Origin of the sequence: Pseudundibacterium arcticum, assembly GCF_042646465.1 — a bacterium.
Taxonomy (GTDB): Bacteria; Pseudomonadota; Gammaproteobacteria; order Burkholderiales; family Burkholderiaceae_D; genus Undibacterium_A; species Undibacterium_A arcticum.
The window spans coordinates 57,672-140,114 of sequence record NZ_JBHRTP010000002.1 but is presented as its reverse complement, the minus strand read 5'-3'; the positions used below and the strand labels follow the sequence as shown (position 1 = coordinate 140,114).

80 protein-coding genes and 3 pseudogenes (1 of these 83 cut by a window edge) are annotated in these 82,443 nt (G+C 56.5%); 35 read left to right on the top strand and 48 right to left on the bottom strand.

What is annotated here, in order from left to right; all coding sequences use genetic code 11:
• Positions 1–302: hypothetical protein (locus ACFOFO_RS00860; RefSeq protein WP_390330566.1), on the top strand; the 302-nt coding region annotated here is incomplete at its 5' end.
• 4 nt (positions 303–306) lie between these two features.
• On the opposite strand, the gene ACFOFO_RS00855 is transcribed toward ACFOFO_RS00860, so the two are convergent.
• Positions 307–1,224, bottom strand: a complete 918-nt coding sequence (locus ACFOFO_RS00855) for a LysR substrate-binding domain-containing protein (RefSeq protein WP_390330564.1) — start codon at positions 1,222–1,224, stop codon at positions 307–309.
• A 201-nt stretch (positions 1,225–1,425) separates the two neighbouring features.
• On the opposite strand from ACFOFO_RS00855, the gene ACFOFO_RS00850 reads away from it, so the two are divergent.
• From ACFOFO_RS00850 to ACFOFO_RS00840, 3 genes are all read left to right on the top strand, one after another.
• A complete protein-coding gene (locus ACFOFO_RS00850) occupies positions 1,426–2,127 on the top strand; it encodes a pirin family protein (protein ID WP_390330562.1) in 702 nt (233 codons plus the stop codon).
• 28 nt (positions 2,128–2,155) lie between these two features.
• A complete protein-coding gene (locus ACFOFO_RS00845) occupies positions 2,156–2,545 on the top strand; it encodes a DoxX family protein (RefSeq protein ID WP_390324798.1) in 390 nt (129 codons plus the stop codon).
• A gap of 95 nt (positions 2,546–2,640) precedes the next feature.
• Positions 2,641–3,255, top strand: a complete 615-nt coding sequence (locus ACFOFO_RS00840) for an FMN-dependent NADH-azoreductase (RefSeq protein ID WP_390328085.1) — start codon at positions 2,641–2,643, stop codon at positions 3,253–3,255.
• Between the two features lie 165 nt (positions 3,256–3,420).
• Here the strand turns inward: ACFOFO_RS00840 and ACFOFO_RS00835 are convergent, their stop codons facing one another.
• Positions 3,421–4,374, bottom strand: coding sequence for an alpha/beta fold hydrolase (locus ACFOFO_RS00835; protein ID WP_390330560.1), 954 nt, complete (start codon positions 4,372–4,374; stop codon positions 3,421–3,423).
• Between ACFOFO_RS00835 and ACFOFO_RS00830 the strand changes: the two genes are divergently transcribed.
• Positions 4,373–4,534 (top strand): hypothetical protein, encoded by a 162-nt coding sequence (locus ACFOFO_RS00830; protein WP_390330558.1) that lies wholly within the window; start codon positions 4,373–4,375, stop codon positions 4,532–4,534. The genes ACFOFO_RS00835 and ACFOFO_RS00830 overlap by 2 nt on opposite strands.
• Before the next feature lie 142 nt (positions 4,535–4,676).
• On the opposite strand, the gene ACFOFO_RS00825 is transcribed toward ACFOFO_RS00830, so the two are convergent.
• Positions 4,677–5,588 carry a LysR family transcriptional regulator gene (locus ACFOFO_RS00825; protein ID WP_390330556.1) on the bottom strand — a complete coding sequence of 304 codons (912 nt, stop codon included), beginning with the start codon at positions 5,586–5,588 and terminating at the stop codon, positions 4,677–4,679.
• Between the two features lie 173 nt (positions 5,589–5,761).
• Here ACFOFO_RS00825 and ACFOFO_RS00820 point away from each other — a divergent pair, with 173 nt between their 5' ends.
• Positions 5,762–6,526 (top strand): SDR family oxidoreductase, encoded by a 765-nt coding sequence (locus ACFOFO_RS00820; RefSeq protein WP_390324800.1) that lies wholly within the window; start codon positions 5,762–5,764, stop codon positions 6,524–6,526.
• Positions 6,527–6,622: 96 nt separating this feature from the next.
• A complete protein-coding gene (locus ACFOFO_RS00815) occupies positions 6,623–7,372 on the top strand; it encodes an SDR family oxidoreductase (RefSeq protein ID WP_390324802.1) in 750 nt (249 codons plus the stop codon).
• 154 nt (positions 7,373–7,526) lie between these two features.
• On the opposite strand, the gene ACFOFO_RS00810 is transcribed toward ACFOFO_RS00815, so the two are convergent.
• Complete coding sequence (locus tag ACFOFO_RS00810) at positions 7,527–8,306, bottom strand: alpha/beta hydrolase family protein (RefSeq protein ID WP_390330554.1); 780 nt, start codon at positions 8,304–8,306, stop codon at positions 7,527–7,529.
• 45 nt (positions 8,307–8,351) lie between these two features.
• Positions 8,352–8,768, bottom strand: a complete 417-nt coding sequence (locus tag ACFOFO_RS00805; protein WP_390324804.1) for a hypothetical protein — start codon at positions 8,766–8,768, stop codon at positions 8,352–8,354.
• Between the two features lie 626 nt (positions 8,769–9,394).
• Here ACFOFO_RS00805 and ACFOFO_RS00800 point away from each other — a divergent pair.
• On the top strand, positions 9,395–10,495 hold the full coding sequence (locus tag ACFOFO_RS00800) for a hypothetical protein (RefSeq protein WP_390330552.1): 1,101 nt from the start codon (positions 9,395–9,397) through the stop codon (positions 10,493–10,495).
• A 208-nt stretch (positions 10,496–10,703) separates the two neighbouring features.
• Here ACFOFO_RS00800 and ACFOFO_RS00795 read toward each other — a convergent pair whose 3' ends face one another.
• The 4 genes from ACFOFO_RS00795 to ACFOFO_RS00780 all read right to left on the bottom strand — a co-directional run bounded on the left by ACFOFO_RS00795 (position 10,704) and on the right by ACFOFO_RS00780 (position 15,941).
• Positions 10,704–11,867, bottom strand: coding sequence for a 2-aminoethylphosphonate--pyruvate transaminase (locus ACFOFO_RS00795; RefSeq protein ID WP_390324808.1), 1,164 nt, complete (start codon positions 11,865–11,867; stop codon positions 10,704–10,706).
• A gap of 63 nt (positions 11,868–11,930) precedes the next feature.
• Complete coding sequence (locus ACFOFO_RS00790) at positions 11,931–13,667, bottom strand: putative 2-aminoethylphosphonate ABC transporter permease subunit (protein ID WP_390330550.1); 1,737 nt, start codon at positions 13,665–13,667, stop codon at positions 11,931–11,933.
• The gene (locus ACFOFO_RS00785) at positions 13,664–14,797 is read right to left on the bottom strand and encodes a putative 2-aminoethylphosphonate ABC transporter ATP-binding protein (protein ID WP_390330548.1); all 1,134 of its coding nucleotides are present in this window, start codon (positions 14,795–14,797) and stop codon (positions 13,664–13,666) included. Before ACFOFO_RS00785 ends, ACFOFO_RS00790 begins: the two co-directional genes overlap by 4 nt.
• A gap of 97 nt (positions 14,798–14,894) precedes the next feature.
• Positions 14,895–15,941 carry a putative 2-aminoethylphosphonate ABC transporter substrate-binding protein gene (locus tag ACFOFO_RS00780; RefSeq protein ID WP_390330546.1) on the bottom strand — a complete coding sequence of 349 codons (1,047 nt, stop codon included), beginning with the start codon at positions 15,939–15,941 and terminating at the stop codon, positions 14,895–14,897.
• Between the two features lie 54 nt (positions 15,942–15,995).
• Between ACFOFO_RS00780 and ACFOFO_RS00775 the strand changes: the two genes are divergently transcribed.
• The 7 genes from ACFOFO_RS00775 to ACFOFO_RS00745 all read left to right on the top strand — a co-directional run bounded on the left by ACFOFO_RS00775 (position 15,996) and on the right by ACFOFO_RS00745 (position 23,682).
• Positions 15,996–16,964 carry a phosphonate utilization associated transcriptional regulator gene (locus ACFOFO_RS00775; RefSeq protein WP_390324812.1) on the top strand — a complete coding sequence of 323 codons (969 nt, stop codon included), beginning with the start codon at positions 15,996–15,998 and terminating at the stop codon, positions 16,962–16,964.
• Positions 16,964–18,193, top strand: coding sequence for a phosphonoacetate hydrolase (phnA, locus tag ACFOFO_RS00770; protein ID WP_390330544.1), 1,230 nt, complete (start codon positions 16,964–16,966; stop codon positions 18,191–18,193). The genes ACFOFO_RS00775 and phnA overlap by 1 nt, the downstream gene beginning before the upstream one ends.
• A 176-nt stretch (positions 18,194–18,369) precedes the next feature.
• Positions 18,370–19,827, top strand: coding sequence for a phosphonoacetaldehyde dehydrogenase (gene phnY, locus ACFOFO_RS00765; protein ID WP_390328092.1), 1,458 nt, complete (start codon positions 18,370–18,372; stop codon positions 19,825–19,827).
• A 4-nt stretch (positions 19,828–19,831) separates the two neighbouring features.
• On the top strand, positions 19,832–20,389 hold the full coding sequence (locus tag ACFOFO_RS00760; protein ID WP_390330542.1) for a phosphonate degradation HD-domain oxygenase: 558 nt from the start codon (positions 19,832–19,834) through the stop codon (positions 20,387–20,389).
• Between the two features lie 5 nt (positions 20,390–20,394).
• Entirely contained in the window at positions 20,395–21,783 is a 1,389-nt protein-coding gene (locus ACFOFO_RS00755; RefSeq protein WP_390324814.1) for an FAD-dependent oxidoreductase, read from the top strand.
• A 271-nt stretch (positions 21,784–22,054) separates the two neighbouring features.
• A complete protein-coding gene (locus tag ACFOFO_RS00750; RefSeq protein ID WP_390324815.1) occupies positions 22,055–22,483 on the top strand; it encodes a CopG family transcriptional regulator in 429 nt (142 codons plus the stop codon).
• Between the two features lie 20 nt (positions 22,484–22,503).
• The gene (locus ACFOFO_RS00745; protein ID WP_390324816.1) at positions 22,504–23,682 is read left to right on the top strand and encodes an extracellular catalytic domain type 1 short-chain-length polyhydroxyalkanoate depolymerase; all 1,179 of its coding nucleotides are present in this window, start codon (positions 22,504–22,506) and stop codon (positions 23,680–23,682) included.
• 386 nt (positions 23,683–24,068) lie between these two features.
• Here ACFOFO_RS00745 and ACFOFO_RS00740 read toward each other — a convergent pair whose 3' ends face one another.
• Positions 24,069–24,662, bottom strand: coding sequence for a BPSL1445 family SYLF domain-containing lipoprotein (locus tag ACFOFO_RS00740; protein WP_390324817.1), 594 nt, complete (start codon positions 24,660–24,662; stop codon positions 24,069–24,071).
• Positions 24,663–25,814: 1,152 nt separating this feature from the next.
• Here ACFOFO_RS00740 and ACFOFO_RS00735 point away from each other — a divergent pair.
• Positions 25,815–26,522: a cyclic nucleotide-binding domain-containing protein gene (locus tag ACFOFO_RS00735; RefSeq protein ID WP_390324819.1), complete on the top strand. Its 708-nt coding sequence runs from the start codon at positions 25,815–25,817 to the stop codon at positions 26,520–26,522.
• 313 nt (positions 26,523–26,835) lie between these two features.
• On the opposite strand, the gene ACFOFO_RS00730 is transcribed toward ACFOFO_RS00735, so the two are convergent.
• The gene (locus ACFOFO_RS00730) at positions 26,836–28,032 is read right to left on the bottom strand and encodes a tyrosine-type recombinase/integrase (RefSeq protein ID WP_390324820.1); all 1,197 of its coding nucleotides are present in this window, start codon (positions 28,030–28,032) and stop codon (positions 26,836–26,838) included.
• A 142-nt stretch (positions 28,033–28,174) separates the two neighbouring features.
• Between ACFOFO_RS00730 and ACFOFO_RS00725 the strand changes: the two genes are divergently transcribed.
• Positions 28,175–29,227, top strand: a complete 1,053-nt coding sequence (locus ACFOFO_RS00725) for a DNA-binding protein (RefSeq protein WP_390324821.1) — start codon at positions 28,175–28,177, stop codon at positions 29,225–29,227.
• A 454-nt stretch (positions 29,228–29,681) separates the two neighbouring features.
• On the opposite strand, the gene ACFOFO_RS00720 is transcribed toward ACFOFO_RS00725, so the two are convergent.
• The 3 genes from ACFOFO_RS00720 to ACFOFO_RS00710 form a co-directional block, all read right to left on the bottom strand.
• Positions 29,682–30,140: a 3'-5' exonuclease family protein gene (locus ACFOFO_RS00720; RefSeq protein ID WP_390330540.1), complete on the bottom strand. Its 459-nt coding sequence runs from the start codon at positions 30,138–30,140 to the stop codon at positions 29,682–29,684.
• Between the two features lie 299 nt (positions 30,141–30,439).
• Positions 30,440–30,859 carry a hypothetical protein gene (locus ACFOFO_RS00715; RefSeq protein ID WP_390324825.1) on the bottom strand — a complete coding sequence of 140 codons (420 nt, stop codon included), beginning with the start codon at positions 30,857–30,859 and terminating at the stop codon, positions 30,440–30,442.
• Positions 30,860–31,117: 258 nt separating this feature from the next.
• Complete coding sequence (locus ACFOFO_RS00710; RefSeq protein ID WP_390324827.1) at positions 31,118–32,170, bottom strand: DNA-binding protein; 1,053 nt, start codon at positions 32,168–32,170, stop codon at positions 31,118–31,120.
• Positions 32,171–32,312: 142 nt separating this feature from the next.
• Here ACFOFO_RS00710 and ACFOFO_RS00705 point away from each other — a divergent pair, with 142 nt between their 5' ends.
• Positions 32,313–32,636 carry a hypothetical protein gene (locus ACFOFO_RS00705; RefSeq protein ID WP_390324829.1) on the top strand — a complete coding sequence of 108 codons (324 nt, stop codon included), beginning with the start codon at positions 32,313–32,315 and terminating at the stop codon, positions 32,634–32,636.
• A 469-nt stretch (positions 32,637–33,105) separates the two neighbouring features.
• On the opposite strand, the gene ACFOFO_RS00700 is transcribed toward ACFOFO_RS00705, so the two are convergent.
• From ACFOFO_RS00700 to paaA, 19 genes and pseudogenes are all read right to left on the bottom strand, one after another.
• Positions 33,106–33,552 carry an acyl-CoA thioesterase gene (locus tag ACFOFO_RS00700; RefSeq protein ID WP_390324831.1) on the bottom strand — a complete coding sequence of 149 codons (447 nt, stop codon included), beginning with the start codon at positions 33,550–33,552 and terminating at the stop codon, positions 33,106–33,108.
• 481 nt (positions 33,553–34,033) lie between these two features.
• Entirely contained in the window at positions 34,034–34,813 is a 780-nt protein-coding gene (gene paaF, locus ACFOFO_RS00695; RefSeq protein ID WP_390330538.1) for a 2,3-dehydroadipyl-CoA hydratase PaaF, read from the bottom strand.
• Between the two features lie 46 nt (positions 34,814–34,859).
• Entirely contained in the window at positions 34,860–35,015 is a 156-nt protein-coding gene (locus ACFOFO_RS00690) for a hypothetical protein (protein WP_390330568.1), read from the bottom strand.
• Between the two features lie 49 nt (positions 35,016–35,064).
• A pseudogene (locus ACFOFO_RS00685) lies at positions 35,065–35,142 on the bottom strand (hypothetical protein); the annotation flags it as partial.
• Positions 35,143–35,329: 187 nt separating this feature from the next.
• Positions 35,330–36,067: an ABC transporter ATP-binding protein gene (locus tag ACFOFO_RS00680; protein ID WP_390328095.1), complete on the bottom strand. Its 738-nt coding sequence runs from the start codon at positions 36,065–36,067 to the stop codon at positions 35,330–35,332.
• Between the two features lie 37 nt (positions 36,068–36,104).
• On the bottom strand, positions 36,105–36,860 hold the full coding sequence (locus ACFOFO_RS00675) for an ABC transporter ATP-binding protein (protein WP_390324834.1): 756 nt from the start codon (positions 36,858–36,860) through the stop codon (positions 36,105–36,107).
• 2 nt (positions 36,861–36,862) lie between these two features.
• Complete coding sequence (locus ACFOFO_RS00670) at positions 36,863–37,867, bottom strand: branched-chain amino acid ABC transporter permease (protein WP_390324836.1); 1,005 nt, start codon at positions 37,865–37,867, stop codon at positions 36,863–36,865.
• Positions 37,864–38,739, bottom strand: coding sequence for a branched-chain amino acid ABC transporter permease (locus ACFOFO_RS00665; RefSeq protein WP_390330536.1), 876 nt, complete (start codon positions 38,737–38,739; stop codon positions 37,864–37,866). The genes ACFOFO_RS00670 and ACFOFO_RS00665 overlap by 4 nt, the downstream gene beginning before the upstream one ends.
• 172 nt (positions 38,740–38,911) lie before the next feature.
• Positions 38,912–40,063, bottom strand: a complete 1,152-nt coding sequence (locus ACFOFO_RS00660) for an ABC transporter substrate-binding protein (protein ID WP_390330534.1) — start codon at positions 40,061–40,063, stop codon at positions 38,912–38,914.
• A gap of 115 nt (positions 40,064–40,178) precedes the next feature.
• Entirely contained in the window at positions 40,179–41,384 is a 1,206-nt protein-coding gene (pcaF, locus tag ACFOFO_RS00655; RefSeq protein WP_390324844.1) for a 3-oxoadipyl-CoA thiolase, read from the bottom strand.
• A gap of 36 nt (positions 41,385–41,420) precedes the next feature.
• On the bottom strand, positions 41,421–42,770 hold the full coding sequence (gene paaK, locus ACFOFO_RS00650) for a phenylacetate--CoA ligase PaaK (RefSeq protein ID WP_390330532.1): 1,350 nt from the start codon (positions 42,768–42,770) through the stop codon (positions 41,421–41,423).
• A gap of 215 nt (positions 42,771–42,985) precedes the next feature.
• A complete protein-coding gene (gene paaH, locus ACFOFO_RS00645) occupies positions 42,986–44,518 on the bottom strand; it encodes a 3-hydroxyacyl-CoA dehydrogenase PaaH (protein WP_390330530.1) in 1,533 nt (510 codons plus the stop codon).
• Between the two features lie 3 nt (positions 44,519–44,521).
• Positions 44,522–45,313 carry a 2-(1,2-epoxy-1,2-dihydrophenyl)acetyl-CoA isomerase PaaG gene (gene paaG / locus ACFOFO_RS00640; RefSeq protein WP_390324845.1) on the bottom strand — a complete coding sequence of 264 codons (792 nt, stop codon included), beginning with the start codon at positions 45,311–45,313 and terminating at the stop codon, positions 44,522–44,524.
• 23 nt (positions 45,314–45,336) lie between these two features.
• A complete protein-coding gene (paaN, locus tag ACFOFO_RS00635; protein WP_390324847.1) occupies positions 45,337–47,001 on the bottom strand; it encodes a phenylacetic acid degradation protein PaaN in 1,665 nt (554 codons plus the stop codon).
• Positions 47,002–47,040: 39 nt separating this feature from the next.
• Positions 47,041–48,117 carry a 1,2-phenylacetyl-CoA epoxidase subunit PaaE gene (gene paaE, locus ACFOFO_RS00630; RefSeq protein ID WP_390324849.1) on the bottom strand — a complete coding sequence of 359 codons (1,077 nt, stop codon included), beginning with the start codon at positions 48,115–48,117 and terminating at the stop codon, positions 47,041–47,043.
• Positions 48,118–48,167: 50 nt separating this feature from the next.
• Entirely contained in the window at positions 48,168–48,677 is a 510-nt protein-coding gene (gene paaD / locus ACFOFO_RS00625) for a 1,2-phenylacetyl-CoA epoxidase subunit PaaD (protein WP_390324850.1), read from the bottom strand.
• On the bottom strand, positions 48,671–49,426 hold the full coding sequence (paaC, locus tag ACFOFO_RS00620) for a 1,2-phenylacetyl-CoA epoxidase subunit PaaC (protein ID WP_390324852.1): 756 nt from the start codon (positions 49,424–49,426) through the stop codon (positions 48,671–48,673). Before paaC ends, paaD begins: the two co-directional genes overlap by 7 nt.
• A 20-nt stretch (positions 49,427–49,446) precedes the next feature.
• Positions 49,447–49,731, bottom strand: a complete 285-nt coding sequence (gene paaB / locus ACFOFO_RS00615; protein ID WP_390324854.1) for a 1,2-phenylacetyl-CoA epoxidase subunit PaaB — start codon at positions 49,729–49,731, stop codon at positions 49,447–49,449.
• A 19-nt stretch (positions 49,732–49,750) separates the two neighbouring features.
• Complete coding sequence (gene paaA, locus ACFOFO_RS00610; protein WP_390324856.1) at positions 49,751–50,752, bottom strand: 1,2-phenylacetyl-CoA epoxidase subunit PaaA; 1,002 nt, start codon at positions 50,750–50,752, stop codon at positions 49,751–49,753.
• Between the two features lie 239 nt (positions 50,753–50,991).
• Here paaA and paaX point away from each other — a divergent pair, with 239 nt between their 5' ends.
• Positions 50,992–52,029, top strand: coding sequence for a phenylacetic acid degradation operon negative regulatory protein PaaX (gene paaX, locus ACFOFO_RS00605; RefSeq protein WP_390330528.1), 1,038 nt, complete (start codon positions 50,992–50,994; stop codon positions 52,027–52,029).
• Positions 52,030–52,416: 387 nt separating this feature from the next.
• Here paaX and ACFOFO_RS00600 read toward each other — a convergent pair whose 3' ends face one another.
• On the bottom strand, positions 52,417–53,304 hold the full coding sequence (locus ACFOFO_RS00600) for a LysR family transcriptional regulator (protein ID WP_390330526.1): 888 nt from the start codon (positions 53,302–53,304) through the stop codon (positions 52,417–52,419).
• Positions 53,305–53,429: 125 nt separating this feature from the next.
• On the opposite strand from ACFOFO_RS00600, the gene styA reads away from it, so the two are divergent.
• The 12 genes and pseudogenes from styA to ACFOFO_RS00540 all read left to right on the top strand — a co-directional run.
• Positions 53,430–54,716, top strand: a complete 1,287-nt coding sequence (gene styA / locus ACFOFO_RS00595; RefSeq protein ID WP_390330524.1) for a styrene monooxygenase subunit StyA — start codon at positions 53,430–53,432, stop codon at positions 54,714–54,716.
• Between the two features lie 42 nt (positions 54,717–54,758).
• A complete protein-coding gene (gene styB, locus ACFOFO_RS00590; RefSeq protein WP_390330523.1) occupies positions 54,759–55,268 on the top strand; it encodes a styrene monooxygenase NADH-dependent flavin reductase subunit StyB in 510 nt (169 codons plus the stop codon).
• Between the two features lie 161 nt (positions 55,269–55,429).
• Complete coding sequence (styC, locus tag ACFOFO_RS00585) at positions 55,430–55,951, top strand: styrene-oxide isomerase StyC (RefSeq protein ID WP_390324867.1); 522 nt, start codon at positions 55,430–55,432, stop codon at positions 55,949–55,951.
• 168 nt (positions 55,952–56,119) lie between these two features.
• Positions 56,120–57,613, top strand: a complete 1,494-nt coding sequence (gene styD / locus ACFOFO_RS00580) for a phenylacetaldehyde dehydrogenase StyD (protein WP_390330522.1) — start codon at positions 56,120–56,122, stop codon at positions 57,611–57,613.
• A gap of 507 nt (positions 57,614–58,120) precedes the next feature.
• Positions 58,121–59,587 (top strand): OmpP1/FadL family transporter, encoded by a 1,467-nt coding sequence (locus ACFOFO_RS00575; RefSeq protein WP_390330520.1) that lies wholly within the window; start codon positions 58,121–58,123, stop codon positions 59,585–59,587.
• Positions 59,588–59,616: 29 nt separating this feature from the next.
• Complete coding sequence (locus ACFOFO_RS00570; protein WP_390324870.1) at positions 59,617–59,919, top strand: EthD family reductase; 303 nt, start codon at positions 59,617–59,619, stop codon at positions 59,917–59,919.
• Positions 59,920–60,472: 553 nt separating this feature from the next.
• Entirely contained in the window at positions 60,473–61,714 is a 1,242-nt protein-coding gene (locus tag ACFOFO_RS00565; RefSeq protein ID WP_390330518.1) for an adenylate/guanylate cyclase domain-containing protein, read from the top strand.
• Positions 61,715–61,832: 118 nt separating this feature from the next.
• Positions 61,833–62,123, top strand: coding sequence for a hypothetical protein (locus ACFOFO_RS00560; RefSeq protein ID WP_390330517.1), 291 nt, complete (start codon positions 61,833–61,835; stop codon positions 62,121–62,123).
• 193 nt (positions 62,124–62,316) lie between these two features.
• A complete protein-coding gene (locus ACFOFO_RS00555; protein ID WP_390330516.1) occupies positions 62,317–63,981 on the top strand; it encodes a Mu transposase C-terminal domain-containing protein in 1,665 nt (554 codons plus the stop codon).
• 32 nt (positions 63,982–64,013) lie between these two features.
• Entirely contained in the window at positions 64,014–64,892 is an 879-nt protein-coding gene (locus ACFOFO_RS00550) for a TniB family NTP-binding protein (protein ID WP_390330514.1), read from the top strand.
• Positions 64,889–66,028: a TniQ family protein gene (locus ACFOFO_RS00545; protein ID WP_390330512.1), complete on the top strand. Its 1,140-nt coding sequence runs from the start codon at positions 64,889–64,891 to the stop codon at positions 66,026–66,028. The genes ACFOFO_RS00550 and ACFOFO_RS00545 overlap by 4 nt, the downstream gene beginning before the upstream one ends.
• 22 nt (positions 66,029–66,050) lie before the next feature.
• Positions 66,051–66,362 (top strand): annotated as a pseudogene (locus ACFOFO_RS00540) (tyrosine-type recombinase/integrase); the annotation flags it as partial.
• A gap of 189 nt (positions 66,363–66,551) precedes the next feature.
• Here the strand turns inward: ACFOFO_RS00540 and ACFOFO_RS00535 are convergent.
• Positions 66,552–66,758: pseudogene (locus ACFOFO_RS00535) on the bottom strand (DNA-binding protein); the annotation flags it as partial.
• Positions 66,759–66,933: 175 nt separating this feature from the next.
• Between ACFOFO_RS00535 and ACFOFO_RS00530 the strand changes: the two are divergent.
• Positions 66,934–67,077 carry a hypothetical protein gene (locus tag ACFOFO_RS00530; RefSeq protein ID WP_390324883.1) on the top strand — a complete coding sequence of 48 codons (144 nt, stop codon included), beginning with the start codon at positions 66,934–66,936 and terminating at the stop codon, positions 67,075–67,077.
• A 199-nt stretch (positions 67,078–67,276) separates the two neighbouring features.
• Here ACFOFO_RS00530 and ACFOFO_RS00525 read toward each other — a convergent pair whose 3' ends face one another.
• The 12 genes from ACFOFO_RS00525 to ACFOFO_RS00470 all read right to left on the bottom strand — a co-directional run bounded on the left by ACFOFO_RS00525 (position 67,277) and on the right by ACFOFO_RS00470 (position 79,092).
• Positions 67,277–68,113, bottom strand: coding sequence for an ABC transporter permease (locus tag ACFOFO_RS00525; RefSeq protein WP_390324885.1), 837 nt, complete (start codon positions 68,111–68,113; stop codon positions 67,277–67,279).
• A gap of 12 nt (positions 68,114–68,125) precedes the next feature.
• A complete protein-coding gene (locus ACFOFO_RS00520; RefSeq protein ID WP_390324886.1) occupies positions 68,126–69,379 on the bottom strand; it encodes an ABC transporter permease in 1,254 nt (417 codons plus the stop codon).
• 103 nt (positions 69,380–69,482) lie between these two features.
• Positions 69,483–70,547 (bottom strand): ABC transporter substrate-binding protein, encoded by a 1,065-nt coding sequence (locus tag ACFOFO_RS00515; RefSeq protein WP_390330510.1) that lies wholly within the window; start codon positions 70,545–70,547, stop codon positions 69,483–69,485.
• Between the two features lie 57 nt (positions 70,548–70,604).
• The gene (locus ACFOFO_RS00510) at positions 70,605–71,705 is read right to left on the bottom strand and encodes an ABC transporter ATP-binding protein (RefSeq protein WP_390330508.1); all 1,101 of its coding nucleotides are present in this window, start codon (positions 71,703–71,705) and stop codon (positions 70,605–70,607) included.
• A gap of 97 nt (positions 71,706–71,802) precedes the next feature.
• Positions 71,803–72,681 (bottom strand): NAD-dependent epimerase/dehydratase family protein, encoded by an 879-nt coding sequence (locus tag ACFOFO_RS00505; RefSeq protein WP_390324894.1) that lies wholly within the window; start codon positions 72,679–72,681, stop codon positions 71,803–71,805.
• 149 nt (positions 72,682–72,830) lie between these two features.
• Complete coding sequence (locus ACFOFO_RS00500) at positions 72,831–74,048, bottom strand: NAD(P)/FAD-dependent oxidoreductase (RefSeq protein WP_390324896.1); 1,218 nt, start codon at positions 74,046–74,048, stop codon at positions 72,831–72,833.
• Between the two features lie 13 nt (positions 74,049–74,061).
• Complete coding sequence (locus ACFOFO_RS00495; RefSeq protein WP_390324898.1) at positions 74,062–75,360, bottom strand: amidase; 1,299 nt, start codon at positions 75,358–75,360, stop codon at positions 74,062–74,064.
• The gene (locus ACFOFO_RS00490) at positions 75,347–76,561 is read right to left on the bottom strand and encodes a YlbE family protein (RefSeq protein WP_390328100.1); all 1,215 of its coding nucleotides are present in this window, start codon (positions 76,559–76,561) and stop codon (positions 75,347–75,349) included. The genes ACFOFO_RS00495 and ACFOFO_RS00490 overlap by 14 nt, the downstream gene beginning before the upstream one ends.
• Before the next feature lies 1 nt (position 76,562).
• Positions 76,563–77,192, bottom strand: coding sequence for a hypothetical protein (locus ACFOFO_RS00485; protein ID WP_390324900.1), 630 nt, complete (start codon positions 77,190–77,192; stop codon positions 76,563–76,565).
• A gap of 28 nt (positions 77,193–77,220) precedes the next feature.
• Complete coding sequence (locus ACFOFO_RS00480; protein WP_390324902.1) at positions 77,221–77,556, bottom strand: bifunctional 3-phenylpropionate/cinnamic acid dioxygenase ferredoxin subunit; 336 nt, start codon at positions 77,554–77,556, stop codon at positions 77,221–77,223.
• Positions 77,557–77,560: 4 nt separating this feature from the next.
• Complete coding sequence (gene gloA / locus ACFOFO_RS00475) at positions 77,561–77,962, bottom strand: lactoylglutathione lyase (RefSeq protein ID WP_390324904.1); 402 nt, start codon at positions 77,960–77,962, stop codon at positions 77,561–77,563.
• A gap of 5 nt (positions 77,963–77,967) precedes the next feature.
• A complete protein-coding gene (locus ACFOFO_RS00470) occupies positions 77,968–79,092 on the bottom strand; it encodes an aromatic ring-hydroxylating oxygenase subunit alpha (RefSeq protein WP_390324906.1) in 1,125 nt (374 codons plus the stop codon).
• A 257-nt stretch (positions 79,093–79,349) separates the two neighbouring features.
• Here ACFOFO_RS00470 and gcvA point away from each other — a divergent pair, with 257 nt between their 5' ends.
• The 3 genes from gcvA to ACFOFO_RS00455 all read left to right on the top strand — a co-directional run bounded on the left by gcvA (position 79,350) and on the right by ACFOFO_RS00455 (position 81,340).
• Positions 79,350–80,267: a transcriptional regulator GcvA gene (gene gcvA / locus ACFOFO_RS00465; RefSeq protein WP_390330506.1), complete on the top strand. Its 918-nt coding sequence runs from the start codon at positions 79,350–79,352 to the stop codon at positions 80,265–80,267.
• A 207-nt stretch (positions 80,268–80,474) separates the two neighbouring features.
• Positions 80,475–80,999, top strand: coding sequence for a transposase (locus ACFOFO_RS00460; RefSeq protein ID WP_390330504.1), 525 nt, complete (start codon positions 80,475–80,477; stop codon positions 80,997–80,999).
• Positions 80,999–81,340: a transposase gene (locus ACFOFO_RS00455; RefSeq protein WP_390324909.1), complete on the top strand. Its 342-nt coding sequence runs from the start codon at positions 80,999–81,001 to the stop codon at positions 81,338–81,340. The genes ACFOFO_RS00460 and ACFOFO_RS00455 overlap by 1 nt, the downstream gene beginning before the upstream one ends.
• A 270-nt stretch (positions 81,341–81,610) precedes the next feature.
• Here ACFOFO_RS00455 and bioF read toward each other — a convergent pair whose 3' ends face one another.
• Positions 81,611–82,443: the 3' portion of an 8-amino-7-oxononanoate synthase gene (gene bioF / locus ACFOFO_RS00450; RefSeq protein WP_390328103.1), read on the bottom strand. 349 nt of this gene lie beyond the right edge of the window; the window shows 833 of its 1,182 coding nt (coding positions 350–1,182); its start codon lies beyond the right edge, outside the window; the stop codon is at positions 81,611–81,613.

Below are 82,443 nucleotides of genomic sequence, written 5' to 3'. Positions count from 1 at the left end.
CATCATGTTTTCCTGAAAAGTGGACGACGGAGTATGAATCGCGTGTAAATAATGTACCACCTGAGCGCATTTGTAACGGCGGACTCAGTGAATTGAAAGTGACAGGACGGGTGAATCTCATTGACGGTGCCAGAATGCGGCGTAACGGAGTGGCAGCTAGCCCTGCCTTTAGCAACCACTTTCCTATCTTGCCAAATCGTCCCGACTGTTCGATGGTGCTTCAGTTGCTGGAGGAAAAATCTATCAGGGAAGGGCATCTGATCGTGACGTTCTCCGTCAGCTCTCACTATGAGGTTAAATGATGAATCAGTGTCCGGGCGATAGCATCAGTCGCTCCAGCATTTCCCTTTTCTGGACACGATCGATCCACCACTTTAATGCCGCGCCGTCTTCGCCGGTACGCCAAGCAAGATAAAACGTTTCGACCGGCTTTGGCTCGTGCACCTTTTTCTCGATCAGCAAGCCGTCCGCAAGCGCGGTGCGCGCGGTAGGTTCCGGCAGAAAGCCAAATCCAAGTCCTGCGAGCTGGAATTCATACTTGCTTCGCATATCGGACACGGTCAACGTGTCCTGCCCGAATACTAGTCCCACCGTGCGCGGCGGTAATTTTCGCGCCGAATCCGCGACCGATATCGCGCGATGAGCACGTAGTTCTGCTGTGTCGAGAGGTTCAGGAGCTTTGGCCAAGGGGTGCGTTGGCGCTACGGCGAAGATGAAGGGAATGGACCCCATCGGCACGGCGATGTAGCCACCGCCGGATGGCCCTTCACCCGCGGCGCCGATCAGCAAATCAACCCGTCGGTCCAGCAACGCTTCCCATGTACCGGATAGCGCCTCATGCACGATACGCAAGCGCGTCTGATCGGCAATCTCGTAGAAGGCATCGATATCGTCCTTCAGCCCAATTGGAGAAAACAGCGAATCCATCCCGATGGATAGTTCAGTTTCCCAGCCTGAAGCGACCCGCCGGACGCGGGATTCCAAATCTCCCGCTGCCTTGAGCAGGTAGCGTCCTTCCTTCAGCAACTCCTGCCCGGCGCGCGTCAGGCTAACTCTCGGCCCGATGCGTTCGAACACTTGTACGCCGAGATCGTCTTCGAGCTTGGCGACTGTGTAAGAAATGGTCGAAGGAACCCGGTGCAACTCTTTACCAGCTGCCGAGAACGAGCCGCGACGGTCGATCGCGTCGATGATCTGCAGCGCTTCGAGGCTTAATTTTAACATTCGAAATTTTCGATCATAGAGTGGTAAATTTTCCGTTTTTCTTTTGGTTTCTACACGAGCATAATCCGATTCATTGGAATTTATGAGGTAACAGCAAGAATCTTAGCAAATTTCATTGTTCGAAATTATCGCACTTGCAATTAACCATGACCCATCTCGGTATCGTTCGATGGCGTCAACAAGGAACCGAAGGAGAACCTGATGTTACAAATTCGCAAAAGTGAGGATCGTGGGATTGCCGATCACGGTTGGCTGCATTCGCACCACACCTTTTCGTTCGGTCACTACCAGGACCCGCAACACACCGGTTTCGGTCCTCTGCTCGTGATCAACGAGGATCGCGTGCAACCGGCCCAAGGCTTCGGTACCCATGGGCACCGCGACATGGAGATCATCTCCTATGTACTCGACGGCGCGCTCGAACACAAGGACAGCATGGGCACCGGCTCGGTATTGCACTATGGCGACGTTCAACGCATGACTGCGGGAACCGGGGTGCGGCACAGCGAGTTCAACCATTCCCGGTCAGAACTGGTGCATTTCCTCCAGATCTGGATTGAACCCAACGTGCAAGGGATTGCGCCAGCATATGAAGAGAAGCACTTCAATCCAGAGTCGAAAAAGGGCCAGTTGCGCCTGATCGCCTCGCCGGACGGCCGTGCCGACTCAGTGCTGATCCATCAGGATGCGGCAATTTATGCGTCGATCCTGAACGGTGATGATCAAGTCCAGCACCAACTCGCACCCGGCCGCACCGCTTACGTACATGTGATCCGAGGACAGTTGACCGTCAACGACATCGCACTGGCGACCGGAGACGCGCTGAAAGTGACCAACGAAAACCTGCTCACTCTTGATCAGGCCGAAGCGGCCGAAGTCTTGTTATTCGATTTGCCTTATTAATTCCGTCCAACCATATCAGGAGATTGCCATGCAAAATGTATCGAAACTGTCTTACCCCCTCGGCCGTGCTTTCCTCGGCGCATTATTCTTCATTTCCGGCATTTACAAAATCATTGGCTTTGCGTACGTGGCGGGCTGGATGGCGAGTTCCGGCCTGCCGCTCGCCGGCCTATTACTGGCAATAACGATCGTGATCGAAATCGGTGGCGGCTTGATGTTGATCACCGGATGGCAGGCGCGCTGGTCGGCGCTGGTATTGGCGCTGTTTTTGATCCCCGTCACTTTCGTTTTCCATGCCTTCTGGAGCGCCGATGCAGCGAGCTTCCAGAACCAGTTGACGCAGTTCCTCAAGAACCTGGCGATCCTGGGCGGCATGTTGCTGGTGCTCCGACGTGAGCAACCCGTAGCCAAGCGGTAACCACTGCATCTGCATCAGATATTTCCTCATCGTGATTGTCCGTACACAGTCATTGATTGCATCCCGCAACTCCACTTTTTAAAGGCTTACCTATCATGGCGACCATTCTTCACATCAATAGCAGTGTCCGCAATGCAGGCTCCATTTCCCGTCAACTAACCGCTGAGTTCCTAAGCAAATGGCAGGCCATCCAGCCCGCCGATGTGATCGTCGAGCGCGATCTGGCGGCCAACCCGGTGCCACACCTGACCGAACAAATGATGGGAGCGTTCTTTACGCCGGCAGAGCAACGTTCCCCCGAGCAGGCGCAGACTGTGCAATTGTCCGATGACCTGGTGGCTGAACTGCTGAGCGCAGATACCATTGTGATCGGCGCGCCGATGTACAACTTCTCCGTCAGCTCGACACTGAAGGCCTGGATCGATCATGTGGCCCGCGCTGGCTTGACATTCAAATACACTGAAACCGGCCCGGTTGGGATGGTTCAGGGAAAAAAGGTGTACATCTTCACCTCGCGCGGCGGCGTTTATAGCCAAGGCCCGGCCAAGTCGATGGATTTCCATGAAACGTACCTGCGTGCGGTGCTGGGCTTTATCGGTCTGACCGACATCACCTTCATTCATACCGAAGGGCTGGCGATGGGCGACGCGGCGGTGGCCGATGCGCTGACGCAAACCCGACAGGCGATTGGCGAATTAGTAGCAGCCTGAACGCTTTAAATTATAGGGAAGGGATGGCATCCACCGGATGCCATGCCTTTTTTTCGTTCAAGCGATTTATCCTATGAACCTGTCCGCCTTGTCATTACAAAGTGTCGAATGTAGTGCCTTGGCCGAGATCTGCGAGAAGGCCCCTTTACCATGGCGATTTTCGACTTAGCGATTAAGAAATTCTACAAGCTTTGGAACGACCTGATCAGTCGCTTCCTCCATGAGCCAATGGCCGGATCTCGGGATAACGATGCCCTCCGCGTTTGTCGCCACAAGTCGTCCCTGTTGTATCAAGAACTCACCAGAAGCTTTTTCACCGGTGAGAACAAGCATTGGCATTGGTAACGGTGTTTTCGCGAATTGTTCAAAATCCTTTGCATCTTGCTCGAATGCGCGGAAGACTTCGAAACCTGCTCGCATGTGGCCCGGTTGTGCATAGGCTGCTGCGTAAAACTTACGGTCGCGCTCGGGAACGGAGTGCGTTTTATCAGCGGCAAAGTCATTCCAGAAATGTTCCAAATAGATGCGCTCACGTCCCTTCACGAGTCCGAGCGCTGTCTCACCGTAGAAATGGAAATGCCAGAGATCGCGCAGTAGCCAAACGTCGCGCCAATTGCCTACCCCTGGCAAGAACGCGTCCATCAACACGATCCGATCCACTTCCTTGGGATACTGTGCTGCGTACGCATAAGCGACCATCAGTCCGATGTCATGCCCGACAAGTCTAATATGTTCAAAACCAAGGCCGGACACGAGGGCGTGAATATCTTGGGCCATGCCTTTCTTTGTGTAACCGTCAGGCGGCGCGGACGATTGCCCGAACCCGCGTAAGTCGGGAGCGATCACGGTGTGTGTCTTTGCTAGCTGCCCCATTAACGGAAGCCACATATGACTTGTTTCGGCGTAGCCATGTAAAAGTACTATGGGGTCCCCTTTGCCAGAAACCAGATAGTGAATGCGTATTCCATTGACGTCCGCGAAGCGACTTTGCGGGGCTTGAGCAAATGCTGAAGCCCCAAAGACAGCAGCCGCTGCAAGAGCGAGCAAGCCGGTATAAACAGTAGCTTTTATAGTCCGAATAAGTGTGATCGTGCGGAGGGAATTCAACAAATTTTTCATGGAACTGCTCCAAGTTATTATTGAAAAAATACTGTTGACTCATTGCTTTACCGGCAGCGCATTCAGAGGTGACAAACAAGGCAGATTCAGCGGATATGAAGTGCGTCACATCGCTTCAAATATCGGCTTGTGTACACAAACTTCCGGTGGGAAATATTGATTTGTTTGATTTTATTTTCTTCAGTTGCTGCGTTTTTTCATTGTAGGCTGCTTTCCATATTGCGCTTAGCTATCAGTGACTGTTTCCTCGTTTTGCGGCAAGTGCAGAGTCGAGCGCCATGACTTGACAGTGACAGCTTGCACTAGACATCCATGTCCCATGGGGGGGTCTCTTTGAACGCGTCAGCTAGGAAATCGACCATCACGCGAACCTTCGCACTAAGATGACGACGACTCGGATAAACCGCCAGCACATCAATGTCTGGCAGTCGGTAGCCAGGTAACAGCGGCACAAGCCTACCGGCACGCAAGTCGGCGCCGATCAAAAAGCTGGGTTGCCAGATGATGCCGAGTCCCGCCAGCGCCGCCGCGCGCGCGGTATCGCCATTGTTGGTGTGCATAACGCATGACACCTTTACCGGATTCGCCTGGCCATTTTCATCGGTGAAGTTCCACTCGTCGGCCGTGGCGGCGTAACTGTATCCAATGCAAGTGTGGCCGATCAGGTCTGACGGAGTTTTCGGTGAACCGTTTTTGCGCAGATAGGCAGGAGAAGCACAGACGATGTTGTGCGAGGCGGCGAGTTTGCGCGCCGCATAGGAGGTTGAACCGGTGCGCGAGATACGTATCGCCAAGTCATAACCTTCCTCAACGATGTCGACCACACGGTCAACCAGTGCGATGTCCAGCTCCACCTCAGGATAGCGCTGCAGGAACTGCGGCCACAGCGGTGCCAGATGCAGTATGCCGAAGCTTAGCGGCGCGTTAATACGAAGAAGTCCGCGCGGCTGCATGGTGGCTGAAGATGCGATCAGCTCGACTTCTGCCACTTCATCGAGGATGGCCTTGGCCCGCTCAAACAGAGTCTCTCCACTTTCCGTCAGTGACATCTTCTGCGAACTGCGATTGAGTAGCCTCGTGCCCAGATGGGATTCCAGATCGCGGACATAGCGCGTCACATTGGCTGGGGATGTCTCCAGCGCGTCGGCCGCGCGCGCAAAGCCATTTTTTCGTACCACCTCCACAAATACCTCGAGCGCACGCAAGCGATCCATATCGTTCTCTTTCCGCCTATTGATTCATAAATACTGAATATGCCATCACTTTTTATCGCATTGATGTATGCATTTGTAAATCATATAGTGTGTCTACGGGCTGAGCAACCGCGCCAATGCCCGATCAGTCATTGACCCCGTAGCCAATCAATTACTTTATTAGGAGCAGCATCATGAATCGTTTAAACGGAAAAGTCGCCATCATCACCGGCGCAAGTTCAGGAATAGGTCGTGCAACCGCAAAACTGTTTGCCAAGGAAGGCGCCAAAGTGGTGGTCGCAGCGCGTCGTCAGTCAGAGCTTGATAGCCTGGTTGCAGAAATCACTTCGGCTGGTGGTGCGGCAGTTGCCCTTGCGGGTGACGTCCAATCAGAAGCTTATGCTCAAGCCCTGGTTGAGTTGGCATTGAGCAAGTTTGGCCGCCTCGATGTTGCTTTCAACAATGCTGGCACTCTGGGTGAAATGGGCCCAACTACCGGTATATCCGAACAAGGTTGGACAGAAGCCCTAAACACCAATCTGACCAGCGCTTTTTTGGGGGCCAAGCATCAAATTCCCGCAATGCTAAAAACGGGGGCCGGCTCGATTATTTTCACGTCGACTTTCGTTGGCCATAGCCTTGCCTTCCCCGGTATAGCTGCTTATGCTGCCAGCAAGTCGGGATTGATCGGGCTAACCCAGGCATTGGCGGCCGAATACGGCGCGCAAGGAGTGCGCGTCAATTCGATTTTGCCTGGCGCCGTGGACACAGAAATGTACCGGGGTATGAACAACACCGCCGAATCGCAAACGTTTGTGACCAATCTGCATGCATTGAAACGCACCGCGCAACCGGAAGAACTGGCGCGCTCGGTGTTGTACCTGGCCTCCGATGATTCTTCCTTCGTCACCGGCACTGCTTCGCTGGTAGACGGCGGAGCATCCATCACGCGCACCTGAGCTTTGAAAATATCTCGAACTATTTACCAATGATGTTTCGTCGCAATCTCGCGGCAGAACATTTGGCAATCTCAACATCAATCCAAGGAATTTATTATGAAACGTTTCGACAACAAATCTGTACTCGTCACTGGCGGCAATAGTGGCATCGGTCTGGCCACTGCGCTGGAATTCGCCAGGCAAGGCGCGCGCGTCATCATCACCGGTCGTGACCAGGCGACGCTCGATCAGGCCAAAGCGCAACTCGGATCGAGCGCGATCGCGCTGCGCAATGACGCCGGTGACATCCATGCCGCCAAAGATTTGGCAAACACCTTGGGCGGCCTGGGCATCAAGCTCGATGCCGTGTTTATCAATGCAGGTGTCGCCAAGCTCGCTCCCGTGGAAGCGGTCGATGAAGCATTGTGGGATCAGACTTTTAACATCAATGTGAAAGGCGCCTATTTCGCGATACAAGCCTTGATACCACTGCTGAATCCCGGAGCGGCAATCATCCTGAACGGCTCCATCAATGCCCGTATCGGCATGCCCACTTCCAGTGTATATGCGGCAAGCAAGGCGGCGTTGATTTCGCTCGCCAAAACCTTGTCGTCCGAACTGATAGGCCGCGGCGTGCGTGTCAATGTGGTGAGCCCAGGCCCGGTCGCGACGCCACTGTACGGTCGCCTTGGCATCCCCGCCGAGCAGCTGGACGAAGTAGCCGCCGGCATACAGGCGCAAATCCCGCTCAAGCGTTTTGGTACCCCAGACGAAGTGGCGAGTGCGGTTGTGTACCTTTCATCGCCAGAAGCTGCATTCATCGTCGGCACCGAGTTGATCGTTGACGGCGGCATGAGCCAATTGTAATTCCGGCCGCCCCCGGTCAAGCCGGGGGCAATTCATCCGATGATTTGTCAGCAGTCTGAACACTAGTCCCATAACCCGCGTCGCCGTGGTGTATGGGGGTCACGACGCTTCGAGAAGCGTGCTGCAGGCGATGGCTTTGTGCGTCGCTCAAATTTCATGGCATTTTTGCAGCGTCCGTTGCGATATACCGTTCGCTCCACGCTGCAATCATGTTGGCCACATAGGCAGCATCGCTCTTCCGGGTAAGCAGATGGTCGGCGTCGTCCAGCGATATGAAGCTTTTCGGATGCTTTGCTGCAGTGAAGATCTGCATCGCATTCGTAATGTCGACCGTGTCATCACGCGGTGAATGCATGACCAGTAACGCTCGCCGCAGGCGGCCGATCTTGTCCGTGAGATTTTGTTCCGAAGCGTCGAGCAGGAACTGCTTCTTGATGCGGAACGGCCTTCCGGCGAGCTGCACTTCGGCTTCGCCAGCACTTTCGATCTGGTCGAGGTGCGCTCGGAACAGGCCGGCAACATGTGACGGATCGCTCGGAGCGCCGATGGTGACGACCGCGCGCACTTCCGGCATGTCGATCGCCGCAGCGAGTACCGCCGCCCCTCCCAAGCTATGACCGATAAGCAATGACGGCGCTTGGTAAGCCTGGCGTAAAAAATTGGACGCGGCGAGTAGATCGGCCAGATTGGAAGAGAAGTTGGTATTGGCGAATTCTCCTTCGCTCGCACCTAAACCGGTGAAATCGAAGCGCAACACAGCAATGCCGTGTTCCGTCAGCGCCTGCGCGATTCGGCTCGCAGCAAAGACGTCTTTGCCGCAGGTGAAGCAATGTGCAAACAACGCAAACGCGCGAACCGGACCGTCAGGCGCATCAAGGCGCGCAGAAAGTTTTTGTCCATCTGCGCCGGGAAATTCAGTGCGTTCCATCTTCATTCGAGGACTCCTGATGCTTGTCTCAACCGAAAACTGAAAATTAGGCTAGCGGGATTCGAGAACCCAGCGAACGTTCGCATGTGCCATGACGATCGCAGGATCGCCGTGCATCGCCTCGAAGTAGTGCGTGGAAAAATCGCAAGGCTCGGTGACCGATTGGGACAGCATCGATTTCGCCTGGGCGAATATCGACCGTATATCCGCTTGCGATACGATTTCATTGTCGAGGATTTCATCGATATCCACCATAAACTCACTCAACTGATGCAGCCAGTCGAACTGCGGATGCCGTGTCAGGAGCTGCAACAGCTGACCAGGATCGACTTGCCCCCATTCTTTTTCGTATTCGTGGCGCGCGACCTTCACCAGCTCCTTATGCAGCTCGCGCAGGGAACGGTTCAAATCGTTTAGCGTTTTTCGTGTATCCATAACATATTCGCCTGAAATGATTTTTGTGGGCAAGAAAGACCGTACGGGCTATATGCGGACAAATCAATTTTTTACAGACTCATGCTACGCCGCCTTGGCCAACTGCGTCAGGAAAATGACGCTGGGATGCATATGCACCAGGTAGGTGCAGATTCGCCGCATCACTCGAAATTTTCGATCAATTTGCTCAGATTTCTTCATTTGATGTGACCCGATCTGAAGTGCGAGCATACTCGGGCTCAATCGTTTTTTGCGGCCATGCATAGCAGCCAGCCCGATTCAACAGCGGTAGCGCCCAGCGTGCCTTGAATTGCATTGAGGTTGACATTCACCAGATTCAATCCCAACCCTTACGTCAGACCCAGCAGCAACGAAATCATCATGCAGGCCACAGCCCGACGGCGGGTGTCCAATAGCGGGCTTCCCTGGTCTGCACTGGTTGAGAAATCGTGTCCATGCTCGGTCTTTTCACGTCGTTATACGTGTTACGGCAGGTGATACGGAAAACGACCGGCGATACCGAATAATGCAGCGTTAGCGATGTAACAGATGGTACGGTAAAACTGTACTTAGGCGATTTCATAAATAGAGCCACCGAAGCTCCGTATTTTTCTCTTTTCAGTACTAATTTCTAAACTCGGCAGAGTTCTGGTGACGGGGTGACGGGCGAGGTACATTCCCTCAAGGCATTGTTTTTACGGCTTGCCACCCACGGCCAAGCTGCCCAGATCGACGCCAGAAAACCCCAGCCGGTCAATTCGCTGCCCGACTACGGATTTGGCTGCTGTATCGATGAAGTGCCAGCAAATCAGTGCACAGGCAAGGAAAATAATCAGGCGGATAATGTGTTGGTGATTGCCCGGCAGGAAGCAAACTGTCACTGGTTGGCTATTGGGGCAATGATCCAGCTGCCGTTATTGCACAATTATTCTGACGGGGTGATGGAATACATCGCGCTGTATCGGATAGCTGGAGTACATGGCAACGGCATCGATTGTAAGTTTGCAACCTGTCCCGGTCGTTCAACTTCATCATTCAATAATGGTGGCAACATGGATAAGCGGATCTCGAAGCAGTTGGCGGCACTAGTCCTAGGCGCAGGAATGCTGGTGCCGGGCATGGTAAGGTCGGTAGACGGAGTGATGCTCATCGATCCCAATCGCGCACCGAGTACATCGCCGGGGTTTCTGGTGATAATTAGCGAGCCCGGCAATTACCGGTTGGCGGGAAGTGTGACGGTACCCGATGCGGACACGACTGCGATCGAGATCAACGCCGATAACGTGACCATTGATCTGAATGGTTTTTCGATTCAAGGCCCGGCGCATTGTTCGCCGCCGCCCGTATCCTGTTTGCCAACGGGGACCGGTAATGGGGTGCATGCAGTGAATCGGGAGAATATCGCGGTCACCAATGGTCGCATCCAGGGGATGGGAAACCTCGGGGTTTACCTGGAGACGCATTCTGCGCGCATTGATAAGGTGAGCCTTGTCAGCAATGGCGCCGGCGGTGCTGTGATCTTCGGTGGCTTGATCAACGACAGTATTGCGGAATCCAATGGCGGCGCTGGCGTTTTTGGTCTCGATATTGACGTGCGCGGAAGCGTGATTCGCGACAACAAGTCGTTTGGCCTCGAAGCCTACGGCAAATCGGTTTATGCAGATAACCGGCTTTGCGGCAACAATCAGAATGCCGCCCAAGTCAATAACAAGCCCAGACAAACTGGTAGCAATGTCAGTGGCGAGGCAAGCTGCCCGTAGTGCATCCAAGATCGTTGTCGCGCTGGGGTGGATCAGAAAATCTCATGCTGTACAGAACGGAACCAAAAATCTCGCAAGCGTGTGGGGCCTGAATGCGAGACCTTCACCGGAACGCTCACGTCATTCGAAGCAGCTCCGACGTAAATCTCCTGGTGTCACATCTACATCTATAAGTGATTGATTTTTACAGCGCATTCCCAAAGACTTTTTATGCAGTGTTGACAGCAAGTTCCGATGCAAGACGTTTTTCCCTCGTGCCTTTGGTTGTAATCCCCATCTCCCGTAACGCATCGGCGATTGCGTGTACCGCCTGCCGCATTTCATCTGCGCCAATCGCACCGATACAACCGACGCGGAAGGTTTCTGCCTGTGTTAGTTTGCCCGGATACAGCACGAATCCTTTGTCGCGCACCTGGTTATAGAAGCGCTTGAATTCGTAGTTGCCGCTGTCAGGCGCATGGATCGTGACGATGATCGGTGCCTGGATCTTCGGATCGAGAAATGACTTTAGTCCGAGTTCGTCCATGCCGGTCATCAGTGCTTCGTAATTTTTCTGGTAACGCGCCAGGCGGGCAGGCTGACCGCCTTCCGCAACAAACTGCATCAGGGCCTGGTGAAATGCCGCCACAATATGGGTTGGCGGCGTGAAGCGCCATTGTGTGGTTTTCTCCATGTAGCTCCACTGATCGTACAGATCGAGTGATAAGGAGGTCGAGTTGCCTGCGGCTTTTTCCAGCACGCTTTTGCGTACTAGCACAAAGCCCATTCCCGGCGGCCCTTCAATGCATTTTCCGCTGGCGGCAATCAATGCATCAAAAGGAACTTTGGCGGCATCGACCGCGAGCGCGCCGAACGAGCTCATCGCGTCGATGATCAGGCTGCGTCGATGGCGGGCGACAATGTCGGCAATCTCGGCTAGCGGATTGAGGATGCCGGTACTGGTTTCGCAATGGATCAGCCCGACGTGGGTGATGCTGCGGTCACCGCTTAACAGCCGCTCGACATCGGCCGCCGTGGTCGGTATATCTTCCGGCGTTTCAAATACCGAGACCTTGCGTCCCATCATCTGCACCAGCTTGGCCATGCGCTTGCCGTAAGCGCCGTTGATCAGCACCAGCATGTGGCCATCGCGCGGCAGCAGGGTATTGACCGCAGCTTCAATCGAGAACGTGCCGCTACCTTGCATAGGCACACAGACGTGGTTTTCGTGCGCATTGGCAATATCCAGCAACTGCTTGCGGACTTCGGCTGTGATGGCGTTGAACGAGGCATCCCACGAACCCCAGTCACGCAGCATCGCGGTCTTGGTGGAGAGCGAGGTGGTCAATGGTCCTGGAGTAAGAAGGATGGGATCGCGGCTAACGAGGCTCATGGCATTTCCTTTGGTTTTGGACAGGAGAAATAGCAAACTTGATATTTATAGTGGTAACAAAGCTCAAACGGTGCTGCGCCAGCGCTGTGCTTTTTTCAGCAACACTCGGGTGGTCAGCGCATACAAGCCGCATACCATCGCCGAAGTCAGTACGATCAAGGTCGCCATTGCGGTGGCCGGGCCGATCTTGCCTTCGGCTTCCAGATTCAGGATTGCGACCGATGCCAGCGTCGTATCCGGCGAGTACAAAAACACCACGGTCGAGATGGTGGTCATTGCGTTGATGAACAGGTAACGACCGATATCCAGCACCGCCGGCAAGCAGACTGGCACGGTGACGCGCAAGAAGGTTTTGTAGAACGGCACCTTGAGCGACGCTGATACTGCTTCGAACTCGTTATCGATGGCTTTCAGCGCCGTCACCGCCGTCAGATAGCTGGAGGTGAAGTAATGCACCACGGTCGACAGCACCAGAATCAGCATGCCGTGATACAGAAAGCTCAACGGGTTGGATGGATGGTTGAAGAACATGATGTAGCCCAGACCCAGCACCAGCCCCGGCACGCCCATAGGCAACAAGGCCAGCATCCTGATCACGGGGCGTACGCCATTCAGACCGCGGGTCTTTTCGACCAGATATGCAGTGCTGAAGATCAGCGTGGTGCCGAAGATGACCACATACAGTGCCAGTTTCAAGCTGTTCAAATACGATTCCAGGATGCCGCCTTCAACCAAGCCGAAATAGTAATGGTCGACACTGAGCGACAGGTTGTAAGGCCAGAGTTTGATGAATGACGTAAAAATCGCCATGCCCAGGACTGCCAGCATCAGCGCGCAGATGATCGAGCAATACACAAACATCATTGCGTCGAAGCCGCGATTTCTTTTGGGCACGTACGGAACTGCACGCGCCGATAATTGTGATTGCAGCTTGCGCCGGATCGTGAAATCCATGACGAAAGCCATCAGTGCCGGCAGCAACAGCAGCAGACTGACGACTGCGCCTTTGTTGAAGTTCTGCTGGCCGATGACTTGCTGATAAACGTCCATCGCCAGCACATTGAACTCGCCACCGATCACTTTCGGGACGCCGAAATCGTTGACGGTAAAGGTGAATACCACCAGCGCTGCGCTGATCAAGCCGTACTTGGCGCCTGGCAGCGTGATCGTCCGGAACTTGCGGATGGTGCCGGTACCCAGCGATTCCGCCACCTCGTACAATCGGCCATCGGCCAGTGTCAGTGCGGTAATGATGATCATCAGTGCATGCGGGAACACGCCGTAGCTTTCGCTGATGATGATGCCGATCGGGCCGTAAATCGATGTCCCGCCGAGCAAACCTTTGAGTGCGCCCTGAGTGCCGAACCACTGGATGAACGAGATCGCTGCCAGTAGCGAGGGCGCTAAAATCGGAATCAGCGACATGGTGCGAAACAAGCGCTTGCACGGCATCATGCTGCGCGTTAGTGCATACGCAAAGGTGAACGCGGTCGGGATCACCAGCAGCGTGACCGAAGTCGCAATCATCAGCGTATTGCCTATCGACTGGCGTAGCGCCGGGGTCGACATGTACTCGATGAACTGGCGCAGGCCGACGTAACGACCATTCTGATCCTGCACGCTGTGGATCAAAATCATCAGCACCGGCATCAACAGGAACACGGCCAACCCTATGCAGGCGCATATCAGCAGCAAGTGGCCGATGTGATCGTGCCAATGACTTTGCTGGCGGCTCTTGATTTTGAAGGCTGGCGTTGCTGTCGCGATCGTCAACGGCAACGCGTTGGCAGGGCTGCTCATGCTGGCTCCGCAACCGCTAGCTCGGGCATGGCACGCCGGTCGCCGTCCTGATCGCAATATACCCGTATCCGCTCGGGCAGCAATCCATACAGCACTTTACTGCCGACTTTCAGGCGCAACTCTTTCAATAGATTGAGCGACATGGAGGCAAGCACCGGTTGTTGCTCCATGCCCTCGAGTGCCACCGTCAGGTAACTGAAGGCACCCAGGAATTCGATTTTCAGCACCTCTGCCATGGCGTTGTTGTGGGTCCGATTTTCGGCATCGCGGGCGACAAAATCTTCGGGCCGCAAATACACCTTGACCGGACCACCAGCCGGAACATGATCGACGCGCGATTCGCAGCTGAAATCCAGCTTGCCTATGCGGAAGCGGCCATCGCCGAGTGAGGTGCCACGCAGGATATTCACTTTGCCGACGAACGATGCGACAAACGGCGAACTCGGCTGCAAATAGACTTGTTGCGGTGTTCCGATCTGTTCGATCTCGCCTTGATTCATGACCACGATACGGTCGGCCATCGTCAGCGCTTCTTCCTGGTCATGGGTGACCATGATGGTGGTGACGCCCAGTCGTTGCTGCAACTGGCGGATTTCACTCCGTAGGCGGACCCGCTCCAGGGCATCCAGTGCCGATAGCGGCTCGTCCAGCAATAGCAGGCCGGGCGAGGTGGCCAAGGCGCGCGCCAGTGCAATTCTCTGTTGTTGGCCTCCGGATAGTTGACTCGGGAATTTGTTGCCGCTGGTCGGTAAGCCTGCCAGTGTCAGCAATTCTTCGACGCGGGCCTTGGTGCTGGCCCGCGATTGCCCACGGTTAACTAGCCCATAGGCGACATTCTCTGCAATGCTCAGATTCGGGAACAGCGCATATGACTGAAACACGATGCCGTAGTCGCGCTTGATCGGCGGTAGCCACGAAATATTTTTGCCGGCCTGGCTGATGCGGCCCTGGTCCTGGCTTTCGAGGCCCGCGATGATGCGCAACAGCGTGGTCTTGCCACAGCCGGAGGGCCCCAGAAAGCAGACAAACTCGCCTTCTGCGATGCTCAGATTAATGTCGCGCAGCGCGTGGAAGTTACCGAATGACTTCGCGATGTTTTCAAGTTCCAGATACTGATTCTGCTTGGGCATGGCAAATCCTCTCCTGACAATGTCTTTACGCCGACGCTAAAAAGTTGCTGCTCAGATCGCCAAATGGTGAATTTTAGCGTCGGACGTTTCTCGGGATTTACTTCTTTTCTGCTTTGGCGTTATACCGACCACCCCATTCGGCCAGAATGCGGGCGCGGTTCTTGGCGGACCAGTTGAAGTCGTTATTTTTCACCAACAATTTTTCATAATTTTCGGGAATGCCTTCAACTTTTTTGGCGATCCCGGGGTAGGCAACGATGGCCCACCAGGTGGCGCTGATCTGGTTAGCTTCTTTGGTGGTCATCCAGTCGACCAGATTCTTGGCCGCTTCCAGATTTTTCGTACCCTTCATGATGCCGCTGGCTTCGACATCCCAGCCCAGGCCTTCTTTCGGGAAAATCAGTTCGACCGGTGCGCCGCTGCGCTTGACCTGATGGGCCCGGAATTCAAATGAAATACCGATAGGGAATTCGCCGGTACCGGCCATGGTGCAAGGCTTGGAGCCGGAATGGGTGTATTGCGCAATGTTTTGATGCAGCGCATCCATGTATTTCCAGCCATCAGTTTCGCCGAACATTTGTAGCCAGGCAGTGACGTCCAGGTAGCCGGTGCCGCTGGAAGCAGGATGCGGCATGACGATCTGCCCCTTGTAGATAGGCTTGGTCAGGTCTTTCCAGCTTTCCGGTTTGGGCAGATTCAGCTTCTTCGCTTCGATGGTGTTGAAACAGACCGTCGCACCCCAGACATCCATGCCGACCCAGGCGGGTGGTTGGGCCCGATCGGAATAGGCTGGATTCAGGTCTTTCAGGCCGACAGGTGCATACGGCACCAACATGCCTTCCTGGCTCAGCAATGCCAGGCTGCTGGCGGCGACACCGAGGACCGCATCTGCTTGCGGATTATTCTTTTCGGCCAGCAATTTGGCGGTGATGACGCCGGTAGAGTCACGCACCCAGCGAATCTCCACATCCGGATGGGCTTTTTCAAAGCCATCCTTGTAGGCCTTCATCGCATCACTTTCGATCGCGGTGTAAACCAGCAGCGAGGTTTTTGGCTGGGCTTGGGTCGTTCCGGCTGCCACAGCCAGGGCCGTGATTATGGCTGTCTTGTGCAAAAGTTGTAAAAATTGCGGCTTTATGCTCATTGTCATCTCCTCAGATGTTGTGTCATCAATCAGTGTCAAATCGCTGTAATCCACATGCTGATCCATCTCAACCCCTTCCTTACTCATCGGCCGGTCACAGAAGCTTGTTTTCATGGACGGTTCGCCGTTGCTGCGCTAGCTCACCGTCGCATCAGGCTGATCTGCCATCTTGGTACCAACCGTTCCCACCTACCCATCTGCAGCATTTTTTGGCCCCCACATATTGCATTATGTAGTTTGTATTTTGTTGACAATCTACACGTTGTTGAATTAAAGTGCAATCACTCGTTAGATAAAAAGATCCCCATGACTACCAGCCGCACTATGAACACCATCGCCCTGTTACAAAAAAATTCCTTGCCTTCGCTAGTGCAGAAGGAGCTTGAGCGCATGATTCTGGCCGGCGACCTGGTGGCGGGCGACAAGCTCAATGAGGTCACGCTGGCAGAAATGCTGGGGGTCTCCCGCGGGCCGGTACGGGAGGCTTTTCGCGCACTGGAAGAAGTCGGCCTGGTGCAGCAGGAAAAAAATTGTGGCGTTTTTGTCCGTCATATTTCGCTGGAGCAGGCTGACGATATTTACGAAGTTCGCGGCGCTCTGGATGAACTGATAGGACGCAAGCTGGCAAGTACCATCAGCGCTGGTCAGGTCCAGGAACTGCGTGCGATTCTGGATCGCATGGACAGTGTCGCTGCCGGCGGTGATGTCGATAGCTATTCGCGGATGAATCTGGAATTCCATGATTTGCTGCTGAATATGACCAACAACAACAAACTGATACACACCTATCGCCGTCTGGTGAATGAGTTGACTCTGTACCGGCGCTCGGCGCTGGCGCAGAGCGGTAGTCTGCCAACCTCGACCGCCGAGCACCACAAGATCGTTGATGCGATTGCTACCGGCAATCCTCTAGAGGCCGGGCACATCATGCGCGAGCATGCGATGGCCGGTCGTAACCGCATGCACGTTGCGCATGCTGCTGCTAATCCCTCCGATTCCCTCTCAAACCGAAAGGCTAACTAATGTCCAGCACCAAAATTCTGCAGGTCAATGGCCGCAGCTATCCGTGGATGAAGCAACCAGTCGTCGTTGTGTGTGTCGACGGTTGTGAACAGGAATATATCAATCAGGCGATACAGGCTGGTGTTACCCCGTTTTTGAAAAAAATGGTGGCGCAGGGAACTGTACTGAGCGGCGACTGCGTGGTGCCCAGCTTTACCAACCCGAACAATTTGTCGATAGTCACCGGGGTGCCGCCTTCGGTACATGGTATCTGTGGTAACTATTTTCTGGACCGCGAAGCGAATCAGGAAGTCATGATGAATGACGCCAAATATCTGCGCGCCGGCACCATACTGGCGGCCTTCTCAGACGCCGGGGCCAAGGTCGCGGTAGTGACAGCCAAGGATAAATTGCGCAGTTTGCTCGGCCACAAGATGCGCGGAATTTGCTTCTCCGCAGAGAAGGCCGATCAGGCCACGCTGGAGCAAAATGGCATAGACAATTTGTTGGAACTGGTCGGCATGCCGCTGCCGTCGGTGTACAGCGCCGAATTGTCGGAGTTCGTGTTTGCCGCTGGCGTCAAGCTACTGGAGACGCGGCGTCCAGACATCATGTACCTGTCGACCACCGATTACATCCAGCACAAATTTGCTCCCGGCACACCGGGCGCAAATGCCTTTTACGCCATGATGGATGACTATCTGACTCAACTCGATGAGTTGGGCGCGGTCATCGGCCTGACTGCCGATCACGGCATGAACGCCAAGACCGACAGTGCAGGCAAGCCAAACGTCATTTATTTGCAGGACGTGCTGGACGCAAAGATAGGTAGCGGAAAAACGCGGGTAATTTTGCCGATTACCGATCCATATGTCGTGCACCACGGTGCATTGGGTTCTTACGCCACCGTGTATCTGAATGAGGGAGCGGATCTGGAGAGCGTTTCCCGGCAGATCAGCGCGATTCCCGGAATCGAGTTGGTGTTGACTCGCACTGATGCAGCTGCGCGCTTTGAATTGCCAGCGGACCGTATCGGCGACCTGGTGGTGGTCAGCGAACGTCTGACGGTGATCGGTACCGCTGCCACACGTCATGATTTGTCTGAACTGAATTTGCCATTGCGTTCGCATGGTGGAATTTCGGAACAACGTGTGCCGCTGATGTTCAACCGCAGGCTGGGCGCGATTCCGTCTGACCATCGAGTACGAAATTTTGACGTGTTTTACCTGGCCATGAATGGTGCGGTGTGATGCCTGTATTGCGTAACTTGGTTGGACGAAGGGTGCCCAACAGCGGAATATGAAGGTGATGAAGCAGTGTGAGTGGCGGGGAGGGCATGTTGGATATTGCAAGGCTCCATCCAACGCGCTTCCTTGCTGTTTCGTAAGTCTTATGGATAGTCAATGGATCGGGAGATGAAATGTCGATGCTAAGCGAATTGAGTAAACTTAAAGAAGGTGAACCGTTACATCAGAAGATGCGGATTGCTGGCAAGCTGGTCGGTAATGAGCGTCGGATCGAGGTACTAAATCCATACAGCGGTAAGCTGGTCGGGACGATTCCAAAGGCGACTGTCGGCGATATCCGCGACGCCTTTCGCATCGCTCGTCAGTTCAAGTCACCGCTGACGCGTTACGACCGCTCCAAGATCATGTTGCGGGCGTCGGAAATATTGCGTGCCAATACCGATGCCATTTCTGATTTGATCACCGCCGAATCAGGCCTGTGCAAGAAGGACTCGCTGTATGAAGTTGGTCGTGCCTGCGACGTCTTTGTGTTTGCCGCCAATCAGGCGCTGGTAGATGATGGTCAGGTGTTTTCCTGTGACCTGACACCGCATGGCAAGCAGCGCAAAGTCTACACAATGAAAGAGCCGTTGCTCGGCGCAATTTCGGCCATTACGCCGTTCAATCACCCGTTGAATCAGGTCGCGCACAAAGTGGCGCCATCGATCGCGACGAATAATCGAATGGTGTTAAAGCCAACCGAGAAGACCCCGTTTTCTGCCTTGCTGCTCGCCGACATTTTGTACGAAGCCGGATTGCCGCCTGAAATGTTCTCGGTAGTGACAGGCGATCCGAAAGAAATCGCAGACGAAATGCTGACCAATGCCGATGTCGATCTGGTCACGTTCACCGGTGGCGTGCCGATAGGAAAATACATCGCCGGCAAGGCAGTCTACAAGCGTCAGGTGCTGGAGTTGGGCGGCAACGATCCGATCATCGTGATGGAAGATGCCGATATTGAAGAGGCCGCTACTTTGGCGGTGTCGGGCTCGTACAAGAATTCCGGCCAGCGCTGTACCGCGATCAAACGCATGATCGTGCATCAGGCGGTAGCTGATGAATTTGTCAAGAAGCTTGTTGCCAAGACGCGCGCGATAAAATTTGGCGATCCGATGGACCCAAACAACGACATGGGAACGGTGATCGATGAACGTGCGGCGATCGAGTTCGAAGCCAAGGTAAAGGATGCCGAGCGCCACGGTGCCAGACTGTTGTATGGCAATATCCGCGCCGGTGCGCTGTATTCGCCGACGGTACTGGACCACGTGCCGGCCGACTGCAAGCTGGTCGCCGAAGAAACGTTCGGACCGGTATCGCCAGTGATTCGCTGCACCGATATTGCTGATGCCATCCGGATTTCCAATTCGACTCCTTACGGCTTGTCATCGTCGGTATGCACCAACCGCATGGACTACATCACCCGCTTTGTCCGCGAGCTGGAAGTGGGTAGCGTCAATGTGCGAGAGGTGCCAGGCTATCGTTTGGAGCTGACACCGTTTGGTGGCATCAAAGATTCGGGTCTCGGCTACAAGGAAGGTGTACTGGAAGCCATGAAAAGCTTCTCCAACACAAAGACGTATTCGCTGCCCTGGAACTGATTCGATGTTATCCATTCCAGGAATATGCGCGTTGTTTGACGCTGGAGGGCATCTAATATATTCCGGCGAGCCGGTCACTCAACTCGAACATGCTCTGCAATCGGCAACGCTTGCAGAGCAGGCTGGGGCAACACCGGAATTGATCTGCGCCGCATTGCTGCATGACCTCGGGCATTTGCTGAACCCGCAGGGTGAAACGCCATCGGCGCGAGGCATTGACGATACGCATCAGTATGTTGCAATTCCGCATCTACGTGGTTTGTTTAGTCCGGCAGTGCTGGGCCCGATTCGGTTGCACGTGAATGCCAAGCGTTTTTTGTGTGCCACCGATACAGCATATTTTGACAAGCTTTCGGAAGACTCCAAGCGCAGCCTTGCATTGCAAGGTGGTGTGTTTTCTGCCGAAGCTGCGGCAAAATTCATCGCCCGACCTTATGCCGCAGATGCAGTACGTTTGCGGCGGTGGGACGACTTCGCGAAAGATCTAGACATGGTCACTCCGGCACTACCGTATTTCGCTGCACTGATGACGGATTGCGCACTTTTTCATTCTTTAGGATAGCTCCCATGCGCCCATTCTGGCTGGAACATGCACTTTCGATTGACGGTGAATTGACGCCTGCGTTGCAAGGTTCTCAACGCGCCGATGTTGGCATTGTCGGCGGTGGCTTTACCGGCCTCTGGACCGCCTTGCAACTGAAGCAGCAGAATCCGGCACTGGATATTGCGATTATCGAAAGTGATCTGTGCGGTGCCGGCGCCAGCGGTCGAAATGGCGGTTGCTTGCTGACTTGGACCACCAAATTTTTTACGCTACGTCGTTTGTTTGGAGAGGCCGAAGCGATACGTCTGGCGAAAGCGTCTGAAGCGGCAGTCACGCATATTGCAGAGTTCTGTGGCAAGCATGGGATCGACGCCGAATTTCGTCAGGATGGCACCTTGTACACCGCGACCACACAGGCACAGATGGGCGTGCTGGACCCGGTATTAAAGGAGCTGAACAAGTACGGCATCAATTCGTATCACCCGCTATCAACCGCAGAAGTGCAGCGGCGTTCGGGCTCGGCGCGCAATCTGGCAGGCGTGTTCTCGCCACTGGCGGCCACTGTGCATCCGGGCAAGCTGGTACGCGGACTGCGCCGGGTGGCACTGGAAATGGGCATCCGAATCTATGAGAGAACGCCGATGCTGGCATTTGAGCCGGGGCGGCAAGTAACGATACAAACGCCGGCGGGCACACTGCAAGTCGGCAAGATGGTATTGGCCATCAATGCCTGGATGGCAAGTCGCTTCCCACAATTTGAACGCACGCTGGCGGTGGTGTCCAGCGATATGGTAATTACCGAAAAGTGTCCTGAATTGCTGCAGCAGATCGGTCTCAAGGACGGCGTTTCGGTACTTGATTCTCGTACCTTTGTGTTCTATTACAGGACCACTGAAGACGGCCGTCTGATGTTGGGGAAGGGCGGTAATACTTTTGCATGGCGCGGCCGGATTCTGCCGGTCTTTGATCAGCGTTCACCTTATGAAGATCAACTGAAGCAAAGTTTGCATGAATTCTTCCCGGCATTGGCTGAGGTGCCGATAACCGCCAGCTGGAACGGGCCGTCGGATCGTTCGGTCACCGGTTTTCCTTTTTTCGGGAAACTTGATGGTCATCCGAATATTTTCTATGGCTTCGGTTATTCGGGTAATGGCGTCGGACCGACTTACATGGGTGGCCAGTTACTGTCGTCGCTGGTGCTTGGGCTCGACAATGCATGGAGTCGCAGCCCACTGGCCGATGGCCCGCGCGGCACCTTTCCGCCAGAACCGATCCGTTATCTGGGATCACTGGTAGTGCGCAATGCGATCCGCCGCAAGGAGCGCGCCGAAGACCTGGAGCGCAAGCCTTGGCTGCTGGATCAGATGCTGAGCAAGTTGGCGAATGCGGCGGGCAAGGCCGACAAAGCCTAGGTTTTTTACCGAGGGCCGCGAACCCGACGCCACCAAGTACCAGGCCGGGCGTCAGCCTGCGGCACGTTCGGCGCCTTGACCGAGGTCGCCGGATTCAGCGGCAACACCTGCTGCACGAGCACCAAATTGCACACGTCATACCAGGTAGCAACCTGATCCCTTATCAGCTCCCTTCATGAAGATGGTGCGTCTGTGGCCGCATTTCACCTTGACAATCGCCGTTTCCATCCTATAATACCATCCATGCAGATGGCAAATGGATGTCTAATGGATGGTAAAGGCCAATATGAGTGTGCATGAAATTCGTCCGAAAGTAAGCGAAACCGAGAAAATCACGATCAATCTGGGACTCGTCGATCTCGGACAAATCGACCTGCTCGTGCAGGAAGGTTTTTACTCCAACCGAACCGATCTGATTCGCACAGCGATCCGAAACCAGCTGACCACGCATTCCGAAGTGGTCCGCCAGACAATCGCCCGCAAGAGCCTGGTGCTCGGACTGCAGCATTATTCGCGCGCCGATCTGGAAGCGGTGCAGAGGGCGGGGCAGAAACTGCAGATCCAGGTTTTGGGCCTGGCCAGCATCGGCGCCGACGTGTCACCGGAACTGGCTCTCGCCACGATCGAATCGCTGGTTGTTCTTGGCGCCCTGCATGCCAGTCCCGCCGTCAAAAACGCCCTCGCAGGGCGCATCCGCTAACTGCAAAAAAGGAAAAACCAATGAAGATGAATGAAAAAATGTTCGCGGTAATGCGCGAAGCGGCTTCCCTGCTGCAAAAAAACGGCGCCGGCGCCGCGACCGAAAAAATTCAGCAGACGCTGCAGGGCCTGATGCCGGCAGGCGCGTGGGCCGGCAACGCTTCCGCGGCGCGCACTATGCGCGACATCAATCCGGCGCCGAACGCGAAAGCCGACAATACTGGCGCGGCAGGCGGGTTTGTGCCGGACTTGCTGGCCAGGCTCGGCATTCACGCGCCGATGGATGGAGCGCGCTTCGAGATGCCGGCCTTCGCGCCGCAATTCGATGTGCAAGAGGATGGCAGTGCGCTCGCTCCGGGAAAATTTCTGGCTGGTTCCTTCACCAATCATGCCGGCACCCGCGCTTATAAGCTATACGTCCCGACCGCCTATCACGGCCAGGCGCTGCCGCTGGTGGTCATGCTGCACGGCTGCACGCAGAATCCGGATGACTTCGCCGCCGGCACCCGGTTGAATGCGATCGCCGAGGAAAAGCCGTGCCTGGTCCTGTATCCGGCGCAGGCACAGTCGGCCAACGGATCGAAGTGCTGGAACTGGTTCAATGCTGTCGATCAGCAGCGCGGCCAAGGCGAGCCATCCATCATCGCAGGGATGACACAGGAGATCATCAAGACGTATCACGTGGATGCGGCGCAGGTCTACATCGCCGGCCTGTCGGCAGGCGGTGCGATGGCGGTTATCATGGGCACCAGCTATCCCGAGCTTTACGCCGCGGTCGGCATCCACTCCGGGTTGCCATATGCAGCGGCGAATGACTTGCCGTCGGCCTTGGCAGCTATGAAAGGCGCCGGCGCACCGACCGCAAACGCGCGCCTGAAAGCGATACCGATCATCGTGTTCCACGGCGACCGCGACAAGACTGTCCATCCGCGCAATGGTGATCACATCATGACGCAATCCATGCCGCAGCATGCTGCGGCACAGATAAAGAAAGGGCAAGCCGGGGCCGGCCACCCTTATACGCAAACGGTGCACGAAGATGCCGACGGCAAGGTGGTGGCCGAGCAGTGGCTGGTGCATGGTGCGGGTCACGCCTGGTTCGGCGGTAGCAGCCGCGGCAGTTATACCGATGGCAAGGGACCTGACGCTTCTCAAGAAATGATGCGCTTTTTTTCGACGCAGTCGAAGTCGGCGAGTTGAATGTGATATCGGGCTGCCACGAGCCGACGGCCCGATTGCCGTTTTTTGGCACGGGTCCGAACTCTACATAGCAGCCTAGGTATAAGTACGCGAGCTCCTGAACATGCTGGCCCGCTTGCTGCGCTCAAGACGACCGGTCGGAGTTTTGCGGCTCTGCGTCTTTCATGTACCGAGGATGATGCGTCGGATGATGCCGACTAGTTTGGCATCAACCTGGACGGGCAGGGGCCCTTTGTTTTGGCGCATAAAGCACGACGGCGCCCCTAGTATTCATGCGGCTCTTCACGTCGGAACTTCTACAATTCCATTTGTAATAATGGCTTGCTGTTTGGTCTCAGAGCGCTGGAATACCGGTGCGGTCTTTTTCTTCGATGTATAAGCTAACCTCAGATCTTGAGATGCGTTATTTTCGTGCCTTCCAGCGTCAGATTTGCCATAAGACCTGCGTTTGTCAACACAAAGGCCATGACCGGGCCGCTCGCCGAACCGACGTCAAGGTTGCCATTTGCACCTACCTTCAGCACCGCCACTGAGGCGTCGGCACCGGCCCGCCAGCCTTCGCTGGCGCGGAATTTGTCGAGTGCTTCTTTCGTCATGAACAAGAAGATAATCGCTTTAGACTGTGCGCCGATTTGAAGTCCAACCGACAGGGATCCCAAACTGTAATATTCAGGTGTCGCATTGTGAACGCGCAACGCTCCTTCGCCATACTGCCCACCTATCCCGAAGCCGGCCGCAATTACTGACGGGAAGACCAATACACCGCTTGCCTTGGCGATAAGTTCGTGCGAACCCTTGACGGTCGTTTCCAATTGCGAAAGCGTCGCGCTAACGCCTGCGTCGATTTCATGGCGACGTTTGTCTGAATCAGCAGTGCCCGATGTTGCGGTAGTCGTCGCGGTGGTCGTACAGCCTGCGATCGACAAACCGGCGACCGCGAGCGACGCCGCTGTCTTGAGCATGAAATCACGTCTTTGCATGATGACCTCCATTGGGTTAATAACAGGTTCCAAACGGGCGCTCCACCATGCAGCACATGGTTGTTGGCGAAAGCTACAGGACTAATCCTTAATACGCTTCCGGAGAGTTGATCACATTTGCTTGCATTGTTATCAAGGTGGGTCAGCCAGCCTGAATGTGCTTTCACCTCGCCTTGAAACTGCTCTCACTTTTCCTCAAAGATATTCCATTAATCTCAACGTAACGCTCGGACTGTTGCTCTTATTTACAAACGTGCTTTTTTTTACTGGGTATATACGGGCGGATTATGTTCACCCAGCACATTATATGGATAGAAATATAATCCTCTGTCGAAGGGTAGTTTTGATACAAGTCAATTTAAAAAGTAGTTTGACGTTTTAACGAAAAAAATCCCGCAGCACCTTCTGCGGCGGGCCAAATCCTAGCCTTAGGAGGTTGGTTGAAGGAGACGCGACAGCTATACCGCCGATTCATTCGAGGAAAAGTCTCTACTGCACCTGTTTCGGCCGCAGGTGGTCGCGTACAGCATCTTCCGAAGACGTCGAATGTATGGAGAAAAAATTACTGTTGTCACGAGACAAAACCATGTAGGAGAACTGTCGAACTGCAGCGAAGCGAGGAGGGGATGGGTGGTGGATGGTAGTGCCTTATTCGTCAATGACGGATGGAGCGGTGTTTCGGCAACGTTCCAAACCGCCGCATAGATTGCATCGTCAATGTCGGTGTCGCGACATTTTTCGCGCTAGCTTTTGATGCCGGCGCGGGGAATGGGTTATTTGTAGTCCCACTTCGCGCGCGACATTCTCTGTGAGGCTTAACAGTGCTCTTCGCAGTTTGCACGTACTTTGGCGGATTTTCGCCAACCCAGGTATTGCCGCATCTTGAACGGCTCGATGCCATCCAGTGGACCCGGAGCCGTGGGTCGTCATAAAATTTATACACTTGAGCCAATTCGCGCAGATTGTCTTTTTGCGTTATTGGGGCTTTGCAGCAGTATTTCGTGTTGCTGGCATTCTGGTACATTTCCGGTACATAACGGAAGGTAATTGGCGTAGGGTCCGAGCGATTGCTTGCAGTCAATTCTGCCCAATTTTGCACGGTGCGATCGACTTGCCAGGTCTTTGTTTTGTCATCAAATTCAAGGATTTTCTATGTCGACGACCAATGTTCCCGAGTTCATCCCCGAGGCCGATCTGGACGAACCCGTTCCGGCACCGCTGATCGATATCGAGGCGCGCCGCCACCAGATTTTCCCGGTGCTGAGCGCGGCCGAAATCAAGCGCCTGCAGCGCTTCGGCACGCGGCGCCAGTGGCGCGACGGCGAGATGATGTTCGAGGCGGGTCGCACTTCCCTCGGCATGCTGGTGGTGTTGTCGGGCCGCATCGCCGTCAGCCGTTACGACGGCCTGGGCAACAGCGCACCGATCACCGAACACGGGCCGGGTCAATTCACGGGCGAAGTGGCCCAGCTGTCGAGCCGGCCGGCGCTGGCGAACGGCCACGCGGTGGGCGACGTCGATGCGCTCGTCATCAATTCCGAATCGCTGCGCGCACTGGTGGTGGCCGAGGCCGAACTGGGCGAGCGCATCATGCGCGCGCTGATCTTGCGCCGGGTCGGACTGCTCGATGCTAATGGTGGCGGGCCGGTGCTGGTCGGGCCGCCCGGCAACGCCGCCATGTTCCTCCTGCAGAGCTTCCTGTCCAATCGCTATACGACCTGGAATGCGTACAGCAATCAGTTTTGGCGCGCCGCATATTTGATCAATAAAAAAGGACAAATTGTCTACACTCACTTCGGCGAGGGAAACTACCAGGAAACGGAAGCAGCGATACGCAATTTGCTCGCACAACCTGGTTGATACGCTTTCACCTGATAAGTAAAAGCGTTCGGTGGCGGCGTAAGCGTTGTCCTGTCGAGAACGAGACGTGGCAGCCGTCAATCTGAAACTTGCCAGGCATGTTCTGAGTCGATACGGTCAAGCCAAGCGCCGATTACTTGATGTGCCACCGAAGCCAGGTCTGCTCCGTGCTGGTGCGCCTGGTCGCGCATTTCCCGAGGATCGTGCTCGCCCGCACACAGGGGGCACGGCGCAGCACGATGGCGTTTTCGACGGTGAGTGGACGCTCGGTATTAATCAGGTGCCACTAAGCAAATCAGTATTACAGATTTGCTCACCACTTGATGCGGTGTTTCTCCTCTGTCTCCTTATGACGTTTGTCGTCCGATGAATGCAGGTAGTTGCTCGTTGTGCCGATCGATTCGTGTCCCAGGTTGTCACGGACGTGCCGCAGGTCGACATCGCTATTTGCCATGTGCGAACCGGCCGTGTGTCGCAGCCAATGCGCAGACGCCTGTTCAACACGATCCGCAATCGCTTGGTATTGCTCGCCGCGTTGTCTGAGCCGGATGGCAGTGTGCTCGAATACCTTTTTCACTATTGCATGCACAGCGCCGCGCGTCATTGGTCTTGTGCGACTGCCGATCGGCAAAAGAAGCGGAACGTCGTCACCCGTTAGCGGAAAAGGTGCAAGGCCTTTTTCTCTGCGATAGCGCGCCAGTTCGACCATCAACTCATTCGTAGCCGGCACAATCCGCAGCTTGTCGCCTTTGCCCAGAATCTCGAGCCACCAGCGCTCATCGCCATCCTTGTCGCGCCGGCAAAAGAAACTACCCATCGTGGTGCCGACGACCTCGGAGATGCGCAAGCCGCACAGGTACAGTAATGAAAACAGCCACCGTGCGCGATAGTAATGCGCGCGTTCGCGATCCGATTCCTTCGGCATCGCATCGATCGTCATTTTCACTTCACTCCACAAATCCACTTCGAGGTAACGGGTGATGCGTGGTTTTGCCTTGCGGGCGCGCTGACGCGACAGCGACAGTGGATTGCCAGCGAGGTAGCCCGCATTGACCAGCCACGAGAACAGCGTGTTGAGAATGATGATTGCCTGGCGCTGACTAGTAGGGGAGAGGGGGCCGGCGAACGGCCGCCATTCTGGATGCGCGCGCGCGAACTTGCGGCCATCGCGCATCACCCACTGTGTCGCCGGTTGCGGATCGGACAGAAACCGTTGATAGACCAGCAGGTCTTCATGCGTGAGCGACGATAGCGGCTTGCTCAGCTGGATGGTCGACCAGAGCAGCAGGCGTTCGGCTTCCTTGCGGTAATTGTCGAACGTGGTCTTGGTATCGATAAAGCGCGCGAGCCATGCCTTGATCGCATCGACATCGTGGTTGGCAGCGATTTGGGGACGGTTGCCGGTGGCCCGGTTGGTGCCATCGCGGCCATCGATGTGGGAGGGCAGTTGTACGCTGTCGATCGTCGCGAGCACGGGAAGAATAGCGGGATGTAAATTGGTAGAAGGCATTATCAGTGCTGACGCATCTAGAATTGGCACGCTCTGATAATACTCGACATTATAGAGTTAATGTCATAATTTTAAACCATATAGTAAAATTTAGTACGTAATACGTAGTATTATCAATCTTCAAAATTCGCCAAACTTAATCGTGGACACGCCTCGTACCAATGAAAAGCAGCTTCTCGCCGATATCGATCGCCTGCGCGAACAGTTTACGCAAACCCAGGACCTGTACCGCGAGGTCTGTGTATTACTGTTCTTTCGCTATGGGATGACGCCGACCGCGAACAAGCTCTATCAGCTCGTGCGCAAGGGCAGCATGACCGCACCGGCCGAAGCCCTCAATAAATTCTGGGAAGACTTGCGGGAAAAAAGCCGCGTGCGGATTGAACATCCGGATCTGCCCGAGGCCCTGAAAACCGCCGCGGGCGACTTGACTGCAACGCTATGGACCGCCGCCCAGGCCTTGGCGCATGAAACGCTGGCATCGTACCGAAGCGAGACGCAGGTAGCGATTATGGATGCCAAGTCAGCGGTCGAAAATGCCGAAAGTGAACGCGATACCATGCTGCGAGAGCGCGACGAGGCGCTCCGCGGCCGCGAAGAAGCCTCTCGGCGGGTCAGCGCACTTGAGCAAAATCTTGCTGCCGCAGTCGCCACTAGGATGGCGCTTGAATCGCATCTAAAACAGGCGATGGACGACAACGCGGTGCATCAGCAGCGGCTGGAGGACGCGCGTCGAGAATTTACTTCGGAATTGGAGAAGCTGCGCGCGGCGGCTCATCTTGCTGACGAGCGCTTCCGGGCCGCCGAGACCAGAACTTTGCTGGAAATCGACCGCGAAAGAACTCGCGCCGCCAAGCTGCAAAAAGAGTTGGACGCTTGCCGTATCGCCGGCACGCAGGCGGTCGAGCGGCTGCGGTCAGAGGCAACTGGACTTCAATCGCAATTGGGAGACCTCCGGCAAAATGCAGGCATATTGGAAGGTAATCTGCAGGCCGTTACCGCAAGTCGAGACATGGCGATCATTGATCTGAAGGCCCTCCAAGCGCAATTGGCAGAGGCGGCTGCAAAACTGGGTTCATTGCGAAGTGATGGGGAAAGCTGGCGCCTCCAGGCGGAAGAGGCTCAGCGCATGGTCGCAGAGTTGCGGAAGGCACCAAAACCGGTGCGAGTGCCACGCAAATCGAAGGCTGAATAAATTATCCGCAATCGGTACGCGTCCGAGCAAGCCAATGCGTCCAATGCGTCCAATGTCGTCCGAAAGGTAAAAGCACCCGGGAAAAGAATGGCGTTTCGGCGTAAAAGTAATGGCATACGGGAAAAGCAGAAAGGGCATTTATTCTTTTCTCGACCATCTTTACCTTCAAATACAGGATACTTTGACGTTGGAGCTCAGAAAACAACCGTTTAAGGGCTGTCGTTATTGTGCGTAATTTGCAGTGCCAATTTGACATAATGCCAATTATGCGAAGTCAGTGTAGTTCGGCGGGCTACTCACAGCTTGCTGGTCTCATCTAGTAAATCCATTGACAATCCCGAAGTAATTTCATTGAGTCAGCCATTTAAAACGTCAGTGGCTGAAAAGTAAAACAACTTCCTTCGGATTGGTCACATAGACATCAATTTTGATGCGGCTCATGTTAGCGCCGAATTTATACCACGAAGAACGCATGCCGATTAGCGCGGGCGTCATGAAGCGCGTGGTGGCGCTTGGCACCAGGTAGTTGAAAATAACTTTCCCGACGCGCCTGATCTATTCGATCGGAAATCAAGGCTGGGCCTATCCAGCTAGGCTGCTCGCCGTCCAAGGCGTCGAGGAACAACTCCCAATCCGTTGAATAATCGAATCCAACCTGAATCTCACCTTGATGCCGAAATTGGGAGAGCCAAGAAAGCAAATTGACTTTTAGCTCGGCGCGTGTCATTGCGACACTTGAGTCGTTTTGCGTCAGCATCGGCAGGATTCCTGCGCGCACAAAATTATTACACTTCGCAACGTCAAAATCGTTCCGTTCGGCGTAAAACTCTCGGCCGTCTTGGCTTACAAGGCCAATGCTGATCAGCTCAATGTCAATAAAATCGGTAAATTCGGTATCGAGAAAGATAAGCATTATTGGGCCTTATTTTTTGCCATGGGACACTTTTCGGAACTAATTTCCTCTCATGTGTGCTTCAGCACACTTGTTAGATTTTTAGTTCCAAACACACGCATACAACCGCACAACTGCAAGACATTTAGTTCCGAACCGTGCACGAAGGCAAAATAATGGCCAAACCGCGGACAGAAATCTCCCTGGTCTCATGACACAATTCTCGTAGTCCTCGCGGTGACCAGTTGTGTTGCGCCCAGGCGACATGCCCGTCTGATTTAGCGGAGTCGCCGGCAGTGCGAAAAGTCTGAGCACACTCGCTATGTTCCGCTATCCGCGCGCCTTACCACCAGCTCGCCGGCGTCGGAGATTGACAACGTCAGTGCATCTCCTTCTTTCCAGCCCAGCGCCCCCAACAATTCGTCCGGCAACTCCAAGATCCCATCACCGCTTTCATCTCCGGCATCCATGATGCGAGTAACAAACAGGCCACTCTCCGCATCTTTGATTGGCACCGGCGGCAGGTATCTTAACAAGATCGCAAGCAGCATTGCGTCATTGCCTTCGTCTGGCAAGCCTAACCAGCTGGCGCAGATGGACTCGGAATAATCGGCCCAGGCTCGCACGATGCGGTCAGTCTTGACTTTGTGACCGGCAGCTTCCAGGCAGCAGCGCATACGCTCCACATCTGGCGTAAAGTCCTTGGCTAATTGTTGTCGTTCGGCGAGGGTCGGAATCATGGAAATGCCTTTGTGGTGGACAGGCCTGTCGATATCATAGCTACTTCCACGCTTGAAAGTAGCAGGATGGCGCTCCTACGACAATTGATACACTAAATGTCAGGGGCACCTGGACGTCACCTGGGCTCCGGTTTTGGTGCAAACTACTCCATCGTCCGTTGAAGTAAAAGTGTCCATTTAAGTGTACGTAAAAGTGACTGTTCCCGAACGTTTGAAGTAAAAGTGTCAATGTCATCGCGTGCGTACCCATGTGGCTGATCATTCCAGTTTTCTCCGCTTGGCCCGCGCCGGTGGTGGAGCAGTCGAGTCTCGCTTTCGTGCCGTTGATTCATAACTTTGGAGCTGTCGCAACAGTGCGTCTCTCTCGGCGCGTAAGGCCCCGGCTTCGGCGCCGGCGTCAGAAAGTTGCGTTCGCGACGTCTCGAGCTCACGGATGGCGGCATCCCGACCCTCGGAAACTGTCTGGATTGCCCCTTCGAGCACCCCAAGGGCATGTCTCAAGTCCGCCACTTGAGTTTGAAGGCCACTGCATTCAGCGCGATGGCGGTCGTCTGCAACCTTACCTTCAGTGCGCGCGGTTTCGAGTGCTTTCTGAAGTCGAGCTGTGGCCGTGCGCTCGCGGTCAATCTCAAGCAGTGCGCGTGTCTCCACAGCGCCAAACCTGTCCTCACTCTGCTGCGCCGCGGTGCGCAGCTTTTCCAGTTCGGCAGCAAAATCGCGCCGGGCGTCGTCTAGTCTGGCCCGATTTGCCGTGAGTTCAGTTCGCGCATCGAGGAGTTGCGATTCGACCACCGATTTCGTCGACGTCAGCGCAGTGATTTCGTGCCTTAGTGCATCGGACTCAAGGCGCGCTTGCGCCAGTTCATCCTGGACCGATGCCAACGCCATCCTCGCTTGGTCACGTGCATTGAAAGCCTGCTTTTCTTCTTCCCTGGCTTCGTCGACTTGCGCTTGCGCATCATTCTGAAACGAAGCGAGAGTCTCGTGTGCAGTTGTCTGCGCCGCCGTCCATAAAGTTGCGACCAGTTCGCCCGCCGCATCCTTCAGGGCATTGGGCAGATCCGGATGGCTGACGGTAACCCGGCTCTTCTCCCTCAGGTTTTCCCAGAACCGATTAAGTGCCTCGGCAGGCGCCGACATACTGCCCTTGCGCACCAGCTGGTACAACTTGTTTGCCGTCGGAGTCATCCCATACCGGAAGAACATGGCGACGCACACCTCGCGATACAGATCCTGGGTTTGCGGGAACTGCTCGCGCAGGCGGTCGATATCGGCAATCAATTGCTTTTCAGTGGCGACGAGGGTGTCCATGGCGTATTTTCGGCAAGTTGCATTGATAAATAATACTACGTATTACGTTAAATATACAACTACCATTCCTGTAAATATGACATTACTGTTATAATGTCGAGTATTATCCAGCGTGCCAATTCTAGATGCGTCAGCACTGATAATGCGTTCTGCCAATTTCCATCCCGCTATTCTTCCCGTGCTCGCGACGATCGAAAACGTACAACTGCCCTCCCACATCGATGGCCGCGATGGCACCGCCGGCAATCGCCCGCAAATCGCCGCCGACCACGATGTCGATGCGATCAAGGCATGGCTCGCGCGCTTCCTCGATACCAAGACCACGTTCGACAATTACCGCAAGGAAGCCGAACGCCTGCTGCTCTGGTCGACCATCCAGCTCAGCAAACCGCTATCGTCGCTCACGCATGAAGACCTGCTGGTCTATCAACGGTTTCTGTCGGATCCGCAGCCGGCAACGCTCTGAGTGATCGCGATGGCCGCAAGTTCGCGCGCGCACATCCAGAGTGGCGGCCGTTCGCCGGACCGCTCTCCCCTACCAGCCAGCGCCAGGCAATCATCATTCTCAACACGCTGTTCTCGTGGCTGGTCAATGCAGGCTACCTGGCCGGCAATCCACTGTCGCTGTCGCGTCAGCGCGCCCGTAGGGCAAAACCACGCATCACCCGTTACTTCGAAGAGGACTTGTGGAACGAAGTGAAAATGACGATCGATGCGATGCCGAAGGAATTGGATCGCGAACGCGAGCATTACTATCGCGCACGGTGGCTGTTTTCATTACTGTACCTGTGCGGCTTGCGCATCTCCGAGGTCGTCGGCACCACGATGGGCAGTTTCTTTTGCCGGCGCGACAAGGATGGTGAAGAGCGCTGGTGGATCGAGATCCATAACGGTCACTCGCGAATGAAAAGCATAGAGAGACAAAACAAATTTCGCTACAAACGTCTTAATTCCTTACGTGCTTTTGCTTCGGTAAAACGCCTTTCTTCGTCAAGTGTCGCAGGGATCAAAGAAGGAACAGCAATCGGCTTCCCATCTGGGTCTACCGCGACCATCGTAAAGAAGCAACTATTCGCATGACGAACTGTGCGTGTCTGAATATTCTCGGCTACGACCTTAATGCCGATTTCCATTGAAGACGTTCCAGTGTAATTAACAGAGGCAAGAAACGTAACGAGCTCACCGACATGAATAGGTTGACGGAATGTCACTTTGTCGACGGACAGGGTCACGACGTAGTGTCCCGCATATCGGCTGGCACAAGCGTACGCGACCTGATCCAGGAATTTAAGAATAGTCCCGCCGTGAACGTTACCTGCAAAGTTAGCCATGTCTGGTGTCATGAGCACGGTCATGGCGAGTTGGTGGCTAGGAAGATTCAATTACTCTCCAACAAATTGTTTTAAAAATCATATGAAATCACTCGTGGCAGTAATACCGTTATTTATACTTTCGATGTTAGGTCGTGATTTTTTAATCATAATCCTAGCTCAAAACTAGACCATCCCTTGGGCAGCAAAATTTTTTCTTTCGGGTCCTGTGCCATCATAGAGATAGATAGTAAAGACTCGTCGTAGTGTGCCTTTGTAGAGTAAATAACAGACGCCGAAGTGCCCGTTCCATTGCTAACCAACATACAACGACTTCTAGGTGAGACTCAAGCCATCACAATTAGAACGTGGGCTTGCCCCCCAGCGCGAAGGTCGAAGCCGATTCGCGCGCTACCAAAAAAAAAGACACTCATTGATACCAGCCTAGAAAGCTGATAAACGCCGGCCGTGTTCATAAGGTCTCCTTGCCCAACACTCGGCCGGTTTTATCGAAGATTGTCGATACTTCGGCACTTCTCGCTTGCAAATAAACTTATCGGCCACTGAACTTGGGCTTTCGCTTCTCCAGAAATGCCTCGATGCCTTCCTTACGATCCGCACTCGCTGCCATTAACGAAAAGGATTTTCGTTCGAGATTGAGACCAGCTTCCAGGCCCACTTCGAAGGATTTCAACATCGCCTCCTTGGCCAGTCTGATCGCCAGCGGCGATTTGCCGGCGATGGTGCCGGCCAGCGCCAGTGTGCGTTCCAACGTGTGTTCGTCGGCAGTGACTTCAGCCACCAAGCCGGCTGCCAGCGCGGTTCGCGCATCGATCATTTCCCCGCTCAACACTAGTTTCATTGCGAGCGGTTTGCCGACGGTTTTGATCAGACGTTGCGTGCCACCTGCACCCGGTATCGTTCCAAGGTTGATTTCGGGCTGGCCGAATTTAGCGCCCTCGCCTGCGATCACGATATCTACGTGCATCGCCAGTTCACAGCCGGCACCCAGCGCATAACCGTTCACCGCCGCGAGCAACGGCTTGTGAAACGCACTTATCGCCTTCCAGTATTCCGGCCGGTTGTCGATAAGCGCACCGATCGCGTCAAGCTGTGCCATTTCCTTGATGTCGGCACCGGCTGCAAAAACCTTCTGGCTACCGGTAATGACCACGACGCGAATCGTCGCGTCCGCTGCTGCCGCACACAGCGTTTCCGTAATTTCGAGCAAGCTGTTGTTGCGCAGCGCATTGCGCGCATCCGGGCGGTTCAGTGTGATGAGAAGAATGTCGTCTTGCGGCCGGTCGACGAGGATGTCCTGATAAGTTTCCATGAGTAGCGCGTGAATATCTTGTTGTTTGTGGGAAGTCAATGACTTGCTAGCGCAGGAACTGGCCATCCTTGTTCAGCACGGTAAGGTCTACGTATTTCGAGCCATGGTGATTATTGGGCGAGAAGCTGATAACGTAGCCGCCGAGATCGACGCGATTCATCCCTTCCAGCGCGGCGATGAACTTTTCGCGAGTCGGCCGCATAACCGTCATCAAGCGCGACAAACTTGATCTTTCGTCCCCCAACACCGCCGCCGCTATTGACGTGCTCGAAATAGGCCGCGGCACCATCGCGAATGCCGGTGCCAAGCACGCCAAGCGGGCCGCTCATTACCACCGATGTGCCGACCACGATTTCAGTGTCAGTCACGCCGGATGCGGCACCGGCGCTTGTGCATCCCATGGCCGCTGCCAGCAACATCAGGCTAGTTGCCAAACGTCGAAATTGCATGTGGATGTTCCCTGTGTTCATGTTGATTCTCTCTGAGGGACGCCGCCTGCGCGCCCGACGATGCGGCTTACATGCCGAGGTAAGCGCTTTTAACCTGTTCGTTGTTCAGCAACGCCGGACCTGGCCCCGACAACGTGATGGTGCCGGTTTCAATTACATAGCCGATATCCGCAATCGACAGCGCCGCATGCGCGTTTTGTTCGACCAGCAGAATGGTGATGCCGTGCGATTTCAGATTCACGATAATGCGGAATATCTCTTGCACCAACAGCGGTGCCAACCCCATGCTCGGTTCGTCCAGTAGCAGCAGTTTGGGCCGGCCCATTAACGCGCGTGCCATTGCGAGCATCTGTTGTTGTCCACCCGACAGCGTCCCCGCCGGTAGCAGCCGCTTTTCCTTCAGTATCGGAAACAGCGTGTACATCTTTTCCATATCGTCCGCGACATCAGACTGCGGACGGGTAAATGCACCCAGCCGCAGGTTGTCTTCGATCGACATCGGGCCGAATACCTGGCGGCCTTCCGGCACTTGGCAAATCCCAGCACGCACCCGCTTGTCCGGAGTCATGCGGGTAATGTCAGCCTCATACAGTAAAATACTGCCGCCACTGGCGGGCTGCACACCGGAAATAGAACGCAGCAAAGTCGTCTTACCGGCGCCATTGGCGCCGACCAGCGCGACCAGTTGCCCTTCGCCGACCTGCAGGTCGATTCCGTGCAATGCCTGAATCCGGCCGTAGTGGCTGGTCAGTCCTTTGATCTGAAGTACAGGCGGGCGCTTTGCCGCTGACGGCTGCGCATGCATTACGACCGCATTCTTTAACTCTTGCATAGTGTTCTCCTTAGGCAGCAGCGCCGAGGTAGGCTGCAACCACAGCCGGATTGGCGCGTACTGCCGCCGGCGTCCCTTCCGCCAGCTTCTTGCCATAATCGAGTACCGTAATGGTGTCGGACAGGTTCATCACCAGTTTCATGTCGTGCTCAACCAACACCACGGTGACACCCGATTGCGCGACTTTGTGTATCAGCACCTCAATCTCGCCGGTTTCCGTATGATTCAGGCCTGCCGCCGGTTCGTCGAGTAGCAGGATCTTTGGTTTGACCGCAAGCGCGCGCGCGATTTCCAGGCGCTTCAGCGCGCCGTACGACATTTGGTTAGCGGCGGCACCGACATACTTGCCGACACCGACGAATTGCATCAGCTCGGCCGCTTCGTCACGGCATAGCGCGTCTGCACGGCGCAACGACGGCAGTCGCAACATGCCGGCAATCAGGCTCCGGTTCAGGCGCAGGTGCGCGCCGACCATCACGTTCTCGATTGCGCTCATGTTCATGCATACCTGCAGGTTCTGGAACGTACGGCTCATGCCGCGGCACGCCAGTTGGTCGGGCGACATGCCGGCCACATCCTCGTTCCGGAACATGATTTCGCCGCTTGTCGGGGTATAAACGCCGGTCACCAGGTTAAACAGTGTGGTCTTGCCGGCCCCGTTCGGTCCGATCACCGAATGAATGGTTCCCTCTTTGATAGAGATGCTAACATTCTGTACCGCCTTCACACCGCCGAACGTCTTGCTGAGATTTTGAATGCTTAGCATGGTTACCGCCCCCTGTTTCCGAAGCGCTGGCGCAAGGTCGGCACCAGGCCTTTCGGCATGAATATCATCGTCAGCATGAGGATCACGCCGTACACCACCGTTTCCCAGCCTTCAAAGGTCGACAGCACTTGTGGCAGCAACGTGAGCAACGCGGCGCCGACGATGGAGCCGAACACCGATGACATGCCGCCGGTAACGACCATCGTGACCAGCTCGATCGAGTGGAAGAAACCGGCGATACCTGGTGTGACGAAACCGACGTAGTGCGCACTCAGGCTACCGGCCAGGCTTGCTACCACGGCCGATAGCACGAAGATGCGCACCTTGAAACGCGTGGTATCTACGCCCACCACACGTGACGCCACCTCCGACCCGTGAATTGCCTGCAGCGCGCGACCGCCGGGCGAATCAATCAGGTTCAACGCCGCCCATGTGGACAGCACCAGCAGCACTGCCACGACGGCATACCAGGTCCTTTCGCCGGCGATGGTCCAGCCCAGCAATTCGAATGCCGATACTGAAATTCCGTCCGGGCCGCCAGTGTATTGCGCTTCATTGGTGAGGACAATCGAGATGATGATGCCAAGGCCCAGCGTTGCCATCGCCAGCGTATGACCTTTGAGCTTCAGGATCGGACGCGCGACGACGAACGCAAGGATGCCGGTCGCGGCAGCGCCCGCCACCATCGCCGCCAGTGGAGACCAGCTGAAGTGTGATGTAAGCACGGCGGATGCGTACGCACCGATACCGAGAAAACCGGCATGCCCGAGGCTGATTTGCCCGGTGTAACCCATGAGCAGGTTCAGGCCAATCACCACGATGGCATTGATTGCGATACGAATTACCACGTCGTAGTAAAAGCTGTTCGGCAACGCCAGCGGCAGCACCGCGAGAATCAGCGCGAGAATCGCCAGGCCGTTGTAACGAGTAAAGGGGCTGCTCATGCGCGCGGATAGCGGCACGGGTGTAGCGGCAGAGCCGCCAACTTGGGTTGAAGAGATTTTCATACGCGCTCCGTTATTTTTGCGCCGAACAGTCCGCCCGGACGGAAGAACAGGATCAGCAGAATCAATACAAACGGCACCGCGTCCTTGTAGGCGGACGAGATGTAGCCGGCCGCCATCGCTTCCGTGATCCCCAGAATCAAGCCGCCGGCAATTGCGCCGAGGCCGCCGCCGAGGCCGCCCAGTACCGCGGCGACAAATCCTTTCAGGCCGAGCATGATGCCGATGTCATACGAGCTGTAGGTGATCGGCGCCAAGATGACGCCACCAACCGCGCCCAGCACTGCGGATAAGCCGAATGACAGGAGCAGGATCGTCTTGGTATTGACACCGACCAGCTGCGCTGCCAGCTTGTTGTGCGACGTCGCCAGCATGGCCTTACCCAACAGTGTTTTGCCGAAGAACCAGCCGAGGATCACCACAATGACCAGTGCCACGCCTAGCACCCAAAGGCTTTGAGGCAACAGGCTGGCGCCCAGGATCTGGATCGGCGTCTCGCCGGAGAAGGCCGGCAACGCATGATTGCCCTTGCCAAGCCAGACCTGAATCAAGCCGCGAATGGTGAGCGATGCACCGATCGTGATAATGATCAGTGTGACGACTTCGGCATTCTTCGCCGGTTCGATCGCCAGCTTTTCGACAATCAGGCCGGCGACGCCGGTCAACACGATACCTAACGCGATAGCGACCGGCAATGGAAGCCCGGCGGCCAGCAATGCCGTGGAAAACATCCCTCCGAGCATGATGAATTCACCCTGCGCGAAATTAATGACGTTACTGGTGTTGTAAATGATGGTGAAGCCGAGCGCGGCGAGCGCGTAGGCGGCACCGCTCGTAATTCCTGAAAACAGGAACTGGAGGAATTGGGCAAGCATGGTATCTCCTTGAGACGCGAAAAACGTGGCTGCTGGCGGGGCGCTTGGCATCCGGACACACCGCTGCGGCAAACTGCAAACAATTGGATGTGTCCGGTCCCGCCGACAACGCTTTTTACGGTGAAATAAGGAACCAAGCACTGCTTCGTTCCCCTGCTCCGTTGTGCCAGTCTTACTTCAGCAAGGTCCAGTCGCCATTCTTGACTTCAACCATGCGAAACGCGCTCAGATCGAGGCCCATGTGGTCGGTGCCAGACATGTTGAACGCACCGGTGGTGCCGACGAAGCCTTTGGTCTGTTCAATTGCAGAACGCACTTTTTCCTTGTCTGTGGAACCAGCACGCTTGACCGCGTCGACGTACAGCGCGAGTGCGTCATAGGCGTAGCCGCCAAAGGTGGACGGTTCTACCTTGAACTTGTCGCGGTACATCTTGTTATAGCCGACCACTACCGTCTTTTGCGGATCATTGGCCGGCAACGCCTGCGCAATCAACATCGCCGGGGTGGGCAGGCGAACGCCTTCAGCTGACTTGCCGGCCAATTTGATGAACTCGTCCGATGCCACACCATGCGACTGGTACAGCGGCAGCTTGGAGCCGAGCTGGCCGTAGTTCTTGGTCACGATTGCCGGCCCCTGCCCGAGGCCGAACACGAAGATCGCCTGCACGCCCGGTGTGCCCTTGATCTTGGTGAGTTGCGCGGTCGTGTCAGTGTCTTTCGGTCCGTAAGTCTCGTCCGCCACCAGCGTGATGCCATATTTCCCCGCAACACCCTGTGCTTCCTTGCGGCCCGACTGTCCGAAACCGCTGGTTTCGGACAACAGGCCAACCTTGGTGATACCGCGCTTCTTCATGTCTTCGTAGACCTTCTCCGCCGCCATGCGGTCAGTATGCGGTGTCTTGAAGACCCACTTCTTGGCCGGTTCGACGATGACCACCGCACCGGCCAGAGAGATGAACGGCACGCCGGCCTTCTCGACCAGCGGCACGGTCGCCATGGTGGCGCCAGTGGTGGTGCCGCCGATGATGACGTCGACGTTGTCGGATTCAATCAGTCGCTTGGCAAAGCTGTTGGCCTTGTTCGACTCGCTGCCGTCGTCATAGTGCACCAGTTCCAGCTTGCGTCCGAGCACGCCGCCTTCGGCATTGATCTTCTCCAGATAGGTCTGCAGGGTCTTCAGCTCGGGATCGCCGAGGAATGCCGCCGGGCCGGTTACGGACAGGACAGAACCGATTTTGATTGGTTCTGCTGCACCGGCGCCGAACGCTGCCGATACCAGGAATGCACCGGCCAAGAGGGCCTTGCCAAAAATTTTGTAAGTCATGTTTGTCTCCAACTTCCGCTAGGGGGTTTTGTGAAATGCGTTTTAATTTCTGCTTGCTTTATACCTACCCGCACTGCTTGTCTGCTTTTGCAGCAGACTTTTTCAACTGTTCGAGTTACACGCGCTCAATAATCAGTGCGATGCCCTGACCGACACCGATGCACATCGTGCATAGTGCATAGCGGCCGTTGGTGCGTTCCAGCTGGTTCAATGCCGTCATCACCAGACGCGCGCCGGATGCGCCGAGTGGATGACCGATCGCAATGGCTCCGCCATTCGCATTCACATGCGCCGCATCGTCCGGCAACCCAAGGGCGCGGGTCACTGCCAGCGCCTGCGCGGCGAATGCTTCATTGAGTTCGATCACGTCCATCTGCGACAACGCCAGGCCAGTCTGCGCCAGTACCTTTTTCGATGCAGGCGACGGACCGAAGCCCATGATGCGCGGCTCCAGGCCGGCGCTAGCCATGCCCACGACGCGGGCGCGCGGCTTCAAACCATTACGCTCCGCCGCTGCGGCGGACGCCAGCAGGATCGCGCATGCACCGTCGTTGACGCCGGACGCATTGCCTGCGGTGACGCTACCATCCGGGCGCACCACGCCTTTGAGCTTTGCAAGCATGTCCAGCGTGGTCTCCGGACGCGGGTGTTCGTCGCTCGCAAAGACCTTCGGATCGCCCTTCTTTTGCGCGATGGTGACCGGCACGATTTCGGTAGAGAAGAAACCGGCGGCATGTGCGCTGGCCCAGCGTTGCTGGCTGCGCACCGCCAGTGCATCCTGATCGGCACGGCTGATCTTAAAATCGTCGGCGACGTTCTCTGCGGTTTCCGGCATCGAGTCGATGCCATACGTCGCCTTCATCAACGGATTGACGAAGCGCCAGCCAATGGTGGTGTCTTCGATTTTTGCCGAGCGCGAGAATGCACTATCGGCCTTGGCAAGCACGAACGGCGCGCGGCTCATGCTTTCCACACCGCCGGCAATGATCAGGCCCGCCTCCCCGGCCTTGATGCTGCGCGCGCCGAGTCCGACCGCGTCCAGGCTGGAGCCACAGAGGCGGTTGATGGTAGTACCCGGCACTTCGATAGGCAGGCCCGCCAGCAGTGACACCATGCGGCCGACATTGCGATTGTCTTCGCCGGCCTGGTTGGCGCAACCATAGAGCACGTCGTCCACCTCAGCCCAGTTCACGCCCGGATTGCGCTCCATGAGTGCCTTGATCGGGACCGCGCCGAGGTCATCCGCACGCACGGACGACATGGCCCCGCCGTAGCGGCCGAATGGCGTGCGGATGGCATCACAGATAAAAGCGTCAATCATATTGGATACTCCTGAAAGGTGAATTCTAGATGCGGTTTATATGGCGCCTGCCGGCAATTCATGGGTGATCTTCGGACGCCTGTCGATCACGCGCCTGGCTTTGCCGGTCAAGGTGCGTTCGATGTTGTCCGGTGGTAGTACGCTGACCTTGGTGGTGATGCCGACGTAGGTCTTGATTGCGTGTTGCAGTTCTCGTGCCAGTACATCTGCGTCGGACGAGGACACGGTCGTGCCGAGGTCCGGCCTGACTTCAGCCAGCACTTCGACCTTGTCAAGATGACCGTCGCGGCTAACGATCAATTGGTAATGGGGTGCCAGCTTCGGCATCTTCAGAATCAGTTCCTCGATCTGCGTCGGGAATACATTGACGCCGCGTATGATCAGCATGTCGTCAGAACGCCCGGTGATCTTGCCGATGCGACGCATCGAACGCGACGTTGGCGGCAACAGACGAGTCAGGTCACGGGTGCGGTAACGGATGATCGGCAGTGCTTCCTTGGTCAGCGATGTGAACACTAGTTCGCCCTCTTCCCCTTCGGGCAGAACCTCACCGGTTTCCGGATCGATGATCTCGGGATAAAAATGGTCTTCCCAGATCACCGGGCCATCCTTGCTTTCGATGCATTCGCTGGCAACGCCCGGGCCCATCACTTCGGACAGGCCATATATGTCCACAGCATCGATGCCGGCACGCGCTTCGATCTCTGCGCGCATCGCACCAGTCCACGGTTCGGCACCGAAGATGCCGACCTTCAGCGAACTTTCAGACGCATCCAGCCCTTGGCGTGTGAACTCTTCGATGATGTTCAGCATGTAGGACGGCGTGACCATGATGATGGACGGCTTGAAGTCCTGGATCAGCTGGACCTGCTTTTCGGTCTGCCCGCCCGACATCGGGATCACCGTACAGCCTAAACGCTCGGCGCCGTAATGCGCGCCCATCCCGCCGGTAAACAAGCCGTAACCGTAGGAGATGTGCACCATGTCGCCAGCGCGGCCGCCCGCGGCGCGGATCGAGCGTGCTACGACCGTGGCCCAGGTATCGATATCATTTTTGGTGTAGCCGACCACGGTGGCCTTGCCCGTAGTGCCGCTGGACGCATGGATGCGCACGACTTGTTCGCGCGGCACGGCAAACATCCCAAATGGATAATTGTCGCGCAACGATTTTTTGTCGGTGAACGGGAACTTGGCGATGTCGGCCAGCGTTCTCAGGTCATTCGGATGCACGCCCGCGGCGTCGAACGACGCACGGTAATGCGGCACGTTGTCATACGCGTGCTTCAGCGACCATTTCATCCGCTGCAATTGCAGCGCTTGCAATTCATCTCTGCTTGCCAGTTCGATGGGCTCCAGGTCGCCCGGGTTGGGTTTGCGTTGTGGCATAAATGTCTCCTTCAATGAGTGAATCGGCAAATGCGTGGGTCTCAGGATCCTGCCTGTCGATTATTGGACGCTAGATCTTCTAAAACTTCGCCTGTTATCTGATAGGACTTTCCGCGGAACAGCGGGATGCGGATCCCAGCGCGGTTGATTCGCGCTCGAACATCACACTATCGGTGGCTTCGGCCAGCGCCTGCGCATCCCGCGCTTGTCGCAAGTCATCCATAAAATTTGGCTCCCATTGCGACCTTGCGCTGAATGAGCGGAGAAATGCGGTAGCGGTCTTCACCATAAGTCGTCGCCAAGTTATCTAGCACCGTCATGACAACGTTCAGGCCGATGTTGTCTGCCCAGGCGAGCAGGCCGCGCGGATAATTGACTCCCTTTTGCATCGCCATATCGACCGCCTGCACACTACATACGCCTTGGTTGACGGCATCCGCGGCTTCATTGGTCAACATCGCGACGGTACGCATGACGGCCATTCCCGGAACATCGCCCAACGGAGATACTGCAAAGCCAGCGATTTGGAACAGTCCGATCACTGCCTGATAGGCAGCATCGCTGCACTGATCGGCACGTGTAAGTGCAATGCGGGACGCGGTCGAAAAATCGAGCGCCAGATCGAACAACACTGTATTCGGAACGGTATTGTCAAGTGCACGTTGCGTTGCAGTGCGACCGTCGGTCAGGAAGACCGTTGCGTCGCCGCACTTCAATAGGGCACCGTCTTCCTGTTGAAAGAACGTGCGGCGCACTTGCGGGCCAGAAGAGGACAACCGTGCAGCGAGCGTGTCGGCCACGGTATTCCCACCTTGCAGTACGACTTCCTGCGGGGCCGGATACGCCGGCTCAGTTTGCGGCACAGGCGCCGGGACGTTGTCGCCATATTGATAAAAACCGCGCCCGCTCTTGCGCCCGAGGAAGCCGGCATTGACCAGCTCTTGCTGCAGCAACGACGGTGTGAAGCGCGGATCGTTAAAGAACGCTGCGAATACCGAACTCGTCACCGCAAAGTTGACGTCGTGCCCGATTAAATCCATCAACTCGAATGGTCCCATCCGAAATCCACCAGCCTCGCGCATGACCGCATCTAGCGTTGCCGGTGTCGCGGCCTGTTCGGTCACTACGCGCAAGCCTTCCGCATAATACGGACGGGCGACGCGGTTGACGATAAAACCAGGGGTTGACGCGGTATGCACTGGGCTCTTGCCCCACGCAGCGCCAGTCGCGTGGATGATGTCGGCGGTGTCGCGGTCGGTTGCGAGGCCACTGACGATTTCGACCAATGCCATCAATGGCACCGGATTGAAAAAATGCATGCCGACAAGTCGCTGCGGCAAGCGCAGCTTCGCGCCGATTGCCGTGACTGAAATCGACGACGTGTTCGTAGCCAAGATACAGTCGTCCGCGACGACTGCTTCAAGGTCGGCAAACAACTGGCGCTTGGCGTCCAGATTCTCGACGATCGCTTCCACCACGAGCGCTGCGTCCGCAAGGTCACCGATCGCGGAAGCCGATTGCAACCGCGCACTGGCGGCAGCGGCAGCAGCGGCGGTCATCTTGCCTTTTCCCGCCAATGTGCTGTAGGTTTTGCGAATGGCTGCGATGGCCTTGTCGGCGGCTTCTGCGCGGGTATCAAACAGTTTTACCTCGTGTCCCGCAGCGGCGGCGACCTGCGCTATACCGGCGCCCATTGCGCCGCTACCGACGACAGCAACAACCCGGGAAGTATCGAGTGCGATTGCCATGACTTATACCCCCTTGAACTGCGGTGCGCGTTTTTCGGTGAATGCCGCTACGCCTTCGCGATAATCCTGGGTATTGCCAAGTTCGCGCATGAAGTCGCGCTCAAGCTTAAGCTGCTGTTCCAGCGTGTTGGCCGGGCTCGCATGCAGCGCCTGCTTGGTGCGAGCTAGGCCCTTGGTCGGAGCAGTTGCGAAATGTTTTGCCAGGCTGGCCACCTCAAAGCTGAGTACATCGTCCTCGACACATTTCCAGATCAGGCCCCAGCTTTCCGCGCGTTCCGCGGTAAGTTTTTCGCCGAGCATCGCCAGTCCCATCGAACGCGCAGTGCCGATCAGGCGCGGCAGGAAGTAAGTCCCACCCGTATCCGGAATCAGGCCGAGGCGGCAAAAAGCCTCGACAAACGATGCTGACTTGGCGGCAATCACGATATCTGCGGCAAGCGCCAGATTGGCACCGGCGCCTGCCGCAACGCCATTGACCGCGCAAATGACTGGCACCGGAAGGTTGCGCAGCGCCAGGACCAGCGGTGCATAATATTTTTCCACCGATTCGCCGAGGTCCACCGCTGCCGAACCCGGTGCCACGGCACGGTCGCCCAGATCCTGGCCGGCACAGAAACCGCGCCCGGCGCCGGTTAACACCAGTACGCGTACCGACGGATCGGCCTTGATCTGTTCCAGCGCCTCGCGCACTTCGAGATGCATCGCTACGGTAAAGCTGTTGAGCTTGTCCGGGCGGTTGAGCGTCAGGCGCGCAATACCGTCTTGAATCTCGAACATGATGTTTTGATAATTCATTAATCGCTCCAGTCTTTGTTTGCTTATACGTGCGCGCGGCTTTGCACGACACGGAAGCGGTTGGCGACGAAAGCCGCATCCGACAGCGACGCGTTTGCCGCCGGATTCGCACCGGTGCCGTGGAAATCGCTGAAGGCGGCAGACTGGTTTACAAAAACGGCGCCGGTCAGATTGATCGACAGCGCGACGCCGGCGTCCTCTGCGGCGCTACGCGCATCGGCGATGACTGCTGCGCTACTGGAATACACCGACAGGGTCAATGCACCATGGTCACGTGCGCCCTTTTCGGCCAATGCAATGCTGTGTGCTGTGCTGTCGGTAGCAATGCCGAACGAAATCGGGCCGAAAAATTCCTGCATGATCTTGCTCTCGTCAACTTCGCTTACCTTCACCAGCAGTGGTGTACGGATGCGCGCATCCGGGAACAACGGGTGCGCCAGCGCCTTGCTGTCGACCACGATTTCACCGATGGCGCGCGCGGCGTCGATGCGGTCGAGCACCCCGACATTCTGGATTGCGCCCAGCACCTCGACGGCCTTGGCCGGGTCGCTGGTCAGCTTGGCGATGCTGTCGCCGATCGCAGCAACCACCTGGTCGAAGCCGACGCGTCCTTCCGGCGTATCGACGCCATCCTTTGGAATGTAAATGTTTTGTGGTGCAGTACACATCTGGCCGGAATACAGCGTGAGTGAAAACGCGATATTGCGCACCATGCCCTTGAAGTCGTCGGTCGAGTCGATGATGATCTGGTTGACGCCTGACTTCTCGGTAAATACCTGCGCCTGGTGCGCATTGCGCTCCAGCCAGTTGCCATTCTGGCTGCTGCCGGTAAAGTCGATCAGGCGGATTTCCGGACGGGTCGCAAGTTCCACTGCCGTGTTGTCGCCCTGCTCATGTGCCGCCAGCGTCACGATGTTCGGATCAAAGCCGGCTTCTTCCAGCACTTCGCGTGCGATCTTTACCGTAATAGCCAACGGCAGGATGGCGCCGGGATGCGGCTTGACGACGACCGCGTTGCCGGTCGCGAGACTTGCAAACAGGCCTGGATAGCTGTTCCAGGTCGGGAACGTGCAACAGCCAATGACAAGGCCGACGCCGCGCGGTACAACGCTGTAATGCTTTTCCATCTTCAGCGGCTCGTTCTTGCCCTGCGGCTTTTCCCAATACGCCATTTTCGGAATCTTGCGCATTTCCTGCCATGCGTACGCCACTGCTTCCAGGCCGCGGTCCTGCGCATGCGGGCCGCCTGCCTGGAACGACATCATGAATGCCTGGCCGGTGGTGTGCATCACCGCATAAGCGATTTCAAAGCTGCGCTGGTTCAGGCGTTGCAGGATTTCCAGCGACACGCCAACCCATGCCTCCGGTCCAGCCTTGCGCCATGCAGGCGACGCGGTTTTGATCGCGGCGAACAATTGGTCGAGGTCTGCCTTCGGATAGGTAATGCCAAGATTGAATCCGTAGGGCGACGCCTCTTTTCCGGCCTGACCGACAGTCGCCGCCTGCGCCAGCGCGAACGGCTTTCCCAGATGGGCCTCGTACGCGGCCTTGCCATCGTCGTTCGCAGTTTCGCCATACACTTTCGGGCTCGGCATTTCGGTATAGGCGCTCCAGTAACCGCGCTGCTCGATTGCTTCTGTCGCCTGCTGCAGCAGGGCTTGGTGACGGTCAAAAAAAGGATGAGACATGGTACATTTCTCCAATATTCAAATTATTCAGCGCTAAACTTAGTGATCCTGATCGAAATCCATGACCACTTTGTCGGACACCGGAAAGCTCTGGCAGGACAGTGCGAAGCCACGTGCGACTTCGTAGTCTTCAAGCGCATAATTGGCATCCATGTCGACCTTGCCGTCCAGCACCTTGCAGCGGCAGGTAGAGCACACTCCGGCCTTGCAGGAGTAGCGCATGTCGATGCCTTGTTTGAGGGCCGCGTCGAGCACCGACTCCTTGTCCTTTTCCATTGTGAAATTGATGTGGGCTCCGTCAATAATCAGCGTGACCTCGCAGTCCTGGCTGCCGGCGGCTGGCCGCGTACTCGGGAGATGCTGGTGCTTCGGGACACTGGCCGCAAACAGCTCGACCTTGATTTTTTCCTTCGGCAGTCCGTTGGCCTGCAATGCTTCCGACACGTCGTGCATCATCTGTTCCGGACCGCAGATAAATGCCTGATCGATGTCGCCGAGCGCCACCCAATGCTTGAAGAATTGCTCGCATTTCTCCTTGGTGATGCGACCATTGAACAGCTCGATGTCCTGCTGCTCGCGGCTCATTACATAGACCAGCTTGAACCGGCCCAGATAGCGGTCTTTCAGATCCGCCAGCTCTTCCTTGAAGATCACCGACGACGATGCGCGGTTGCCGTAGAACAGCGTGAATGTGCTGTGCGCTTCGGTGATCAGCGTCGTCTTGATAATGGACAGCATCGGCGTGATGCCGCTGCCGGCGGCGAACGCCAGGTAGCGCTTGCGGTTTTCCGGAGACAGCGGCGCGCTGAAGTGGCCCATCGGCGGCATGACCTCGATGACGGCGCCCGCCTGCAGCATGTCGTTGGCCCAGGTTGAAAATGCGCCGCCCGGGGCACGCTTGATGGCGACGCGCAAGGTGTTTTCCTGGACTGCGGAGCAGATCGAATAGGACCGGCGCACGTCTTCGTCGTTGATCATGGTGCGCAGTGTCAGGTGCTGGCCTGGCGCATAGCGATACGTATCCTGCAATTCCGGCGGCACCGCAAAAGTGACCGCAATGGTGTCGCGCGTCTCGTTGGTCACTTGCGCGACGGTCAGTGGATGAAACTTGCTCATGACGGAATGCTCCCAAATTGCGCCAGGCGCCCGGCGCGGCGCGCCCAGGACTAATGGCATTTAAAATAATCGAATGGTTCCAGGCAATCGTCGCAGCGGTACAGCGCCTTGCACGGTGTAGAGCCGAACTGGCTGCTGCAGCGTGTATTGGTCGAACCGCAGTGCGGACAGGCCACCTTCAAAGCGTCAGGTCTCTTGCGCGTGATGCGGCTGATGTCGATCACCTGTTGCGCCGGCGGCGCGATGCCGTATCCCTTCAGCTTGATCTTGCCGGCTTCCGACATCCAGTCGGTGGTCCAGGCCGGCGACAGCTTCGTCTTCATCCTGAAACGCGCAATGCCGCGGCTCTTGAGCGCTGCTTCGATGGATTCGGCAATGACCAGCATTGCCGGGCAGCCGCTGTAGGTCGGCGTGATGGTGACGATGCATACCTCGCCTTCCCACGCGACATCGCGCACGATGCCCAGGTCGACCACCGAAATTACCGGAATTTCGGGGTCGGGGACCTCGGCCAGCCAAGTCCAGATTTGCTCGGTGCTTGCAGTCACGGCGCTCACCATGTGGCGCCTGGATAAGCCCGCTGCAGGAATTGCATTTCAGCCAGCAGATAACCCAGCTTCTCGGTATGCACACCCTGCTTGCCGCCCTTTTGCATCCATGCGTCGATCGGCGGCGCCTCCAGCGTCGCTTCTTGCAAGATCTCGGTCACATGATCGATCCAGGGCGCACGCAGGCTGGCTAGATCCGGTGCGACGCCCTGCGCCAGCATGGCTTGATCAACCTTGTCCGCCTCGAACATTTCACCGGTGAACATCCACAGGTCGTTTACCGCGTTCTGCATCATGCTATGGCTCTGCTCGGTACCGTCGCCCAGACGCACGATCAAGTCACCGCTGCGACGCAAGTGATAGCGCACTTCCTTCAGCGATTTTTCAGCGACCGCGGCGATGCGTTCGTCGGATGAATCCACCAGCTTTTCCAGCAACAGGTAATGCCAGGCATCGAAGTAAAACTGCCGCGCCAGCGTATCGGCATAGCTGCCGTTGGGCTGCTCGACCAGCAACAGGTTGCGAAATTCGTGGGCGTCGCGCAGGAACGCCAGCTGGTCTTCATCGCGGCCGGCGCCTTCGATCTCGCCGGCATAGGTGAACCAGAAACGGGCTTGCCCGATCAGGTCGAGCGCGACGTTGGTCAATGCCATGTCTTCTTCCAGCGCCGGGCCCTTGCCGCACAGTTCCGACAGGCGCTGGCTCAATACCAACGCGTTGTCCGCCAGGCGCAGCAGGTATTCGAATTGTGGATCCGCCATTTTATTGTCTCCGCGCCGGCTTACAAGTTTTTGACTTCTTCCGGCATCGGGAAGAAGGTCGGGTGGCGATATACCTTGCTGTTGGACGGCTCGAACAACGCCGACTTGTCGCCCGGGCTGCTGGCGGTGATGTGGTCCGCCTTCACCACCCAGATGCTGACGCCTTCATTGCGCCGGGTGTACACGTCGCGCGCATTGTTGACTGCCATTTCCGCGTCCAGCGCGTGCAGGCTGCCGACATGCTTGTGCGCTAGGCCATGCTGGCTGCGAATGAAAATTTCCCACAGGGGCCATTCTTTACTCATGAAATTCTCCTTTGGAAATTTAGGCAGCAAGCTGCGTCTGTGCCTTGCTGCTTTCTTGTTTGTCGGCGTGCGCTACCAGCGCATCGCGAAACCACTCGCCGTCGTCGTACGCCTTGACGCGCGTGCGCAGGCGGTCGCGGTTGCAAGGGCCGTTGCCTTTGAGGATATTGTTGAACTCGGTCCAGTCGATCTCGCCGAACTCGTAATGCTGGGTCTCTTCATTGAGCTTGAGGTCGGGGTCGGGCACAGTCAAGCCGAGGAATTGGGCTTGCGGCACGGTCTGGTCGACCATCTTCTGGCGCAACTCGTCGTTCGAGAACAGCTTGATGCGCCATGCGGCGGATTGTGCGCTGTTGACCGATTCCGCATCGGATGGGCCGAACATCATCAGCGACGGCCACCACCAGCGGTTCAATGCATCCTGCGCCATCTGCTTTTGCTGCGGCGTGCCGTTGCACAGCGCCAGCATGATGTCGTAGCCCTGGCGCGCATGGAACGATTCTTCCTTGCACACGCGCACCATTGCACGGGCATACGGACCGTACGAACAGCGGCATAGCGGGACCTGGTTGATGATGGCGGAGCCGTCGACCAGCCAGCCGATGGCGCCCATATCGGCCCAGCTCAGGGTCGGGTAATTGAAGATGCTGGAATACTTGGCCTTGCCGGAATGCAGGCCGCCCAGCAACTCGTCGCGCGAGACGCCCAGGGTTTCGGCGGCGCTGTACAGGTACAGGCCATGACCTGCTTCATCCTGGATCTTCGCCAGCAGGATGGACTTGCGCTTCAGGCTCGGTGCGCGCGTGACCCAGTTGCCTTCCGGCAGTTGACCGACGATTTCGGAATGCGCGTGCTGCGAGATTTGCCGGATCAGGGTTTTGCGGTAACCCTCCGGCATCCAGTCCTTCGCCTCGATCTTGATGCCTTCATCGACGCGTTGCTGAAACGCGCGCTCTTCAGGCGCCATCTCATCCAGGGAGCGTATGTGCTTGCTGCCGGTTTCCACCAATTGTGCGTACATGGCCTTACTCTCCTATGCAACGAATTGCGAATTTGCCGACTCCGCTCCACGGAGCGCCAAACGGTGTTGGGCAAATTCGAAAGGCTTGATCCAAGTCATTTCTTTTCGGCTGGATCTTGTTTAACTGAGGATTCATCATACGATACATAAATTATGATGTAAATACTATTTCACGTATCACTTTAATTATTTGTATCATGTTGAAATGTATGATTGCCGCCCAAGCCCTAAGAAATGCCGTGATACCTGTATCATTTGGCGGTTTGGCAGCGCTCCTGGCATTTACCAGCCTCGATGCGCCTGTTATTCCGCATTGCACAAAAACCATTTTCATTGTCACTATGCCGTCGACCAAAAACCCAGCAATCAAGAAGTGGATTGAACAATTTTTGGCGCACAGCCCGCCACGCACCAAATCCGTGGTGATGACGCTGTTCGGTGACGCGATTACGCCTCATGGCGGCGAAGTGTGGTTGGGCAGCCTGATTGAGCTGCTGGCACCTTTCGGCATCAGCGACCGACTCGTACGCACCAGCGTGTTCCGGCTCGCGGAAGAAGGATGGTTAGATGCCACACGTGAAGGCCGGCGTAGCCTGTATGCGCTGAATGCGTCTTCGTCGAGCCGTTTCGAGCGTGCGTATCAGCGTGTGTACGCACCATCGGACAGGCCGTGGCAAGGGAAATGGACGCTACTGTTCGCGACCTCCGGCGGGATCACGGCGGCACAACGTTCCGGGCTGCGCAAGGAGTTGCTGTGGGAAGGCTTCGGGATGATAGCACCGGCAATTTTCGGACATCCGAGTGCTGATCCGCAAGTGATCGGGGAAATTCTCAATCGGGTCGGCGTGCGCGGCACGGTCTTTGTTTGCACCGCATCCGAGGCAGAACTAGTGGATGGCCGCCCGCTCAGTGACCTGGTTGAAGAATGCTGGCAGTTGGAATCGGTGGTCGCCGATTATGAGCACTATATCGAGCGCTTCGCGTCACTGCCAAAACTCTTGAACATGAAAAATGCGCTTGACCCGGAACAGGCGTTCGTAGTCCGTACATTGGCCATCCACGAGTTCCGCCGCGCGCAGTTACACGATCCGCAACTACCGCTGGAACTGTTGCCCGCACGTTGGCCTGGCAAAACCGCGTATGACCTGTGCTATCAGATCTACCACGCCGCGTATGCCAATGCCGAGAAATACGTACTCGATACCTTGCGCCGCGAAGACGAAAACGCACCGGAGGCCGCATCCTACTTTTATCAGCGATTCGGCGGGCTGACCTAAGCATTGAAGCTGTGTCGGATCAGTCGGCCGTTTATCCAAAAGCCAGGCATCGTTACATATGCCTAGCTTTTTTAGACTGTCATAGGCGACCAGCGCACCATCCTGATATAACGACAAGGATTTAAGTCCGATAGACTGCTAGTTTTTCACGCGCCTGCGTATCGCCAACATAACTAAACGGGCAGCTGGGCGATCGTCAATGTCACGGGTTTATTTTTCAAGTCAAGGCACTGAATGAATTCATCAACGAACAAAAAATACTCATCGCACAATTTGCGCTCACCGCGCCGTTCTTGTGTATATCCAAACGCGCTGGCACGCGCGATGCGAGGCTTGCGTCATGTTCAATCAGGCTGCTGCAATGTTTGCTCAAGATTCATCACACCCTCAATAGCGTTTTAGACGTTCGACTACAAAATCGATGAAGCAGCGCGCACGTGAGGAAAGAAACCGCGTTTGAGGATAAATGAACTTGATAGGCTGAGGTACCGAATAATAATCCTGAAGAAGCCACTCGACACGACCGTTCAGGATGTCCGAGCCGATCACCCAATCCGGAACCTGCGCAATACCGAGATTAGCAAGCACGGCATCGTAAACCGCGTCCAAATCGTCCGCACGTACCGATCCTGACACGTCAACCACCTGTCGTCCTTGCTCCGATTCAAACTCCCAGCGGCTATGCTTTGTTGTGCTCGCATATGCAATGCAATTGTGGGCGGTTAGCTCGACCGGGGATTCGGGACGGCCGCGCCGCGAAAGATAAGCGGGTGTCGCGACGAGCTTGGGTTGAGCAATGCCCAAGGAACGGGCCATAAGCGTACTGGGCGGCAGATTACCAATGTGGATCGCCAATTCCAGTCCCTCTTCCACTAGGTCGACCAAAAGGTTGGTAAACCGAATGTCAAAAACCACTTGCGGATGTTGTTCAAGAAAGTCCGGAAGCAGCGGCATAATGCATTTACGGCCAAATGAACTTGGCATCGACATACGAAGGATTCCGCTGGCCTTGTCTTGCTTGCCATCTTGGGGCAACTTCATTCCTCCCAAAGCATCTAAAAGTTGACGCACATGTGGGTAGAGCCTTAGGGCCTCGGCAGTGGGGCGTACCTTGCGGGTAGTGCGGGCGAATAGTTGAACCCCAAGGGTCGCCTCAAGCGACGCAATCTGCTTGCTTACGGTCGACTGCGAAATGCCCTGCTCCCTTCCCACAGCGGAAAAGCTGCCAATTTCGATCGCTCGAATGAACGCCTTGTATCCCTGAAGACCATCCACAGCACACCCGCATTAAGGCCGATTTGGAATATATATTATACGGATTTATGGGGTTCCATATCGAATCAATAGTCCATATTCTTTGCCTCAGATTCTTTTAAACACAACCACCGAAGGAGACAGGAATGAATAAACGGATCGGGATTATCGGCGCAGGAACCGCTGGTTTGCATTTGGGATTGTTTCTCAGGCAACACGATGTGGACGTCACAATTTTTACTGACCGCCCACCTGAAGCCTACGCCGGATTGCGCCTATTGAATACCGTGGCCCATCATAGCGTGACAATCGAGCGAGAGATTGCGTTGGGCGTAGACCACTGGCCTTCCAAAAAATATGGATACTTTGGTCACTACTACTATATCGGCGGTCCCAATCCACTCAAATTTTATGGTGATCTCAGGTCACCCAGTCGCGGAGTGGACTATCGCCTCCTTCAGCCTCGTCTGATGGAGGAGTTTCTTAACCGCGGCGGAAAAATCGAATACAAGGAGCTGACAGCCGAGGACGTGCCCACAGTCGCTGCGCGCTTTGATTTGCTGGTTGTCTGCACAGGGAAAGGACCACTCGGACAGATGTTTCAGCACCAGCCTGACCATTCCCCCTTTGAACAGCCACAGCGTGCGCTCTGCGTGGGATTGTTCAAAGGCATTTCCGAAGCGCCGATCCGGGCCGTAACCATGACATTTTCCCCTGGGCACGGTGAAATGATCGAGATTCCAACCGTGTCGTTCGGCGGTATGGTAACCGCATTGGTCATAGAGAATATTCCAGGTGGAGACATGGAAATTCTCGCTAAAACGAAGTACGACGAGAACCCGCGTGCCTTCCTTGATCTTCTGCTGAATAAACTGCGGAAACACCATCCCACGGTTGCAGAACGGATCGACGAAAAGGAATTCGACTTGGCCAATGGACCGCTCGACATCCTGCAGGGAGGAGTAACACCGACGGTCAGGACCAGCCACATCATATTGGACGGCGGAAAGGTAGCTCTTGCGCTCGGAGATGTTCAAGCGGTAGTAGACCCAGTGCTCGGGCAGGGTGCAAACATGGCGTCCTATGCAGCCTGGATCGTGGGCGAAGAAATTATTCGCCATGAAGTATTCGACGAGCGGTTTTGCGAGCATGTCAACCTCCGGCGGCAGGATCGCGTTCTAGGCGCGACGCGGTGGACCAACTACATGTTGACCAACTTGAGATTGCTGCCCGTGGAACTGCAGCAGTTTATTTTCGCATTGAGTCAGCATCGTGATCTAGCCGACGAATTCACCGACAACTTCAATTATCCAGAGCGCCAATGGGATTGTTTCGCCAGCCCGGAACGCATGCGCGCCTGGTGCGCCAAATATCAGCGTACCGAAAGCCCCGCATTGGCACTTGCTGAGAACGCCGAACTTTCGATGCAGTAAAACGGCGACATTCTTTCATTTCCAAGTTAAGGACGGATACTTATGGAAACCAATTGCGCTCCCTTTCCCGGTGCGGCGTCACCCGATCCGGTTCGGTATCGAAAGGCGATTTCCCATTTTCCTACCGGGATAGCCATTGTTGCTTCCGAGGACGACGAAGGAGGCATACATGGAATGACAGTCAGTAGCTTTACTTCCATAAGTCTCGAGCCGCCTACCGTGATGGTCTCACTAAAGGCCGGCAAGATGCATCAGCTGATTAGCCGGCAAGGAGGGTACGGCGTGAGTATCTTGCGCGAAGACCAACAAAGCTACTCAGTACACTTTGGCGGCCGTCCACATACGCTTCTCGAGCCTGACTTTGTCGTTCGCGAACGGGTGCCGACCGTCCGGGATAGTTTGGCTTGGTTTGAATGCGAGATTATAGAACGCATTCAAGTGCAAGATCACACTTTGTTCATTGCCCAGGTCGTCGCATGTGGCCACCACGAAGGCTCGCCGCTGATATTTTTTGCAAGCCGCTACCACCGGCAAGCACTGGAGGGCTGTTAAATCCCTCGCTGCTGCACCTTTTTTGGGTGTGAAGCCCATAGCCGAGAAAGACTCGCCAGTTCGGAACTCAAGCCTCAATTTTGAATTGACGAGCGGGCAGTGGCATGGCTTGCCTGAAGACCTGCAGAAAAAGCCGTAATTTTTACTAATAAGGAGACATCATGCTTAACAATTTTCAAAAGAAGATGGCCGGACACGGCATTCTAATGATTTTCAGCACCCTGGCTTTCGGCGTCGGACTCTGGATGCATCTGGTTGGTGGCTTCGAGGTCATTCCCGGCTATATTTTGCAGTTCAATGTCCCAGGAACCCCGGAAGGATGGGCTCGCGCCCACGTGGGCCCGGCATTGAATGGAATGATGGTAATTGCCGTTGCTTTCGTACTGCCCGGATTGGGTTTTGCAGAAAAAACTGCTCGACTTTTGGGCTGGACTATTGTCGCTGATGGTTGGTCCAACGTGATCTTTTACTTGTTCTCCAACTTCTCCCCAAACCGAGCACTTACATTCGGGCCCAATAAGTTCGGGCCTGGAGACATATTCAGCTGGATTGCACTTGCGCCGGCATACGTTTTCGGTGTGCTTGCGATGATTGCGCTCTTCATGATTGGTACGCAAGCGCTCAAAGCTTCATCCGTTCACCGGCCAACCGCCGCGCTCTCTAAAGAACACTCTCGCATTTAGTAAAAATAATTCAGCTTTGCTCCAATCGAAGCGCATCCCTTTTGGATCCAAAGCCGAGTGACTGGTCGCGAGCTTGCGCCATGGGCCTGCTCGCGCCCATCCGGCTATGAGGTCCGAAGAACCAAGGCCACAAACGACACCAAAACACGAATGTTTAAGGAGACACGAATGACCACGACGATGGCGCACCCAGCACAAGGAAATAACGAACGGCTTCGTAATAAAATGCTGATTTCTGGCGAATGGACAGACGCCGAATCGGGTAATACGCTCCCTGTCTACAATCCAGCAACGGGCGAACAAATCGCTGCAGTTCCGGATGCCGGTCCGGCGGACATTGATCGAGCGGTGACTTCCGCAGCGCAGACATTTGCGTCATCCCAGTGGCGGGCCATGCAACCTGCGGCGCGCGAGAGAATTTTGCTCAAACTCGCTGATCTTATCGAGGCACATGGCGAAGAGCTTGCTCACCTTGAAACACTCAACAACGGCAAGCTTTTGGCCTATTCGCGCATGTTCGAAGTAGGCGCCAGCGCGCAATGGTTGCGCTACATGGCAGGCTGGGCAACAAAAATCTCGGGCTCGACGCTGGATCTATCGTTGCCGCTTCCGCCCCACATTCGAACCAGGGCTTCCACACAGCGCGTGCCAGTAGGCGTGGTCGGCGCCATCATCCCTTGGAATTTCCCCCTGCTGATGGCCGTATGGAAGGTGGCTCCAGCACTTGCATGCGGGTGCACAGTGGTACTTAAGCCTGCCGAGGAAACGCCTTTGACGGCATTGCGGCTTGGCGAACTCGCCCTGGAAGCAGGCCTTCCGCGAGGAGCGTTAAATGTCGTGACAGGGCGGGGAGAGACGGCCGGGGCTGCCCTCGTCAAGCATCCCGCGATCAACAAAATTGCATTTACCGGATCGACAGAAGTCGGCCGAATTATCGGCGCTGTGTGTGGTGAAAATCTAAAGCGGGTTTCTCTTGAGCTCGGTGGCAAGAGTCCCGTTATTGTCCTCGATGACTGCGATCCGCAGGCCGCTGCCGAAGGTGCGGCAAGCGCGATCTTTTTCAATCACGGACAGGTATGCACTGCCGGCTCACGCCTTTATGTTCATGAAAAAATCTACTCTGAAGTGGTCGATCGCCTCGTGGTATTGGCAAACAACATGGTGGTGGGATCGGGTCTGCACGAAGGTTCGCACATGGGGCCACTCGTATCCGAGCACCATCACCGGCGCGTCCTCAAACTTATCGAAACAGGTGTAGACGACGGCGCCGAGCTCCTATGCGGCGGCGGGATGGGCGGACCAGGATATTTCGTCAAGCCAACCATTTTTGGTAACCGTGATAATCGGCCGATTCGTCTTTTGGAACAGGAAGTTTTCGGACCCGTGCTCGTCGCCATGTCATTTTCGGACAACGACGACGTGATCCGTTCCGCCAATGCATCGGTTTACGGGCTAGGCGCCAGTATCTGGACAAATGATCTTTCGGCGGCGCTACGATTTACCGATTCTCTCGAGGCGGGTACGGTTTGGATCAATACGCACAACATGGTTGATCCTAATCTACCTTTCGGCGGTTTCAAGCAGTCCGGTGTGGGCCGAGAGCATGGGGCGGCGGCAATCGAAAACTACACTGACACCAAATCTCTAGTCATCGCATATTGAGTATTCCGCGACTGAACCATGGCAATCCTTCGTTGTGGCTGTTCGTTTAGCTGCGAGCGAAGCGCGTCGAAGGTGGAGAGAGGCACGATGTTCCTTGCCATTTAATGGAACAGGGATCTGTGGGGGCGGTTTGAATGGCTCTCTCATTTCTTCTCGTGCTGAACTTCTCCGCTGACCCGCGAGGCTTCAGGTTCCGCCACTACTGGTTACACAAGCCAACAGTGTCAAGCGAAATATTTTTTACGTTCAGACAAAACGGTGGTCAGCTAGACCTAGCCAATCTCACTCACCAAATAAATTTCGATGAGCCATCCCATGCAACCAACCAAGATATGCATTCGAAACTGGCTAAAAGATCGTCAACTCAATCCCAAGCCACTGCCAAGCATAGAGCAGATCAAGGCGAATCTAGGTTGGGAACGGTCAACCGCGCGCCTGGAGCATGTAGAGCCGCATACTCAAAGCCAGGCAGCTCTAGAAAAATAGAGTTCCTGGCGTGGCCTCGCGATGTTGCGCTTGACTTTCCGTGGTGGCGAGTGGTGCAAAAAACTTATTAAGTTAGAAAAAATTGCGCCAAATAACGATGATACGAAAGAAAAAATGACTCTACTTCAACTATCCAAAACGGCGACCGCAACTTTACTGGTCGTGAGCTGCTATTGCGCACATGCCACCGACGTCTTTCGGCTCGAAGGCTATGGCCCGATCTCACGAGCGATGGGAGGTGCTGCGACTGCGTTCGACGTCGGCCCAGCCGGCATGATGACGAACCCTGCGACCTTGTCACTAATGGCAAAGGGGAATGAAATTCAATTGGGCCTTGACGGAATTTTCGCCGATATCAATACGAGAAACCAGGCAAGCCAGGAAAATGCCTCCTCTGATTCGCATTCAAAAAATCGAGGTCCTTATTTCGCGCCAGAAGCCGCTTACACCCATCGTGAGGGCGCGTTTACTTTTGGCATTGGAGCATTCGCACAGGGGGGGCTTGGAACGGAATACGGCAAAGACAGTTTTTTATCGAAAACGACGTCCGGAGCAAATTCTGGACTAGATAATTCCAGCCGGTTGCTTGTGCTGAATATTCCGATCGCGGTCAGTTATGACGTTACTGAAAAGCTGAGCATTGGCGGAAGCTTGGATGCCATGTGGACTGGCTTGAATCTCGATTTGCTTCTCGGTGCCAATCAAGTGGGTTCCTTGATTGGAGCTGGGAGAGCATCTGGAAGTCTTGTACCTGTCTTGGGCGGGCTGCCGGCGTTTGATGGCGCGCATATCAGCTTTTCGAAAAACCGTCCCCTCGCAAGCGGTGCGGACGCATGGGGAATCGGCGGTAAATTTGGACTGATTTATAAGGCTACCAAGGCAACCACTTTGGGCGCAGCGTACAGTTTCGAAAGTAGAATGTCCGACCTTAAGGGCGATGCCACACTGACAGCCCTCGACGCGGTAGTTGGCCAAGTACCGCTACAGGGCCAGATTGCGATCCGCAATTTTCAGATGCCAGCGGTGCTCAATCTGGGCATGAGTCATCAGTTCAATGACCAATGGTTGGTAACGGCGGATGTCTCCCGTGTCTTCTGGGAACACGCGATGAAAAATATTAATGTCGGGTTCATGGCCAATGGTGGAGGAAACCTCGATATTCAGCTACCGCAGAATTACAGGGATCAGACGATCCTGGCACTAGGTGCGGCCTACCGAACAGGTAACTGGACACTTCGCGGGGGCGCGCGCATAGCGTCCCAAGCGTTGCGTTCGGAACTACTGTTCGCTGTCATCCCCGCTGTCCCGAGAAAGCATATCTCGGCGGGCTTATCCTACGATTTCTCCAAGGACAATACCGTTCATTTCAGCTATTCGCATGCATTCAAGGAGACCTTGGATAACTCGAACCTTCCGAATACGTCCGCGCCAATACAAACTTCAAATTCGCAAAACAACTTCGTGATCGCCTATACCCACAGATTCTAAGAACTTGCCATAACGACCGTGAGAAAAAAATGCATAAACTTCTCGTGTTATATCCTCATCCGGATGATCCTCAGTCTTTCCTCGATTATTACCAGAAATATCATCTTCCGCTTGCATCGCGACTACCAGGGTTAATTTGTTCGAGCTCTGGCCGTCCACAGGGGTTCGGGGCAGATACTCCCGAATATTTTCTCATCTTTGAAGCCCAGTTTGCCAATGAAAAAGCGCTTTTCGGTGCGCTCGAGTCGCCTGAAGGAAGAGCGGTTGCAGCGGATGTTCCGAATTACTCACCGAAGGGCGCCACGCTATTGCGGCTTCAGGTAAGGGAGTAGTGACATGATCGACCATTTCAATTCAACGTAATAAGTTGCTCGAGCATCAGTGCGGCCTGGCGGATTTCCGCAGCGTCGCAGCACGGTTCCTTACTGGTGTAACGACTGTTTCACCGCCAACCAGAACAGCTTGCACGGTACTAACAACCGCTTATCGGCCATATCCCCGGATGCGCAGGCCGGCAGGTAGCCCAAAGTCGCTCGGCCGCCATCAGTAAAGCCAAGCCAGAACCTGAAGTGGTTTTTTTGTTGCTCAATTCTTCTGGCGGAGTAACCTTAGCGAGGAGGTGTCCTTAGCGAGGAAGTGTATGCTATTGGATTGAGCTGCGCAGGGCGCACAGGGAAATCCGGTTCCATCAGGCGATATCGACATTGGCCCCCCCTCGGGCGAGTACCGATGCCTCGCACGATCACGTGTTTAGCCGTCAACTGCAGCCATTCTCAATAGCGTGGGCGGCCACAGCGGTGCCGGCGATGGCGCGCCTGTCAACGCGGCGGTCACGCTATCCGACGCCTCGAGTTGAATCCCTGCCATTCGCGCAAGAGGTGAAGCATGCCGACCATCAACCGCCAGCTGTTTACGGACTCCGCGGCGCTTCGCGTTCGCGATGTTACGCTCTCCGCGACCGACGATCACCAGACTCACCGGGAGAAGCTCGCGAGCATCGTGCTGAATGAGATGTATCAGTTCGTGGGCCTGCTGGACGCGAACGGTATGACGCTCGAGATCAACCGAGCGGCGCTCGAGGGGGCTGGTATCCGGCTGGACGATATCCAGGGGAAACCCTTTTGGGAGTGCCGCTGGTTTGCGGTCTCGAAAGAGACCCGGGACTACGTGCGGGATCTGGTACGACGTGCCAGCCAGGGGGAGTTCGTACGCTGCGACATCGAAGCTTACGGCCAGGCCGCCGGCGAAGAGACGATCATGGTCGACTTCTCGCTCCTGCCCATCGAAGACCAAAACGGCAAGATCGTGTTTTTGCTTCCCGAAGGCCGCAACATCACCGAGAAGAAGCGCGCCGAGGCCGAGATTGCGCGGAAGAACGAGGAATTGCAGGCAAGCCATGAGCTAATCCTTCGCCAGAGGGACGAGCTCAAGAGCCTCTACGATAAAATCGTGGCGGAGCAGAAGGTGTCGGAGCGGCTGTTGCTCAATCTGCTGCCCTCTCCGATTGCCGAGCGCCTGAAGGCGCGCCCCGAGCTCATGGCCGATAGCTTCCCGGAAGTCATTGCCGACAGTTTTCCGGAAGTGACGGTTTTGTTCGCGGACATCGTGGAATTCACCCGTTTTTCTGAAGGCATGAGGCCCGAGCGACTGGTGGCAATGCTCAATGAGATCTTCACCGACTTTGACAGCATTGCCGACAATCGCGGCCTCGAGAAGATCAAGACCATTGGTGATGCCTACATGGCTGCCGCAGGACTGCCCGTCCCGGCGGCCGATCACGCGGTGCGGGCGGCGCACATGGCGCTGGACATGATAGACGCGCTGGCCCGCTTCAATCAGCGCAATGGGTATAGCTTGCAGGTGCGCATTGGCATCAACAGCGGCGCGGTGGTGGCCGGCGTCATTGGCAAGCGCAAGTTCATCTACGACTTGTGGAGTGACGCCGTGAACACCGCCAGCCGGATGGAGTCGCACGGTGTGGCTGGACGCGTGCAGGTGACGGAGGCCACCCGGCGGCGGCTGGGTGAGCCGTTCCTGTTCGAGGAGCGCGGCACCATCTACGCCAAGGGCATGGGCGAACTGCATACCTGGTTCCTGGCCGGCAGGCGCAGTGCGTCGTCCGGATGATCGCCGGGCGCTGCAGCGTCGTAATAGGGGTCCTTTTGATTCCAGTGCATAACCACGAGCACGGGGTTAGGCATCCAGAGCTCTGGATAAGGTGCATGCGGAGCGGCTGATCCATAAAATGCTGCCGCTAAACGAGCAGCATCGAATTGACATCGCACGCGTTCGCGGCCAGATTTGGGATCTCTACGCCGACCTGAGCATTACGGCAGCGAAGGCGATATCCGCGGCCACGTGCTCAAACAAAAGATCAGCGGTGGGAACGCGCAGCGACCTCGGCCGCAAATGCCGCGACACGTTCTCCAGCTTGAAGAAAACCTGCCGAAAGTTGGGCATTTCGTTCTGGAGTTATTTGATCGACCGGATCTCATGCAGCGACCAGATTCCGTCCCTGCTGTCGAAGCACGAATAATCTGCAAATATGCACGAATAATCGCTAACAACGAATCCGGCGCAAAGCCTTGCCCCGTAAGGCTTTCCAATAAATGGTATCCAACAGTACCCTATTGCAAAAAGGCTATGCCAACCGGCATTTTGCGCGCAAACTCTGCTAATGAATTTATTTTGATCGAATAATCGGCTAACGAATTCAACCGGAATTGGCCATGACGCAGCGCAGCAGTGGCGACTCGAATGTGATGGCCAAAGTACCTGGGGAGCTTGAGCTTATTGACTCGACGACCTGGACGCGTCTCGCATTACTCGATGCGGCAATCCGCCCTACCCTTGCACTACCGTTCAACCAAGCCATGGCAGAGCAGATCGCCCATCAGCTCAATGTGCACTGGGGAACCGTGTATCGCTACCGCCAGCGTTTGTTAGCCGAAGGCATCGCCACGGCCCTCTTCGGGCGCAGCAGAGGATTCCCGAGCGGATCGTCCAGGCTGTCGCCGGAACAAGAAGCCATCATTGATAAAGTCATAGGCCGGCTTGCCCGAGGAGCGGCCAAGCTACGCGTGATCGACGTCGTCGAAGAAATCGCACAGCGCTGCAGAATCGAAAACGTCTCCACACCCTCTCGCCCTTCTATCGATCGGCGCCTGCACCGTTTGACCCCGGCTTTGGTCGTGCGGCGCAAAGTGGAAGACGACCGGCAGACATCGACCGCCACCGGCACATTCGTCGTTCGCAAGCCATTCGACGTCGTCCAGATCGACCACACAAAGTGTGATCTGTTTGTGGTCGACGATCTGTATCGGACATCAATCGGACGTCCTTGGCTGTCGGTGGCGATGGACGTTGCCACGCGCGCCGTCCTCGCCATTCTCGTTACCTTCGAGCCGCCCAGTGCGGCGGCGGTTGCGCTATTGATCACGCGCATCGTCAACGCAAAAACAGCCTGGCTGAAGTCCCTCGGCTTGGGCATCGATTGGCCGATGGGTGGCCTTCCGCGCAGCCTCCATCTCGACAACGGCGCCGAGTTTCACAGCAAAGCACTCGGCCGCGATTGTACCCAATTCGGCATCGAATTGACCTATCGTCCGCCAGGCCGGCCCCAGTTCGGCGGTCATATCGAACGGATCATCGGCACCTTGATGACCAAGCTTAAAAAACTGCCTGGCGCCACCGGCCACTCGGTCAAGAACCGGAAGAATCACGCTCCCGAGAGGACTGCAGCCCTCACCCTGCAGGAATTTGAACGCTGGCTCGCCATCGAAATCGGCGAACGCTACCATCACACGGAACATCGCGGTTTGAAGGGCGGCACTCCGTATGCCGCCTGGAAGGTGGCGCAACCGCTCAGTCGCCCGGTCAAGCATATGGACGATCTGTATGCGGCGTTCCTTCCAGCCGTGCTGCGCACCTTGCATCGAGGTGGCATTGTCTTCAACCACATCCGCTACTGGAATCCCCTACTCACACCCTTGCTCGCCACACCTACCAAACTCATCGTCCACTATGATCCGGCAGACATCTCGGCGCTGCACGTCAAACTGCCCGATGGGTCGTACCTGAAGGTCGGCTACGCCGACCTGCGTCATCCCGCCATCGCGCTCTGGGAATGTCTCGCCACGCTGAAATATTTACGCACCGTCAGTCGCCTGGCAATCAATGAAACACGCCTGTTCGAAGCCATCAATGCGCAACGCAAGATCATTGACGACGCCAAAAACAAGACTCGCGCCGCACGTAAAGGGGCGGCGCGAAAAAGCGCTGAAGCGCGCTCGCGCGCCATCGACCCAACCACGAATAACACACCGCAAAACGAATCACCGACAGGGATCGACTACAGCATTGACGCGCCGGAATATCCGGTGGAGATGTGGTAGCGCAAAGTGAAGTTGCGACAATCAAAGGGGACATGATGGGCGATCTGAAACATCTGCTGGAGAGCATGCGTCCGATCGCCGCATACGACGCAAAAGAGCGGATCACGCATTTGCGACTGGACCGCTGGATCGACTACCCGCGCGCGGCGCGTGTGCTGCATCTGCTCGATGAAATGCATGAAACACCGCAGCGCAATCGCATGCCCTGCCTTCTGCTGCATGGCGACTCGGGCATGGGAAAGAGCATGATCATCGCAAAATTCAGACGCGCGCATCCGGCGGTCTACGACCGCAAGACCGGGATCGAGCATCACTCGGTCATCGCCATGGAGATGCCGGCATCGCCGTCGCAGCGGCGCTTTTATGCCCAGCTTTTACAGGCAATCAATGCACCCTACCGTCCCAGCGATCGGCTCGAAGCGCTGGAGTTCACCACCATCAGGCTGCTCACGGCAATGCAACCGCGCATGCTATTCGTCGATGAAATTCACAATCTTCTCAGCGGCACGCCGCGCGAACAGCGCGCTGCGTTGAACCTGTTGAAGTCCCTGTCCAACAAACTGAATTGCTGCATCGTCGTGTCCGGCACCCAGGATGCGCTGGTGGCGCTGCAGAGCGACGACCAGATGGTGAGCCGCTTTCGCCCCTTTGAACTGGCGCGCTGGCACGAGAACGATGAGTTCCGGGGATTCGTGCAGGCCTTCGAAAAAACGCTTCCGCTGCGACTGAAGTCCAGTTTGGGGGAACAGCCGATGGTGCAAGCACTGCTTGCGGCCAGCCACGGCGTAACGGGCAGCATTGCCGAAGTCCTCGCCGGCGCCGCACGCGCTGCGCTTCGCATTGGTACGGAACGCATTACCGTCGAGCTCATTCGTGCCGAGGCGGGATTGCTCACCGCTGCTGTGGCGTGAATCTCGACCGTGTCGTCTGCACCTCGCTACCGATTGTCGCTCATCCTGTCGACGATGAAGGTTTGCGAAGCTGGATCGGCCGCGTTGCAGCCTGCTATTCGGTTCCGGCACAAACACTCTTGAAGCACACTGGAATAGGTCGTACCAATATCTGCGTTGGAAATTGGCTCACCCTCAGTGGCTTGCACGTGTCTGACATTCTGATCCTCGCCAAAACCTTACGGCGCTCGACCAGTGCGCTCACCGGGATGGTTACGACGCCCTGGTGCCTTCCGGAGAATGCAGAGTTCGGCATGTGCGCGCAGTGCGTCATGGAGACGTTTCGGTCCGGTCGGCCGATGTATTGGCGCCGGCGTTGGCTGGATGCGGTCACCGTCGGCTGTTTGAAACATGTCACGTGGCTGACGCCGATTGATGCGAATATATTTCGGAAATCCGTCAATTGGCATGGCGTCGAACAGCACCTTCTCGCCATCGCCGAGAACGAGGCGAGCAAACAATCGTGTCGCACACCGTCGCGCCTGGCTGACTGCATCAACATGTCCGCCTTGCATCTTCAATCCCTCTTCGCCGACGATCCGGACGACCGAACCGCATGGCTCCGATACGGCATCGTGTCTGCCAGCGGCGCGCGCCGGGTCGCGCAAGATTTGCTCGACATACTGCTGGCAGCAGAGGCGTCAAGACCCGACTACTCACTCTTGTCGGAATTCGCTTCGCGCTTGAAAATCCCGATCGCATTGCACACTGTTTCCATCATTCCGCGCCAGGCGCGTGCCATGCGGATTCGGCAAGTCAAAACACTGGAGGCGCGCATTTTTGCGATGGCGATGACGGACAACCTGATGTTTGCCAGTGCACGCATCAATGATCTGCAGCTACGACCGACAGCATTCGATGCGAGGTCGATGCGCACGCATTGGTTGTGGCCGCTCATACCGCCGGCAAGTCTTGATCTACTCGCCGAACGCATCAAGAATTGGCCGGTGGATTACGTCAAAACGTGTTGGCCGGAACTCGACAATATTGAAAAAGCGCCCATGCTGCACCGCAGAAAAATGTTGATTGTGTTGTGCTCGAATCGGGATAATCCACCGACGCTTCATCATCGATTAGCAAATATTCGTTCAAATTAGCCGATTATTCGTGCTTCGACACAAGGCATGGCTCGCGCGCTTTATCGATACCAAGACCACGTTCGACAATTACCGCAAGGAAGCCGAACGCCTGCTGCTCTGGTCGACCATCCAGTTCGGAAAACCGCTGTCGTCGCTCACGCACGAAGACTTATTGCTCTATCAGCGGTTTCTGTCCGATCCGCAGCCGGCATCCCGATGGGTGATGCGCGATGGCCGCAAGTTCGCGCGCGCACATCCAGAGTGGCGGCCGTTCGCCGGCCCTCTCTCCCCTACCAGCCAGCGCCAGGCGATCATCATTCTCAACACGCTGTTCTCGTGGCTGGCTGGCTCGATTTGCCGTGAGTTCAGTTCTCGCATCGAGGAGTCGCGATTTGACCACCGATTTCGTCGACGTCAGTGCAGTGATTTCGTGCCTTAGCGCATCGGATTCAAGGGGCGCTTGCGCCAGTTCATCCTGGACTGATGCCAGAGCCCTCCTCGCCTGGTCACGCGCATCGCAAGCCTGCTTTTCCGCTTCCCTGGCTTCCTCGACTTGCGCTTGCGCATCATTCTGAAACGAAGCGAAAGTCTCGTGTGCAGTTGTCTGCGCCGTCACCCATAAAGTTGCGACCAGCTCGCCCGCCGCATCCTTAAGGGCATCGGGCAGATCCGGATGGCTGACGGTAACCCGACTCTTCTCGCTCAGGTTTTCCCAGAACCGATTAAGTGCCTCGGCAGGTGCGGTCATGCTGCCCTTACGCACGAGTTGATAGAGCTTGTTCGCGGTCGGACCGTTATGCCATGCCGGAAAAAAAGCAAAATACAGACCTCGCGGTACAGGTCCTGGGTTTGCGTAAACTGTTCGCGCTGGCGATCGATATCGGCGAGAAGCTGCTTTTCATTGGTACAACAGCGGCCTGGAAGTGTCGGCCATCGGCTTCGGCCAAACGGGGATAAGCTTTGATTACGGTCCGGCTGCAGACAAGGGCGCGAAGAGCGCCTATTCGAAGATCACGGTGCAACGGGCGCGGCTTTCGGAAGACCACATGAAGCTGATCGACCGCTGAGCAACGCCGGCGAGGTCAACAGGTGTCAGTACTGGAACGCCATTCAAATTGGGGCAGCGCACGGACGGCACCGCCCTCCTTTCCGCGAAACGCTCGCCAAGCAATGACTTTGGCCAATAATAATTTAAATTCGGGCGACTCCTGTGCCGGCCGTTGAGGGCGACTCGGCTGCACCGCATTGCTTGCGTTGCGCGCGTTTTCAGTCTCCGCGAGGAATTCCGCGCAATCGTTCGGTGCGCCTGCGCAGCAACTCCATCGTCGTCAGCAGCAAGATGGAAAAGATCACCAGCACCGTCGCCACCGCCAGGATCGTCGGGCTGAGTTGTTCGCGCACGCCGGACCACATCTGACGCGGTACCGTGCGTTGCTCAACGCCGCTCAAAAACAGCGCGACAATCACTTCGTCAAAAGAGGTCGCAAACGCGAACAGGGCACCTGACACCACTCCCGGCGCAATCATCGGCAATTTGATTTTCCAGAAAGCATAAAACGGGTTGGCGCCCAGGCTGCGCGCCGCACGCGTGAGATTGTCGTTGTAACCCACCAGCGTCGCCGTCACGGTGATCACGACAAACGGTGTGCCGAGCGCAGCGTGCGCAAGGACCAGCCCGGTCAAATTCCCCGCCAGCCCGACCTTGGTATAGAAGAAATACATGCCGACTGCCGCGATGACCAGCGGTACGATCATCGGCGACAGCAGCAGCGCGGTGATCCATCCCTTTCCTGGCAAATTCGGATGGCTGAGTCCGAGTGCCGCCAGCACCCCCAGTACCGTCGCGATCAGCGTTGCCAGGATCCCGACGGTCATCGTGTTTTTCAGCGCCAGCAACCAGTACGGACTAGTCATCATGTCTTCGTACCAGCGCAAGCAGAAATGCTGTATCGGGTAGTTAAAGTACGGTTCCGCGTTGAGCGACAGTGGTATCACCGCCAGCACCGGCAGCACCAGGAACATCAGGATACAGCCGCAGAACAGGAAATGGACGTAGCGCGCAGTAATGCCTTGCCATCCGACGTAGTCAGGAATATTTTTCATCATCACTCTCACTCAACCAAGTTTCATTCCGTTGCTGCCGACCAGCCGCGTATAGATCATGTACAACACGGTCACGCTCAGCAAGAGCATCATCCCGAGTGCACTGGCGAGCCCCCAGTTCAGCGTGGTATTGACCTGCTCCGCGACAAAATAGCTGACCATCTGATCGTTGCCGCCGCCCACCATCGCCGGGGTGATGTAGTAGCCTAGCGCGAGGATGAATACCAGCATCCCGGCGGCGCTAACGCCCGGCATGGTTTGCGGAAAATAGACAGCGACGAACGACCGGATCGGCCCCGCGCCCAGCGAGCGCGCGGCCCGCACATAGACCGGGGAGATGTTTTTCATCACGCTGTACAGGGACAGTATCGCGTACGGCAACAGGATGTGCGTGATCGCGATCAACACACCGAACCGGTTGAAGATCAACTTCAGTGGCTCTTGCGTCAGCCCCAAGTAGAGCAAGGCCTGATTCACCAAGCCTTCCGATTGCAAAAGCACCACCCATGCGGTAGTCCTCACCAGGATCGAGGTCCAGAACGGCAGCAGCACCAGGATCATCAACAGGTTGCTGGTGCGCGCAGGGAGGTTCGCCAGCAGATAAGCGACCGGGTACGCCAGCAGCAGGCAGATTACCGTTACCGCCGCGCTGATCAAGAAAGTGCGCCCAAACACATCCATATATAAGCGCGAGTCTTCCGATTCGCGCGCGATCGATCCGTTCGAATCGAAACGCAAGTCGAACGCCGTCAGGTAATAACCGGCGGTGAACGCGCCGGAGTAATTGCGAATCAGCGTCCAGGTTTCCGTCTTTCCCCAGCGCCCGTCGATCCCGATCATGCGATCTTGCGCGGAGCTGGACGCCCCGCTGCCCTCGCTGCCGAGTTGGCGCGCGGTTTTGGTAAACAGGCCACGGGTGCCGGACTGCACGTAGTTGAAACGGGAACCGAGTTTGCTGACTTCCAGGTTGCTGCTGGCTCGGAGCTCGTCGCTCAGCGCCTTGAACACGGCCTCTTCGGGCAACGCCGAAATTTTCGGCTCCCACTGCGTCAACATGCTTGTCGTCTTGGGCAGGCTGGCCGGCACGATGCTGTTGTCGACGCTATTGAACAGAAGCTCGACAATCGGGACCATGAAAGTGATCAGTATGAACAACAACAATGGAATCACCAGGCCGAACGCTTTCATTCGGTTCCAATGTTCCGATCGTTTCAAACTTACCGCCAGGCCCTGATCGGCGGCGTTGATGACAACGGATGCACTCATTTCTTCTACCCTGTCTCGTTTCAACATCTTAGTTCTGCATGAACCATGCCTCGTCCCTCGCGCGAAGAGATGCGCTGCAATGCAACTCTTCGCGCACAGTCTCTTATTTCGAGAGCCAAACAGCGAACTTCTGGTTTACTTCATCGATATTTTCGGACCACCAGTCGGCGTCGAGCTGCAATGCGGTCTTGGTGTTTTCCGGGGCGGTCGGCAGATAGGGCAAAACCTTGGCGTCCACGTGTTGCATTGCCGACTTGCGCAATGGGCCATACGAAACGTAACGGGTCTGCGCAGCCAGCACCTCCGGCGTGGTGCCGGCGGCAATCAATTGGCGGGCCGCCGCCAGGTTCTTGCTGCCTTTGACGATACCGTACACTTCGGCCACCTGGACCTGTCCATCCCAAATCAGCTTGAACGGTTGTTTGTCGACTACGATCGCGTCATACACGCGGCCGCTATACGAGGTGGTCATCGCGACCTCGCCACTCGACAGCAATTGTGGCGGTTGTGCACCGGCCTCCCACCAGACAATATTGCTCTTGATGGTGTCGAGCTTTTTCAGCGCACGCCCGATGCCGCCTGGGGCGCCCAACACCTTGTACACGTCGGCGGTCGGCACGCCGTCCGCCAGCAGCGCCAACTCAAGATTAGCGCGCGCCGCCTTTTTCATCCCGCGCTTGCCAGGGAATTTTTTCAGGTCGAAAAAATCCTTGACGCTACTCGGCTTTGCACCGTTGAAACGCGTATCGTTATAGGCAATGATATTGGCCCAGGTAAGGCTGCCGACCGCGCACTTGGTAATCGCACCTTTCACGAAATCGTCGGCGACGGACGTTCCGTCCCTGGATGCCGTCAGGATGCTGGCATCCATCCGCTCAAGCAAGCCTTCGTCGCATGCACGAACTGCATCCTGCATTTCCAGGTCGACCACATCCCAGGTCACATTGCCTGATTTCACCTGCGAACGGATTTGCGCCAGACCACCGCTGTAGTCTTCGATTAAGACCTTGACGCCGGTCTTTTGCATAAAATCCTTGACGAAGGTCTCCTGCTGGCTTTTACCGTATGCACCGCCCCATGTCGCCATGGTGATCGGATTAGCCGTGGCAGGCGGAACGACAGCCGCGAGAACCATGGCGGAAGCGAGTATCTTTAAAGTGAAAGTCATTGTCTTCTCCAGTGTAATTAGTATGAGAACTACGTCGCGACCGACCGGTCGTTTACTTCAATTCAACGCCAGGCAGTCTTCGGTTTGCCATCCCGTCGAAATTGCCGAACCGATTTCCGGTGGGGCGCTGATTCGCGCATTCGGCACCTTGATGACGAAATTCGGCTGGCCGCAGATGTCGACCACGATGCGCAGGTGATCGCCGTGATAGACGGAATTCTTGACGATCCCGTGGAACCGATTGTTCACTGACGCGCTGGCGTCCCCGATCTGTACTCGCTCAGGCCGCAAGGAAATCGTGGTTTCCGAGCCGACCTGGAGGCCGCGCGGTGACGTCGCCGACACGGTTTCACCGCTGCGCATGCGGATCTGGCAGGTGTCGCCTTGCACCGTGAGAACCCGGCCGTGCAGACTATTGTTTTCACCAATGAACTGCGCAACAAAGGCATTTTGAGGGCGTTCATACAACTCCTTGGGCGTCGCCAGCTGCTGGATCACGCCTTGATTGAATACCGCAATACGGTCCGACATCGTCAACGCTTCACCCTGGTCGTGGGTCACGTACACGAAGGTGATACCGCTTTCCTTGTGAATGCGCTTGATTTCGTATTGCATCTGTTCGCGCAACTGCTTGTCGAGCGCGCCCAGCGGTTCATCCATCAACACCAGCCTGGGCGCGAACACCAATGCGCGCGCCACTGCAATGCGTTGCTGCTGCCCTCCGGACAACTGGCCGGGCATGCGCGCGCCGAGGCCAGACATGTTCACCATCGCCAGCGCGGCGTCGATCTTCCGCTTTCTTTCGGCGTGCGGGACTTTTCTCACCGCCAGCGGAAACTCAAGATTTTCGCGGATAGACATGTGCGGGAACAGCGCATAGTTCTGGAACACCATGCCGATATCGCGTCGTTCTGGCGGAATCCGGTTGATCGCCTTTCCCGCCAGCAGAATCTCACCGCTAGTTGCCGTTTCAAAGCCGGCAAGCATCATCAGGCAAGTAGTTTTCCCCGAGCCGGACGGGCCTAGCATCGTGAGAAATTCGTGCTCCCGCACGCTGAGGTTTAGGTCCTGGACAACCAGCGTTTTCCCATCATAAGTTTTTTGAACTTGATGGAACCGGACAAACGCCGTTTCCGAAGCTGAGTCTTGTGTCAACATCTCTCCTCCAATTGCCGAGTCGATCGAATCGTTGTTGTTATCTGATCGAACGAGCGTTAAATAACATTCCTGGATATGTTTCACGCAAGCGGCGATGCTACCTGCGCGTCAGCGTTATTTCCCGCCAGTTGCTGGTGGGCGTGAAGCCCAGCACCTCGCGCGCCTGACTGCCGTCGAACACAGAAGCGTAGGGGTTTTTCTCGAATCGCTGCTTGTCGCGGATTTCGGGCAATTTTCCCAGCGCACGCTGCAGCCAGACCAGTGTCGGCTCGTCACGGCAACTGTCTTCCGCCGTGATGAAAAATACCCCGAACTTGACGTCGCGCGCGGTGAGCGCACATTCAAATGCGCGCGCACAATCTTCCGGGCTAATATAATAAAACAGCCAGCGCGTATCGATGTCGGCTGCGCGCGCCACGGTCGGCTGAATATTTTCAGGGATCAGCACCATCATCGGACGCAGGCACAGCACCTCGATATCGCCACGCCGCACAAAGCTTTGCGCAATCTCTTCCATGATCAGCTTGCTCACACTGTAAGCCTGGACCGGGTAGCGCGCATGCGCCTCGTCGATCGGAAGATAGTCCGGCGCGAACGCGGGATTCGCTTCAGACAGCCCGCAGGCAGAAACGCTGGAACACAGCACTACCCGCCGTATTCCCAACTCATGCGCAGCCTGCAATACGTTCCATGTGCCCAGCACGTTGACGTGGATATACGCTTCCGGACTAGCCTGCAAATCAAAATCAATTGCCGCCAAATGGATCACCGCATCGACACCAGCCAATTCGCGGCGCAACGCAGCGAGATCGAGCACATCGACTTCGGCGTAAGGCAAGTCTTGCGGCGGACGTTTCAGGTCCAGCACCTTCACGTCGAAGGTATGCATCAATTGCTTGACCACATACTGGCCAAGCCTGCCGCTACCTCCGGTAACAGCGATTATTTTCCGTAGAGAATCACCCGTTGTAGCCATGAAACAAACTCCTCACTTCAATTAAAATTTTGCCTGCTCTGCGCTCTAGGGACTGAGTCGATAATATTCGATACATACCCTTACTACGACCGATAAAAATTGATGGGGCTGTGAATATTTCTCATTCGTTCACAGCTTGCAATATGTGCTCACATCAGCGCACGTAAAGAAACGCTGCTGTCAGCGAGCGCATCGGCGTTCAGGCTTTGTCCGGATGCGGCGAGACGCTTAAATACCGCCATGTCGCGCCCGCTGTTCACCGTGGTTGCGGCTTGCAGTCTGCCGTCCGCATCCAGCGCGAGCACCGAGAACGCTCCCGCATGCACCCCCTTGCGGCGGATCAAGTTGTGTTGCTCCGAAAAAAAACCCAGCGTCTGTAGGTTGCAATCGTATTGGTCCGACCACAGCCAGGGCAGTTCGGAATATATCGCGTTGCCGCCCAGCATGTTGAGCGCGGCGGTCACCGGCTGATTTTGTGCGACCTGCCATGATTCGACCCGCACATGCTTGCCGAGCAAAGGATTGAAGTGGTTGGTGACGTCGCCCGCCGCGAAGATGTCGGGATCGTCGGTGCGGCAACATTCATCGACCACGATGCCATTGTTGACGGATAGCTGCGCATGCTGCGCCAGCTCGACATTGGGTAGCGCGCCGATGCCGACGACCACGATATCGGCCGGCACATCGCCCTTGCTGGTGCGCACCACTGCGCTGTCGGCGCCGTGCGAGATAACCTGGTGGGACACGGTGTCGAGCAGGATGTTGACCCTGCGCGCGGCATGCAAGTCATGCATGTAAGCGCCGACCGCCGCCGGCATCGTGCGCTGCAACAGCCTGCCGGCGCTTTCGATGACGGCAACATCGCATCCGCACACGCTCGCCGATGCGGCGACTTCCAGTCCGATGAATCCTCCGCCCAGCACTACAACTCTTTTCCCGGGATGCAGCGCACTGCGCAGCCGGCGCGCGTCTGCCAAGGTGCGCAAATAATAGATTTTCGGTTGCCCCGATACCGGGCCGGGAAACGGCCGCGCACGCGAACCGGTGGCGAGCAGCAGCCGATCGTAGGCGATCGCCGCGCCGTCATTCAGATGCAGCGTTTTGCGACTGCGGTCGATTTCAGCCACTCGTTTGCCCAGCCTCAGCTCGACCTTGTTTTCCGCATAGTAGCCATGCCCGTTGATGAACACGCCGGCTTCGGCATCGACGGACCGCAGCACGTCTTTCGACAGCAGCGGACGATCGTATGGAATATCGGGCTCGTCGCCGACCATGCAGATTCTTGCCGACGGCGCATGCTGCTGCAAAGTTTCCGCCGCCCGCCGCGCGGCTTGGCCGGCACCCACGATAAGGTATTTGGTATCCATATCATCTCCACCTTCAGGCGCCGACGGCCTTGTTTTGCGACAACATGCGTTCGACCCATCTGGCCGCGCGCAACAGTCGCTCATCGCCGAAGCGCGCACCCACCAGTTGCACGCCGATCGGCAATCCGTTCGCGCTATTGAACGCCGGCAGCGAAATCGTCGGCAAACCAAGCAGCATCCACATGCGGCTGAAAATCGGGTCACCGGTGGCGTCGACGCCGGCCGGCGCCGCACCTGGGGCGCTGGGGGCCAGCAAGATGTCCCATTGCTCCAGCACCGGTTCGATCTGGCGCGCCCCCTGCTCCGCGGAGCAGAGCGCGTGCACATAGTCGTTGCGATCGATGTCGGTGCCGAATTCGATCAGCTCCCGGATCGATCCGCTCAACTGTTCGCGCGCGGTGTCGTATTCGTACGCGAGACTGCGCGCAACCTCGTATGCCATCAGGGTTTTTTGCAATGACGGGAAGCGGGAAAAGCTGTCCGGCAAGCTCACTTCGCCGACGCGAGCACCCATTAGCGACAGCGACAACGCAAGTTTTTCAAGGCCGTCGCGTGTCTCGGACGAAGCATCCAGCCACGACGCTGTCCGGCACAACCCGATCGAAGGCGCCCAGGCTGAAGAAACCTCTTCCGGCTCTGGCGCCAGTTCCAGCAGCGCAGCACGCAGCAAGGCCGCATCCGTGACGCTGCGCGTCAGCGTACCTAGCGTGTCGAGCGAATGCGCGAGCCCCTTGACGCCGGTCAGATCGAAATCGCCGTAGGTCGGCTTATAGCCGACCACGCCACAGTACGATGCCGGGCGGATCAGCGAGCCGGCCGTCTGCGAACCAAGCGCGCCAGGGACCATGCGGTCGGCCACTGCCGCAGCCGATCCGCTGGATGACCCGCCCGGCGTATGCTTGGGATTGCGCGGGTTGCATGTCTTTCCCGGCTTGAAAAAAGCGAATTCCGTGGTGACGGTTTTACCGACGATTAAGGCGCCGGCACGCCTCAGCAGCGCGACAGGCGCGGCATCCATTCGTGGCCGATGTGCGCGGTAGATCGGCGAGCCGTACTCGGTCGGCATGTCCGCGGTGTTGATGATGTCCTTGACGCCGATCGGCACCCCGTGCAGCGGTCCCTGGCCCGGCTGCGCATCCAGCTTGCGCGCCTGTTCCAGCACCGAATCGGGGTCGACGAACTGCCACGCGCCGACCTCGGCTTCGCGCTGTTTGATGCGGGCCAGGCAGTCCTGCGCCAGTTCTGTGGCGCTGATACGTTTGTCGCGGATCGCCTGGGCCGCGTCGGCGATGCCGAGTTCATGTAGGTTCATTGCTATCCTCCAGCGTATGCCATGCCTGCTCGAACGGTGCGCGTGGGGCGAAATAAAAGCCGCCGTCGAGCCGGCCTTGTTCTCCTTGCCGGTCCAGCACGCCCAGGCTAATCACCGGTGTTTGCGACATCGCTTGGGTGCGACGTACGGTGAGGCCGGTGCACAAGCCGCCGATGTGAACAAATGCCGGGTGGCTGGTTTGCAGCAGTGCGGTCGGAAATTGCAGCGCATGCTCGCCGCATACGGCATCCAATCTGGCGCGCGTGGTCGGCGCATGCGAGGCCGCCATCGCGCCGCCGCCGAATGCATCGATAATCGCGCTGTCGCCGATCGCGCCCAACGCGCGTTCTTGCAGCAAGGGCCCTGCCCCAGGGACCAGCGGCGGCGTGGCGGGCGTCACAAACCAGCACCCCGGCGCTGCCGCAATCTGGATCCCGAAGCTATGGCCGTTGCCACCGATCGCGGTGACGACGCCGCTGCCAGCCACGCCTTCCGCTGCGCGCAATACGCACTTGACCGCCGCCATCCAGACATTCAAAAAAAACGCCGGCGCACGATCGAGGAAGGCGACAACTTCGGCCGACATATTGTCCGCGGCGGCGGATTGGCGCAGGCGCTCCAGCAACAGCGCACTGCCTGCGATGGTACGACCATGGCAATCGTCACCTTGCTGCAACGCACGGTCCGCCAGTGCAATCAAATCGATTTCCGCGCCATCGAGCAGCGGCGCGAGTTGCGGCGCCAGCACGGTATTGATCCAGCGCAGCCGTTCGAGCACTGCGTCGCTGCACAACCCGACCCGCATCACCGGACCGTCGCCGCCGTTGATGGTGCTGTATCCGCAGCGCCACGGCGCCTGTGCGTCGTGCACCACCAGCACCGCCATGCTCGGCGAAAGAATGTCGGCGAGCGGGATCGCGGCGCGGCAATCCTGCGCCGGCTTCAGGCACACCGCACCCGAATCGAGCAGGTGGTTCGCCATCTCGACCGAACTGGCCCAACCTTCATAGAGGATTGCCATCACCGCCGAATTGCGCTGCGGACGCGGCAGCGTGGATGCGGCGGCGATCGGCGGTCCCGCATGCAGCAGCGTGCGTCCAGCCAACGGCAATACATCGGATGCCCTGGCGACACCGCACAGCATGGGCCGCACTGCCAGCATGCGTCCGATCGCATCCGCGTCCGGACTGGCGTTTTGCATGTCACTCACGCGCATCCCCTGTTGGTTCCACCCACGATTCAGCAAATGCAAGAAACGCCGAATTCAGGCGACCGCCGAGAAAATCGCGTTCTATCACAACACCTGGCAATCCTTGCCCGTTCAGCAAAATTTCGCCTCGGTCGGCGCCCTGGAACACGCTGTACATCTGGTGTTTGCCGGTCGCGCTCAAATCAGGGCCGACGTCGGCGGCAAACGGCTGCTGCAACCCGGACCAGTTCAGCGTCAGTTCGACGCCATCCGCTTTCAGGGTCTCACCCCAGCGCGACTGCTCGCTAGTGTCACTGCCGCCACCGCTTGCCTGATGCAGCGACACATGGGACAGCGCCGGCACATTGCGGAAGGCACCGAAGCACGGCACAAATTCCCCCAGCAGATAGCGCATCAGCGGCAAGTTGTCCGCAATGCACAGGTTGGGCACCTCCGGATAGCCGGCCGGCGTGTCCGGCGCGCCAATAACCAGGATGCCGCGCCCCCGCCCAAACGGCGAGATCACCACCTTGAAGTACAGCGCGAGCGTGATCCATGGGCCGCTCAGGTGCGCGGGATCCTTCAGATAAATGCCGGGATTCTCGCCGGACCAGCTAACCACACCTGGGTTAATGATTGACATATACGCTCCAAAAAACGGCTACCATGTTCTAGACTCTTTCAGTCTCTGCGCTTGCGCACACGAGCACTACGCCATCGGCAAGCTTGACCTTGAACGTTTTCAGGTTGTCGCGCGCCGGTGCGCACAGCACCTTGCCGCTCGCCAGGTCAAAGCGCGCCTGATGCAACGGACATTCGACTTCACCGTTCTCGACCCAGCCTTCCGACAGCGACGCATTGCCGTGTGGACAGCGGTCCGCCACCGCGTAAAACTGGCCATCCAGATTGAACACCGCGACGTCCTCCTCGCCAACGCGCAAACAACGCGCTTCCTGGTTGCGCACCGCAGAGACATCGCACACTTTCAACCATGTCACATCAGGCATTTTTCTACTCCTGCATTTTGTTCTGAAGCAGTTCTATCTTGTAGCCGTCGGGGTCGCCAATGAAGGCGATCACACGGGTGCCACCTCGCATCCTGCCCGGCTCACGCAGGATGGTTACACCCTGGTTGCGCCACGCATCGACAGCCGCTTCGATATCATCCACACCGATGGCGAGATGGCCCCATGCGTCGCCTTTGTCATACGATTCGCTCCGGTCCCAGTTCCAAGTCAACTCGAGAACGGTTTCCGACTCTTCATCGCCATAACCGACAAAGGTGTTGGTGAAACGCTGGGTCGGATAGTCCGTTCTGCGCAACACCTGCATGCCAAGCAATCTGACGTAGAAATCGAGCGAACGGTTCAGGTCGACAACGCGCATCATCGTATGCATCAACCGGTATTTCATGGCGCTTATCCCGCGACCGCTTTCAGCACCAGATCCTGGAATGCATGCGCGCTGTCTTCCCAGTGAGGCGACATCAGGCCGCCGTCGCGCATCACCGGCGAAGAGCGACCCTGCTGCAGGAGCTCGGCGATATGATGGTCTTCCTTGTGCACGTCGTACCACAGCTTGCAGAGATTCTGCTTGTCTGTTTCGGTATAGTTTTGGTCGCCAACGCTATACAGCACCCGGAACTGACGCGTACGGTCCGGCGCAATCGGAATATTCAGGTGCACGCCGGCCTGGTCCGGCAAATAGATGCCGAGCGCGAAGTTCGGGAACAGCGTCAGATAACGCGCGCTCATATCGAGGTTGCTCGATTTGGCGGTCGTATCTTTTTGTTCTTCGAGATCTACCGCGGAGCCCAGGCAACGGCCGTCACTGATGGTGTAATGATCTTTCAGAGGCTGGCCGGCAGCGGTGGTGTCGTGGACGATCGGCACGTGGTACGGCTCGATGAAATTCTCCATCAGGAACTTCCAATTGCACTTGACCTCGCCCAGGTCGATCTTGCCGATCGGCTTTAACGCGCTGGTATCGAGCAGCTGGATGCGATCGGCGAAGGTCTTTGAATACTCATCGAAATCCAGCGCATCGCCAGACAGATTGACAAAAATCCAGTCGTTCCATAGCGCAAAGCGCACCGGCATCAGGCCTGTTTCTTCTTTCTTGAAACCGGGAACTTCCTGGATCCGGAATCCGCCAAAGTGTGGCGCCGCTTCAAGTTCCCCATCCAGGTTGTAGGACCACGCATGGTACGGGCAGTTGATCGAGCCCTTGACGTTGCAGGTATCGGTCACCAGCTTCAGTCCGCGGTGTCGGCAGACGTTATGGAACACGCCGATTTCTGCTCGTTCATTCGACACGATCAGCAGCGGCCGACCCGCCACTTCGACCGGGACACATGTCCCGGGCACGCTGAGTTCATGCACGAAGCCGACAAAGGTCCAGCTCTTGGCAAACAGATTTTCCTGTTCGAGCTTGTAGAACTCTGCGCTGGTATAAGCCTCCGCCGCGAGCCCGTGCAGCACGTATCCCTCGCCTTGAGCTCTGTGCTGTTCCCGCACGCTGAGCACATTATCAATAACCGACATGTTTTTCTCCAGGTTTGCTGTGGTGTTGAATTCGATCCATCAATCGTTCGACGGTTGCCCAATGATAGGGAAGGCGACATGGCAGCTCAAACGATATGTTTTCACTGGTCCATGAGAAAAACTTGGGGAGGGGTGCCGCGGCGGATTGGCGCAATGTGGATATGGTCAAAACTTCATGGCTATATCGCGAAAAATTTCACTGATGCTCTTTTTGCCGGCGATATAATGAAAATTGGAAGGTCAGTAAAGGACACCGGATGCCGTTGCCTCACAAATCGTACGCCACCATGCCGCAAAGATTGCCCCAACTAAATACACTGCGGACGTTTGAGGTTGCCGCGAGACACAGGAGCTTTACGCAGGCTGCGGTCGAGCTCCACGTCACACCTTCAGCGATCAGTCATCAGATAAAACTGCTGGAGGACGAGTTGGGAATTCGCCTGTTCCGGCGCGAGAACAATAAACTGTTGCTGACCGACGCCGGTACTTACCTGATGCAGGAATGCACGGCGGTGTTCGAGCGGCTGGCGGCGATCACGCAGGGTGTACGCAAGTACGGCTCGGATAAAAAGTTGAATATTGCGTTGCGCCCGTACTTCGCGCAAAAGTGGCTGATGCCGCGTATCGGATCGTTCTGGGAGAAGTATCCGGAGGTGGATCTGGCCTTGCATCACACGATAAAAGAGCCCAGCTTTGCGGATGGCGCGATCGATATCTGGATCTGCTGGGGGGATGGCAATTTTCCCAATCTGGTATCGACGCTGCTGGTGAACGGCGATTTAACCCCGGTATGTAGCCCGCGCATTCTGCATGCGGGGAATGGCTCGCTTTCCCCCGATATTCTGACGGCCCACTGCCTGCTGGACGAGGAGTTGCCCGACAACTGGAACCGCTGGCTGGAAATCGCCGGCGAACCGAAGCTCATCCCGCGCAAACGCATCAGCATCGATGACACCAACGTGCGCCTACATGCCGCAATCGACGGGCAGGGATTCTTGCTGACCTGCCTGTCGCTGCTGCAGCGGGAATTGAAAGAAGGTATTCTGGTGGCGCCGTTCGATTGCACATTACCCCACTACTCGTACTATGCCGTGTACAAGAACGAGACCCTGGAAAATCCGAAGGCGCGGGCATTTATTGAGTGGTTGCTAAGTAACGCGGCATCCGAAAAGTGAATGGATGCTGACAGCGATTGCTTGATGCGCCGTTAGCTTGTACGGACAGGGAATTCACCGCCCGGGTGCAAGCATTGTGGACCGCGGCGCGACCAGCTTCCCTAAAGAGCTACTGGTTGCGGGTTTTTCCAAGGAAAGCGTTTGCCAGTCTGCGTTTTCGGCCATCGGCATGAAACGCGCTACAATTCGGTCGCTTTGGCGGTCGAAATGGCGAAAAGCCAGCAGTGGCAACGGATTCCAACGAATTTGAGTGCAGAGCAGTTCAAGCAATTTGTCTTGCCCCACCTAATCGTGGGGAGTCGTGGTCCGGCGCCGAAACTAGGCTTGCACGCAATCTTCAATTACATTTTGCGACTGCTGTATCTGGGATGCCAGTGGAAAGAATTGCCGATTACAAGAGATCAAATCGGTCGCCCAGAAATTCACTACTCGCGCATTTATCGCATGTTTCGCCTTTGGCAGGCGCGTGGCTGCTTTGACGCGATCTTCAACGGTTCGGTGTGGGCGCTTCACGCCGCGAATCTGCTCGACATCAGCGTCATTCACGGCGATGGCACAACGACTGCGGCGAAGAAAGGCGGCGACAATCTCGGCTTTAGCGGACATAAGAGGATGAAGGGCGACAAGGTCGTCGCGTTCTGCGAACGGAATTGCAACGTGATCGCCCCGTTTGTGGCGGCTCCGGGAAATCAGAATGAATCGCCGCTCTTGCGCGAAGGCTGCCGCAGGTGATGCGCATCGCCCGCGCGGTCGGTTTCTCCCTGCGCGGCGCCATCGTCAGTCTGGATGGCGCCTACGATTGCCGCCTCAACCGCAAGGCGATTTTCAATCGCGGCATGACCCCCAATATCAACGCCAACCCGCGCGGCCGAAAGAAATCAAAGCGCGGACGCAAGCCGTTCTTCGATCCCGACATTTTTGAAGAGCGGTTCAACACAATCGAGCGGGTGTTCGCCTGGGAAGACAAGTTCCGGCGCTTGCTGCTTCGGTTCGAGCGCCTCAGCCAACTGCACTACGCCTTTAAAACCTTGGCCTATACGATGATCAACCTACGGCACTTCTGTCAGGGTTAATCAAGCGCCATTGCCACAACGTCTCGCTCTTCAGATGCCGCCCTCTCGCACAACGCTTTCACTCCGCTTGAACGAGAAACCCGCAACCAGTAGCCAGAGAATTACGTGAAGGAGTGTTGGCCCGAACGCGAAAATATCGAAAAAGTCCTATGTTGCAGCGCAAAATAAAATTGATCTCGGGGCGCCAGAACCGAAAATTCCAAGCTCGCATTTTCATCTATTAGCAAATATTCGCGCAAATTAGCAGATTATTCGAGCGTCGACAGCATATCAGGCTAGCTCCTCCAGTGCATTCAACGCTGTCGCCAGTTGGGCCACCTCGTCGCAGGTATGCGCCGCCGACAGCGTGACGCGCAAGCGCGCGGTATTCAGCGGCACCGTTGGCGGCCGGATCGCCGGCACCCACAGCCCTTGCGCATACAGCGCAGCAGCGGCGCGCAGTGTCTCGTCGTTGCTGCCGATCACGATCGGCTGAATCGCGGTGGGCGATGCGATGCGCTGCCAGCGCTGCAACTGCAAGGACTGGTCCAGCTGGGCGATCAGGGCTTGCAGATGGGCGCGGCGGGCGCGGCCTTCGTCGCCGGCGATCAACTCGATGCTGGTCAGCAACGCGTGGGCCAAGGCCGGCGCAGCGGCGGTCGTATAGATGTAAGGCCGGGCCCGCTGGATCAGCCATTCGATCACCGTTTCATGGGCGGCGACGAACGCGCCGCCGACGCCGGCCGCCTTGCCCAGCGTGCCCATGTAGACCAGATACGGCGAGCGCAGATTGAAGTGTTCCAGCGCGCCGCGCCCGTTGGCACCGAGCATGCCGAAGCCGTGCGCATCGTCGACCACCAGCCACGCGCCGTGTCGTTCGCACAAGGCCAGCAACGCCGGCAGCGGTGCCAGATCACCATCCATGCTGAACACGCTATCGGTCACGACTACTTTGGTCACGGCGCTGCTGGCGGCCAGCATCGCGGCCAGGGCTGCAGTATCGCCGTGCGGATAGACCTGCACTGCCGCGCGCGACAGGCGCACGCCGTCGATCAGCGACGCATGGTTCAGCGATTCGGAAAATATCGCGGCATCGCGCCCGGCCAGCGCGGTGATGACCGCCA

Excerpts from the sequence above, each read along its gene's own strand:
- ACFOFO_RS00855 (WP_390330564.1), bottom strand. The coding sequence starts at position 1,224 with ATGTTAAAATTAAGCCTCGAAGCGCTGCAGATCATCGACGCGATCGAC.
- ACFOFO_RS00850 (WP_390330562.1), top strand. The coding sequence starts at position 1,426 with ATGTTACAAATTCGCAAAAGTGAGGATCGTGGGATTGCCGATCACGGT.
- ACFOFO_RS00845 (WP_390324798.1), top strand. The coding sequence starts at position 2,156 with ATGCAAAATGTATCGAAACTGTCTTACCCCCTCGGCCGTGCTTTCCTC.
- ACFOFO_RS00840 (WP_390328085.1), top strand. The coding sequence starts at position 2,641 with ATGGCGACCATTCTTCACATCAATAGCAGTGTCCGCAATGCAGGCTCC.
- ACFOFO_RS00830 (WP_390330558.1), top strand. The coding sequence starts at position 4,373 with ATGGAACTGCTCCAAGTTATTATTGAAAAAATACTGTTGACTCATTGC.
- ACFOFO_RS00835 (WP_390330560.1), bottom strand. The coding sequence starts at position 4,374 with ATGAAAAATTTGTTGAATTCCCTCCGCACGATCACACTTATTCGGACT.
- ACFOFO_RS00825 (WP_390330556.1), bottom strand. The coding sequence starts at position 5,588 with ATGGATCGCTTGCGTGCGCTCGAGGTATTTGTGGAGGTGGTACGAAAA.
- ACFOFO_RS00820 (WP_390324800.1), top strand. The coding sequence starts at position 5,762 with ATGAATCGTTTAAACGGAAAAGTCGCCATCATCACCGGCGCAAGTTCA.
- ACFOFO_RS00815 (WP_390324802.1), top strand. The coding sequence starts at position 6,623 with ATGAAACGTTTCGACAACAAATCTGTACTCGTCACTGGCGGCAATAGT.
- ACFOFO_RS00810 (WP_390330554.1), bottom strand. The coding sequence starts at position 8,306 with ATGAAGATGGAACGCACTGAATTTCCCGGCGCAGATGGACAAAAACTT.
- ACFOFO_RS00795 (WP_390324808.1), bottom strand. The coding sequence starts at position 11,867 with ATGAGCCTCGTTAGCCGCGATCCCATCCTTCTTACTCCAGGACCATTG.
- ACFOFO_RS00790 (WP_390330550.1), bottom strand. The coding sequence starts at position 13,667 with ATGAGCAGCCCTGCCAACGCGTTGCCGTTGACGATCGCGACAGCAACG.
- ACFOFO_RS00785 (WP_390330548.1), bottom strand. The coding sequence starts at position 14,797 with ATGCCCAAGCAGAATCAGTATCTGGAACTTGAAAACATCGCGAAGTCA.
- ACFOFO_RS00780 (WP_390330546.1), bottom strand. The coding sequence starts at position 15,941 with ATGAGCATAAAGCCGCAATTTTTACAACTTTTGCACAAGACAGCCATA.
- ACFOFO_RS00775 (WP_390324812.1), top strand. The coding sequence starts at position 15,996 with ATGCTGATCCATCTCAACCCCTTCCTTACTCATCGGCCGGTCACAGAA.
- phnA (WP_390330544.1), top strand. The coding sequence starts at position 16,964 with ATGTCCAGCACCAAAATTCTGCAGGTCAATGGCCGCAGCTATCCGTGG.
- phnY (WP_390328092.1), top strand. The coding sequence starts at position 18,370 with ATGCTAAGCGAATTGAGTAAACTTAAAGAAGGTGAACCGTTACATCAG.
- ACFOFO_RS00760 (WP_390330542.1), top strand. The coding sequence starts at position 19,832 with ATGTTATCCATTCCAGGAATATGCGCGTTGTTTGACGCTGGAGGGCAT.
- ACFOFO_RS00755 (WP_390324814.1), top strand. The coding sequence starts at position 20,395 with ATGCGCCCATTCTGGCTGGAACATGCACTTTCGATTGACGGTGAATTG.
- ACFOFO_RS00750 (WP_390324815.1), top strand. The coding sequence starts at position 22,055 with ATGGTAAAGGCCAATATGAGTGTGCATGAAATTCGTCCGAAAGTAAGC.
- ACFOFO_RS00745 (WP_390324816.1), top strand. The coding sequence starts at position 22,504 with ATGAAGATGAATGAAAAAATGTTCGCGGTAATGCGCGAAGCGGCTTCC.
- ACFOFO_RS00740 (WP_390324817.1), bottom strand. The coding sequence starts at position 24,662 with ATGCAAAGACGTGATTTCATGCTCAAGACAGCGGCGTCGCTCGCGGTC.
- ACFOFO_RS00735 (WP_390324819.1), top strand. The coding sequence starts at position 25,815 with ATGTCGACGACCAATGTTCCCGAGTTCATCCCCGAGGCCGATCTGGAC.
- ACFOFO_RS00730 (WP_390324820.1), bottom strand. The coding sequence starts at position 28,032 with ATGCCTTCTACCAATTTACATCCCGCTATTCTTCCCGTGCTCGCGACG.
- ACFOFO_RS00720 (WP_390330540.1), bottom strand. The coding sequence starts at position 30,140 with ATGCTTATCTTTCTCGATACCGAATTTACCGATTTTATTGACATTGAG.
- ACFOFO_RS00715 (WP_390324825.1), bottom strand. The coding sequence starts at position 30,859 with ATGATTCCGACCCTCGCCGAACGACAACAATTAGCCAAGGACTTTACG.
- ACFOFO_RS00710 (WP_390324827.1), bottom strand. The coding sequence starts at position 32,170 with ATGGACACCCTCGTCGCCACTGAAAAGCAATTGATTGCCGATATCGAC.
- ACFOFO_RS00705 (WP_390324829.1), top strand. The coding sequence starts at position 32,313 with ATGCGTTCTGCCAATTTCCATCCCGCTATTCTTCCCGTGCTCGCGACG.
- paaF (WP_390330538.1), bottom strand. The coding sequence starts at position 34,813 with ATGGAAACTTATCAGGACATCCTCGTCGACCGGCCGCAAGACGACATT.
- ACFOFO_RS00690 (WP_390330568.1), bottom strand. The coding sequence starts at position 35,015 with ATGCGGCCGACTCGCGAAAAGTTCATCGCCGCGCTGGAAGGGATGAAT.
- ACFOFO_RS00680 (WP_390328095.1), bottom strand. The coding sequence starts at position 36,067 with ATGCATGCGCAGCCGTCAGCGGCAAAGCGCCCGCCTGTACTTCAGATC.
- ACFOFO_RS00675 (WP_390324834.1), bottom strand. The coding sequence starts at position 36,860 with ATGCTAAGCATTCAAAATCTCAGCAAGACGTTCGGCGGTGTGAAGGCG.
- ACFOFO_RS00670 (WP_390324836.1), bottom strand. The coding sequence starts at position 37,867 with ATGAAAATCTCTTCAACCCAAGTTGGCGGCTCTGCCGCTACACCCGTG.
- ACFOFO_RS00665 (WP_390330536.1), bottom strand. The coding sequence starts at position 38,739 with ATGCTTGCCCAATTCCTCCAGTTCCTGTTTTCAGGAATTACGAGCGGT.
- ACFOFO_RS00660 (WP_390330534.1), bottom strand. The coding sequence starts at position 40,063 with ATGACTTACAAAATTTTTGGCAAGGCCCTCTTGGCCGGTGCATTCCTG.
- pcaF (WP_390324844.1), bottom strand. The coding sequence starts at position 41,384 with ATGATTGACGCTTTTATCTGTGATGCCATCCGCACGCCATTCGGCCGC.
- paaK (WP_390330532.1), bottom strand. The coding sequence starts at position 42,770 with ATGCCACAACGCAAACCCAACCCGGGCGACCTGGAGCCCATCGAACTG.
- paaH (WP_390330530.1), bottom strand. The coding sequence starts at position 44,518 with ATGGCAATCGCACTCGATACTTCCCGGGTTGTTGCTGTCGTCGGTAGC.
- paaG (WP_390324845.1), bottom strand. The coding sequence starts at position 45,313 with ATGAATTATCAAAACATCATGTTCGAGATTCAAGACGGTATTGCGCGC.
- paaN (WP_390324847.1), bottom strand. The coding sequence starts at position 47,001 with ATGTCTCATCCTTTTTTTGACCGTCACCAAGCCCTGCTGCAGCAGGCG.
- paaE (WP_390324849.1), bottom strand. The coding sequence starts at position 48,117 with ATGAGCAAGTTTCATCCACTGACCGTCGCGCAAGTGACCAACGAGACG.
- paaD (WP_390324850.1), bottom strand. The coding sequence starts at position 48,677 with ATGGTGAGCGCCGTGACTGCAAGCACCGAGCAAATCTGGACTTGGCTG.
- paaC (WP_390324852.1), bottom strand. The coding sequence starts at position 49,426 with ATGGCGGATCCACAATTCGAATACCTGCTGCGCCTGGCGGACAACGCG.
- paaB (WP_390324854.1), bottom strand. The coding sequence starts at position 49,731 with ATGAGTAAAGAATGGCCCCTGTGGGAAATTTTCATTCGCAGCCAGCAT.
- paaA (WP_390324856.1), bottom strand. The coding sequence starts at position 50,752 with ATGTACGCACAATTGGTGGAAACCGGCAGCAAGCACATACGCTCCCTG.
- styA (WP_390330524.1), top strand. The coding sequence starts at position 53,430 with ATGAATAAACGGATCGGGATTATCGGCGCAGGAACCGCTGGTTTGCAT.
- styB (WP_390330523.1), top strand. The coding sequence starts at position 54,759 with ATGGAAACCAATTGCGCTCCCTTTCCCGGTGCGGCGTCACCCGATCCG.
- styC (WP_390324867.1), top strand. The coding sequence starts at position 55,430 with ATGCTTAACAATTTTCAAAAGAAGATGGCCGGACACGGCATTCTAATG.
- styD (WP_390330522.1), top strand. The coding sequence starts at position 56,120 with ATGACCACGACGATGGCGCACCCAGCACAAGGAAATAACGAACGGCTT.
- ACFOFO_RS00575 (WP_390330520.1), top strand. The coding sequence starts at position 58,121 with ATGTTGCGCTTGACTTTCCGTGGTGGCGAGTGGTGCAAAAAACTTATT.
- ACFOFO_RS00570 (WP_390324870.1), top strand. The coding sequence starts at position 59,617 with ATGCATAAACTTCTCGTGTTATATCCTCATCCGGATGATCCTCAGTCT.
- ACFOFO_RS00565 (WP_390330518.1), top strand. The coding sequence starts at position 60,473 with ATGCCGACCATCAACCGCCAGCTGTTTACGGACTCCGCGGCGCTTCGC.
- ACFOFO_RS00560 (WP_390330517.1), top strand. The coding sequence starts at position 61,833 with ATGCTGCCGCTAAACGAGCAGCATCGAATTGACATCGCACGCGTTCGC.
- ACFOFO_RS00555 (WP_390330516.1), top strand. The coding sequence starts at position 62,317 with ATGACGCAGCGCAGCAGTGGCGACTCGAATGTGATGGCCAAAGTACCT.
- ACFOFO_RS00550 (WP_390330514.1), top strand. The coding sequence starts at position 64,014 with ATGATGGGCGATCTGAAACATCTGCTGGAGAGCATGCGTCCGATCGCC.
- ACFOFO_RS00525 (WP_390324885.1), bottom strand. The coding sequence starts at position 68,113 with ATGAAAAATATTCCTGACTACGTCGGATGGCAAGGCATTACTGCGCGC.
- ACFOFO_RS00520 (WP_390324886.1), bottom strand. The coding sequence starts at position 69,379 with ATGAGTGCATCCGTTGTCATCAACGCCGCCGATCAGGGCCTGGCGGTA.
- ACFOFO_RS00515 (WP_390330510.1), bottom strand. The coding sequence starts at position 70,547 with ATGACTTTCACTTTAAAGATACTCGCTTCCGCCATGGTTCTCGCGGCT.
- ACFOFO_RS00510 (WP_390330508.1), bottom strand. The coding sequence starts at position 71,705 with ATGTTGACACAAGACTCAGCTTCGGAAACGGCGTTTGTCCGGTTCCAT.
- ACFOFO_RS00505 (WP_390324894.1), bottom strand. The coding sequence starts at position 72,681 with ATGGCTACAACGGGTGATTCTCTACGGAAAATAATCGCTGTTACCGGA.
- ACFOFO_RS00500 (WP_390324896.1), bottom strand. The coding sequence starts at position 74,048 with ATGGATACCAAATACCTTATCGTGGGTGCCGGCCAAGCCGCGCGGCGG.
- ACFOFO_RS00495 (WP_390324898.1), bottom strand. The coding sequence starts at position 75,360 with ATGAACCTACATGAACTCGGCATCGCCGACGCGGCCCAGGCGATCCGC.
- ACFOFO_RS00490 (WP_390328100.1), bottom strand. The coding sequence starts at position 76,561 with ATGCAAAACGCCAGTCCGGACGCGGATGCGATCGGACGCATGCTGGCA.
- ACFOFO_RS00485 (WP_390324900.1), bottom strand. The coding sequence starts at position 77,192 with ATGTCAATCATTAACCCAGGTGTGGTTAGCTGGTCCGGCGAGAATCCC.
- ACFOFO_RS00480 (WP_390324902.1), bottom strand. The coding sequence starts at position 77,556 with ATGCCTGATGTGACATGGTTGAAAGTGTGCGATGTCTCTGCGGTGCGC.
- gloA (WP_390324904.1), bottom strand. The coding sequence starts at position 77,962 with ATGAAATACCGGTTGATGCATACGATGATGCGCGTTGTCGACCTGAAC.
- ACFOFO_RS00470 (WP_390324906.1), bottom strand. The coding sequence starts at position 79,092 with ATGTCGGTTATTGATAATGTGCTCAGCGTGCGGGAACAGCACAGAGCT.
- gcvA (WP_390330506.1), top strand. The coding sequence starts at position 79,350 with ATGCCGTTGCCTCACAAATCGTACGCCACCATGCCGCAAAGATTGCCC.
- ACFOFO_RS00460 (WP_390330504.1), top strand. The coding sequence starts at position 80,475 with ATGGCGAAAAGCCAGCAGTGGCAACGGATTCCAACGAATTTGAGTGCA.
- ACFOFO_RS00455 (WP_390324909.1), top strand. The coding sequence starts at position 80,999 with ATGCGCATCGCCCGCGCGGTCGGTTTCTCCCTGCGCGGCGCCATCGTC.